The sequence below is a fragment of the Methylomonas rapida genome (assembly GCF_024360925.2).
GTDB lineage: Bacteria > Pseudomonadota > Gammaproteobacteria > Methylococcales > Methylomonadaceae > Methylomonas > Methylomonas rapida.
Genome location: NZ_CP113517.1, coordinates 1,666,749 through 1,779,796 on the forward strand (window position 1 = coordinate 1,666,749; position 113,048 = coordinate 1,779,796).

Genomic DNA, 113,048 nt, shown 5'->3' on the forward strand with positions numbered 1-113,048 from the left:
CTGCCTTGCCCTATGACCGCCGCAACTTGCGCGTTTTCGACGATGAAGGCGAGTCTGGATGGCGGGTTTTTCAAGTCCAGCGGCACATAGCACGCGCCCGCCAGCAGTACGCCAAATATCGCCATGGCGGCGTCCATGCCGCGGTCAAGGTGCAGCGCGACGGTTTGACCCGGATGAATGCCGTGCGCCTGTAAGCTTGCGGCAATGGCTTGTGCCTGGCGCAATACTTGCGCGTAACTTTGCCCGCGGCCTGCTTCCTGAAAACACAAGGCGTCGGGTTGGCGTTGGCATTGTGTCAGAAAGTCTTCCAGCAACATGTGCATCCAATGTTCGGCGTAAGTATCCAGCGAGCGAAGCTAGAGGGTCTCTAGCAACTCTGCTTCCATGCGATCTATCACGGCGTCAAGCCAGGCTTCATCCACGGCCGGAGACAAATAGCTGTAAGACAAGGTCAGCCGTCCGTCCAGTTGCCCAACCAATAAGGCCAGGCCGGGCGGCAGCGTCATCCAGCACATCATCGACAAGTCGGTGACCGGAATGCCGAGAAAACCGCTTTTGCTCCAGGACATGTCGCCTAGATCGGAAAACCATAATGAACTCAGTTCGTTGCCGCTGTGTTGTTTGCGCAGGAATCTGGCATAGCGGGCCGGCGTCAGCCATTGGCCCAGCCACATCAGGGGCAGATAGGCGAGATCCAGTTCGTCGCGCACGACCCTGGTATGTTGCGCCAGCAGATGCGCGAATAGCCCCGCGCGGTCGCGCACCTGTTCGCGGGTGGCGCGGGCGAACAGGCAGCCGACGTGATTGCCGAACACCGGAGTCGGCGCATTTTGCCGGCGCAGATTGAAGGCATAGGGGATGCAATAGCCGGCTTTGGCATGAGGCGGGCCAACCTGTTCCATCGCGCGCATGAAGCAGCCGAGATAATACAGGGTACGGCCGGCCAGGCCGGTGTATTGCCCCGCGAGTTCGGCGATGTGGCGTGATTGCTCGGCATCGAAGCGGCGTACTTTCAAGTTCAGTGTTTGCGGGCCTTGCTCGACGGCAGTGGGCAGGCAACTGTCCAGGCTATTGGCTTCGTTGTTGTGGCGTTTGGCCTTGAATAGCAATTGCAGTTTTTTCCAAAAACGCCATTGCGCCAATTTGGCTTCTATCAACGAGGGCGATTCCTTGAAGTTTTCTGGTTGCCCGGAGGCCAGAAAATCCAGCACGATTTTGGCGCCGCGCGCATCCAGTAAAGGGTGCAGCCAGTTGATCAGCAAGGTGCCGCCGTTGTTGGCAGCGATCCAGTGCACGGTTAGCGGCAGCGATTCCGGACGGTTGAAAATCGCCAACAGCAAGCGTTGGCATTCTTCATCCTGGGCCTTGTGCATGTCGCAGCGATGACATTCCAGAAGAATGCGCTGTCCAGTGGGTATCCAGGCGTGCCGCTTGCCGTGCCGCTCGATGCGGGCCGAAGCCTTCGGAAACATATCCACCAGCAAATCCAGGCGATTTTGCAACCGTTCAAGGTCCGGTTCGCCGGCCAGTTGCAGCGCCAGGCCGCAATAGCCGCCCGGCATGCCGGCCGCGCGGATTTCCTGATCCAGTACGTAGGTAAAGTAATCAGCCGGATTGAAAAGAATGGCTGCGCCTTGCTTCATCGGGCTTGATCGATCCATCTTGCCAATGCGTTCAAGCTTTGCACGTTATCGGGCTCGATTTCGGTGTCGGGCAGCGTTACGCCGAATTCTTTCTCGGCAAACATGATCAAACGCATGATGCCCATGCTGTCGAGTCCCGCGGCCAATAAATCGTCATCGTCGCCAAAAGACGCGGGGTCTTCGTGGTAAATCAGTTCGGAAAAGATGAACGCTTTGAGTTTTTCCTTCATGGGTCGGGTCGGTTGGCAGGGGTGAATAGAGTGAAAGTTTGCGCAATTTTGGCATTGGCGGCGGCGTAAACCAAGCGTTTTTGAATGCGTTAGGGATATTGTGTAAAATTTGCCTTTTACTCAACCAATGTATCTAGCCATGTCAGACGACTTGATCGGCCAATTGAAAACCATGCTCATCGAGGGTTTGCGCCTTGAAGACATCGTACCCGACGACTTAGCGCCGGATGCGGCTTTGTTCGGCGAAGGCCTTGGCCTAGATTCCATCGATGCGCTGGAAATAGGCGTGATGCTGGATAGGCAATTCGGTGTCAAGATCACCTCCGGTGACGAGCGCAACCACCAGATTTTTTCCTCCTTGCATTCATTGGCGGAATTCGTCGCCAATAATCGCACCCGCTAAACATGGCCAAGGCCATCAGGGCTGCTCTCGTCGCCTGTCTGATCATCGTCTATCCCTTCCTGAGCGCTTATCTTGCCAGACATGGCTTTGCCGGCTGGATTCTGGTGTTGTTCGCTGTCATGACGCTATGGCGGGGCATGCGCTTCGGTAAGCGACGTTGGCGACTGATTGCCCTGGTTTTGGCCATCTCGCTAATGATTTCGGCTTATTTTGCCAATCGATACGTGGTTTGGCTGCTGCCAAGTTTGGTCTATTCATGGCTTGCGGCCGTGTTTGGTTATACCTTGTTGTCGCCGCCGTCGCTCTGCGAACGTCTGGTGCGTTTGCAATTTCCGGAGTTCAAGCCGGGCATTGCGGAATACCTACGTGAAGTAACCTGGGTATGGACCTGGTTTTTCGCCATCAATGTACCCGTATGCGCCCTGCTGCCGTTTTTGGCTGGAGAAGGGATTTGGACCTTGTATACCGGGGTGCTGGTTTATCTGCTGATGAGCCTGCTGGCGGTCGGCGAATGGTTTTACCGGCGTCGGCGTTTTCCGGATCTGGAGGCTCCTCCGGTCATGGAGACCTTCAAAGTGTTTGCCCGGCACGGTCATAAAGCCTTCAAGGATATAGGTTCATGAAAAAGCTATTGTTTATGTTGGTGTTATGCCTGCCCGTCGCGGGTTTTGCCGACGACGGCGCGCTGGCCAGCGTCTTGGCGCGCGCGCGTCACGATGGCGCCGGCAAGTTTCAATATCGGGAAACCCGATTGCTGGAGTTGGCCGCGGCGCCATGGGAAGCAGAAGGCTATATGCTGACCGGTGCCGACGGCAGCCTGGTCAAACTGCAATTACAGCCTAGTCGCGTCATCATGGCCATCAGCGATGAAGAGATGTATTACTGGGACCCGCTTCAGAATCAACGGCACCGCATGCCGCTGGATTACGGCGGCGAGGCCGCGGAGCAGATCGTGCTTTTTCGCGCGATTTTGCAGGGGCATAGCGAGGATTTTCAGAACAGTTATGATTTTGCCGCCCAAATCGATGACAAGCGTTGGTCGCTACGCATGACGCCGAAAGCCGGACAAGGCGATGCGGCCGCGACTATCGAAATTTCCGGCGATGACGCTGCCGGTAGCCGCATTATCTCGATGCGTCGACGCGATGGCGAAGCGACCGAATATCACATTTCCAGGCTGCCGGAGCGGCAGGCGGACAACTTGTCCATCCCGGCGCTGTTGCGGGAAGCGACTGGAGACTGATGAGTGTCAGCGCAGTCGATAAAACGCTGGTTTTTGGTGTTGTTGCCGATATTGCTGGCCATTATGCTGTGGCAGATTCGCGTCGAAAACGATCTCAATGCGTTTTTTACCGCCACCAATGACGAAGACTCCCAATTATTGTCGGATTTATTGAAATCCGGTGAATTGTCGCGCCGCTATCTGCTGGTGGTGGAGAGGGATTCGGCTTCGTCCGCGGAAGGTGGGCAACGGGATGAACCATCCTTGTCCGCCTTCGGTCAGCGCTTGGCGAAGCAATTGGCGCCGCTGGAAGGGGTCGATCAAGTATGGCCGGCCAATCAGCCGCCGCGCGAATGGCTGAATGCCGTACAAGCCTATGCACCTTATCATGCGCGCATATTCAGCCTGAACCCCGAGGAAGACGCCGCCCATTTGTTCGACCAGACGGCATTGCATGACCGTGCGGCCGGCTTGAAACAGGCCTTGCTTTCTCCTCAAGGTGGTTTCGTCAAGACCATCGCCAAGCAAGATCCTTTGCTGTTGTCGCTGAATGGCTTCAAGGATCTGCAAAATCAGTTCAAAAGCCAATCCAGGCTGGGCGTAGAGGGTGGCGCGCTGGTGCTGCAAAGCCGGCCGCCGGCACTGGATTCGGAAGCTCACCAGCAATTACAGGTGGCCATTCGCGGTAGTTTCAACGCCCTCAACGAAGCGGCGGGCGGTCAATTTCGCCTGAGCATGGCCGGCGTGCCGGTATTCGGCGTCGCGGCGCACGGCGAAATCAGCCGCGACGTCGCGCTGGTGTCGACCTTATCCAGCATTGCCGTGGTATTGGTGTTTTTGGCCTTGTTCCGTTCATTCGCGGCCTTGCATTGGGTGATGCTGGTACAGGCGGCGGCTTTTGTCATCGGTACGCTGGCGACGGCCTTGATTTTCGAGCGTGTCCACAGTCTGACCTTGGCGCTGGGGGCCAGTCTGATTGGCATTTGCGTCGATTACCCGATGCATGTCATGGTGCATTGCGCCAAACACCAGGATTCTCCGCAAGCCACCGTGCGTCTTTTGTGGCCCAGCCTGTTCCTGGGAGGCTTGACCACCGTGATCGGCTACGTGGCGATGGGTATGACAGGTTTTCCCGGCTTCGAGCAAATCGCCGTATTCGCGTTGTTCAGCATCGCCGCGTCCTTGAGCCTGACGCGCTGGGTGTTGCCGGCCTTGCTGGCCGATACCCGGTTGCATGTCGCGCATTTGCCGGGCATTGCCGCCTGGGTGGATTTTTGCGGCCGCCACCGCAAAGTGCTGTGGCTGCTGTTCGCCTTGGCCACGCTGCTGGCCGTGCCCGCCTTGACAAAACTGCGCTGGATGGATGACATGCAAAAGCTGGCGCTGGACATGGACGTACTTAAACAACAGGACAAGGCCGTGCGTGCCCATTTTTCCAGCATAGAGCCGGGGCGTTTCGTGTTGGTCGAGGCTGAAGATTTCGAAACCGCATTGCAGCGTTCCGAAGCCGCCGAACGCCGGCTGAGGCAGCTGCAACAGGCGGGATTGCTCGATGAATACCGCGGCCTGTTTCCCTGGCTGAGTTCGGAGGCCTTGCAGGCACGAAACGCCCGTGTCCATGACGCGGCGTTGACGGCGGAATTTACCCAGGCTTGGCAAACCGCGTTGCGTCAAGCCGAACTATCGACGGAAAAACTCGGCGCGTTGCAATCAGCCTCGACAGAACCCATGCTTTCGACCGCGGTTCTGGATACGCCGGTTCGGCAGGTTTTGTCCGGTCAACTGATCGAAGGCCGGCAACGCGTGATGTTGGCGCTATGGCTGGGCCGCCACGAGCCCGCCAGATTGAGCGAGGGTTTGCAAGGCTTGGATGGCGTGCGTTATTTCAGTCAGAAGGATCAGCTGGATAAGCTGGCGGTGCAATACCGCGACCGATCGCTGTATATGCTGGTGATCGGCATTGCGATCATGGGCGTGTTCATCTGGCTGCAGCAGCCGGATATACGTAAGGTAGCGCTGACCTTGCTGCCAGCCCTGGCCGCGGTATTGTTCATTTTTGCGATTTGGGCGTTGATGGGCGAAGAGTTGAGCTTTCTGCACGTGATAGGCCTATTGCTGTCGGTTTCGCTGTGCGTCGATTATGGCATTTTTTTCATGGAGAATAGCGCTCAGGATACCGATGTGACCTATCACGCCATCGCCTCGTCGACGCTGACCACGCTGGCGTCCTTTGGCGCGCTGGGCATGGGCAAAACGCCGACACTGCCCATTCTGGCCTTGTCCGTCAGTTTAGGGGTTACCGTTGGCTTCATGTTGTGCCCCATGTTGATCGCAAAGCAGCGTAAATCATGACCCTGCGCAAACTCATGCCGGTTGCGGTATCGGCCTATCAATGCGCGACCGCTGCTGGTGACGACGTCGAGAGCTTGTATCGGAGCCTGTTGTCTAACCAGACCTGCTTGAAACCCCTGCGCTTGTTTGGGATTCCGTTCCCGACCGTGGTTGGCGAGATCAGTTCGCCGTTAGCGCCAGTTCGAGCTCGCTGGCAAGCCTATGATTGCCGAAATGCCCGCCTGGCGCTCAAGGTGCTGGAGCAGGGCGGTTTCAGGTATCAAGTGGAGGACGCACTTGTCCGGCATGGCGCCGCGCGGGTCGGCGTGATTCTGGGTACCAGCACCTCGGGCATTTACGAAACCGAGAATGCCTATGTTGCGTGGCTGCGCGACGGCGCGATGCCGGCCGATTTTGCATTATTGAAAACCCATACCGCGCAGGCGACCGCCGAATTCCTGCAACTGGAGCTAGGCTTGAAAGGCCCTTGTTACGCAATCTCCACGGCTTGTTCCTCCAGCGCCAAAGCCTTGGGCGTCGGACAGCGCCTGATTGCCGCCGGTGTCTGCGACGCGGTGCTGGTTGCCGGCGTGGACAGTCTATGCCGCCTGACCCTGCGCGGTTTCAACAGTCTGCAATTGATCTCGCCCGAACCTTGCCGGCCCATGGATGTCCAGCGCAGCGGCATCAACATCGGCGAAGGCGCGGCCATGCTGTTACTGGAGCGGCCGGATTCGCACAATGCCGGCTGCGCCAAACTGTTGGCCGTTGGCGAATCGTCGGACGCCTACCATATGAGCGCGCCGCATCCCGAAGGCATCGGTGCGGCCGCGGCCATGGCCCAGGCCTTGTTTTTGGGCGACAGAGGGCGGGACGAGGTCGATTACATCAATCTGCATGCGACCGCCAGCCAGCTCAACGATGCGGCAGAAGCCAAAGCCGTCTTCAGCCTGTTTGGCGGCAGGCCGCCGATTTGCAGCGGCGTCAAAGGCTTGCTGGGCCATACCCTGGGTGCTGCGGGAGCCGTGGAAGTGGTCGTGAGTTTGCTGGCCTTGGAGCGTGGTTTTTTGCCGGGCACCTGCGGTTTACGCGAGGTCGACCCGCAATTCGGCTTTGCGGTGACCGACAAGACCATGCTCGACCAAAAGCCGCGGCTCGTGCTCAGCAATGCTTTCGGTTTCGGCGGCAATAATGCCAGCGTATTGCTGGAGGCGGCTTGATGGATTGCATTACCTTGCTGGGCTTTGCCGCTTGCACGCTCGATACCGAGTTCAAACAAAACCTGCCGTTTTCTTGCGTCGACAATACGCCTGAAGCCATCCCGCCGCTGCTACGACGCCGTAGTAGCCAAGCCATGCAATTGGCCTTCAGCGCCGCGAATGCCGCGTGCGGCCAAACGGGCCGAACGCCGGCGGCGCTGCCGGCGATATTTGCCAGCGTGGCCGGCGAGATTCGCACCACCGACCAATTATGTGGCGAATTGGCGCGCGCCGACGGCAGTGTTTCCCCCAGTGCTTTTCATAACTCGGTGCAAAATACCGTAGCCGGTTATTGGAGCATCGTGCATCGATGCAGGCAGCCGGCCACCGCGTTGGCGGCCGGGGCTAATACGATTGCGATGGCCTTGCTGGAGGCATGGTGTCAACTGGCATGCCAGGGCGGTGAGCTGTTGCTGGTTTGCTATGACGAGGATTGGCCGGCTCATTTGGCGCCGGATGGTGGCAAACCGGGATTTGCCTGCGCAATGGTGTTGGCGGCGGGTGACGCTGAGAACGGCATTCTGCGCATCGGTCGGCCCTATCCCGGTGCCAACCAGCCGGCCGCGGAATGGGAGCGCATGCCCGTGCTGGCGGCAATACCCTTGTTGACGCTGGCGGGCAGCGGTCAGATTCCGCGCGAAACGCAAGTTCCGCTCGGTCGTGAATGGTGGGTTATCGCCCATGATTGCGGAAAAATAGCTTAGAATTCCTGGTTTTTTATCAACCCTAACCAACCTAAGGTGGTGACTCGTGAAACAGACTTATGCATTGGCCTTGTTCGCAGCTTTGATTTTGGCTGGCTGCGCCTCTTCTTCCAAATCCTCAAGCCCAGCCCCGGCGCAAGCCGCGGCCTCTGGCAAAGCCTCCGACTCTCGGATCGAAGGCAACATTCCGGCGGATAGTCCGTTCGCGAAGATCCAATTGGGCATGACCCAAGGCCAAGTGCATGAAATTCTCGGACAACCGACCGATACCAAGTCCTATCAAACCGGCAAGGCCTGGATTCCGTTCTATTTTGGTCCAGACGTCATGCGCACGGATGAGTTCTATAAAGGGCAGGGCACCGTCACTTACACGGGTGCCGGCGTCGGCGGGGTGCATTGGAAAGTCTATCGCGCCGTATACAATCCGGCCGCGGACAGTTTTTCCAAATAATCTCGCATAACGGGTTTCAAGACGATGTCCAACACGCAAGGCGGTTTTGATTACGATGTCGTGGTTGTTGGCGGCGGGCCGGCGGGTTCAACCGCGGCCACGTTGCTGGCACAGCATGGGCATGCGGTTTTGCTGTTGGAGCGAGACCAGCACCCGCGTTTTCATATCGGCGAATCAATGTTGCCGTTCAGCGAACCGGTGATACAGCGTTTGGGCATCGACTGGAGCGAGGGTAATCAGTTCAAGAGCGGGGCGGTGTTCATGGACGAGAGCACCGGTCAGCGCATGTTTTTCCCGCTTAGCGGTCAGCGCAAGACTTACCAGTTAGAGCGTGCGCCGTTCGACCAAAAGTTGTTCGAAAACGCCGCTAAACACGGCGTGAAAACGCATCAGCGGGAACAGGTGATGGAAGTATCTTGCCAAGTGACCGGCGTTCAGGTTGCCTCGGACAAGGGCAATTATCGCGGCCGTTATCTGATCGATGCGACCGGGCGCAATGCCCTGATGGGTAAAAAACGCCAAGGTATCGAGCGCATCGAAAATCTTGGCAAGTTTGCCGTTTTTACCCACTTCGACAATATTCCGGCCGGTGATGAGGCGGATGAATTGTTTCGGAGCGGCTGCATTTATGTGCCGGTGGTCGACATCGGCTGGATTTGGATCATTCCGCTGGCTGGCCGACGTTTGAGTGTCGGCCTGGTCGTGCAGAAGGAACGTCCCAGGGATTGCGGAGTGGAGGAGCTGTTGCTGCGTTATCTGGCGGACTCGCCAATCTTGCAGCGTTTGCTGGATGGGGCGCAGCAATGCGCGCCGATTCGCATCGAAGCGGATTTCAGCTATACCAATGAAAACCGCTACGGCATGCGCTATGCCTGCTGCGGCGATGCCGCAGGCTTTCTCGATCCGGTGTTTTCGTCGGGCGTGTTTCTGGCTTTAACGGGGGCCGCCCGCATCGCCGATCGTGTTCACCAGGGTTTTGTCGCTGGGCGTGAAGCCGACCCGGAACTGCACGCCGAGGATGACGAGGCTTATTGGCTGGGCTTCAATACCATGCGTTTATTCGTCGAACGTTTCTATCAATCCAACATCGTGCATAATCTGTTTTTCGAGGCCGATAGAAACCCCGAGTTGAAAAATCAAATCGCCAATTTGCTGGCCGGCGATTTGTGGGGGGAAAATAACGACTTGCAAAAGCGTTTGCTGGCTGGTCGCAAAATGGCGGTATAGCCCGAAGAGAGCAGCGCGGCGGTTTGAGCTTTCTGTTCAGTGGGCCAATGTAGTTTCTCGCTACAAATAGCTGCCCTCTTTGCAGGCTGTCGTAAAAGTCAAAACAGTCCCTTCTCCCGCCGGGAGAAGGTTGGGATGAGGGGATATAAATCAGTATTTATTGCCCTCACTCCCCGCCCTTTCTTCAACAATCCTAAAAGCTGCAGTTAGTCCACGAAAAGCTAGAAAGACGCGAAACAAAACAGATGGTTACGTCACGTGATTTAGTTAATCACAAGGTGTCGGTTTTTTGAGCAATAACTTTTTGAAACTGTTCGTGATTTTCGTGTATTTCGTGGACGAAATGATTTTTTCAGGATAATTCGGGTAGCCCGCGGTGACTGGGATGCTACTCGACCTGTCTCGTCGATTTGAAGCGGGCGGATGCTCCCAGCAGGCCGATCACGAAGAAAGCCGTGCCAACCAGGGTGAAGCGCAGATTCAACTTTTCAATGGTCAAATCGTCGGTGGCATACAGCATGATGACGACGGCAACGCCACCCCAGGCCAGAAATCGCAAGGCGGCGGCCAGGACGATGCTGGCCAGTGTTTCGGATTCGCTCACCGGCGTATCCATGCGGTAGGCGACGAAACCGCATACCAATGCCGGCATGATGCCCCAGCGCATATGGTCCAGAAAGCTTTCCAGGAAGTTGAAATTGTCCCTGTGGTAGAACGTAATCTCCCAGACCAGCGTCGAGACGGTCGTGCTGACCATGAATCCTAATATCATCATGGCCATATAAAACCCGTAGTAGCGGTCGGCTTGTTCCTGTTTGTGCCGGAAAGCGACGGCCCTGGATATGAAGACCAGCGCAAGCGGAAACACGTACATCGCAATCGCGTAGGCGATCCAGCGCATCGTCGTATAACTGAAGTGCGGCAGCGGCTTTTCCGGGAACAAAAAGCTATTGTGCAATGCGACCGAAATCTCGCGCCCCAAGATCACGCCGACAGCGGTGGCGGCGGTGAACAGCAGCATGTATTTATAGGTGTGTTTCAAACGCGCCTTGTGCACGTTGCCGCCCAGCTTTTTCACGGTTGCCCAGATATCGTTTTCGTTGGGGCTTCCGAATACGACCAGCGCAGCCAGCAAGCGGCACAGCAGTCCGGTCAGACGGTCCAAATCCTTGATCAAATTCAGCGTCTTGGTGTAATGCGGCTCGGCCTGTTTCCAGGTAGCCACTTTTTCCGACATCGCGTTATAGGAAATGCAGATTTCGCCCCATTTCAGCGACGGTTCGCTAAACAGTCGGCGGAACGAAGAATCGTTGGCATAGTTTTGGATGCGGTCGAAAAGCAGGCAATTGTGCGCCCATTTATATTCGACCGTGCCGCTGGATTTGTCGAAATCGCCCGGGTCTATGCTCTCGACCAGGAGGCGATCCGCGATTTGCGATTTGATTTGATCGTCTACCGCGGACAAGCGCGATGCGATCAGTGCGTTATAGACTTCCACCGCCTTGGTCGGAATCGCGAAGGCGTCGTGTATGCTATCCCGCAAAATCAACAAGGGGTTGAATTTGTTTTCCCAGTCGACCAGAAAAAGAAACAAGCCCGCGGCAATCAATGGCATGAGCGTGCTGCCGTCCAAGCCATGCAACAGGCTCACCAATTCACCTGCGCGCAGATTTTTAACGACCAGCGTGACTAACGGTTCCAAGGGCAACCATTCCCAAGTCAGCAGTCCAAAAAGAATCGCCATCAACGCACAGTACAGTGCAATGCCTGTCCAGTAAGTGCTGCGTCGAATAAAGTACTGGGGCAGGGTCGGTTCGGCGCCCAACTGAATGCGGCGTTTCTGAAAAGACCGATAGGCAAGTAATACGGTGGCCACGATTCCAAGCAGCTGAATCGTAAGGTTGATCAAGAATTCGACAGTCATCGTGCGGTGGTTCCTAGGTGTGTTTCGCCAGGTTTTGCGAGAAGGAAAATCAATAGCAGCAAATTATAAACGGGCTGTTCAAAGAATTACGGGTATTTTTCCATATCGAAGCAAGCGCTGATTTGCCCTGTCGCCGGTCTCGTACAAAACGTAATGAGGTTGACGTCGGCGAGATCAGGCAGGCCAGGCGGATTCGAGGGCTGGACTGGACAGCTATTTTTGCAGGCGGTTGCGTCTTGCCGCCATTGGGTCTTGGCTCAAAGAGCGATAGATTTCGACGCGGTCGCCATCTTGCAGCATTTTGTCGAGTTTGCATACCAGGCCGAAGATGCCGGCTTTTTGTTGCTTCAGATCGATTTCCGTAAATGCTTGCAATATCCCGGACTGATCAATCGCTTGGCCAACCGTGCTGTTGGCCGGCAATGCAATCGGGATGATGGCCTGGCGTTCCGGTCTGGCATAGGCCACCTCGACCTGAATAATCTCAGCCGCCATAGATTTCCTTGGCACGCTGGGTGAACGAGGTCACCATGGTGTTGCAGATTTGATTGAAGACCGGGCCGAAGGCCAGGCTGGCGAAGGCATTGGAAATTTCGAATTCCAGATCCAGCGAGATCTTGCTGGCGTCTTCGCGCAAGGGCATGAAATTCCAGACCCCTTCCAGTGATTTGAACGGGCCTTCCAGCAGGCTCATGTAAATCTTGCCGCCGCGATCCAGCCGGTTGCGGGTGGCGAAAGACTTGTGAAAGCCGGCCTTTGAAATGTCTATGCGGCCTTCGACGATGTCGCCTTCGCGGCGCAACACCTGGCTGCCGCTGCACCAGGGCAAAAACTTTGGATACGATTCGATGTCGTCCACCAGGTCAAACATCTGCTGCGCGGAAAATTTGACCAACGCGCTTTTTTGTACGATGGAAATCATTACAGCACTCCCACGACGTGCAGGGATACCAGGAATACCGCGGCGGGAGACACGTATTTGATCAGGAACTGCCAAGCCTGGAAACCTTTGGCGGGTATTTCCAGTTCCTGTTCTGCATGCGATTGCTTCATCATCCAGCCGGCGAAAATCGCAATCGCCATGCCGCCCAGCGGCAGCATCAGGTTGGCGGTCAAATAATCCAGCAGTTCGAACAGGTTTTTGTCGAAAAATTTTAGGTCAGACCAGATATTGAACGAAAACACCACGCCTATGCCGAGTGCCCAGCAAGCCGAGCCGGCCCAGACGCAGGCCTGATGGCGCTCGATGTTTTTGTTCTCGACCAGCCAGGCCACGGCGGGCTCGATCAACGAAATCGAAGAAGACAGTGCGGCGAAGAACAGCAGAATGAAGAACAGCAAGCCGAACAGCCAGCCGCCGGTCATGTGACCGAATGCCAAGGGAAGGGTTTGAAAAATCAGGCCGGGGCCAGCCGCGGCTTCAAGATTGTTGGCGAATACCAAAGGAAAAATGGCGATGCCGGCCAGCAAGGCTACGATGGTGTCGGCGCCGGCGATGAAAAAAGTGGTTTTGGCAATTGAGACATGGCTGGGCAGATAAGAGCCGTACACCATGATTGCGCCCATGCCCAAACTCAAGGTAAAAAAGGCATGGCCCATCGCGGTCAGCACCGCGTCGGCGTCGATCTTGCTGAAATCGGGGTTGAATAAGAACGTCATGCCTTGGTCATAAGCGCCCGACGACATCGCATAGGCCACCAACAAAATCAGGATGACGAACAAGGCCGGCATCAAAAAGCGCACGGCTTTTTCCAGGCCGTTTTGCACGCCGCGCATCACCAATTGCATCGTGATGATCATGAATACGGTATGCCAGAAAATCTGTTGCAGCGGGCTGGCCATCAGGTTTTCGAATAGGCGTTGAATTTCGTCGGCATTGCTGTTAATGAAGCCGCCGAAAAAATCCTTGACGATATAGGCCATGGACCAGCCGGCGATGACGCTGTAATAGGCCAGAATCAAAAAGCCGGCGATCATGCCGCACCAGCCCAGATAATGCCAGCGCGGATCGGCACCGGCTTCCTTGGACAGGCTTTGCATGGTGTTGATCGGACTTTGCCGGCCGCGCCGACCCAGCATGATTTCGGCGATCATGATCGGAATGCCGAGTGCCGCCACGCACAGCAGATACACCATCACGAAAGCGCCGCCGCCGTTTTCGCCGGTGATGTAAGGGAATTTCCAAATGTTGCCGAGGCCGACCGCCGAGCCGGTGGCGGCTAATATGAACGCGAAACGCGACGACCATTGGCCGTGAATGGATTGGGTTTTGTCCGTCATGATGCAGAACTCTGTGATTAAGTCGTTATTTTGTCAGCGGGTCGGTTAAAATAGCAAAATTCTTGTTTACAGTCAGTCTAAAAATCGACTCAAGGCCATGGCAGCAAAAAAATCCAAAAAGGACAGCAAGCAAACCGACAATACCATTGCAGTCAATCGGCAGGCGACCCACGAATACACCATCGAGGAAACTTTCGAGGCCGGTCTGGTGCTGGAAGGCTGGGAAGTCAAGAGCTTGCGCGCCGGACGGGTGCAGTTGAAGGAAAGTTACGTGGAAATCAGGCGCGGCGAAGCCTGGTTGTGCGGCGCGCACGTGTCGCCGCTATTGTCGGCGTCCACCCATGTCAACCCGGACGCGGTACGCAAGAAAAAGCTGTTGCTGCATGCGCGCGAATTGTCCAGGTTGATCGGTTCGGTCGAACGCAAGGGCTATACCCTGATTCCGTTATCTATGTATTGGGTGAGGGGGCGCGCCAAATTGAAAATCGGTCTGGCCAAGGGCAAGAAGTTGCACGACAAGCGCGCGGCGGCCAAGGACAAGGATTGGCAGCGGGAAAAGGCGCGGGTGATGAAGCATGGTTGAGGCAAGCGGAACGTCTTCTGTGTTGAATGGCGTCGATAGCGTGCTGGTGGTCGTCGATCTGCAAAGCCGGCTCGGCGAAGCGATGCAGCCGGCATCCTGGCAGACGGTGCTCGAGAACACCCATAAATTATTGGCCGCCGCCGGCTTGTTGAGCCTGCCGGTTTTAGTGACCGAGCAATATCCAAAGGGCTTGGGCGCGACCGCGAAAGCCATCGAGGATGGATTACCGATTGACGCACAACGCTTCGAGAAAACCGCGTTTTCCTGTTGCGGCTGCGATGGCTTCAACCGGGCCTTGGCGGATACCGGTCGGCGGCAGGTAATTGTCGTCGGCCAGGAAACCCATGTTTGCGTGCTGCAAACGGCCATTGATTTGCATAACCAGGGTTTTGCCGTGCAGGTGGTCGAGGACGCCGTTTGCTCGCGTCGGGATAGTCATAAACACAATGCCTTGGCGCGGCTGCGCCAGCTCGGCATTACTGTGACCAATCATGAATCGGTCCTGTTCGAGTGGTTGCGCGACGCGCGGCACCCACATTTCAAAGCCATTTCCGCGCTGCTGCGCTGAATTCTTCATTTTAAGCATGAAACCTACATCACTCTTATGGGCCGGCTGCATGTCGATGGTGCTATCGGCCTGCGAACGCGCGCCCGAATTGGTCAAGTTCGAGGGCTTTGCCCAAGGCACAACCTATCACATCACCTATTGGGCGGAAGCGCCGGTCGATGCCAAGGCCCTGGAAACGGCGGTTACCAAGGAATTTGCCGATATCGACAAGAATTTATCGAATTACCGGCCGGATTCTGTCATAGAGGTTTTCAACAACAATCCGACCGGTGACAGCCAGGCCGTTGGCGCTGAAATCGTCCAGCTGCTCAAGGTGGCGACGCGGGTCAGTCAGGCCAGTCGAGGCTGTTACGATTTGACGATCAAGCCCTTGTTCGATTTATGGGGGTTCCAGGGCGATCGCTTGACGATTCCCGACGAGGAGACCTTGCAAAAAGTCCGGGCCACGGTAGGTTTGGATAAAGTGAGGATCGTCGATGACAGTCATTTGCAAAAACCGGCCAACGTCAGGGTCGATGTGTCATCGGTGGCCCAGGGCTACAGTGTCGAGCAAATCAGTCGGGTTCTCGAGCAGCAAGGTGTGCATAATTATCTCGTCGAGATAGGTGGCGAGTTGAAAACGAACGGCCACAAGCCCGATGGCTCGGCCTGGCGTATCGCGGTGGAAAAGCCGCTGCCGGGCGAGCAACGCATGATGAAAATCCTGACGACGCCGAAGGATCAGCCGTTCGCGGTGATGACGTCGGGAACTTATAGGCACTACTTCGATGTCAATGGTCAACGTTACAGTCATATTCTGGACGCGCGCACGGGCAAGCCGGTGACGCATGATTTGGTGGCGGTGACGGTGTTGCATGACGATCCGACCGTGGCCGATGCCTGGTCGACGGCTTTGCTGTGCGTGGGTCAGCAACAAGGGATGCAACTCGCGGACGCCGAGGGCATCAAGGCTTTGTTTGTGCGGCAAGAGGGGGAACGTTTATTGGAAACGAAATCGCAAGCACTGGAAAAAAGCGGGTTGTCTATCGAATAACCATGCCCCATGTTGCGCGGGATCGTGGGGATTTTTTTAGGGGGAGAGATGATTGATTTAAGCAATACCGTGGGGTTTGCAGTCCATGGCGGTGGCGATTCGGGAGGAGGGGTCGCCGGAGCCGTGGAGGGTTTTTTGGGGTTTATCGAGAGTTTGTTGAGCTTGTCGCCCGATGCCGTGTTTGAGCGCTTGATGCCAGGAATCGCGGTGATGGAGAATCTGCATCCCTTGCTGGTGCATTTTCCGATTGCGCTGTTGTCGTTGTTTTTCCTGCTGGATTTGGTCGGGTCTTTGGCGGGTAAAGAGCCTTGGCGGCGAGCGGCGGATTGGTTTTTGTATAGTGGTGTATTGTTCGCCGGCCTGACCGTTATTGCGGGATTCGTTGCGGCGGCATCGGTTGCTCACGGCGGTGATGTGCATGAGGTCATGGAAAATCATGAGCATCTGGGTGTTTCGGTTTTTGTGCTGTCACTGATATTGGCAGGATGGCGTTACCTGGCCAAAGGGGTGATCGCTGGCGCGGCAAACACCCTCCACTTGATCCTGAGTGCCATCTTGACGGGATTGCTGGTATTTACCGCCGATCTGGGGGCTTCCATGGTGTATGGTTATGGCGTGGCCGTCAGACCGGTGGCCGAGATCAATAAAAATGCCGCTGCCCTTCATCAACATGGCGAGGATTCGGTCTCCGACGATCATGATCATGATGACGACGATGAGCGGCAAGAATTCCCTGGAAACCAACCGGGACATCAGCACCACCATAATCATCAACACACCCATTGAGCATGAAGCCAGGATGCGGGATTCTATCGCGGCGGCAGGCGGTTTTTTTACTAAGGCTAATCACGAAATCGCTTGTGGGTGTGGTATTCTAGCCCGCCTTTTTCATGAGGGAATTTATGCGCACCCGCGTTAAAATATGCGGCTTTACTCGGGTCGAAGATGCGTTGCAGGCGGCGCATTTGGGGGTCGATGCGATCGGCTTGGTGTTTTACCCGGCCAGTCCCCGGAATGTTTCAGTGCCCCAGGCCGTCGCGATTGCTCGCGCGCTGCCGGCTTTCGTGACGGTAGTAGGCTTGTTCGTCGATGCCGAACCTTTTTTTGTGCATGAAGTGCTGCGGCAGGTCAATATCGATTGTCTACAGTTTCATGGCAACGAGACGCCGGAAGCTTGCCGCGGTTACGCTAAGCCTTATATCAAGGCGATTCGGATGCAGGCAGATACTGACTTGGCGGTACTGGAGCGGCACTATGCCGATGCGGCAGGCTTGCTGCTGGACGCATATCATCCGGGCATGCAAGGCGGGACCGGTAGCGGATTCGACTGGGAGACGATTCCTGTTGAGCGCAAACTCCCGATTATTTTGGCGGGTGGATTGTCGCCGGAAAATGCGGCCTTGGCCGTGCAGCGAGTCAGGCCGTATGCGCTGGATGTCAGTAGCGGGGTCGAATCCGCCAAAGGCATCAAGGATGCGGCAAAAATGGCTGCATTTATAAGAATAACCAATCAAGCAACTTAAACAACTATGACTGACAAAAACCCTCAAGGGCACAAGTACGATATGCCGGATGCGCGAGGACATTTTGGTCCGTACGGCGGTATTTTCGTGGCGGAAACGCTGATGCCGGCTATTACCGAATTGAATGAGGCCTATCAACGTTATCTGACGGATGCGGAATTCATCGCCGAACTCGATGCCGATTTGCGTGATTATGTCGGCCGGCCATCGCCGCTGTATCATGCCCAGCGCTGGAGCGAGCATCTGGGCGGGGCGCAAATCTATTTGAAGCGCGAGGACCTCAATCACACGGGGGCCCACAAGGTCAACAATACTGTCGGTCAGGCCTTGCTGGCCAAACGCATGGGCAAGACCCGGATCATCGCCGAAACCGGCGCCGGCCAGCACGGCGTGGCGACCGCGACCGTCGCGGCCCGTTTGGGTTTGGAGTGCGTGGTGTACATGGGTGCGGTCGATGTCGCTCGCCAGGCCCTGAATGTCTATAGAATGAAACTGCTGGGCGCTACCGTGGTTGCGGTCGAATCCGGTTCGAAAACCCTGAAGGATGCCCTCAACGAAGCCTTGCGCGACTGGGTGACCAATATCGACAACACTTTTTACATCATTGGCACCGTGGCCGGGCCGCATCCTTATCCGGCCATGGTGCGCGACTTCCAGGCCGTGATCGGCCGCGAAGCCAAACAACAGTGTATCGCGCAAGCCGGCCGTCTGCCGGATGCGCTGGTGGCCTGCGTCGGCGGCGGTTCCAATGCGATTGGCCTGTTTTATCCTTTCATCGACGACGAAGAGGTCGCGATGTACGGCGTCGAAGCCGCCGGCGATGGTGTCGCAACCGGGCGCCACTCCGCGCCGTTGTGCGCCGGTCGCCCCGGCGTATTGCACGGCAATCGTACTTATCTGATGGCGGATGACGACGGCGAAATCATCGAAACCCATTCGATTTCCGCGGGTCTGGATTACCCTGGCGTCGGTCCCGAACATGCCTGGCTGAAAGACACGGGCCGCGCCAATTACGTCAATATCACCGATGACGAAGCCTTGGAAGGCTTCCATGCCTTGACCCGGATGGAAGGCATCATTCCGGCGCTGGAGTCCAGTCATGCCCTGGCTTACACCATGAAGCTGGCGCCGACCATGCGCAAAGACCAAATCATTATCGTCAACCTGTCAGGACGCGGTGACAAAGACATGCATACCATCATGCAACGCGAGGGGATCAGTCTATGAGCCGCCTTGCTGATAAATTTGCCGAATTGAAAGCCTCGGGCCGTAAGGCCTTGATTCCGTTCATCACGGCCGGCGACCCTTATCCCGAATTCACCGTACCGATGCTGCACGAGATGGTGGCGGCCGGGGCCGACATCATCGAATTGGGGGTGCCGTTTTCCGATCCGATGGCCGACGGCCCGGTCATTCAGCGCGCCAGTGAGCGAGCCTTGGCCCACCATGTCGGTTTGCGCAAGGTATTGTTGATGGCGATGGAATTTAGAAAAACCGATCAGACCACGCCGCTGGTGCTGATGGGTTATCTGAACCCGATCGAAATCATGGGTTACGAAGATTTTGCCAATGCGGTGCAGCGGGCCGATGTCGATGGCGTATTGACGGTGGATTTGCCGCCCGAAGAATCCGAGGCTTGCGTGACGCTGCTACGCGAGCGCGGCATCGATCAAATCTTCCTGCTGGCGCCGAATACCACCGCCGAACGTATTCAGAAAATGCATGCGGTCGGTAGCGGTTATTTGTATTACGTATCCTTGAAAGGGGTGACCGGTGCCGGGCATCTCGATGTGGCGGATGTCGCGGACAAATTGCAATTGATACGCGCCAACACCAGTTTGCCGGTCGGTGTTGGTTTTGGTGTCAAGGATGCCGAGACCGCCAAGACCATCGCCAATATTGCCGATGGCGTGGTGGTGGGCAGCGCCTTGATCAGTAAAATCGAGGCCCATCTGGACGATCCGATGCAGGCGAAACGGGAAATCATAGCTTTATTGAAATCCATGCGCATAGCGATGGATGGTTAAGAATTCAAGCGGAGTAGACAGCGAATGAGTTGGTTTGAAAAATTGGTGCCGTCCGTCATTAGAACCGATAGTGCGGAAAAAAAGACCAATGTGCCGGAAGGCCTGTGGAATAAATGTCCCAGTTGCGACGCAATTTTGTTTAATGCGGAATTGGTGAAAAATTTTAGCGTCTGTCCTAAATGTGACCATCATTTACGCATTTCCGCGCGCACGCGCCTGGATTTGTTCCTGGATGAAGGCGAACGCATCGAGATCGGCGCGGGCTTGAAACCCAGCGATCCCTTGAAATTCAAGGACAGCAAGCGCTACAAGGACCGAATCAGCCAGGCGCAGAAGCAAAGTAACGAAAACGATGCCTTGGTGGTCATGAAAGGAAGTCTGAAAGGGCGGGGCATCGTGGCGGCCGCGTTTGATTTCAACTTCATGGGCGGTTCGATGGGCTCCGTGGTTGGTGAGCGTTTTGTGCGCGGCGTCAATCAAAGTTTGCAAGACCGGATTCCGTTCATCGTGTTTACCGCCAGCGGCGGCGCCAGAATGCAAGAGTCCCTGTATTCGCTGTTCCAGATGAGCAAGACCAGTGCCGCGTTGACGCGTTTGGCCGATGCCGGCATTCCTTATATCTCGTTCATGACCGATCCCACCATGGGAGGCGTGTCCGCCAGTTTGGCCATGCTGGGTGACATCAACGTCGCCGAGCCGGACGCCTTGATCGGTTTTGCCGGTCCCCGGGTGATCGAGCAAACCGTGCGGGAAAAGCTGCCCGAAGGCTTTCAGCGTAGCGAATTTTTGCAAGAGCACGGCGCGATCGATATGATCATCGACAGACGCGAAATGCGCGAGAAAATAGCCAGTGTCCTTTCCATTCTTTACCCACATGTCGATAGCGCCAGTCAAGAACCGGAATCACAAAGTCTGATCAACGAAAGCGAAGTATTCGTTAATTAGCCCGCGATGGCGCGCTTTCAAGCGTTGGGTGACTGGCTGGCCTGGCAGGAACAGTTTCATCCACGACCGATAGATTTAGGCCTGGATAGAGTCGCTGGAGTTTATGCCAGCCTCGATCCCAAGCCTGACACGATACCGACGATCACCGTTGCCGGCACCAACGGCAAGGGTTCCTGCGTCGCCTTCCTGGAGGCGATCTACAAGGCGCAAGGTTATCGTGTCGGCGCCTATACCTCGCCGCACATTCTCAAGTATAACGAGCGCATCAGGATCGATGGCCTGCCGGTAGCCGATGATGATATTTGCGCGGCGTTCGAGCGTATCGACGCGGTGCGGGGCGATACCAGCCTGAGTTATTTCGAGTTTGGCACGCTTGCGGCGCTGGATATATTCAGCAGAAACGACGTTGAAGTAAGGATTTTGGAAGTCGGTCTGGGCGGGCGGCTGGACGCCGTGAATATCGTCGACCCCGCCGCGGCCATCGTGACGACCATTGCGATCGATCACGTCGATTGGCTGGGGCATACCGAGGAAGCCATTGGCCGGGAAAAAGCGGGCATATTTCGTCAAGCGACCCCGGCTATCGTGGGCGACCGGAACCCGCCAAATTCTTTGTTGCAAAGCGCAAGGGACAAACAAGCGGAACTGATGCAAATCGGCCAGGCGTTCGATTATCGTAAACAGGCGGATGGCTGGGATTGGTTTTGCGATCGGCTAAAATTGACCGACTTGCCCGAGCCGAATTTGCAGGGTGAACACCAATTTCACAACGCCTCGGCGGTCATTATGGCTGTAATGTGTCTACAGGGACGATTGCCGGTTGACGAGCAGGCGATTCGGCAAGGTCTGACCACGGCGAGATTGCAGGGACGCTTTCAACTGATCGCGGGAACGACACCGATTTTGCTGGATGTAGGGCACAATCCGCAAGCGGTGCAAACGTTGCTGGATTATTTGCGGGAACACTTTCCCTCGGTTAAGGTGCATGCGGTGTTCGCGATGATGAAGGACAAGGACATACCGGGGGTGTTGGCAATCATGCGCGAGCGCGTGGCGCAATGGTACTTGGCGCCGCTGAAAAATCCGCGCGCCGCCAGCGAAGAATTATTGACAAGTTATTTTCGACAACAAGATGTCACCAGTGTGAACCATGGCTATGCCGATTTTTCGGCGGCGTTCGAAGATGCCCGCCGGCATGCGTTGCCGGGCGAGTTGATTTTGATCTTCGGTTCTTTTTTTCTGGTGTCTGAATATTTATCCCATTTTTCGTAGAGGTGATGAAGATGGATCAAGAGTTGAAGCAACGATTGATTGGCGCCGCTGTCATTACGGCCCTGGCGGCTATTTTTGTGCCGATGTTATTCGATGATCCTATCGATGAATCCGGTAAAAGTGTCAATGAATTAAAGATTCCGGAATTGCCGGCCAAGGCGCAGGACGTTGAGATCATGCCGTTGCCGGAAAAGGCGGAAGACGTGACGACCGTTGCGCCGATGGAAAAGCCGGAGCCGCCCGCGCCGGCCGTGGTGTATGAGGGCGATGAGGAGGCCGATATGGACATGGCGCCCGCCCGTCCCCGTGCAATGATCACGGAAAAGGAAACCGCGCCGGTGCCGAAAGCAGTCGCGCCCGCGTCCGCGCCGCGGACTGTCGCGCCTCAATTGAACGTGGCCGATGAAGAGGACGTCAGCGTACCGCCTCAGCCGGCCGCGACCAAGCCCGTTAAAGCACCGGCACCCGTGGCCGAAGCACCGGTCAAGCCAAGCAAGCCGGCGCTCGTCGAGCCTGCGCCCAAGCCTTCGATCGCGGCGGAATCCGCGACCACGCGCTGGTATTTGAACGCGGGTTCCTTCAGTCAAAAGGCCAACGCGCAGACGATGCTGGAAAACTTGAAGAAACAAGGTTTCGCGGCTTCAATCAAGGAAGTGGCCGGGGAAAAAGGCTCTATTTATAAAGTCAGGGTTGGACCGATGCTGGATAAGGCCAAGGCGCAAGAAATCAAGGCCAAGCTGGCCCAGATCAACGTCAACAGCTTTGTTTCCGGAGACGAGTAATCGAGTTCTCGCTGGTTAGAAAAGGCTTGATGATGTCGGACGTATTGAATTTCGACAAGATGATCTGGATAGACTATGCCATCCTCGGTTTGGTGTCGATTTCCGCGATCATCGGTTTGATTCGGGGGTTCATCAAGGAAGCCTTCGCGCTGCTGACCTGGATGGTCGCGATAGGCGTGGGCTGGCATTACAGCCGGGATTTCGCGGTATTGTTGCGGAATCAGATCGACTATCCTTCCGCACGTATTGCGACAGCCTTTATTCTGTTGTTTGTCATGACGCTGGTCTTGGGCGGTCTGATTAGTTTCATACTGAATCATTTGATCGAAAAAACCGGCTTGAGCGGCACCGACCGCCTGGTGGGAATGGTGTTCGGCATCGCCCGCGGCGCGGTACTGGTTGCCTTGCTCGTGATGCTGGCCGGCGTCACTCCATTGCCCGAAGATCCCTGGTGGAAACAGTCAAGGCTGATTCCGCCCTTCCAATCTTTCGCCGTCTGGCTGAAAGACCATATCCCGTCCGATTTGGCGGGCTACATTCATTATCGTTAGTTCATTAGGTTTGCTATGTGTGGTATTGCCGCGATTGTTTCCAATCAAAATGTCAATCAGGAATTGTATGATGCCTTAACCGTGTTGCAGCACCGTGGCCAGGATGCCGCCGGCATTGCAACCTGCGAAGGTTCGAGGCTGCATTTGCGTAAGGAAAATGGCTTGACCCGTGATGTGTTTTCCGCCGAGGAAATGCTGAGGCTGAAAGGCAACATGGGAATTGCCCATGTCAGATACCCGACCGCGGGTTGCACCAGCGCCGAGGAAGCGCAGCCGTTTTATGTGAACTCACCGTTCGGATTGACCTTGGCGCATAACGGTAATTTGACCAACACCGAAGAATTGAAGGTGCAGGTGTTCGTCGACGACCAGCGCCATATCAACACCGAATCGGATTCCGAAGTATTGTTGAACGTATTCGCCCACGAACTGGCCGAAGCCGGCAAGCTGACCCTGACCGTCGATGACGTGTTCAAGGCGGTCAGCGCCGTGCATAGACGTTGCCGTGGCGCTTATGCGGTAGTGGTAATGATCGCCGGTTTCGGCATCCTGGGTTTTCGCGATCCGCACGGCATTCGTCCGATCGTGTTTGGTGAGCGCAAAGGCGACGATGGTTTTACCGACTACATGATCGCTTCGGAAAGCGTAGCCCTGGACGTGCTGGATTTTCGCTTGATCCGCGATATTGCGCCGGGCGAGGCGGTATTCATCGAGACTTCGGGCAAATTGCATATCAAGCAGTGCGCCGAAAAGACCAATCATTGCCCCTGCATCTTTGAATACGTCTATTTCGCCCGTCCCGATTCCATCATCGATAACATTTCGGTCTATAAGGCCCGCATGCGCATGGGCAAGAAACTGGCAAAAAAAATCCAGAAGGAATGGCCGAATCACGACATCGATGTGGTCATTCCGATTCCCGATACCAGCCGCACGGCCGCGCTGCAAATCGCGCATGAATTGGGCGTCAAATTCCGCGAAGGTTTCATGAAAAACCGTTACATCGGGCGTACCTTCATCATGCCTGGACAGAAAATGCGCAAGAAATCGGTCAAGCAAAAACTCAACGCGATTTCGCTGGAATTTGCCGGCAAGAATGTGTTGTTGGTCGACGATTCCGTCGTGCGCGGCACCACATCCGAGCAGATCATTCAAATGGCCCGCGATGCCGGCGCGAAAAAAGTTTATTTTGCCTCCGCGGCGCCGCCAGTGCGCTATCCCAATGTTTACGGCATCGACATGCCGGCGGCGCGTGAGTTGATCGCCCATGGCCGCACCGAACAAGAGGTTTGCGATGCGATAAAAGCCGACAAGCTAATCTATCAGGATCTGGAAGATCTGATCGATGCGGTGGGCAAGGGCAATCCGAACATCAAACAGTTCGATACCTCGTGTTTCAGCCATGAATATGTCACCGGCGACATCGATGATGAATATTTGGCTCGAATCGAGGCTCTGCGCAACGATGGTGCGCAAGAGCGCAGAAATGCACCGATCAGCGCCATCGCACAAAAATGACGGATCAAGACATGACAGATTTCGATTGGCAACAATACGCCCAGGAAACCCAGGCCATCAGGGTTGGGCATAAACGCACGCACGAAGATGAACATAGCATCGCGATTTTCGCGACCTCGAGTTACGTGTTCGAATCGGCGGAACAGGCTTCTTTACGCTTTACCGGCAAACAGCCGGGCAATATCTATTCCCGCTTCACCAATCCGACGGTCAGCGCCTTTCAGGATAGGCTGGCCTTGATGGAAAAGGGCGAACGCTGTCTGGCGTTTTCCTCCGGCATGGCCGCGATCATGGCGGTCGGCATGGGGTTGCTGAAAGCTGGCGATCATGTGGTTTGCTCGCGCGGCGTGTTCGGTAATACCGTGCTGACGTTTCAAAATTATTTCGCCAAATTCGGCGTGACGACGGATTTCGTCAATCTGACGGATTTGTCGGCCTGGGAAGCGGCGATCAAACCGAATACGCGGTTTTTGTTTCTGGAAACCCCGTCCAATCCGTTGATCGAGATCGCCGATATTCAGGCCTTGGCCGACATTGCCCATAGTCATGATTGTCTGTTGGTCGTGGATAATTGTTTCTGTACCCCGGTTTTGCAACAACCTTTGGCCTTGGGCGCGGATCTGGTGATTCAATCGGCCACCAAATTCATCGACGGACAAGGGCGTTGCGTCGGTGGGGCGGTGATCGGTAGCGAGGCCTTGATCGAAAAAGATATTTACCCGTATTTGCGTACCGGCGGTGCCACGATGAGCCCGTTCAACGCCTGGGTGTTTTTATCGGGACTGGAAACCCTGGCGCTGCGTATGAAAGCGCATTGCGACAACGCGTTTGAGCTGGCGAAGTGGCTGGAGCAGCAACCCGCGGTGGCGAAAGTGCATTATCCGGGCCTGGCATCGCATGCTCAACATGAACTGGCGAAACGTCAGCAGAGCCATTTCGGCGCGGTGGTTAGTTTCGAACTGACCGGCGGTCAAGAGCAGGCCTGGCGTTTGATCGATTCAACCCGAATGTTGTCGATTACCGCGAATCTGGGCGACGTCAAAACCACGATCACGCATCCTGCCACCACCACGCACGGCAGACTTAGCCCTGAAGCCAGAGCCGAGGCGGGCATCAAGGATAGCCTGGTCAGAATATCGGTGGGTCTGGAAAATCTGGAAGATATTAAAAACGACTTGCGAAGAGGCTTATAGAAACTCTGAAAGTCAGGGCGGGAGCGTGGCCCTGGCTGCACATGAGGTTGGGTTGTTTTTGGATATAAGGCTTTAGCTGCCGCACAGGCGCTTGAGTTCGCCGAACGGAGTCGAGGCGAACGATGAAACTGGGCTTGCCTGATTACCGAAATTCGAAAATAAGCTATCTTTGATGCATCTTGATGGATTAATACGGAATTGCGTGCATGTTTCGAGAAAGAAGAGAGTACAGAAAAAAATTCAATGCCTTCGGACAATTGCACATCGGGGGGGAGGTGCTGCAATTCAATTGCTACGACGTTTCTGTAAAGGGAGCGATGATAGAAGTGTCGCCAGGCGAATTATTGGCGAGCGTGGCCGATTTCGAAGCGTTTTTGCGGGAAGACAGGCGCGCGGAAATTTTCATAGGCGAGTTGATGCTGGCCGGTGAAGTCAGAATCGTTTGGGTGCGCGAGGAACGTGGCCGTCTCTATATGGGGCTGGAATTCGAAACAGTGGTCCATAACGCGGAAAAACTCTGGATCAAGCGGCGAGGTTACCGCCAGACCAAGCCTTTTACCGCCGAACTCTTTATCGACAACGAGCGTTTGCTGGTGGAGGGTATCAACCGTTCCAACGATGGCTTATGCGTCCAATCAAACAAGCCGCATCGCCCAATCAAGACCAATACGCCGGTCAAACTACAAATCAAGGAATTTGGTTTGGCCGCGCTGGGCAAGGTGGTTTGGGTGGGCGATGAGGACGATTCGACCAAATTGGGATTGCAAATCGTCTCCATCCTGTAAGGAATGTGTGAGAAATAAGCTTGGCAATTGGTAGGTGTCAATTCATTCGCACTGCGCGGATAAATCCGCACCTACACCGAATACTTGCATAGGTTATTTCATGTTCATTCCTAACAGCATATTCGCGCCGTTTAGCCACTGACTTATTGGCTTACGGCTGCTCCCGGAGCAATGGATCGAGCGCGTTCCTCATGTCCAGTGCTTGCAAATCGTCAAAACCGCCAATGTGGCGCTCGCCGATGAAAATTTGTGGAATGGTGCGGCGCTGGGTTTTTTCCATCAATTCTTGACGCAGGCCGGGCCTGGAGTCGACATCGATTTCTGTATAGCTTGCGCCCTTGCGCTCCAACAAGCGTTTGGCCATGGTGCAGTAAGGGCATAAGCGGCCGGTGTAAACGACGATTTCTGGCATCTGATTTAAATTAAAGCTTTCTAATAAAGCTGGTATTCTAACCAGCCTGAGAGGCTTGCTCAATAGCCAGCGCATTGGCAAATTGCGTCAACAAGGTCAGTGCCGCGGTCGACAGCGAGTCGCCGAAAGCGACGATGCCGTCTTCGTGGCCCAGCATGCTGAAAATCGGCAAGCTAGCCAGTTTGCCCGAGGCGAAAAGTTCTTCGACGGCCTCGGCCATTTCCAGGCTGCCATAAGGAACGTCCGCCGCGGTATGAGGTATTTGCAGCGCTTGGGTCTGGCGCCAGATTTGGGGGCAATGCACATGAATCACGGCCTGTGCCTTGGGTGCATGCAGATAGATGCTGGCATGGGTCAATGCTTCCGAAGAAGGCCGGGAAGGTCCGCGCGAAAACAGCGCATTCTGTTTTGGCAAGGCCTTTTCGACAATGGCAAAATGCCTCGTGGTCAATAGCGGTAAATGGCCGGTTTGGGTGCCGGAAATCAAAAATGCCTGTCGGTCCTGTTGTAAGCGCTGACTGATATTGCCGTAGCCGAGGCCATGATATTTTTCCGGTGATTGTCCAATGAGTTCCAATCTAAACAGCACATTGCGCCAGGCATTGATTTGACTGATGTCGGTCGTGATTGCAGCGTCGTCGGCCTGGTGTTTCAGCCGGTATTTGATTACACCTTCCCGCTCATTCATGTTATTTTTGCATGGATTCTGATTTGTCTTTTATTTTCAAACACATGATGTTCAAGTTTTTTAAATCCGCTTTTGCTCCGTGGCTCATCCTGTCATTGCTTGCCATCAATCTGGCTTTCGCGGCCAACGAAAGCGCGACGGCCAAAAAAAGCGTGACGGCGGCGGAAATAGAGCAACGCATGCAGTCTCTCAAGGACAAGCAAAACATCTCCGAGGAATTGCGCAATCGTATTCTCGCGGCTTATCAGGAAAGTCTGGACAATTTGCGAGAACTGGAAAATCAGCAGACTGAAGCCGCCGAGCTCAAGCGTACGTCCAGCAGTATACCGCTGGAAGCCAAACAGCTACAGGCGCAAATCGCCGATGCGGAAAATCAGTTGAAAAACCGCAGTCCGGAAAAACTGGCGATATTTCCCACCGATGAGATCGAGCAGCGTCAAGTCATTGAGAAAACGCGGCTCAGCGATTTGGATGCCGAAATTGCCCGGGTCGAAAACCTGGTCACTGAGCTGAGCAATAGCCCGCAAATGATCAGGGAGAAGATTTCGGAACTCAAGGCCAAGCAAGCATCGACGCAACAGGAACAGCAGGCGCTGACCGGCAAGACCATGGAAAATCTGCCGGAAAAGGAGGCCAGGCAAATTCAGCTGGATACGCGAATGCGCCTGCTGAACAGCACGCAAAAGACGCTGGAGCTCGAATACATCAGCAATCCGATGCTTCTGCAATTACAGAAAGACCACTTGCAATTATTGAACTTGCAACGGGAGCGCTTGAGCCTGGTCATTGCCGAATTGGAAAGCTACCTGCTGGAAAGGCGGCAACAGGAAATCGACAAAGAGCGGGCCGAATTGCTGCAGGCGGAAAAGGATGCCGAAGGCAAGCATCCTTTGATTCGTGCCGCGACCAAGGACAACATGCGTTACAACCGTAATTTGCGGGATGTGAACCAGCATATCGAGCAGTATTTGGCGCAAAAAAACGACATCGATGCACGCAACAAGCAACTGGAAAAAGATTTTCAGAGCGCCGAGCAAAAAATCAATCTGGCGGGCTTGAGTCCGGCACTGGGCAATTTACTGCGCGAACAGCGGCGGAATCTGCCGCAACGCAAGCAATACGGCAATTTCAACGACACGATTCAGCAGGAAATCGCCTCCACCAGCTTGGAGATGTTCAAGCTCGACGAGGTTAAAAAGGAACTGGCCGACGTAAACCAGACCCTGTTGATGCGATTGGAACAACAGCTGCCGGCGAACACCGAGCCCGCCGAAGCCTTGCGCATTCGTACCGAATTGCGCATGCTGCTGAACGATCAAAAAGACCTGGTCGGGCGCTTGTCGATCGCTTATGCGGAATACGCCAGGATATTGGGGGATGTCGATTTTACCCTGCAGCAAATGCTGAACAGCGCGGATAAATTCGGTGCCTATTTGGATCAGCGCCTGTTATGGGTGCCGAACGCGCCGGTGATTACCAAGGCTTATTTGCAAAATATCGTGCATTCGGTGACCTGGTTTTGCGCGCCCGCGAATTGGGCGCAGGTCATCGGCAATTTGAAGAAGGGTCTGGAATCCTACCCATTGATGTTGATGCTGGGTATTGCAATCGTTGTGCTACATCTAAAATTTAAAAATACCTTGCGAGTCAACCTGGCGGCTCTGTTGGCGAAAAGCCGCTCCAATCAATATGTCACCGGTTTCGGCCAAACCTTGAGCGGTTTGGGTTACATCCTGGCCATGTCCCTGCCTGTCCCGTTGTTGATGGGGTGGGCGGGCTGGATGCTGAGCCTGAATTACAACGGCGATGGCTTTAGTCGGGCTCTTGTCGGCGGTTTGCTATCGGCCGCCGTTTCCTTGGCATTGTTGCAGTTTTTTTATCGCATCTTCAGGCCCGACGGCGTGGCCGTGTCGTTGTTTTTCTGGCATCAGCGTACCGCACAGCTGTTGTACCAACAATTGAAATGGTCTCGCTTCGTCATCATTCCCTGCATTTTCATCGTCGGCATGACCAGCGCCAATTTGTTTTCCGAACACAATCAAACCCTGGGCAGAACCGCGCAAATCCTGATGATGCTGGTCGTGTCCTATGTGATGCATCGTTTGGCTCATCCAGGCATCGGTCTGGGTAAGACGTTTTATGTGTATTCGAGCAGTTGGATCAGCCGCTTGCGTTATGTTTGGTATGGCTTGGCCATTCTGGCGCCTTGGGTCGTGATTGGGTTTTCCGTGGCGGGTTATTATCAAAGCGCACTGGAATTGCAGGGCAAGTTGGTGGTTACGTTGCGGCTGATATTCATCACGGCCTTGTTCCATGCCTTGGCCTTGCGTTGGTTGACGGTCACCAAGCGCCAACTGGCGGTGCAAAATGCCCGCAAAAAACGCAAGCAAACGGTGGATCAGGTATCCGCCAGCCTCAGCACCGAAGGAGGGGGCTATGTATCGGATGAAGCCCTGGTGGATATTTCCACGATTAACCAGCAAAGCGACAAGCTGTTGATCACGGTGATCGCGGTGATCTTGTTGGCGGGTTTCTGGATGATCTGGAGCGATATTTTGCCGGCCTTCGCGGTGTTCGACCGCGTCGAGCTCTGGCAGCGCAGCGAGTTGCTGGACGGCAAGGAGGTCAGCATGCCGGTTACCCTGATCAACCTGTTCTTTGCGGTGTTTTATGCGGCGTTGACATTCGTATTCGTCAGCAACTTTCCGGCACTGGTCGATCTGCTGTCGGTAGGCAAGTTCGCGATGACCTCTGGCAGCCGTTATGCCTTGATTCAGTTGGCGCGCTATTTATTGATCACGATCGCGTTTTTGGCCGTTGCCAATGAATTGGGGGGGCGCTGGTCGCAAGTGCAGTGGCTGGTCGCCGCGCTTTCCGTGGGTTTGGGTTTCGGCTTGCAGGAAATATTCGCCAACATGGTTTCCGGCATCATCCTGTTGTTCGAGCGCCCGATTCGGGTCGGCGACACCGTGACTGTGGGGGATGTTACCGGGCGCGTGTGCCGGATTCAGATGCGCGCCACCCACATTCTGGACTGGGACAGCAAGGAACTGGTGGTGCCGAACAAATCCATCATCACCGATCGCCTGGTGAACTGGACCTTGACCGACACGGTCACGCGCGTGATTTTGATGATGAACGTCTCTTACGGCAGCGATATCGAATTGGTGGAAAAAATTCTGAAAGACACGGTGAGTACGGTCGATAAGATATTGCCGGATCCCGAGCCCATGGTGTCCTTCTTGAGTTTTGGAGAAAGCGCGATAAATTTCAGAATATCGGTATTTGTCAAAGAGTTGGGCGACAGAATGGCCGTCACCCATGAATTGCATAAAAAACTCTACGTCGCCCTGCAGCAAAACGGCATAGAAATACCGTTTCCGCAACGCGACATTCATATCCGTTCGGTTGCCGACGGGGTATTCACGAGCGGCGGAGCAAGTAGTCGATTTCAATAAAAAATCAAACTGTAATAAAATGGCGAGTTTTACAAAAGCCTGGTATTGAAACGGATTTACAGATGCGCTGTCCATTTTGCTCCGCACAAGATACGCGAGTGATCGATACTCGCCTGGCCGACGAGGGCGACCAGGTCAAGCGTCGGCGTGAGTGCGTGGCCTGCAAGGAACGTTTTACGACCTTCGAGGTGGTTGAATTGAGTTTGCCGCGCATCATCAAGCGCAATAGCGCGCGTGAAGCCTTTGACGAAGGCAAGTTGCGCGCGGGCATGCAGCGGGCATTGGAAAAACGCCCGGTCAAGGTGGATGAAATCGAGGCGGCGATCAGTCGGATCAAGAAAGCCCTGGTGGGCAAGGGGGAGCGGGAAGTGAGCGCGCACGAACTAGGCGAACTGGTCATGAAAGAACTCAGTGCCCTGGATCATGTGGCTTTCGTGCGCTTTGCCTCCGTGTACCGCAGCTTCGAAGATGTTAGCGAATTCACCCGAATGATAGAGAACCTGCAACAGCATGAGCGCTGAACTGGACGCCGCTTTCATGGCTCGTGCCGTCAAGCTGGCGGAAAACGGGATTTACACGACCGATCCCAATCCGCATGTCGGCTGCGTGCTGGTCAAAAATGGTGAGATCATCGCCGAAGGCTGGACGCAACGCGCCGGCTTCGCCCATGCCGAAATCGATGCGCTGGCTAAAATAAATGATGCAAGAGGCGCGACGGCGTATGTAACATTGGAGCCTTGCAGCCATCACGGTAAAACCGGGCCTTGTTGCGAGGCCTTGATCGCCGCCGGCATCAACCGCGTGGTGGTGGCGATGCAGGACCCCAATCCTCAGGTTTGCGGGCGAGGTTTGCGGAAGATCCGCGAAGCAGGCATAGAAGTCGTGGTCGGCGTGTTGGCGGAAGAAGCCGCAAAACTCAACCGCGGCTTTTTCAAGCGCATGACAACAGGGTTGCCGTGGATACGCAGCAAACTGGCGATGAGCCTGGATGGGCGCACCGCGATGGCCTCCGGCGAGAGTCAGTGGATCACGTCGAAAGAAGCCAGACAGGACGTGCAGGGCTGGCGCGCGCAAAGCAGCGCGATCGTCACCGGCATCGATACGGTGTGGTACGACGATCCACAACTGAATGCCCGCGTCGATTTCGATCTGGTGCAGCCAGTCAAAGTGGTGCTGGATTCCAACTTGCGCATGCCACTCACGGCAAAAATGCTGCAAAATTCAGTGGAAGTGTGGATCGTCACCTGCAGCGATGACGCCGGGAAGTTGGAAAAATTGCGGCAAGTCGGCTGCAAGGTGTTTCAAGTCGGGGCCAAAAACGGTCGCGTCGATTTGGTGGAAACGTTTGAATTGCTGGCCGAGTTGCAAATCAACACGGTGTGGGTCGAAGCCGGTGCCACCCTGAACGGTGCCTTGCTCGACAGCGGGCTGGTCGACGAATGGCTGATCTATATGGCGCCCTGTGTGTTGGGTGACCAGGCGCGAGGATTGTTTCATCTGCCGGGCTTGCAGATCATGCAAGATAAAAAATTGTTACATTTGAGCGAAACTCGCCAAATTGGATCAGACTTGCGATTACGTTATCAAACTCAACGGGCATGACCCAAACGGACAAATGAAAGCAGGCATAACGGCGTTTTTCCTGATGGCTTTACCTCTTTGGGGATACGCGGAAGAAGACGATAACAAAGAGGTTCGCACTTTCATCATCAAGGAAGGCAAAGTCATTCGCGAAGAGCATGAAGTGGAGGTCTATGACTACCATACCGGTACTTTTCAGACTTTTAAGGTATATCGCGAACCCGAAGCGGATCATAAAGCTAAAGGCGATACGCCCAAGCCAGAGCCGGATGGCAAGTCGCGCTAGTCTGGTGTCTTAACGCTCATGAAGGCTTGGCGATTGCCCCGGCAAATGAAAGTTCTAGCTGTAGGCGTCGCGAATTGAAGCCATTTAGAGCGACTGTGCGTCGCTCCCACCATGACTTTCAGAGTGACATTTTAGCGCCGCCTGTATTATTGGCTGATGCGTGTGTTTAGTATTTTAGAGTCGAAGGTATTATGTTTACAGGCATCATTCTCGCGGTGGGACACATCGCCGCGATTCAACCGAAAGGCGGCGACTGCCGCTTGACAATCCATACGGGCAAATTGCCGCTGGGGGAGGTGGCGTTGGGTGACAGCATCGCCGTCAACGGCGTCTGCTTGACCGCCGTGGAATTGGGCGGCGACTATTTTTGCGCCGACGTCTCCAACGAAACCTTGTCGCGGACCACCTTGAAATCCGCGGCAGCCGGTACGCCGGTGAATCTGGAGCTGGCGTTGACGCCTTCGTCCCGTCTGGGCGGGCATATCGTCAGCGGGCATGTCGATGGCATAGGTAAGGTCGTCGAAAAACAGAGCGATGGCCGTTCGATGCGTTTCAAATTCAAGGTGCCGGACAATCTGGCCAAATACATCGCTGAAAAAGGTTCTATCTGCATCGATGGCATCAGTTTGACCGTCAACAGCGTCAATGGTGTGTATTTTTCCGTCAACATCGTGCCGCATACCTTGCAGGAAACTACGCTGGGCGATACCCATGTCGGCAGCGAGGTCAACTTGGAAGTGGATTTACTGGCTCGTTACATGGAGCGCCTGATGCTCGGCGAGGCGGCCGCGCAATGCCAGGGCGGCGTCACCGAGGCCCTATTACATGAAGCAGGCTTTATCAAATGAATAGCATAGAAGAAATCATAGCAGACCTGCGCCAGGGCAAAATGGTCATCATCATGGATGACGAAGACCGCGAAAACGAAGGCGATTTATTGATGGCGGCGGCATTCGTGCGCCCCGAAGACATCAATTTCATGACCAAATACGGCCGCGGCCTGATTTGCCTGACACTGACGCGCGAACGCTGCCAGCAATTGCGGTTGCCGCTGATGGTCAGCGACAACAAAACGCCGTACACCACCAATTTCACGGTGTCGATCGAAGCCGCCGAAGGCGTGACCACCGGTATTTCCGCAGCCGACCGCGCATTAACCGTCCAGACGGCGGTGGCAAAAGATGCCCAGCCCACCGATCTGGTGCAGCCAGGACATATTTTTCCTATCATGGCCCAGGCCGGCGGCGTGTTGAACCGGGCCGGCCATACCGAGGCCGGTTGCGATTTGGCCAGGTTGGCCGGCGTGGAGCCCGCCGCGGTGATCGTGGAAATCTTGAATGACGACGGCACCATGGCCAGACGGCCGGACCTGGAAAAATTAGCCGCTCAACACGGGCTTAAAATCGGCACCATCGCCGATTTGATCCATTACCGCATTCAGCATGAAAACACGTTGGAGCGTATCAGCGAGTGCGCCTATCCCACCGAGTTCGGCGATTTCAGGCTATATGCCTACCAGGACAGAAACGATGACAATGTCCATTTGGCCTTGGTGATGGGAGACGTGGCTGGCGACGAGCCGGTGCTGGTAAGGGTGCATGCGCGCAATCTGATGGATGATTTGTTTTTCTCCAAACGCAGTGATTGCAGCCTGCCGGTACGCGAAGCGCTGAAAAAAATCGCCGAAGCCGGTCGTGGTGTGTTGGTGATTATCCGGCAGAAAGAGGATAACAAATCGTTGGTCGAGCTGGTTCATGCCTATCAAATGCAGGATCATGGCCTCAAAAACACTCAGGACTTGACGGCCGATGCCGATTGGCGCACCACCGGAACCGGCTCTCGGATCTTGTCCGATTTGGGCGTGCGACGGCTGAAAGTCATGGGTACGCAGAAAAAATACATTGGTCTGTCCGGTTTCGACCTGGAAGTGGTAGAGCATATCGACACCGCACATTGAATAAACCTTTAATCAAGATTTCAATCCATACAGCAAGGTAAACCTATGACAACAGTCACAACCCTGGAAGGCAATCTGTCCGCGCAAGGCGGCAAATTTTGCATCGTCTCCTCGCGTTTCAACAGCTTCATCGTCGAGCAACTGGAAGGTGGCGCGATTGATGCCATCGTCCGACACGGAGGCGATAAAGCCAACATCACGCTGGTTAAAGTGCCGGGCGCCTTCGAATTACCCGTGGCTGTGCAACGAGTCGCTGCGGCCAAAAAATTCGATGCGATCATCGTGTTGGGCGCGGTGATCCGCGGTGGTACGCCCCACTTTGAATATGTCGCCGGCGAATGCGTGAAAGGTATCGCCCAGGTTTCGTTGCAACACGACGTGCCGGTCAGCTTCGGCGTGTTGACCGTCGATACGATCGAGCAAGCCATAGAGCGAGCGGGTACCAAAGCCGGCAACAAAGGCGCGGAAGCGGCCTTGTCGGCAATCGAAATGGTCAGTCTGTTCAATAATATGAGTGTTTAATGAGTCAAGCGAAAACCAATGCCAGAAAGTGCGCGGTGCAAGCACTGTATCAGTGGCAAATGTCCGGCGAAAGCCTGAGCCGTATCGAAACTTACTTCCTGGAGCAAGAGTATCTGAAAGGGGCACAGAAAACCTATTTCAGTGAGCTGTTTCATGGCGTACCCAAACAGTTGACGGAGATTGATGCGGCGCTGGCCGAATTCGTCGATCGGCCAGTAGAAAAAATCGATCCCGTGGAACGGGCGATTTTACGCATCGGGGTTTATGAGTTGATCAATCGACTGGAAACACCGTACAAAGTCATCATTAACGAGGGCGTCAATCTGGCTAAGGATTTTGGCGCCGAAGGCAGTCACAAATATGTCAACGGCATCTTGGATAAGGTTTCGCAGAAGCAGCGCGCGGTCGAAATCGCCGCCAAGCGGGCCAAGCCGCAAAACTGATGGCGCGGGTCAACGAGTGACGGACACATTGCTCTGAAAATCATGGTGGACGAAGTGCCGAAATATCTGGAAAAAGCTAAAGCTTTTTCACTCCGAGCCACGCAGGGGAGTGCGATTGCTTTAGCTATCGCACTGATGGCAAATCTTCCCGGCTTGCGCGTTTTTTGACCCGGTGGATAACGTTCATTTACCGGGGTAATGCAACACTTTCATGGCCGTTAGGTAGAACAATGTCGGGAACAATTGCCGAATTCGATTTGATCCGGCGCTATTTCGCCGTGCATGCGCCGCAACACCCTTACAACCCATTGGGCATAGGCGATGACTGCGCATTATTGAATGTGCCTGCGGGCTATCAGTTGGCGGTGACCACCGACACCATGGTCGAAAATGTGCATTTTTTCGCCGATGTCGATCCCGAGTCACTCGGCCACAAGTTGCTGGCGGTCAATCTGAGCGATCTGGCGGCCATGGGTGCCGAACCCTTTGCGGTGACGTTGGCCCTGACTTTGCCCGCGACCGATGAATCTTGGCTGCAGGCTTTTTCGCGCGGATTCATGGCACTGGCCAGGCAATATGGCGTCGATCTGGTTGGAGGGGACACGACGTCCGGGCCTTTGACATTGAGTGTGCAGGCCATGGGCGTGGTGCCGGAGGGCAGGGCGTTGCTGCGCTCTGGCGCCCAAGCCGGCGACGCGGTTTACGTCACGGGTCAGCTCGGCAATGCCGGTCTTGGGCTAAAGATCAAGCAAGGTTATGACTGCAACAGGCCCGATCTGGCATTGCAGTGTTTCAATAAACCGCAGCCCCGTATCGAGCAGGGTCTGGCATTACGCGGTATTGCCAACGCTTGCATCGATATTTCCGATGGTCTGGCCGCCGATTTGGGTCATATTCTGGAACAAAGCGGTGTGGGCGCCCGCTTGCAATGGGAGCGTTTGCCGCTGTCTGCGCAAGTACAGGAGTATGTCGAACGTAGCAACGACTGGCGCATGCCGTTGACGGCTGGCGACGATTACGAATTGTGTTTTACCGTGCCAGCCGATTTTGCCGGGCAATTGCCCGGCGGCAGCATCCAGGTCGGAACGATAGAGGCCGAACCGGGGTTGCGCGTCGAACGAGCCGGTGTTACGGAAATCTTCGAGGCGAAAGGCTATGAGCATTTTTCTTAGAGAACATTATGGCAACAGCCGCCTGACGGCATCAGAGATTCTCAAAGACCCGGTGCTGCTGTTGGCGTTCGGCTTCGGCTCCGGTTTGGCGAAGAAAATGCCGGGTACGCTGGGCACCCTGGCCGCCATTCCGTTGTATGTGCTGTTGATGCAAACCCCTGTTGCCGTTTATGGGATTTTCACCCTGCTGAGTGTAGTGTTTGGCATTCTTATCTGCGAGCAAGCCTCGAAAAAACTGGACGTGCACGATTTCGGCGGCATCGTTTGGGACGAGATTGCCGGTTTCCTGATTACGATGATAGGCTTGCCGTTTTCCTGGCATAGCCTGCTCGCCGGTTTTGTCTTGTTCAGACTATTCGACATTGTCAAACCCTGGCCGATCAAATGGCTGGACAAGCATGTTGAAGGCGGCTTGGGCATCATGATGGACGACGTGTTGGCGGGCGTTTTCGCGGCTTTAATCTTGCGTTTTTGGTTTTAATGGATTTTTGTCTACGGTGCCAGCTTTGAAACTAAGGAATGTGTGGGAAATAAGCTCGACAATGGTAGGTGCGAATTCATTCGCACTGTGCGGATAAAGCCGCACCTACACCGAATACTTGCATGGATTATTTCGTATTCATTCCTAACGCGGCTTAATCCTATAAAAATCATTTGGTCCACGAAACACACAAAAATCACGAACAGTTTCAAAAAGTTATTGCTCAAAAAGCCGGCACCTTGCGGGTAACTAAATCAAGTTACGTAACCATCTGTTTTATTTCGTGTCTTTCGTGTCTTTCGTGGACTACTGATGTTTTTAGGTTAATCCATAGGGCGCAATAGTCTTAGTCCTTTGCGCCGTATCTAAAGGGCGATGACAATCGCCCTTTTTTGCATATCAAAAACAGCCGTTACTCATCGCAAATATGTTTCGGCGTGTCGCCGTTCTCATCTTGCGGCTGGGCCGTTTTGGGCAGGTTCGGCATCATGTTTTTCATGCCTTCGCCGCATTTTTTCATGTCCTGCATGACCTTGCTGTGAGCGGCATCCTTGCCGAATTCCATCGCGCGTGCCATCGCCGCATCGCGTTTACCGGCCGCGCATAAGGCTTTGACTTCGGCATCCATGGCGTCGGCTTTTTGTTGGAAGGCCTCCAGTTCGGCTTCATCGATATTCGCCATGCAATTTTGCATCTGTTCAGCTTGTTGCATCAGTTGCTGCATTTGCGCCTCGTTCATTTGCATGCCGCCAAAGTTCTGAGCCGAAACGGCGATAGGTAGTGCCAACAGGCTGCAGGTCAAGAGTTTTTTCATGAAATTCTCCAAAAACACATTGTAGGGATCGTCAATTGCGTAAATATTCGTTGATTTGCAGTAGATCTTGCTCGGTCAGGCTGCCGGAGGCCTGTTTGAGTTTAATGCCGTTGATCAGGTAATCATAACGGCTTCTGGCGTAATCACTCAGGGCCTTGTAAAGATTGCGCTGAATGGCCAGTACGTCGACCATGGTGCGGGTGCCGACTTCCAGGCCGGCTTCCGCGGCCTCGACGGCCAATTCGCCCGATTCGGTGGTGGTTTTGAGGGCCTTGACTTGATTGATGCTGGCCAAGACGCCGCGATAGGCGTCTTTGACTTCGCGATTGACGCTGCGCTTGACCTTGATCAGTTCTTCCTTCGCGATCTCGTATTCCTGTTGTGCCTGGCGGGTGCGCGATACCGTGCCGCCGCCTTCAAATATCGGTAGGTTGACTTGGACGCCAAAACTCTCGTTGTCGCCGCGGAAACCAAATTGGTTGCCGTTGTCCTGTTGATAGTATTGCGCCACGATATCCAGGGTCGGCAAATGCTTGGATTCCTGCAGCTCGATGTTTTTGCGGATGAATTCCGCTTGATTGAACTGGGCTACGATCGAAAAGTTATTACTTTCCGCCGAGTTGGCCCACGCGGAAATGTCTTGAGGACTGGGCTGGCTCAGCGGTATTTGCTCTGCCAGCTTTTTAAGCGTCGCCGGATTGTCGCCAATGATTTCGCGTAACCTTTCCTTGCTGTTATCCAGTTGATTTTCGGCCTCGATGACGGCGGCTTGCGCGCGATCGAAAGCGGCCTGGGCTTCGTAGACGTCGGTGATCGCAATGATGCCGACATCGAAGCGCTGCTTGGCTTGTTCCAATTGTTTTTCGATGGAATTCTTTTCGGCAACGATGAAATCAAGATTATCTTGAGCCGCGAGCACATTGAAATAAGCCTCGACGGTTCGCGTCATCAGGCCTTGTTGCTTGGCTTGAAATTCGGCTTCGGCCTGGGCGATTTTGTTTTCGGATTGATCCAGCTGTACCCAGTGGCCCCAGTTGAAAACGGGTTGCTTCAGGCTGATTCCCAAGGCATGATCCCAATAATGCTGCAAGCCCGCGCCCATGATGCTGAACTCGGTTTTGTAGTTGGCCAGTCGGTTACGCTCGCTGCTGGCGGTAAAACTTAAATTAGGCAGCATTTGCGCAATGCTTTGCGATTTGAACTCACCAGCGACCGCTTGATTGATGTCGCTGATCTTGAATTCAGGATCGTTTTGTACAGCCAATCGATAAATTTCCATCAAGTCTTCGGCCAAGGCCGCTTCGAACGGTATAGAGGCTAACCATAGCGCCGCCAACAGTCTTATCATTGCAATGTTCCGTACAGAGGTGTGAGAATTAATCGATATTATCGCCTAGAATACAGCTACTTCTGCAGCTTTATTTAAGTTTCGCATAAGGTTAGGCCGACAATATTGATTCGTCAAAAATTTAACCCAATCCCAAGAGCTATTATGACTATGAAAGTTACCAAAGCCGTTTTTCCCGTTGCCGGACTGGGCACCCGGTCATTGCCCGCAACCAAGGCCGTTGCCAAGGAAATGTTGCCGGTGGTGGACAAGCCGCTGATTCAGTATGCGGTGGAAGAGGCCGTGGCCGCCGGCATCGACACGATGATTTTCGTGATCGGTAGAAACAAGGAATCCATTGCCAACCATTTCGATAAATCCTACGAACTGGAAAAGGAACTGGAAAAAAGCGGCAAGACCGATTTGCTGAAAATGCTGCGGGAGATTTTGCCCGCGCATGTGTCCTGCGTATTCGTGCGTCAAGCGGAGGCTCTGGGTTTGGGTCATGCGGTGCATTGCGCCAAGCCGGTGGTCGGTAACGAGCCGTTTGCGGTGATCTTGCCGGATGACTTGATCGAGGACGGCGAGCGCGGTTGCATGAAGCAGATGGTGGATTTGTTCGACAAAGAGCAAAGCAGCGTGTTGGGGGTAGAGCGGGTCGATCCCAAGGAAACCCATAAGTACGGCATCGTCGAACATGCCGAAGCCTCGCCCAGAGTCGGTTGGTTGAGTTCCATCGTCGAGAAACCTAAACCCGAAGTGGCGCCCTCCAATATCGCGGTGGTCGGGCGCTACATCTTGACGCCGGCCATTTTTCAAAAAATCGAGAACACGGGGCGCGGTGCCGGCGGCGAAATTCAATTGACCGATGCGATTGCCGCGTTGATGAAAGACGAACGCGTTTTGTCCTATGAATTCGAAGGCAATCGCTACGACTGCGGTTCCAAGTTTGGTTTTTTGTTGGCCAATGTCGAATATGGCTTGCTGCACAAGGAAATCAAAGCCGAATTCGCCAACTATCTGAAACAACGCGTCAGCAAAATCTAGCGGGATATAGCGGGGATGCCGACAGTATCTCGGCATCCTTGAATTTGCCTGCAGGCCTGGAAAAAAAGAATTTTTCCTATGGTTGTTCGATCGAGCCTCATCGATAATGGCGGGTTTAGTCAGCGACCTTGTCTTTATGAGTCTGCGATATCAGATCATTTTCCGAATTCTCCTGTCATCGTTTTGCATACTGGTTCTGGGGGGGGCATTGGCCATCTGGCAAGCGCGCCAGGCCGTGGAAAAAGAGGTCGATGCGTCGATACGCCTGGTGTTGCAGTTAATCACGCTGGGTATTGCCGATGCGCCGTCATTGCAGCATGTCGATGATCTATCCCGCCTCACGGCCTTGCGGCAAACCCGCCATCTGAACATACAAATCAAGAAGGCCAACGGCCAGTTGGTGCATTTTGCCGGCGAACAGCAACCCATTCATCCGGAAGACATGCCGCCGGCCTGGTTCATTCGCTGGGTCAAGAGCGACTATCCCGAAGTCGAGCACAGTTTGACCACCCAGGACGGCGAAGCGCTGACCTTGGTCATCAAGGCGCAACCCCTGGATGAAATCACCGAAGTCTGGCAGGAAAGCGTCAGTTTTTTTACCTCGATTTCGTTGCTGACCTTGCTGACCTTCATTGCGGTCAATTTGGTGTTGAATAAATCGCTCAAGGCGATTGCGGCGATCGTCGATGCCCTGCGCATGATCGAGACGGGCCAATATCGCTACCAGTTGCCCAAATTCGCTACCGCGGAGTTCGATACCATTGCCAGCGCCATCAATCATATGACGGTGGAACTGGAAAAAGCCCGCCAGGAGAATCGAGCCTTGACCCAGCATTCCCTGGCCATACAGGAAGAGGAGCGGCAGCGCCTGTCGCAAGAATTGCATGACGAATTCGGACAATCCCTGACCGCCATCAAGGTCATGGCGGTAACCGCCGCTCAGCAAAATCCCGGCGCCAGTAAAATTACCGCGACCATTACCGAGATTTGCGATCATTTGATACAGGTGCTGCGCTCCATGATGCAGCAATTGCATCCCCTGGTGTTGACCGAGTTGGGGCTAAAGGCTACGCTGGAAGACATGGTGGATCATTGGTCGGAACGAAACCCCAATCTGGATTTGCGTATCCATTGCTGCGATGAAGTGGATGAACTGGACAAGAACGTGACCCGGCAGGTTTTTAGAGTGATACAAGAATCTTTGACCAACGTGATACGGCACGCCAACGCCGAGCGGGTGGCTATCGATTTGAAATTGTTGGAACCGGAAAACGCATTGCAGTTGACCGTGGAAGACGATGGCCAAGGCTGCGATTTACAAAATCTCAACAGGGGGTTTGGCCTGCGCGGCATGAAAGAGCGCGTCAGATCGCTGGAAGGCGAGTTCAATCTCCAATCAGAGCCCGGTAAGGGTACGGTCATAACAGCCTGGATTCCGTTGTCATGAGTTTGAATAAAATTACCATCATTTTGGTCGATGACCATGCCGTCGTGAGGGCGGGTTTCAAGATGTTGCTGGCCAGTAGCGACAAGATCGCGGTCATCGGCGAGGCCGAGCGAGGCGAGCAGGCCATTCAGCTTTATCAGGAGCTGAAGCCGGATATCGTCGTGATGGACTTGTCCATGCCGGGGATAGGCGGTCTGGAAACCATACGCCGCATCGTGCAGCGCGATAACGAAGCGTCTATTTTGGTGTTCAGCGTGCATCACGAGCAGGTGTATATCAACCGGGCCTTGAATGCCGGCGCCAAAGGCTACATCACCAAAAACAGCGCGCCGGAGATTTTGGCCGAGGCCATTATCACTATCCTGCAAGGGGAAACCTATGTGGAGAAAGGGCTGTTGAAGGAGGGCGGCGATTCGCATAAGCCCGGCGATTATCAAAGCCTGATCGCGTCATTTTCGCCGCGCGAATTCGATATCTTCAACTTGTTGGCGCAAGGCTTGACGGTGCATAAAATCGCGGACCAGCTGTGTCTCGGCAACAAAACCGTCGCCAACTACGCCACCCAAATCAAGAAAAAATTACAGGTAGACACCACCGCCGAACTGGCCCATATCGCCGTGAATTTGGGCGTGACGATCAGGTAAGGCATGAGCATGAAATAGCCCATGCAAGTGTTCGGGGTAGGTGCGGATTTATCCGCGCATTGCGAATGAATTTGCACCTACCAATGCCGAGCTTTGCTAACCTCGACCACGTTTTTTAGGTCATGCGTAACCATAGGCGTCGATGAAAGGCTGAAGCCAGGGCATGACAGCAGCGTATTCGCTTTGGTAATGCTTCCAGCGCCCGACCGATGACGAATAAAGCGGCTGGGCGACCTGACTGAAACTGGGGCTGGCGATAACCTTGCCGACGGCATGCTTGTGAAAATCGGCGACATCGGGGTTCCAGTCCAGACCTAGAAAGTCAAACACCCGACGAAACGCGCCTTCGAAGTCGAATACCGCGTCCTCGTAACGAAATTCGACATAGTCCATTGTCAGTTTCGGTTTTACCCCTGTCCACCAATCCATGACCTGCGCATAAAATCGCGCGGTCCCTTCCCAGGTAAACAAATGTACGGTCGATGGCGTCGGGATCATGGTTTGCATGAAGCAGCTCAAACAGACATCGCGCGGGTCGCGCAGCAGAAAAACCAGCTTGGCGTCCGGGAAGAGGCAATTGATCAGGCCAATATCGATGCTGTTCATCGTGGTTTTGTCCAGGAATAGACGATCGCCGATTTTGTCGCCGAACAGGGCCCTGGCGCGTTGCCAATAGAAAGTGCGCAGATGTAAAACACCCTCCCAATCGAGCTGTTCCAGCAGCTGCGGAATAGTGCCCTGCTGATTGATCATCCGTTTCAATTCGTTGGCCGTGGCCATGATCAGATCGGTTTCGTCGGCGACGAATATGTCAGGATGCGCGCCGAGCACCTCCTGCGTCAGGGTGGTGCCGGTGCGCATGAAACCCAATAAAAAAACCGGTGCCGCATGTTCGGCGGGAAAATCGGCGTTTTTCCATTTGCCGAGCAACTCGGGGGTGAAGTCGGTCTTGTACGTGTCCAGCATGTTGGGGACCAGGTTCGCATCCTGGCGCTGAACCTCGGGCAGGCGGGGCGATACGCTGGCCGCCGCATGCAAGTGAGTGAATACTTGCTCCGATACTTGCAATTTATCCAGGACTCTTGCCAATTCCTTGTGCGCACGGAATTTTTCCTCGGGTTTTAGCAGCGGATTTTGCAGCACTTTTTCCAAGCGTTGCCGGGCTAGTTCCGTCTGCCCATCGGCAATTTCCAGCGTGGCCAGCAATATCGCCAGCATGGCGTTGTCCGGTGCCAGCTTCAATGCCTGGCGACCGGCCACCAATGCCAGTTTTTTTTGATTCAGGCGGGAATGGGATAAGGCCAGCAATTGAAAGCCGCGCACGACGGATGGGTTGATTTGCACGGCCTGTTTGCAAAGCTCGGCCGCGCCAGAATAATCATTCCAGTGTTGTAGCTGATCGGCCAAATCCAATACCAATTTAATGTCGCGGCTTTTGCGGGCCTTTTTGGCCAGCAGTTGGCCGGATTGCCGCAAATGCGGTAAACCTTCATCGCGCTTGCCCTGCCAGCACAGTGCTTGCCCTAGGCAAGCCAGGGCTTGCGGGTCCTTGGGGCTTTCTTTGACTGCCTGGCTGAACCAGTGCACGGCTTCGGGAAGGTTTTTATTCTGAATTGCGGCTTGGCCGCGTTGGATGAAAAGAGTCATTGGGCCTTATGGGTAAGGTTTTGTGCGTGTTGCGAAGTTTGCGTCAGTCAGCATGTACAGCTTTTTAAAAGATCTTATCGGTTCGACGTCTCGCCGCGATTTGGCAAGGCATTGATCGCAACGAGGTGTCGTTGAAAGATGGCCGGTTTTAATAGCTATGCTGCTATTGCTTAATAGCCTACACGAAATTGTTTTTCAAAGAAAAGCGAGAAAGCTTTTTGGAGTGCAGTTGAGCTAATTCACCGGAAAAGTGGAGGTGGTAATGTTATTTAACACAGATTAATTGCGTGATGTGCTAGTGGGGGAAACCATTTCTGCCGCATCAGGATATCGCGAAAATAACTTGCCGATTTTAGAAGGCAGCCATTCCGGCCTCCAAATCATATTATGCGGATGAGCTTTGATCGTTCATGACAGCCTGGGCTCCGGCGTTTCCTGTTTTCTGTTCTGTGTTGACAAATTAATGCAGAGGGTTTGGCCAGTCTGTTTGTAAAAACAGGTGCGTATTTTGCTTAAGAAATTGTGTTGTTAGGTTTGTCCTGCCGTCTGGCTACAAAGAGAGTTTTTACCGCTACTCCATGCCACAGGCGAAATGAATTTACGCAGATGTGCGTAAAAGTTTGGTGGGACATGAATGCTGTGAATTTAAATACAATTCCATGAGGGAAAAATGAAAAAAAATAAACTGCATAGAGCTGTCTTGGCAGCGTTGGGGGTATCGGCCATGGCAGCCTATTCTTCTCAAGCCAGTGCGTTTGGCAGTATCGATATAGGTACTTTTACCGGCTCGACCATTTCCGTGGATAGTACTACGCCTTTCAAGGCGTTCAGCGATTACAAGGCTCAAAATCAGGGCTGGATGCATACCGCCAGATTTTTTACCTTGACCATAGGGGATGCCTCCGAAATGGCTAGTGGTAAAACCTACGACGTGCAGTTGAAAATGACTGGACGGGGTACGCTCAATCTCGGCGACGCGACCGCCGCGGCGATCAATAACCCATCCTTTGCCGTATGGACCGCCGGAACAGGTGCCATCAATACCGGTCAGGCAACCAGTATAGGTCATGGCTGGAATCCAACCCGTGGCGTGCAGGAAATTGCCACGGATGTCAATGGTGACTCAACGACTGTATGGACTAACGAAACTTTGGGCGTGGCCGGCATTTTGGAAGGTCATCAAGGATGGATAGGATATGTCAATTCCGGGCCTGCTTATACGCTGATCAACCAGCTAGATCCGCAAAACGGAAATCTGCAGACAGATACCGGTGCAGCGGTGCTGGATTCGGTGTCGAACGGTGGTTTGAACACCAGCAGTTTATCTTGGTTGACTAATCCAGGCGCTTCTAGCACCAGTTTCAGCAACAATTATTATCGAAATGGCGACAATGGGCCGACGATTGGCAGCGCGCCGGATTTTGCGATGATGATCCTATCGGGATTAAAAGCCGGTAATTATCTGATCGGACTGGGCGGCAGTTGCCCAGGTTATCCAAGCGATAGTGCAGCCGCCGCGGCTTGCGGAAAGGGTAATCAATTTACCTTTGAAGTATCCGCCGCGCCCGCCGCAGTCCCTGTTCCTGGTGCGGTTTGGTTGTTCGGTTCGGCCATGATAGGCTTGCTTGGCATCGGCAGACGGAAACAGAACCAACAAGCCTAAGGGTAAGGGGCTCGCAAGGCTTAATATCCCTGCTTTGAAGAATGTCGTAAAAGTCAAAACCCTCCCTTCTCCCGCCGGGAGAAGGGAGGGTTTTACTTTTTTCGACATCAGCCTCTTTTAGCGAGGTAGCTTGTTTTCAATCATCTAGCAAGCTTCCACCCTGACGGCCTTTCGCGTCGACCCATAAATGCGGTAGGCCCAATGTTTGCAGCCACTCGGGGCCTTGTTCTGCTTTCAGCATCGCTATCGTCGCGGCGCTTCCGGCCAGTACGCAGAAATCGCTGATCACACTGACGGATGCCAAGTGTTTTACCGGCCAACCGCTCAATGGATCGATGATATGCGTATAGCGCATGCCGTCTATCATGATATAGCGTTGATAGTCGCCGCTGCTGGCTACCGCGCCACGGTGTATCGACAGGGTTTGCAGCATGGCTTGCGATTGCCGCGGATGCTGGATTCCAATCCGCCATGGCCTGTCGTCGGGGCGCGGGCCTATGATCCGCACATCGCCGCCCAGGTTGACGACGCCATGCCGGGCACCGGCGTTTTGGCATAATTCGGCGGCCCTATCGGCGGCATATTCCTTGACGATTCCGCCAAAGTCGAGTTGCATACCTTCATGCCTGAAAGTCAATGTCGGCGGGGACCAATCCAATCGCTGCCAGCCTACCCGTTGCAGTAATGCACGGATTTGGACGTCGCTAGGTAATTGATCCTGTTGCGTTTGCCAGGCCTTGCTCAAAATGCCGGCGGAGATGTCGAATAGACCGTCGCTTTGCTGATGACAGGTTTGCGCGTAGTTCAATAATCCTGCTGTTTCTTCGTCGACCTCGATACTGCCGCCGCTGGACGCTATTTGATTGATGTTTGCCAGCAGGCTATCCGGGCGGTAACGGGAATATTTGGCTTCCAGGCGTTGAATATCCGCGATGGCAATCTTGGCGATTTGTTTGGCCAGCAACGAATGTTCGGCAAATAATTGAATTTCGCAGGGCGATCCCATGGCCCTGAATGGAAATCGGAAAATTTTGAGTTTGTTGGCTGCCAAGATTGTTCGTGATGTTGGTGGGGCACTGTGTAGGTGGCAATTTATTCGCACGCTCAAAGGATTGCATGGGAATAGATTCGCATCTACATCGGCTGGGTCTCTGTTAAGCCACCTGAATATTCCGTCAAAATAGCTTTCGCATGCACCCATCCCTACTGAGAGTGTCGTAAAAGTCAAAACAGTTCCTTATCCTGCCAGGAGAAGGTTGGGACGAGGGATATAAATCAGTTGCTTACATTGTTTGTTCCCCTCACCCCGCACTCTCCCTCAAGGATAGGGGGCTTATGCGACGGCCTTTTCTACGGGGTAGCGTAAAAACCTTCGCGATTGGAAAAAGCTAAAGCTTTTTCACTCCAGGCTCAATCTGGGAGTGCAATAGCTTTAGCTATTGCCGAATAGCGCAAGCGTTTCAAAACGAAAAACTCCAGGTGGCGGTCAATGCGCCGTCCCGATCCAACTGATAACCGTTGAAATCCGTAGCGACAGGTTGCAGCCATTCCACGCTAAAGTTATTGCCGGCAAAGCGTCCCTCCGGAATGGAGGCATTCAGGCCAAAACCCACATCCCAGAAGCGACCGCCATAATTGGCCGGAAAATCGACTGGTGATGTCGTCTCATGGGTTTGATTGGTTTCTCCCCGAATACGATCCTGCCAGGTATAAACTCCCCGTATCGTGGCCGACAACCAATTGAAAATATTATAACTACCCCAGCCGGTTGCTTGAAAAATATCGCCATAGGCGTAACCGTACTCGTTCTTCTGCAAGCGTTTGGTACCATTGAGCTGTCCGCCCCAGCCCCAGTCGTCGATGTGGCCCGTATAAGTCAAGCTGGGCTTGAAATCCCAAGTGCCGCTGCCTAGCTGCATGCCGTAATCTTGCAAAACAGCCGTGCCGGTTTCGCGCTCCGTGCTGGCGCCATTATCCTTTAAACGGCCTTGCGAAATTTCCGCATCGATGGCGCCCGTGGGTGCGCTCATGCCTATGCCGGCATGCACATGATGGGTGCCATCATCCATGAGTTTGACCATTGCCACGGCCAGCGTATCGCCGATGTCGTTGCTGGTGTGCTTGCTGCCGCCATGCTCGCCCTCATTGCCGGGTTGCAATGAGTCGCTCATGGTCATGTCCATGCTCATCAATTGCGGCATGATCATCAGCGTCAACCAATCGGTTGGCGAGTACATCAAATCCAGCATGTGCATTTGCATGTGCATTTTGGTGGGTTTGTACAGGCATCCGTCGCTGACGGCGCAGGCATTGCTCACCAGCAAGGCGTCGCTGATCTGATCGCTGCCGTGCAGCATGGAACCGCTTTGTACGCCGTATTGGTAGCGGTAGCCCACCATGATTTCATCGGCCTGACTCATCATGTGCCCAAACATCACGCCGGCCGGTATCGGTGCGCCATGATGGTGGTGGTGATGCATGTGATGATCGCCCGCGCCGCCGCCCATCGAAAAGGGTCTGGCCGCGAAATCGATGTTCAAATTGGCATGGGCCATAAAATATTCAAAATCAGCATAATCGCCGACACCGCCGCCGCCCAATTTCAAGCCGCCGGAATGAAAGGTGTATTCAAAGCCGGTTTCCAGGGTGATGCCGCGGGCAAATTCCTTCGTTATGGTGATTCCTGGCGTCAGATTGCCAAATGCCGATAGCCTGAAATCGCTGGAATAATAACCATCCGCGCGCGGAGCCAGAAAATAAGGGGCAAAAAACTCCGCTTCCGATTGGGAGTAATACCGCAGCGATGGCGTAACGGTAAAACCACCGGGCAGGGACTGGAACCATTTCAGTTCGAAAGTGTGGGAGTTTATATTCCAGTCGTCGGTATAAAACCGATAATCGAAATGAACGGAGGCATCCAGTTCGGGGATGTGTTGATTCAAACGGTTTGAGGTCGAAAAAATATTGCGTTGGCTGGGGCGGTTTTCTCTGAATAATTCTATGCCCACCATTTCCAATGACGTTAATTGCCCCCAGTTGAAATCCTCGTCGGCGGATTCCAGTAAGGCATATTCTTCTGGCGTTATTTCGCCGCGTATGTAAACGTATTTATAAGGATTGCTGAGGTAACCTTGTTGATGGCTGTAATTGGCCGAAGTTTGAAACAAGGTGTTCTTGCCTAAAACCTGCGATAAGCCCAAGTTGAAATTATGGAAAGTGCTGGTTTCTTTCAAGTCAGGATAATTAGGCGCCGCTTCATCATGAGAGTGACCGGATGCTGCGTGACCGGTGCTGCGGTTAATGTCGTTGCTCGTGACGCCGTAGCCACCGAATACGGTGGTTGATTTGTCGTTGAATTCGTGACTGACGTTCACCGAGCCGAAATTGGACAGAAAATCAGGCTCATCGGATAGACCGCCGGAGAGGCTCAAAGTGGTGTCGTCAAAAAAATATCGCGTTGTAAATTGCGGCATGGAGCGAGTTTCCATGGGTTGCAAGGCAAAGCGTTGCACGATGGGCGTATTTGTTGGCACCATGCTGTCCAGCAAAGAGCGATAGGCGTCGACTTTGGCTTGAAATTTGAGGTTTTCGACCAATTGCTCGACATCGCGGAAGGCGTCTTCCTTTTCCTTGTTCAGGTTGGCGATATCCGCTTGATATTGTTTGGTAAGTGATTCTATCGTTTCGTTTTTTTTGCTGGCGGCGGCATCGATGGCTGCATTTTGTTCCGGGCTTAGGTTTTGTGCGGCCAAGTCGGACTCAAATTGCGCTTTCCGGTTATTGATTAATGTTTGATATTGGCTATCCAGATTGGCTTTGAACTGGGTTAAGTCGGTGTTCCAGCTTAACCAGGCCGAGACGGGTGAGACAGCGATGTCGTCGATTTCAAGCGCAAAATTAAATGTAGCTTTGCCTGTATTATTGATGTTTGCGTAATGTAGCCAAGCGGCCTTGATGTTGCGAAAACCACTGTTTAGCGGCAAAGTACCCACGAAGCCATTGTAAATCGTTTGGTAGGCTACACAGCTTGCATAATCGGTGCATTTGCCGCTAAGTGTAGGCTCTGCTAAGTTTGTGTTGGTCGCTTGATTGAATCCCAATATCTCGAAATAATCTACGCTAGGATCGTGATCGGGATTGGGTGTCACGCCATCCGCTAAAAATTTTGCATACGGGTTTTCACCTTTATATGGAGAATTTATTTTGATCGAATCCAGACTGAAAGCCGAGGAGTCGAGCGCCCTGATATAAATCCCGCCGGAGTCGTTGTGGTAGGTAAGGGCGCGGTTGCTTGTGGTGCCGCCTTGATGCAAATGCGCGTTTGGGCCTGTGATGTCATTAATTGTACCGACGATGATACCGTTTTGGCTGATACAGTCGCCGCCTGGGCATAGCCCGCCTGAAATGGGGGAGTCGCTAGCCTTGCCATAATAAGCGCCCGCGGTAAGAACGCCCTCGAAATTGACAGTGGTCGATGTTTTGATGCTGCTGGGTTCTGGATGGCTTGCCTGGTAAGTCGCTAAATCGTTGGTTTTTTGTTGGTTGTACAAGGCAATATCATTATCCCTTTGTTGTCTCATTGATGCGATAAAGGGACCGACGATCGAATCGAAAGTGTTCGTGTACTCGGTTTCTACATAAATTTGCGCTTGATACAGATTGAAATCAAGCGATTTCAAGTCATTTTGATGATTATCATTGATCTGAGATTGGAGGGTAATACGATTGTTCGATATTTGATCTTGCGAGTTGCTGATTACGTTCGCTATTGTAGAGCCGCTTTCCGTATAGAAAGTATCCAGGCCAAAGGTCAAAATATTACTTTTAGTGACAATGGGAGAGGCGGAGGATACTAAGTCTTCATAGATTATTTTGGATTTCTCTTGTCTCGGCAGGTTGGTCAGGGTAACTGGTAGGCTGTACATCGGCGTGGCACCCGAGTAAGTATCCCTATCCAAACTAAACGACAGTTCGATACGATCGGTCAACGGAATCACGGCGTCAGCGTGATACACATCGACCTTCATCCTGTTGTTGTTTTCTTCGTAATGACCGTAGCTGACGTTGGCGTTGATATTGGCCGCGGGTACGGCCGCAACTGCCTGCAAACCGGGCAAGCTCAACGCGGCCGATGTCAGCGCGGCGAGCGCCGCGTTTTTTTCCACTTTAGTTGCAGCCACAGCCGCCACCCGCGCCGCTATGTCCGCCTTGCGAGGCCTCCTTGCTGGTGAAGATATGATCCCGGAACCGGTTCAGGTTGGGATTGGGGTTGATGCTCATGTCCTCGCGGGCCAAATTGCCTCTTTCCCAGGGCGACACCTTGCTGCAGCCCTGGGCAAGCAAGCAGAGGCAGCAAGCCATAACTTTCAGATACGACAAAAATAAGCGCATGGTATTGCAGGTGGATGTTGCGGAGTTATTCAGCTAATAGCTTTTCGACATGCTGTTGAATGGTGGCTTCGTCGCCGTCCCGGAAGCCTAGATGCACTAAACGGACCGTGCCGGTTTTGTCGACCAGATAAGAGGATGGCATGGCCTTGACGTCGAAAACACCGGGACAGTTACCGTTCGGATCGAACGTCATCAGATAGTCAACCGGATTGGCTGCCAGAAATTGCTTGGCTTCATCGCTGTTTTCGTCGACATTGATGGCGACGATTTCAAAGCCGTCTTTTTGTTTTTCGTTACGCAGACTATTCAGGAAAGGCATGGATTTCTTGCAAGGCGGGCACCAGGTCGCCCAAAAATCCACCAATACCACTTTGCCTTTATAAGCATTGAAGTCCAGTTGCGCGCCAGTATCGGCAAGTGTGGCTTGGCAGCTCGGCACGGTTTGGCCTTGATCCGTCGCATAAGCGTGGGACGATAGGGTCAGGATGACGGCGAGGAGTAATGATTTTTTCATGTTATTCAGCAGGGTAGAGATAACGGTTTGACTGTAATTTGAAGCAATAATTATGCCTAATAGGTGGGCGGATTTGAATTCCTGTTCAGGATTCGCGAATGGCGCCACTCGGCAATGGCTAAAGCTATTGCACTCCCGAAATGCCGCTGGAGTGAAAAAGCTTTAGCTTTTTTCAAATAACGCTCATGAAGGCTATCGCCCCGTCCAATGAAAGTTCTAGCTGTAGGAGCGACGCATAGTCGCGAATTGAAGCCATTTATCGCGACTGTGCGTCGCTCCCACCATGACTTTCAGAGTCGGATTTGTGGCCCGAGAGGGGGCAAATTTTCAAAGGTGTTTTTGTCATTCCGGTAGGGATCACAGGAAATCAGGCCTCAAGGATGGAGCGTAGCTTGCCATTGCCGGCAGGCATATTAAATCCGACAAAGAATTAGGCGCGGTTCTTCAGTCGGGAGGCTAATTCTGACGAAATCCAGGTTGTATTTTGCTTGCCAGATGAGCGGCAGACGGCAGGAAAAAGCGTCGTGCTGGTTTTTCTTGTGATAAAAGGGCAAAAAACCCATTGAATGCCGATAAATAACATAGTTCAATTTAAAAAGAGGTGTGCTCTCCTGTCGCGTCATGAAAATCGTTAGATATTTTCTTTGGGTTGCTGTTGGTTTCTTTGAATATTATTTCAGGATAATACATTGACAAAAATGGCCTGTGTTTTGCTTTATGACTTGTTGAAAAATGCCAAACCCGTCGCGAGGCGGGGACGGAAAGTCGCGAATCTCTTCATTCAGGAGATGGTCGGGCTGCCATTCATGGGATGTTTTCGTTTTGTGCCCTGCGTGGACAAAAGGATCATCTAGGCGCGATTTTTGTTTTTAATATGGATTAAATCGCTGTTAAACGATATTAAGGAGTATTGAATGAATAAGACAAAGTTGGTTTATGGGGCGGTGTTTGGTTTGCTGGCATCCGTGGCGGGAAGCGCGAATGCGGCAATTACCAGTCCAACCGTTGTGGATTTTGGATACAAGCCTAATAGAACTACCCCTGATACAGTGCTGACCGCGGGCGCGTACTACGGAAAGGCAAATGTGGCGCCTGTCGGTGCGGAAATATGCCCTGAAGGGGATTGTGTGCTGCAAAACAGCATGGTGATTGGTACCATCGGTGATCCTACCGGACCTAATGCCCATCTTCACCAGGGCGGTTCGACGGCTGATCGCATGCTGGCTTATCACAACGACTCTGGTGGTGTTTATTTCAGAGCCGATGATATGTCGGCTTTTAGCTTTGATTCGATCAAGATTAGCTCGCCATACAGCGGCGAAAACCCTTTGGCAAAATATTTGGCCGATGGCGTGACTTTGAATCCGGATCATGATTCGACTCTTGATTACTACGAAATATTAGGGTTTGACACCGCGTTCAACCCGGATTTGTGGAATGGCGATGGCACAAATTACAGCACGGCTGTTGCCTATCAGACGATTTACAATGGCTTCAATGATACGCTTTCCCTGAATGAAGACTTTCGGAATGTAAAGGCGGTCTGGATTCACTATGCGGGGGCGCAGAATGTTGGTTTGGCCCAATTTCCATTCAAGGTTCAAATCGACAATATTGCGGTGAGTGCTCCACAAGTCACCTCTGTTCCCGTGCCGGCAGCAGTCTGGATGTTCGGTAGCGGTTTGCTGGGCTTGTTGTCTTTAGGCAGAAGAAAGCCAGCCTTATCGGCCTGATCTGCTCTTAGCCGTTCAATCAAAAGCCGTGCATCGCATGCAGCGATACACGGCTTTTTTATGTTGTATCCGGGGCATTTGTCCATGCCGGTATGTGATTTCGCCCATTTTGTAGTTCGCATGGCAGATTGAGCATTCGATTCTTATTGACTAACTGTATGATTGAAAAACTATATTTAACTTATGGTTTTGATTTTGCTTTTCGATGTCTGCTAAGGATATGGTCGTGCATAACTTTCCTGTAGTTCAACCCACGCCCCAACCCTCTGGAGAGGGTAAAGGTGGATGTTATTCAAGGCCAAATCCTCAATCGGGCGACAAATTCCGGGCTTGCCGGGATTTGGGGAGCAATGCTGGTTCCCTGGTTGCTATAGGAACGTCGGTCTGTGCGTTGAGTGCCGCTAATTTATTACTGAGGTGAAGATGAGGATAAACAAGATATTGGGGTTGAGTTGTTTGCTGCTGGCGCAGACGGCCTTTGCTCATGGTCCCGAGCCCTTGCCATTGCAGAATGTGCCGATTCCGCATGTGGATGGGAAACTGGGCGGTGCGGATGTGAATTTTTTACCGGAAGACGGGCCCGATTCGATTGTCGTCGACAAGGAAAAAGCCATTGCGCTGGGTAAGGCCCTGTTTTGGGACATGAATGTCGGTAGCGATGGCATGGCTTGCGGTTCTTGCCATGTTCATGCCGGGGCCGACATCAGGATCAAAAACCAATTGAATCCTGGCGCCAAAAGTGCCACCGGCAATGGGGATACCTTTGAGCCGTTGCCATCTGGCGCGGCGGGCGGCGCCAACTATACCTTGACCCAGGATGATTTTCCCTTGTATCAATTTGCCAACCCTTTTGACAGAAGCAGCGGCAAAACCTTTTCTACCGATGACGTCGTTTCCTCGGCTGGCACCTTTAGCGGTGACTTCGTCGGTGCATCCAAGTTTACTGGTACCAGTGACGAATGTAGTCGAAGCGTCGATCCGGTATTTCATGTCAACGGTGTTGGCACGCGTAGGGTAGAGCCGCGTAATGTGCCGACCATGATCAATGCGATCTTCAATTATCGTAACTTCTGGGATGGCCGGGCCAATAACGTTTATAACGGTGCGAGTCCTTGGGGAGATCGTGACGAAAACGCCGGCATTTGGGTCAAAACCGGTGCCCGTAGCGTGGCAAAAAGGAAATTGCAATTGACCAACTCATCGCTTGCCTCATTGGCCATGGGGCCGCCTCTGAATGATGCGGAAATGTCCTGCCGGAAGCGGACTTGGCCGGATATAGGCAGAAAGCTGTTGTTGCGCCAACCCCTGCAGTATCAAAAGGTTCATCATCAAGACAGCGTGCTTGGGCCTTACAGTCTGAGCGTCGACGGTGATTTGAAGCCAGGATTGAACACGACTTACAAGAGTTTGATTACGCAGGCGTTTAATCCAAAGTTTTGGTCGTATACCCGTGTCGGCGAGTTCGGTGCGCCTCCTGGGCAAACGGCTTACAACCAGATGGAAGCGAACTTCTCGATGTTTTTTGGCATAGCGCTGCAGCTTTATCAGGCAACGCTGGTATCTGATCAGGCGCCGATCGATTTGACCGAGCGTGATCCCAATACTTTCATGCCGACGTGGAGGTTTCCTGCTTCGACGGGTATCGTAAAAACGCCGGAAGAGATCGCAACGTTGCTGCGAGGTCAGCAATTGTTCACCGATAACCATTGCAATCTTTGCCATGGCGGCCCTGCGATTACCACGGCCGCGGTTGAACTGAACAGCGAGTTGGTTACGCCAGCACCGGGTAAAAGCTACGGTCCCAGCCATTTTCAAATCCCTTATGGCGCGGATGCATTAGGGCCCTTTAGCGCGGCATCGGCCGCCGGTATCACCCCGTATAAAAACGTCGTGCAGCGTGACGTGGTGGTCGGGTTGAATCGTCGCTTGATGGATATGGGGTTTTTCAATACCGGTGTGAACGATCCTGACGCCGATCCCGGCATCGATGGCGTGGACGATTTTGGTAATCCTCTGTCGTTCACTGATCAGTATTTGCAATACCTGTTGGGTAATCAGTCGGCGGTCAAGGACCAGGACGTATTGAAACACGTGCGTAGTTGCGACTTTATCCAACCGTTGGCGAGTACCGCGAGCAGATTGACGCCGGATGTGTTCAAGTCAACCGATGGCATAGAAGCGGACGGCAAGAGGGAAGGCGAAGCGGAAGTAACACGGCGCGCCCAAAATTGCTTGAGTACCACCAAGGCCTATATACCGACTGTCGCGGCGGCCAATGCGACATTGGGAACGGCAAAAATGGCCGTGGCCAATAAGGCGACTTTCAAGGTGCCCAGCTTGCGTAACGTAGAACTGACAGGACCTTACATGCATAACGGCAGCATGGCTACTCTGGAGCAGGTCATCGAGTTTTATTCTCGTCTGGGTAACGTGGCCTTGCCGGAGAATGCCAATCAGCAAAATTTGGTGAACGCGGTGACTCTGGCGGGGGATGCTCCCGAGGATAGACAGGCGATCATCGAATATATGAAAACCTTTACCGACGACCGGGTACGGTATGAAAAGGCACCTTTCGATCATCCCGAAGTGATCGTGCCCGATGGCCATGTGGGTGATCATGTAGCGGTTACGCCGGGGCATGAACTGAGCGCCGCCTGGGGCAAAGAGCATGCAATGGTGGTTCCCGCCGTCGGCGCCAATGGGGCATTCGAAGCGGATGGCGTTACACCCAAACCTTTGTTGCCATTCGATCACTATCTGGCGCCCGCGTCGGCTCAATAGTTTGTTTGTCGAATAATTTGATTGCCAAGATGCGGGCTGATTTCAAACCAGCTCGCATCGTGAATTGGCGAGTTCCGTGACGATTAGCTTTTTCCATCGACAATATAAGCAACTTGACGAACCCAGGTCATATCTCGAATGACGAGTTAGCGATTTTGGGCTCTTTTGAAGGGATAGTTTCTCGTAATCTGGATTTCAACGAAAAATTGCTTGGCTAAGCCTTGCTGGAGCGACGCCCTCGTCGCGACGAGTTCAATGCAAGTCGGTCAGTACCGGCTTGCGTTTCAGCAGAATGATTTTTAGGAGTTTTATGAATAACCAAGTTAAAAAGTACGCAGTGGCAATTGCTGTAATCGGGATGTTTGTGTCAAATGCGGACGATGCTGTCGCAAGCACTTCTTTCAATAGCTATGCAACATTAGACTTTGCCATAGGCAGTATTACAGGGGCATCCACTGATTATTCCGGCTTGGAAATGACTGCTTCCTTTTCCCGTTTCTATGAGAGTTACACCTCTGTAACCGGGGATGGCGGCATCCACGATGATAACCCCGATATACCGTTTATCTCGGGACCCATGCTGGTGGGCAGTTCATTTACGCATACATTCGCGTTTGACGGCGGGGTGTCGGATGGCGCCATCGATTACAACCATCTTGGTTTGTACGATATTGGCTTTGTCAATAATGGTTCTGAAGCGTTTGATATTACGTTAAACATGTCTTATCGGTTGTTTGCCGAAGTGGCTGGCGACAGTACGGCCTTCTCTAGCGTTATGATTGGGTATTCCGATGATTTAGGGGAATTTTATGGTGTTGATTCAATCGATGCGGCCGGTTATTTGCCGATAACCTCGGCTTTTAGCGAATATGCCGCGCCTTATACTTTTACGTTGGCTGCGGGTGATTCGAAGATGTTTTATATCGACATCAATCATTATGGTTATTTAGAAGCCAATGCCGCTCCGGTTCCTCTGCCAGCCGCGGCGTGGTCGTTCCTGGCGGGATTGTTGGGGATTGTGGGCATGAAAAAACGCAAACTGGCCTTCAACGAAAAAATTGCTTAGCCAGTTCTTGTAGGAGCGACGCCCTCGTCGCGACGAGTCCTTGAAGGGCATCGCTCCCATCATGATTTTCAGGGTAACGATCATGAAAAAGCCGCATCACCCCGGCAAGTGAATGTTAGCTCTACCGGGTCAATGCGCGCAAGCCGGGAAGATTTGCCATCAGTACGATAGCTAAAGCAATCGCACTCCCCTGCGTGGTTTGGAGTGAAAAAGCTTTAGCTTTTTCTAGGCATTCGGTGTTTCGTTCACCGGGACTTTCAGCGTTATCACGCCACCCTATCCGGCAATTCCTCGCCGGCAAAATAGGCTTGCAGATTTGCCAGAACCTTTTCTCCCATCGCGGTGCGTGTCGCAATCGTGGCGCTGCCGAGATGCGGCAGTAACGATACGTTGTCCAGCGTCAAAAAGCCCGGATCAATGTTGGGTTCGTTTTCGTAAACGTCCAAACCCGCGCCGGCGATGCGTCTTTCTTGCAAGGCCTCGATCAAGGCCTGGCTGTCCACTACATCACCGCGTGCGGTGTTGATCAGATGGGCGGAGGGTTTCATCAGGCTCAAACGTTCCGCGTTGATCAAATGCCGGGTATCGCTGCCGCCGGGGCAGTGCAGGGAGACGTAGTCGCATTGCGGCAGCAGCTCCTCGAGGCTGTCGCAGCGGATGGCTTGCAAATCCTCGACCACGGCCTGGTCTGCGGGTGTCGGTTTGAAATACAGGATTTTCATGTCAAACCCATGATGCGCCTTGCGGGCCATGGCCTGGGCGATACGACCGAAACCGATCAAGCCCAACGTAGCGCCGGTCACGTCGCTACTCATCAACTGCGTCGGACACCAGCCTGTCCATTGGCCGGATCGCACCAGTCTGTCGCCTTCCGCGCCGCGCCGTGCACTCATCAGTAACAAGGTCATCGCGATGTCGGCGGTGCTTTCGGTCAATACGCCGGGTGTGTTGGTGACGATCAAGCCTTGCTGTTTGGCGGCGGCGATGTCGATGTGGTTGTAGCCAACGCCGAAATTGCCCAGAATCTTGCAGCGCTTGTTCGGCACGTTCAGGACCTCGGCCGGCAAACTGTCGCAAACCGTCGGGCAGACCGCGTCATAATGTTGCAAGGCGTATTTGAATTCGTCGGCGCTGAAGGGGTGATCATCCAGGTTCAGCGTGACGTCGTAGAGCTGTTGCAATTTGGCTTCGACCGAGGCCGGCCAGCGCCTGCTGACGAGAACTTTGGGTTTGGTCATGGCAATTCCTGTTTTGATTGAAACAATGCGCGCAGTATAAAACAGCATGGAAGCTTGGTGCCGTGACCTTTAGGCGCTGGCTTGTTATAGTGGCGCGCTTTTGCGCCCATCGGCAATGCTATTCACGGAGCTATTCCTATGACGGACTTCTTTTCCAAATCGCGCATCACGGCTCGCGCCGGCTACAGCCGCTGGCTGGTGCCGCCATCGGCTTTGTCCGTGCATTTGTGTATCGGCCAGGCCTATGCGTTCAGCGTGTTCAATGAGCCGTTGACGCGGGTGATCGGCATTGCAGCGCCCGCGGTCGATGACTGGAAATTGACCACGCTGGGCTGGATTTTTAGTTTGGCCATCGTGTTTCTGGGGTTGTCGGCCGCGGTGGGCGGCAAATGGCTGGAAAAAGTCGGCCCGCGCTTGACCATGTTCGTGGCGGCTTGCTGTTTCGGCGGCGGTTTCTGGCTGGCCGCGCTCGGCGTCTATCTGCATCAAATCTGGCTGCTTTATCTGGGCTATGGCGTGATCGGCGGCATTGGCCTGGGTTTGGGTTACGTGTCGCCGGTATCGACCCTGATCAAATGGTTTCCGGATCGGCGCGGTATGGCGACCGGCATGGCCATCATGGGCTTCGGCGGTGGCGCGATGATAGGGGCGCCGCTGGCGGTTTGGCTGATGGATCATTTCAAGTCTGCTGTTTCGGTTGGTGTGATGGAGGCCTTCATCGTAATGGGCGGATTGTATTTCGTCTCGATGATGATAGGCGCGTTGACAATCCGGATTCCGCCGCACGGTTGGCAACCCGAAGGTTGGGTGCCGCCCAAGGTCGAGAACAAAATGATCACGCAAAATCACGTGCATATCGACCAGGCCTTGAAAACCCCCCAGTTTTATTTGTTGTGGCTGGTATTGTGTCTGAACGTGACGGCCGGCATCGGCGTATTGGGACAGGCCTCGGTGATGATACAGGAGATGTTCAAGGGCAGCGTGACCCCGGCCGCCGCGGCGGGCTTCGTCGGGCTGTTGAGTCTGTTCAACATGGGCGGGCGGTTTTTCTGGTCGTCGGCTTCGGATTATCTGGGGCGTAAAAACACCTATTTCGTGTTTTTCGTGGTCGGTGCCTGTTTGTACGCGCTGATTCCCGGCATGGGACAGGTCGGTAACGTTGCCTTGTTCGTGATCCTGTATGCGTTGATCATGAGCATGTACGGCGGCGGTTTCTCGACGATACCGGCCTATCTGGCGGATATTTTCGGCACCCGTTATGTCGGCGGCATACACGGGCGGTTGTTGACGGCCTGGTCGACGGCAGGCGTGTTGGGTCCGGTGCTGGTCAACTATATTCGTGAATACCAAATCGGCCAGGGTGTCGCCAAGGCTGACGCGTATAACGTGACGATGTACATCATGGCCGGCGTGCTGGTGTTGGGATTCGTCTGCAATCTATTGATCAGGCCGGTGCATGAAAAACATCACATGAAGTACGACGAATTCGACGAACTGGACGGCGCTTTTCCGAGAGAAACTGAAACCGAAGGAGAACAAAAATGACGCAAGCCCCGCATAAATCAACTCCGGTTTGGCAGGTGGTGCTGTTTTGGCTGTATGTGGCGGTGCCGCTGGTCTGGGGTGTTTCCCAGACCTTGAAAAAGGCCATGGCTTTGTTTGCTTGAGCGGTTGGGTTTACAAACTGTTTGATTTGTCATCGGAGTTCCAATAAAAGACATATTAACCGGACTCCAGTCTTAATCATCAGATAAGGGGAGAATGTTGTCATGGAATGCCTTTCAAAACGTCTTTTTCACGGTCGAGATGAACGAAAACACACTTACTGAAGCCCCATCTTCCGACATATTTTCCTCAACGTTCTTGCTCGGCAATGTTGGGGCTCCCTTTATTTTGGGGATGGCTGTCGGATATTTTGCCAAGAAAATGTTAAAGCTAGCCTTGTTTGTAGGTGGTGGGCTTGTCGTGATGCTGTTTGCTGCCGAATATTACGGTGTCATAACCGTAAATGGACTGGCATTGGAACAGGCGGCGGATTACGCGACCGGAGCCGCAAAGGCATCGGGTAATTATTTGATTGATAGGCTTTCGCTTTTTGCAAGCCGCGGTTTGGGCGGAATCGCGGGGTTCTATGTCGGATTTAAACTAGGCTAAGCCACGTAGGTACGCACCGCGTTCGTCTCGTTCCCACGCTTCCGCGTGGGAATGCAGATCCTGAAGGTACGCAATGCGTACAACTTATATCTTCATGCTTGTTGTTAGAACCACGCAAACACCAAGTTGCACAGCTGACCAGAAAAAGTCCCATGGAGCTAAATTAAAATTTGTGTTGCCGTTAAATTCCACGCTACAAATATTGTATCCAGCTGAACTATCAGTGCCTGCAGGAGAGCGAGAAATTTTACAGCTCCACTATGCCGGAAAGTCATGCAAATAGCTTTTTTTAATCCCTGACCCACTCCTCGACCAAGCGGCTTGGCATGTGTGGGGATTCGCTGGACTCGGGATAGTCTTTACCGGCCACCACGCAGTAAATCACTCGCAAGGTATCGGCCAGCAATAGCCAGGTGATCAGCATGAACAGACTGGTCAGTCCGGCATTCAGATAATCGTTGAAAATAAGATGCGGCGCCTTGCCGGCCATGTCTGGCGACAACAGGCCGTTCGTCAGTTTGTCGGATAAATCCTTGGCATGCGCCAAAAAGCCGACCCGCAAATCCGCCGAAAACAATTTTTCCCAGGCAGCCGCGCTGGTGACGATGATCAGCCAGGACAGGGGCAGGGCAGTCACCCAGCTATAGTTCAATTTATCCGATTTGACCAATATCGTCGTGCCGACGCACAAGGCGATGGCCGCCAGCATTTGATTCGCGATGCCGAACAAGGGCCACAGGCTGTTGATGCCGCCCAGTGGGTCTATCGTGCCCATGTACAAAAAGTAGCCCCAGCCGCCGACTACCGCCGCGCTGGTCAGCAGGATGCTGGCATAGTGATGGGTCTTGCCGACGCCAATGCCGAAATTGCCCAAGATGTCCTGCAGCATGAAGCGGGCGACGCGGGTGCCGGCGTCCAGCGTGGTCAGGATGAACAAGGCCTCGAACATGATCGCGAAGTGGTACCAGGCCGCCAGCAGGTTTTCGCCGAATACGCGGGAAAACAGGGTTGCCATGCCGACTGCCAGCGACGGCGCGCCGCCGGTGCGGGCGAACAGCGTCGATTCGCCCATGGTTTGCGCCAGATGCTGCATTTGCTCGACGCTGACCGGAAAGCCCCATGCGCTGATTTTGGCCACGGCATCGGCCGCTTCCTTACCGACTATGCCGGCCGGGCTGTTGATCGCGAAATACACGCCGGGCTCCAGCACCGAGGCGGCGATCATCGCCATGATCGCGACGAAGGATTCCATCATCATCGCGCCGTAGCCAATGAAGCGGGCGTCCTGTTCATTCGCCAGCAGTTTCGGCGTGGTGCCGGACGAAATCAAGGCATGGAAACCGGAAATAGCGCCGCAGGCGATGGTGATGAACACGAACGGAAACAGCTTGCCGCCGAAGATCGGCCCGCTGCCGTCGATGAACTGGGTCAGCGCAGGCATTTTCAGCTCAGGGCGCAACACGACAATGGCGACGGCCAGCGCGGCGATGGTGCCGAGTTTCATGAAGGTGGATAAATAATCGCGCGGGGCCAGCAGCAGCCAGACCGGCAATACCGCCGCGGCGAAACCATACAGGATTACCATGAGCGCCAGTTGCGGCGCGTCGTAATCGAACCAGCCGCGCAGCGTCTGGTTTTCGTCTATCCAGCCACCACCGACTACCGCGAAAATCAATAGCGATACGCCGATCAAGGTGGCCTCGGCCACGCGGCCTGGACGCAGATTGTTCAGATAAATGCCCATCAGCATCGCAATCGGAATCGTCGCCGCGACGGTCGAAGTCGCCCACGGGCTATGCTTCATCGCGTTGACGACGACCAAACCCAGCACCGCGATCAGGATGATCATGATCATCATCACCCCCAGCATCGCGGCACTGCCGCCAATCGCGCCCAGCTCGTCCTTGGCCATTTGTCCGAGCGAGCGGCCGTCGCGGCGCACCGAGAAAAACAGGGTCACGAAATCCTGCACGCAGCCGCCCAACACCGCGCCGATCAATATCCATAACGTGCCGGGCAAGTAGCCGAATTGCGCCGCTAATGTCGGACCGATCAAGGGGCCGGGGCCGGCAATCGCGGCGAAATGATGGCCGAAGACGACCCATTTATGCGTCGGCATGAAATCGCGGCCGTCGTCGAAGCGCTCGGCGGGCGTTGCGCGGCTGGCGTCCAGCACCAAAACCTTGGCGGCGATGAAGGCGCTATAAAAGCGATAGCCCAGTGCGTAGACGCAGACGGCGGCGACGATGATCCAGAGACTGTTGATGATTTCGCCGCGTTGCAGCGCTATACCGCCGACGGCAAACGCGCCGATTAGGGCGACGCCGATCCAGAGTAGCGTGGAGGATAAACGATGATTCATGACTGACATGTCGGTTTCTGTCCGGTGATGGGTTAGTGCGAAAAAACCGCCGAATCTTAGCACGGCGGGGGATTGGGAGGGTATCGATAGCCTTGTCCAACAGGGCAATCGCGCTTTGTAGCACTTGCACGGGCAAGGGGTTTAGTATAGCGATTTTGCCTAATATCCCAGATGCTCCCAGATCCAACCCCCTATTTTGCTGACCTCACAGACCCGCGGCGAGAGGGCAAAAACAAACTCCACAAACTCACGGATATCGTGATGATCGTCTTATGCGCAGTATTGAGCGGCATCGAGGATTGGGTCGGCATGGAAGAGTTTGCCGAAGAAAAAGAAGATTGGCTGCGGACCTTTTTGGAATTACCGAATGGAATTCCCTCGCACGATACCCTGAGTAATGTCTTGGGCCGCCTGAATCCCCAAGCGTTTGCCGAGACCTTTCAACGTTGGGTGCAGGCGGCATTGCCAAGCCTTTCAGGACAGCAAGTCTGTTTGGACGGCAAGACCTTGCGCGGCAGCCGCGAAGGGGATAAGGCCGTGCATTTGATGAGCGCCTTTGCGGCTGAAGCGCGTTGGGTGTTGGCGCAACAGGCGGTGGATGAGAAGACTAACGAAATCAAGGCGATCCCCGATTTATTGTCGATGTTGGACATCAAAGGAGCTCTGATCTCGATCGATGCCATGGGTTGTCAAAAAGCCATTGCGAAAACCATCGTTACGGCGCAAGCGGATTACGTGTTGGCACTGAAGGATAATCATCCGAACCTTTGCGAGGATGTCAGGTTGTGGCTGGATACTGAAAATGCCAACGACCGCTTACCGGTCTACGAAACCATCGACAAAGATCACGGTCGCCTGGAAATACGCCGTTACAGCTTGAGTAGCGAGATTGCTTGGTTGACGCAAAAACCTGACTGGGCCGGGCTACAAGCCATTGGTCGGGTTGAATCGATTCGCACCCTCGGTGACAAGACCTCGGTTGAGTGTCGCTACTATTTGTGTTCGTTTACGGATTTGCAGCGCTTTGCCGAAGGGGTACGGCAGCATTGGGCGATAGAAAATTCCCAGCACTGGGTGCTGGATGTGCAGTTTGGCGAAGATGCGAATCGCGCCAGAACAGATCATTCCGCCGAAAACTTGGCGTTGATGCGACGGATGGCACTCAATTTACTACGAAATAACGGACCTACTAAAGACAGCTTGAAGCGCCGCAAGTTGCGAGCATGTTTGAACGATAACTATCGCTTTAAATTACTCTTCGGAACATCTGCAACATAGCGCGATTGCCCTGCCTTGTCCAATGACACATGAGCCTGAAGCGGAGGTTGTAATTCCAAGCAAAGGATCATGAAGGCATGGCAAGCACACTGGACAATGAAAGCCTGGAGTGCAGTAGCAACGCTCTCGACGCGACATGGGCCAACTCAAGCTTTGCATCTCTTTCGAAAAATTGGATGTCATCGCTGGCCAATGCAGCGATAATGACGCCGCTTGGGAATACAATCTCGCTCGAGACCAACCGTTTAACCTAGAAAAATCATTGGGTCCACGACATGCACGAAAATCACGAAATTTGTAAACAGTTATCATCCTAAAGGGCTGCACCGAACAGGTGAATCGATAAGCGTTCATAACGCAATGATTTCTTTCGTGCTTTTCGTGGACTATCGATGTTTTTAGGTTTTATCTTCATCAATCATGACTTCCCGTTGTAGGGTACGCGGCGCGTACCTTTTGGGCTTAAATCAGACAATTCGCATATTTCAGTAATCAGCATGTTCAATTGCCACGCCCGCCCGCAAATCATGGGCATACTCAACGTCACGCCGGATAGTTTTTCTGATGGCGGAAAATTTACCGGTGTCGCCGCAGCACTAAGACAGGCGGAGCTAATGATCGCGGAGGGGGCGGACATGATCGATGTCGGTGGCGAATCCACCCGGCCCGGTTCCGATCCCGTGCCGGCCGACGAGCAAATTCGGCGCGTGCTGCCGGTCATCCAGGCCTTGAAACAAAATCACCCGGCGCTGACCATCAGTATCGATACCGCTTCGAGCGCAGTTGCTGCCGCGGCCTTGGACGCCGGGGCGGATCTGATCAACGATATTTCGGCTGGACTCGGGGATGCCGAGATGCTGCCGCTGGCGGCTAGCCGCCAGGCGCCCATCATCTTGATGCACATGCAAGGCACGCCCAAGACCATGCAGGACGATCCGTCTTATGACAACGTGGTGGCGGAGGTCACGGCCGCCTTGCGGCTACGCATTGCGGCGGCACTCGCGGCCGGCGTAAAACCCGAGCACATCGCCATCGATCCGGGCATCGGTTTTGGCAAGCGCAAACAGGACAACATCGATTTACTGGCGCATTTGGATGAATTCGTGGCGTTGGGTTACCCGGTGTTGTTGGGCACCAGCCGCAAGCGCTTCATGGGCAGTATTTGCCACGTCGAGGCGCCGCATGAGCTGGTAACGGCCACCGCCGTGACGACGGCCCTGGGCGTCATGGCCGGCGTGCAAATGTTTCGGGTGCATGATGTCAAAGCCAATCGGCAGGCGGCAGACGTGGCCTGGGCTATCAAGCGGGCGCAGTGACGGCGCTGTTGCATCCGCGTCTGCGGGCTTTGCAACGCCGGTTTGACGCATCTCCGTTGACGCCTATCGTCGATGGGGAACTGAGCCAGCACGGCGTGGAGCTGTGGATCAAACGCGACGATTTATTGCATCCCGTCATTTCCGGCAACAAATGGCGCAAGCTCAAATACATCCTGAATCATGCGTTGACGACCGGCGCCGATACCTTGGTGAGCATGGGTGGTGCCCATTCCAACCATCTGCATGCCTTGGCCTATGCCGGCAACAGGCTGGGCCTGAAAACCATGGCTTTCGTACGTGGCGAACGACCAGAACCTCTGAGTCCGACCTTGACGGATTTGCTGGACTGGGGCATGGAATTGCGTTTCGTATCGCGTAGTGAGTATCGGCAACTACGAGTGCATAAAGCCCACGACAGTTTGCCGGGCTTGAAAGCCGGCCAATACTGGCTGCCGGAGGGCGGAGCCAGCGGGTTGGCATTGCAGGGCGTCGGCGAAATACTGGCCGAGATTTCGCAGCCGTTCGATGTGTTGCTGACGGCCTGCGGCACGGGCGCGACGCTGGCCGGCTTGATTGCCGCCGCGCCCGAGCGCGCAACGTTGCTGGGTGTGGCCGCGCTGAAAGGGGCTGGTTTTCTGGCCGATGATGTCAGACAGCTGTTAGCCGGCAAATCGACGAAAAGTAACTGGGAAATCTTGCTGGCCCATCACTTTGGCGGCTTCGGCAAAACCACGCCCGAGCTGCTGGATTTTATCGATCGGTTTCAAATTCGGCATGGTGTGCCATTGGAGCCGGTCTATACCGGCAAAATGCTGTTCGCCGTCTATGATTTGTTACGGCAGGGCTATTTTAAACCGGGGCAACGTATCCTGGCCTTGCATACCGGCGGCTTACAAGGCGCGCGCAGCCGGTTATGACGTCGAGATTCGAGGCGCAAAAACCAACGCGATGATTCGATCGTCTCTATCATTGTCGTTATCAAGACCTTAGTTGTTGGCATCAGGCTATTCAATTACAGGAATTTTTCCTATTGCGTGCTTTGTCTTCAGACTATACCGTTGCCGATTGAACCGAGCCTGCCGCCTGCCTCATTGCCATCATGCCGATTTGTCTTAAAAGCCGAGCAGCGCTCGCCGCCATTTTTTGGGTTTGTTTTCAGGCCCTTGCCTTGGCTGCCAAGCCGCAAACCGATAACGCCAGTATAGAGCCCAAGCCATCCGTCATGGCCAGCGATTCGGTCAGCCCAACGGATAAACCATACAAGCAGTTGATCGACGCTGCCTTATCGGCATTACAACAACGGCTCGAGCAAGACCCGCCCTTTTTGTGGAACGAGCGCCAGTCGCGTTTGCAGCGAGTCAGTCAATTGCCGGTCGATACCGCGCAGGCCTTGACCGAGAAATACCGGCGCCTGCTGGAGGCTTACCGCATCGAGCTGGATTATGCCAACAGCATAGAAGCCTATCGTGAGTTGCTGAGCAGTGACGCGGACAGTCGCCTGGTGGAATTCTTGCGCATCGGTCGGCTGGCATTGTATTACCAAACCTTGAACGGTCGCGAATCCGCCATATGGGATAGTCACCGTCGGCAGTGGTTGCGCCTGTCGAATGAAGACAACGAAAAGATCACGCAAGGCTTGCGTATCGCCAAAAAATTGGAGCCGCCGCAATTGATGGTGTTGCCGTTGTTTGGCGCGGAACAGGTCAAGGATGCCACGGCGCAACCCCCGGCCGTGCATTGGGCGGCTGGAATGGATGCAACGGCAAATACTGCACAACAGAGCGACAGCGTCGACAAGGAAAGCCTGTTGGCCGAAACCAGAGCGTATGCGGCCGCACTCGATAGCTATGGTCCCTTGTCGCTGACCGGCGCGGGCGATGAAGGGGCCGAAAAATTGCTGGCGCTGTTTGCCGGTGAACGCCACATACCCAGCCTCGATGAATTGGCCAGATTGTTTGCGTTGACGAATGATCTATTACGCGCGCAAGCCGGCATTACGCGTTTCCCTGCGCAAGTCTATGCCCCCGATGGCCATGCGACCGAGCGTGAGGTGCTGCGAATCGGCAATTTTACCCTGCTTGCCGCAGGTCGCTACCTGAGCTATGACCTGGAATTAGGGCGCCTGCTGGAATTGCCTCGACAGCCGGCAGCAGGCATGTTGGACATGGCCGATTCATTCGCGCGCCAGGATACGACAACCTTGGCGAATGTGGCTATCGACCCGTCGGCAGGCCAGGCCTTGCAATTGTTGGTGCAAATTCCGAATTTATCGGAACGCATAGCCCAAGGCGGTCCTGTTGGATATTTGATTCTGCTGTTGGCGGGGTTTGCCTATCTCTTGGGGGGATATCGATTTTTTCATCTCAGCCTGATAGGCAAACGCATGCGCAAGCAATTGCAAAGCCGGGAACATCGGCTGGATAACCCGTTGGGGCGGATATTGGCCAAGGTCGAGCACGCGCCCATGACCAATCACGACGCCTTGTCGTTGCTGGTTGAAGAAGCCTTGATCGAGGAACAAGCCCGGCTGGATTATGCGCTGACCTTTTTAAAACTCATCGCCGCCATTGCGCCGATGCTGGGCTTGCTCGGCACGGTGACCGGCATGATAGAAACCTTTCAGGCCATTGCCATGCATGGCACCGGTGACCCGAAACTGATGTCTGGGGGTATCTCCGAAGCGCTGGTCACCACGGTCGAAGGCCTGGTGACGGCGATCCCGATCTTGCTGTTGCACAGCGTGTTGAGCAGTCAGAGCCAGGCTTTCGGCATTTTACTGGAAGCGCATGCCGCGGCGGCGCTGGCGCAACGTCTGGAGCAGCAAACCCTGGACGCAGGCCATCCCGCGGCGGTAGTGCGATGAACTGGCTGGAAGCGCTGCAAAGCGGTGAGCAATATATCGAGGACTTGATGGCCCTGGGTGGACCGGTGATGTGGCCGCTGGTATTGGTGTCCATTCTGCTTTGGACCCTGGTCTTGGAGCGTTACTGGTTTTTGCTGGTTACCTATCCAAGATTGCTGACTTATTGGATGCGTATCGCGGATACCGAAGCCCGGCGCACTTTGGCGCGCGCCGAAACCCTATTGGCGATTCGGCGTAACTTACGCTTGATCAGAACGCTGTCCGGGATATTGCCCATGCTGGGCTTGCTGGGGACGGTGACGGGCATCGTGGAAACCTTTGATTTGATCCATGTGTTTGGCAGTTCCGAGACGCGCATCGTCGCGCGGGGTGTTTCGCAAGCCCTGATCACCACGCTCGCCGGCTTGGTGATGGGTTTATTCGGCGTCGGGGTGGGCTATGATTTGCATAGACGCGCCAACGCGGACGAAATAAGGCTGGGGCAAGGCTTAAAGCCATGAGAAAACGCGGTTTTTTTAATTCACGCCTGCGCCCGGAAGAAGATAACGCCGATGCCATCAATCTGACGCCATTGATAGACATGGTGTTCATCCTGCTGATCTTTTTTTTGGTGACGGCCTCTTTCATTCGAGAGTCATCGGTCACGGTGCGCAGACCCCAGGCCGCCACGGCGCTTCCTCAGTCCGGCGCCGAACTGATCGTGACCATTACCGCCGACGAACAAATCTGGCTAAACGACGCGGTGGTCGATATTCGTCGTCTGCGGGCGCGCATTGAAGAGTTGAAACTGACGAGTTCCAAACGTTCCGCAATTATCCTGGCCGATCAGCAAACCAGCACCGGCTTGCTGGTGAAAACCATGGATCAATTGCGTTTGGCCGGCTTTGCCGATATTTCCGTAGCCGCGAGTTCGGCGGGCGAAGCGCTATGACACTCGCCTTCGCGGCCGACAAACCGAATCGAAAAATGTTGGTGATGAGCGGGGCGATCATTGCTGCCATGACCATCAACGTCGGTTTATTGCTGTTGATCGGTGGCCTGATCAGCGAACGGCAGCGGGAATTGGCGCAAACGCCCAATCTGCAGCCGGTGGATTTCGTGCGATTTCGCCCCACCCGTAAAGAGCCGCCAACGCCGGCAGTCGAGGCCAAGGAGATGGTGACCGACAAGCCGGCTGCGACAAAACCCAAGCCTGCGGCCGAAAATACTACTACCGTCGGCAAAAAGCCGGCAGCCAGAACCGGGAAACCGGCCAAATCCCCAATAAAGCAGCCTGGCGTGGCTGCGCCGCGGCTGGATATTCCGGCGCATGGCGATGGTGTGGTCTTTCCAGGCGTGCCGGGCACGGACGAGCGTCTGACCGCGCCGCCCGGCCAATGGAACGTGGCCAAAAAGCCCGAGCCGCGCGAGAGCGCTGGCGGAGACGAACATGGGGAGGGGGCAGGTTATGCGAAAAGCCGCTTGGTGGTTTTATCCCGCGTATTGCCCGATTACCCGCCCAGGGCGCGTTCCCTGGGCATACAAGGCTGGGTGCAGCTGGAAATCATCGTGAACCCGTCGGGCAAAGTCAGCGCGGCCAAAGTCGTCGATGCCAAGCCCAAAGAGGTATTCGAGGAAGCTGCCTTAGCGGCCATCAAACAATGGCGTTTCCAGCCGGCCTATAAAAACGGGCAAGCGATTGAACAGCGGGCTTTGCAACGCGTCGATTTTCGGCTTGAAACACGTTGACGGCTTTTGAAAGAAGTTATACTAGTCCGCGTTGTAATGGGCATGGAATAAATCAGGGAATTGCGCGAATTCATTCGCCTACGTGAGGAAGTTATTTTATGCGCGCTCCGTTGCGCAAAGACCATCAGTGGACTGGCGCGCGGATTCATGCATGAAAAAATATCCCGTTGCCGAGAAAGGTTGACAACGGGATGATTAAAGCCCAATAGTCGCCAGCGTCGTGCCATGCGCGCATTGACGGTGGTGCTTAGGAATGAACATGAAATAATCTATGCAAGTATTCGGTGTAGGTGCGGATTTATCCGCACAGTGCGATTGAATTCTCACCTACCATTGTCGAGCTTATTTCCCACACATTCCTTAGGACCGTGCCCGAATGGTCCGAAATAGTGGCGCCCGGCTTTGAGACGGGTACCGTTCGTTTATTTTGTTATGAGGTATCAATCATGAAAACCCGTAAAAAGTCACAATATTTGTTCGCTACGGCCTTGTTGAGCGGCTGCGTCGGCGTTGCTCACGCGCAATTCCCGAAAACCGAATTCGGTCTGGAGCATTGCCTGCATGCCGCGCTGGCCGAGAAAAACGGCGGGGTCGTCAAGGTCGAATTGAAAATGGAGAACAATGTTCCCACCTACGAGTTCGATATCGAAACGCCGGACGGCAAGGCCTGGGATATCGAATGCAACACCAAAACCGGCAAGATCAGCGAAATTGAAGAAGAAGTCAAAGATGCCGACGAGGCGCAATTCAAGGGCAAACTGAAAATCAGCGAGGAAGAAGCGCGGAAAATTGCTTTGGCGGCTTATCCGGGTGACATCGTCGAAGTCGAATATGAAATCGAGCCCGACGGCGCGGCGTCCTACGAATTCGATATCAAGGGCAAGGACGGCAAGGAGATGAAAGTCGAAGTCGATGCCACCAGTGGCAAAATCGTCGAAGCCAATAGTGAAATCTATCAAATCGGCAAAGAATAAGCGCAATCTCCACTCAGTCTGTCAACTCCTAGCAGGCCCTGGAAGTCAGCGGGAATGAGTTGACAGGCTCGGGTTCTTCAAACCTGGAAAAAGGCTTTGGTCCACGAAAGACACAGAATTTGTCTTGAGCGCGGGCGAAGGGAGCACGAAAATTTCAAACAGGTATCACCTAGAACAATGCCAGCCAACAGGTGAATGCATAAAGTTGATAACACATGGATTGCTTGCGTGTATTTCGTGCTTTTCGTGGGCTACTGATGTTTTTAGGTTCAAACAAACTCCATCCTCTCTCGTATCGGAGCGATTTTCACGACAGTCACCAGGGACTGCGGGGGATGACATTAAGCATATGACCATTCGTCGCCTATCATCAAGCCCTGTAGAGAGACCAATGGCGTGGTCTCGAAAATCCGTGGATCCGGCATGACATCGTCACTTCAAAACCTTCACTGTCTTACTCGTTATCTTCAGACCAGCCTGCGACGGATGAGGCTGTTGACGTCGGTGATGATGCGCGAATTGCATGACGATGGGTTGGCGTTACGAGCCAAGAGTTTGGTTTACACCAGCTTGTTGTCCTTGGCGCCGCTTTTGGCCGTGAGTTTTTCCATCCTCAAGGGCTTTGGGGTACACAACCAGATAGAGCCTCTGCTGCGGGAATTCCTGGCGCCATTGGGTGAAAAAGGCGTGGAGATTTCCGGCAATATCATTTTCTTCGTGGAAAACATCCAGGTCGGGGTGTTGGGTTTCGTCGGTTTCCTGATGTTGTTCTACACCGTGGTATCGCTGCTGGAACAGATCGAGGATTGTTTCAATCACATTTGGCGAGTCGACAAGCCGCGCTCCTTATACCGGCGCTTCAGTGATTATTTGAGCGTCGTTTTGATAGGCCCGGTCTTGTTGTTTTCCGCGATCGGCATCACCGCATCGATGCGGAATCTGGCTGTCGTGCAGCATTTGATAGCGCTGGAGCCTTTCGGTACTGCCTATTATCTGGCTGGTTTGATCTTGCCTTATGTATTGGTCGCCGCGGCTTTTAGTTTTGCCTATTCGTTTATTCCCAACACCACGGTCAAATTGGGGCCAGCTGTCTTGGGGGGATTTTTTGCCGGCGTGGCATGGAAGATCATCGGAATGCTGTTTGGGCTATTCATCGCCAATTCCGCGCAATATAGCGCCATCTATTCCGGTTTTGCGTTGATCTTGCTGTCGATGGTTTGGTTGTATATCAGCTGGCTGATTCTGTTGCTGGGCGGCGTGTTTGTATTTTACCGGCAATTTCCGCGTTATTTGGGCTATGCCAAACGCCGGCCTCATTTGAGTATCGAATCCCAGGAGCAGTTGGCCATCTTGCTGATGAGCCTGATAGGACGCCAGCACCTGACAGGCGGTAAGCTTTGCACGTTGCAAGATTTGGCCGACCGGGTCGATTTGCCGTGGGAGCCCGTCGTGGAAATATTGAGCTGTTTGATGAAAAACGGCTTTTTGGTCCAGTCGGAAGACGATGGGGGCGGCTACGTGCTGGCTCACGATACCGATGCGATCCTGCTGCGGGACATCGTGCGGGTCATTCGAGCCACGGGCGATCAGTTGACTCGGCATGGCGAAGCTGAAACGGTCGTGCAGGTGCTGTTGGATGATTTGGCTCAGTATCCCCGGCAGCTTTTACGGGAGCGCAGTTTGCGGGATATCGTCAAAGATATTGCCGGTACCCGGCCGTCAGGATGCGAATGACCTGACTTACGGGCTACCGGCATGCGTCCGCTTCGGCGCCGGTGGGCGCCGTAGCGAGGGGCTTGATCAGTCTTTGTTTTTGCCGCGTTTCGAAGTCGAGCCGACGCGCTTTTTGTTCTTGGCTTTTTTGATCAAAGCAGGGTCGAGTTTGGAAATGTTCAGCGGTTTGCCCGCCACGCGCACTTTTTTCAAGGCCTGGAATAAATCCTTGGGCATGCCGGCGGGCAATTCCACCGTGCTGTAGGTTTCCTCGATTTTGATGCGGGCGATATGATCGCCGTCGATGCCGGTTTCGTTGGCGATGGCGCCTACGATGTTGCCCGGCTTGACGCCGTCGTTGTGGCCAACCTCGATACGGAACAATTCCATCTCGACGGCACCGGCGCGGCTTCTTTCGCGTTTCGGGCCGCGTTCCTTGTCCTGGCGTTTGTCTTCCGAGGTTTCCTTGCGCGGTTTTTTGCCGGCATCTTTCAATAGCAACGGGGTGTCGCCTTGCAGCAATTTGGCCAGCGCGGCGGCAATGTCGATGGCCGGTACGTCATGTTCGACCTGATATTGATTGATCAATTGCGTGTAAAAGCTCAATTCCTCGGTCGCCAGCGTGTCGGTAATCTTTTGTTTGAACTTGTTGATTCTGGCGTTGTTGATGAATTCGGTCGAAGGCAGTTGCATTTCTTCAACTTTTTGCTTGGTGGCCTGTTCGATATTGGCCAGCAGGCGCTTTTCCCGTGGGGAGACGAACAAAATAGCGTCGCCGGTGCGGCCGGCGCGACCGGTACGGCCGATGCGGTGCACGTAGGATTCGGTGTCGTAGGGAATGTCGTAATTGACGACGTGGGTGATGCGGTCGACGTCCAGGCCACGGGCCGCGACGTCGGTGGCGATCAAAATGTCCAGCTTGCCGCTTTTCAGATTTTCAATCGCACGTTCCCTGAGGGCCTGCGACATGTCACCGTTGATCGCCGACGCGGAAAAACCGCGCGCTTCCAGTTTTTCCGCCACTTCAATCGTGGCGGTTTTGGTTCTAACGAAAATGATCATGCCATCGAAGTTTTCCGCTTCCAGAATGCGGGTCAGGGCGTCCATTTTGTGCAGGCCGCTGACGAACCAGTAACGCTGGCGGATGTTGGCGGCCGTGGTGGTTTTGACCTTGATCGTGACTTGTTCAGGATTGTTCAGATACTGCTGAGCGATCTTGCGGATTTCGGTCGGCATGGTCGCCGAGAACAGCGCGGTCTGGCGGCTGGACGGCGTTTGTTCCAGAATCCATTCGACATCGTCGATGAAGCCCATGCGCAGCATTTCGTCGGCTTCGTCCAACACCAGGGTTTTCAATTGATCCAGCTTCAAGGTGCCGCGGCGCATATGATCCATGACCCGGCCGGGCGTGCCGACCACGACGTGGGCACCGCGATTCAGGTGGCGCAATTGCACGCTGTAATCCTGGCCGCCGTAAATCGGCAGCACATGAAAGCCTTTGATATGGGCGGCGTAGCTTTGGAAGGCTTCGGCCACCTGAATCGCCAATTCACGGGTAGGCGCCAAGACCAAGGCTTGCGGTTCTTTTTGTTTAATGTCGATGCGTGTCAGTATCGGCAGGGCAAAGGCGGCGGTTTTACCGGTACCGGTTTGAGCCTGGCCGAGTACGTCGCGGCCCGCCATCACGAAGGGGATGATTTGCGCCTGGATCGGTGAAGGAGTTTCGTATCCGATGGTTTGCAGGGCTTTTAAAACCGGCTCGGATAATGCTAAATCTTTGAAGGAAGGTGTGAGGGTGGGGCTATCGGACATTAAATTACCTGTAGAGAATAAAGAGAACTGCCTGCAGACGGCAGGCAATAGTGGCATTGTACCGCAGATTGGCGGCACAATGCTCGATTGATGGAACCACGGGCTAAATTGTAGGTATCACGCGCGGGTTTCGCGCCACGAATAATGCAGGCAGATGAAGAGAAAAAATTGCGCGCCGAAGATCAAATTCGCCATCAATAAATGAATCGGTTGGGCCAAGGCCGGAAAACCCAGTCTGTCCAGGCTGACGCCGGCCAGAATCGCCGTGACGATCAGGCCCATCAAGGCATAAGCCACTTTCAATAACAAGCTGTGTGCTTCGACGTTTTTGTACACGGTCCAGGCCAGCCAGGCATTGGTGAACAAAATGAGCGACGAAAACGAGCGATGCACATAAAAGATGATGGGAAAGCTGTCGCGCCAATATTGTCTGTCGATATAACTATGTTCGTGGGCGATGTAATCGACCGCCTCCCGCACCTGAGTGCCCATCGCTACCTGAATCAAGGTCATGCCCATCGCGATTTTCAATATCAAAGCAAAGCGCGGGCTGACCCAGTCGGTATTCAAGCCAGCCAGCAGCGTTTTTTGCGAGCGGCTGATCGCGTAGATCAACAAGGCGACGATGAACAAGGCCAGCAGCATGTGCAGCGTGATCATCAGCGGTTTCAAGTTGCTGGCGACGACGGCCGAGCCCAGCCATCCCTGGAAACCGACCAGGAAAAAGGCCGACAAGGCCAGATAAAACGTAGGTTTATCGGTTTTCAGATAGATGCGCGACGACCAGGCGGTCAAGAAAATCAAAAAGCCTATCGTTACCCCAACCAGGCGGTTGGTGTATTCGGTCCAGGTCTTGACCGGGTTGAAGTCGGTGTTTTCGTAGCCGCGCGCCGCGTAAATTTCATGGTAATTGGGCGGCAATTGCGATTCGTCGGTCGGCGGCACCCATTGGCCGAAGCAGGTCGGCCAGTCTGGGCAGCCCATGCCGGCACCCGAGGCGCGGACGATGCCGCCCACGAGGATGACGAAATATACGGCAAATATGGTCAGCGTGCCTAAGCGGCGAAAACGGGCTGCGGCTTTTGAGTCTATCATCGTCGGATTGAACGTCATATGAGCATGGCTTGGGCGAGTTCGATTTCTTCGGAAACGCCTTCGATTTCCAGGATTTCCACGTCGGTTTGCAGGCCGACCTTGGCGAATGCCGGCACGGTGGACCAATCGACGCGGCAGGCGGGGTGGTCGGTGCCTGCTATGCTTTGCAAGAAAGCCACTTGGACCAGATCGACATAATCGGCCGAGCCTGGATGGTCGCGTTGGAAGTCGACGTAGTCCGAAGCTACGGATTTCAGTTCCTGTGGAAAATTCCAGGTATCCATGATGATCTTGCCGACGTGTGGGTGGGCTTTTTCCAGTAACTTTTCCATGCGGGATGGGCTGTCCCTGAATTCGGGGATTTTTTCGGCCAACGTCAAAATCGGCAACTTGCCGATCTGGTGAATCAGTCCGGCCAGCATGGCTTCGTCGGAATTCAGGTGGGGGACCAATGCCGCCAGGGCGCGGCTGATGGCGGAAACGTTGACACCCTGTTCCCAGATCGTGCGGAAATAATGTTCCAGCAAGGCCGAGGTCGGTTTGAACATCTGTTGCATGACCAAACTGGTGATCAGCGTGCGAATGGTACTATTGCCGAGGCGGGTGACCGCCATCTGGATGTTTTTGATTTCGTTGGTGCCGCGGTACAACGGGCTGTTGACGACCTGGATCAGGCGCGCCGAGATTGCGGGATCGGTTGCAATCATCTCTGCCAGTTCCTGCGCGGACGCATCTCCCTTGGAAACGGCATCGCGAACTTTCAAGGCAATGTCCGGCAAAGTCGGCAGCACCAGGCGGTTGGCTTCCAGTTCGGCTTTGACATGAACAAGAAAGTCTTGAACAGATTTGAATTGCATGATCGGAATTTTGGCTATTGAAAGGAAATCAGCGCGACAGGCGTTTGTTCGCAGTCGTCAAGTATAAGGTTTTTTGCTTCACCATCAACTGTTTGTAGGACTATCAGCAAACGCGTGGTCTCGCCAAGCGCTTGCAAATCGAGGACTTCGCCGATTTTTTCTTGTGTTTGCGCGTCTTTTACCGAAAGGTTGCTTATCATTGTCAGGCCACGGTTGCATTCCGCCAGCACCAGTTGCCGTTTGGCTTTGCCCAGGTAATGCGTGCGGGCGACGATTTCCTGGCCGGTATAACAGCCTTTGTTGAAACTGATGCCGCCTAGTTGATCGATATTCAGCATTTGTGGAATGTGCCGTTCGGATTGTTCCAGGTCGAACCATGGAAAACCCGCCGATATGTCCCGATAACGCCAGGTTTCGCCATTACCGCGGATGAAGTCTTTGAATATTCCGCTTGCGTCCGTTGCCTGGTCCATGATGCAAAGAAATCGCCGGGTGGTTGAGGGCAGTTTAATACTCAGGCAGCCGGTGGCAAGGAGGCGGCACTGAAAATCGTCCGTTGGCAATGGCAGTTCCGTATTCGGCCAATCGAGTCCCGCCAAGCTCAGCGCATCGCTTTTGTCGCCAAGTTGCACCTTGGAGCGCAAGACGTACATTTTCAGCTTGTTCAGGACTTTATCCAGCAAGCTGCGAGGCAAGATCAACAGAAAACGGGCTTCGGTTTTGATGATCAATAGCGTGCTGATAACGCGTCCCTTGGGGTTGCAGAACGCGGCGATACTGGCTTTGTCATCGCTCAATTCCTTGATGTTGCATGTCAGTTGTCCCTGCAAAAACTGAATCACGTCGTCGCCAGCCGCTTCAATGATGGCAAGATGATTCAGGGGGTATAAGGTGTTGATGGAGGGCGTTTCCAGATTATGAACAGTCATTGCTTTAAGATGAACGGCAGGGAATATTGAAACCTATTTTACACGTTACGCTCTGATTTAACGGTTCGAGGATGTCAAAAAATTGCCAAGAAAGCTTTCGTTTTCAGGTTCTTCCATCACGGCGCCTGCAACAGTTGACCGAGGTTTTGCATGGCTGCGCGATTTTGGCGTGCTGGCTCAATGGCCTGCAAATCCTGTATCAGCTATTGCTAATGGCCATCGTTGTTTTGCTTTGGTGGCATTACGCAATGCGGCGCGAAGCAAGGCCAGCCTATCTGCGTTATACTGAAAACAAGCGATGGGAGGTATCGATGGATCAATTTACTTACCAGCCCGCAGTGATTTTAGATACGACTGTCATAACCAGCGCGGTGATATTTTTGCACTACAAGACTGACGATCAATCGAGTGGAACGCTAGTGATTGTTGGCGATTCATTATCCGCGAACGATTTCAGGCGCTTGAGAGTCAGGTTGGCAATTTATGGGCGTGACGAGGCGCGATGAACGACCCGATTAAGCACTCAGTCCAGTTGAAGATAAACAGGCTTAAAAGCCTGCCCGCATTGCCGGAAGCCAGCGTTAAAATTCTGGAAGCGATTCACGATCCGGATGTTTCGATTGAAAAACTGGCGGAAGTATTGGCGTTGTCGCCGGGATTGGTGGCGCGCTTGCTGGGTTTGGCCAATTCGGCCTATTTTGGGCAGGCGCGGCAAATCAATGATTTGCGCACGGCCATCGTTCAGGTTCTGGGTCTGCAGCTGGTGAGAAGCCTGACGGTTGGCATAGTCTTGAACGTACAGATCGATAGCAGCCAGTGCAGGGGCTTCGATACCCATTCTTTCTGGATGCATTCGTTATTGACCGCCGTAGCCGCGCAAAAATTGGTGGCATGCGACCCGGGTACAAGCGTCAACAGTTCCACCGTTTACACCGCGGGGCTGCTGTTGCACCTTGGCGTGTTGGTGATCGCCTACCTTTTTCCGCAAGAATTGGGGCCGCTGCTGGCAAACGAGCAGAGAGATTATCTGACCTTAAGCGATGAAATCAACCGGCAACTGGGCCTGAGTCATTATCAGGTCGCCTATATGTTGCTGAACAAATGGCAGCTGCCCGACGTTTACCAGATGATTTTGCGGCGTTTTGAAGACCTCGACTTGACCGGGGATGACGCGGAGCCTATCCATATCCTGCGGGCAAGCCAGCGGATGTGCTGCCTGTTAATCGAAGAAGGCTGCGCGGAGCCCGAGCGGCTCGAGCAGATCGCCTGGGAGTCTTTTATTGCCAAGGACGCCATTGTCAGCGTCTATGCCGAGCTTGTGGACAAAAAAGAAGCTATTCAAAAACTTGCGGATGCGATGGGAGCACGATGATGCAATCAGTCAAAAAGGGCGACATCAGGAAATGGGCCGGCGCCGGGGTGCAGGATTTAATCGTTGATCTGGTAAACGCCTTGTCCGCCGTCAAATCGCTGGCGGAAATCAGTTGTGAAATAGCCGATGAAAAAACGCTGATTCGACAAGCATTGGCAGGTTTGCTGCGTAATCAGGACATGGAGAGATGCTCTTTTTTTGTCGCCGATCACGAAGGTACGTTGACCAATGTCACCGGCTTGAGCATCGTCGATTTGCCGGATGCCGAGCATGCCTGGGCTACAAGGCCCATGCAATTTCGGTTGGGCGAGGGCATCATAGGCCACGCGGCCAGCACGCGGACAATGCAGTACTGCGAAAATTGTTTCGAGGACCGGCGCTTCGCCAAGGTGGCCGATCAGGCCCATATGCCGGGATCGATCGTCTGTGCGCCGGTTTGTACATTGCACAATGTATTGATTGGCGTGTTGAACGTCTCCCATCCGCAAGCGCACTTTTTTACCGATTGGCACATGCGTTTGCTGGATGTCTATGCCAATGTGCTGGGCCAGTTGATCACCAATCGGCGCCTGTTTCAACAAATGGAAATGGAGATTGCATCGAGAACGGCGGAGCTGGAACGTTTGGTCAATGAAACCCGGCGCTTGAAAGATCATTACGCCAATCTGTCGATGCATGACCAACTGACCGGTTTGCACAACAGGCGTTACTTTTACGATCAGGTTGAACTGGCCTTGGCGCAACATAAGCGCTATGGACAGCCTTTTTGCCTGTTGGTGATGGATATCGATCATTTCAAATCCATCAACGATTTGTACGGGCATGGTTTTGGCGATCAGGTATTGATCACCGTTGCCGACACCCTGAAGACTCAGGTCCGGAGTGCCGACATTCTGGTGCGGTTCGGCGGCGAGGAGTTCATCATCTTATTTACCAACACCAGTTGCGAAAATGGCCGCGTCCTTGCCGAGAGGATTCGCGGCCAAGTCAAGGCCCTTGGATGGCCGGTAGAGGCCGAAAATGTGCGGGTTTCGCTGAGCATAGGCTTGTACTGCGCCCTGCCCAATTCCGCCGATGCCGATCAACAACTGGACATCGATGCGATCATTCATCGGGCCGATAGCGCCCTTTACGCCGCCAAGGCCAAAGGCCGTGACCGGGTTGAGGTATTCGACACTTCTCCGCCCCATAATGGCGACTGCTCGGCTAAGCGAGAGCCAAGTTGACGAGCTCCTGTAACCCAAAAAATTAAGTAACCATAGGGCTTTTATTTTATAATGTCCGGCCATTGCGGTTGGCAACGTAACGTAAGCGATCAGACGCGTTGGCCTCGTAAACAGATTACTTAATTGAACCCGAGAAAAATAAACCATGAAAAACTTAAATGTTGTTTTGGTACGCTTGCTGCAATTTGTGGTATTCGCGCTGTTTACTTTCTTTGTCCTGGTATATTTCGGCGCCATGGTGCTGTTGCCGCTGGATATCGTTGTGCTGATTTCCAAACTGTTGGGCGTGTTGGGTATCAATACTCTGTTTGGTGCCATTTTGGCGGTGCCGGTCGTCGCTTACTTGGGCAAAATCGTCTACAACACGCCTGGCCTGATTCAAATGATCATCGACAATGGCATCGATTTGGCCAATACCGGCAAACAGCGCGTCGAAGCATTTAACAAATTGGCCGAAGCCGCCAAATAACAGCGCTTCGGATCGCTAAAAAAGGGCTATTTCATATAGCCCTTTTTTTTGCCTGCTAAACAGTGTTCTCTATCTTGCTTGACTAAACCTAGAAAAATCATTTGGTCCACGAAACACACGAAAATCACGAAAAGTTGCAAGCATTTATCATCCTAACGCTCATGAAGGCTGTGCCTCGCCCCGGCAAATGAAAATAGTCTTCAGGGTAAGGTTGCTTGCCGGACAGGCCGCCGTGAATACATCCATGTTGGCTCGACGGCGGCATCCTTGCCGCCGACGCCTGTCCAACAAGCAACCGCACCCTCACATTTTGCTGCTTTCAGAGTAAAGAGTTGCACCGAACAGCTGAATCGATATGCGTTCATAACGTAATGATTTATTTGGTGTGTTTTGTGCTTTTCGTGGGCTGCTGATGTTTTTAGGTTAAACCATGGGACTGGCCTGGTATCGGCAATAGAAGGCTTGGCCATTAAATGGAGTCTATGAACTCCCTATCCGACAGTCCGGTCAGTTCCATCAAGGATTGCGACGCCTTGACCTGCAGATGGGCAAAGGCCTTGTGCAAGGTTTCCCAGCCTTCGAACGCAATGAGTTCCCAATGATGAGTGCGACGATCCCAGTCGGTGTCAAACAATGCTCCTGCTTCGACCAGCTGCCTGAAGATTTCATCGGAAGGCGAACCGATATAAGCCTTCGCCAGTTCCACATCGTTGCCCGAAATCAGTCGGGCCGCGGGCTTGTCGTTACTGGCATGGTGATTGGTGTACATCACGTAACCCGCGTCGATACCGACTCTCTTCAAGGTCTGACAATAACCCTCAAAGTTTTGAAACTGAAACGATAAGTGATTGTTCATGTTTGCTCCTTACGCGATGGTGGCTAAACAGAGGGATGCTGTCCTTGTGTGAAACAAAAACGACGCCATCCATCCATGTCATCCACATCCCACTGAGTGGGTAACTCAAAGACTTCAAGGCCCGCTTTGGCGGCTGAGTCGCGCGTTTGTGCCATTACGCGCTCGCTACCCCAGCTTATGTTTTCAAATAGCATGGCTTCAGGCTCGTTTAGACCCAGCAGCACATAGCCGCCGTCTTCGGCCGGACCGAACACGGCGTCGCAGCTATCTCGTAATGCGGTGAAGGCCAGCGACAACTCGGAGACGGTCAGGCTGGGGCAATCACAGCCTATGAGGATGGCATGACGATGGACGGCCAGCGCCTTGGTAAAGGCGTTCGACATTCTTTGTCCCAGGTCGTGTCCGCGTTGCGTCATGAGCGTTAGTGGGTAATCCTTCGCGCATTGGCGAAAAAAAGGATGCTCGTTGTCGGGGGTGCAGTAGAGCTGTACCGGACATAGGGGCTCTGCAAAGGCTCTGGCCAACGTCAGTCTGGTCAACTGCCTGTGCGCGGCTACGGCTTGTTCCGCGCTCAATGCCGGTTGCAATCGGGTCTTGACTTGGCCTGGGACGGGCGCCTTGCAGAAGATCAGCAACACGCTGTCCGGGAACAGATAGTTCATTCAGCGCTGGCGTAAAGCTTGGAATGGCAAGGCCAGCATGCGGACAACGCCCAATTCGCTGGCATTGCGAAAACCGTTCAAGCCTATCGGCATGTCGGTTTGCGGCTGGCGAGGATAGGCGCAATAGGTCTTGAACAGTCTGTCCCAGCACGGCAACGAAAAGCCGTAATTGCTGTCGGTTTCTGGCTGATAGGTCGAATGGTGGATGCGGTGCATGTCGGGCGTCACCAGCAAATAGCGCAAGCGGTGCTCGAAGCCTTCGGGCAGGTAGACATTGCCGTGATTGAACAGCGCGCAGCCGTTAAGAATCATCTCGAAGGTGATTACCGCGGCGGGTGCCGCGCCCAGCAAGATCACCAGCACCACTTTGTACAGCATCGAAAGCATGATTTCCAACGGGTGAAAGCGTATCGCCGTGGTAGTGTCGAAATCCAGATCGGTGTGATGGACTTGATGCAGGCGCCAGAACCAGCGCCAACGGTGCGCGGCGATATGCTGGGCGTAGATCGCAAGATCCAACAGCAGCAGGCTCAAGACGATGCCTAGCCAGTCCGGCAGCGAAACCAGATTGAATAAGCCGATATGGTTCTCGGCGGCCCATTGCGCCGCCAGCCAGGCCGCCGCCCCGATGCTGACCCGCATCACGGCGACATTCAACGTCGCCAGTCCCAGGTTGACGGGCCAGCGCCGTCGGCGCGGCAAGGATAAACGGCGCTTGGGGCTCAACGCTTCCCAAGCGGTCATGACCGACAAAATCAACAAAAAAACGCCGAAACGTAACAAGGCTTCCATCAAGATCTCCGATAATCCTGGAAAAAGATTTTAGTCCACGAAAGATACAAAAATCACTAAAAATTTCAGACGGTTATCGTTATAAATAGTGATGCCAGATAGGTGCAGGCACAAATTTAATCACCCCTTGATGGCTTTCGTGGACTACTGATGTTTTTTCGGGTAATAACGGGCGGCCAGAACCGCGGCATCGGCGCCGAAAAAATAGGTCAGGCGCAAGCGCCACATCAGCACAATGGTTTTGAGTATGCCGTGCCGTTGCCAGCGTCGGGCCGAGGTCGTGACTTTAGCGCGTAAACAACAAGGCTTGCCGAGTTTTTTCAGCCGGCTGCTTAAGGTGATGTCTTCCATCAGCGCGATGTCCGGAAAGCCGCCCACTGCCTCGAACGCTTTACGCGTCAGGAAAATCGCCTGATCGCCGGTAGCGATGCCGCTCAGTCGCGAGCGCAGGTTCATCATCCATGCGATCAGCTTGAAGATGGGTTGCGGAGCGTCGAATTGCACGTCGAAACGGCCCCAGTTCCAGCCGTCTTCGATGACTTTTGTTATAAGGTCAACGGAGCCATCGGGTAAGGCTGTGTCGGCATGCAGAAATAAAAATATATCGGCTTTGGCTGCGTCCGCGCCGGCGTTCATCTGCTTGGCGCGGCCGCGCGGCGAGGATACGACTTTGTCGGCCAGCGGCGGAGCCATGGCAAGGCTGAGGTCGGTGCTGCCGCCGTCAACGACGATCAACTCGCAATCCAGCCTCAAGACTTGCAGCGCTTGCAAGGCGACGCCAAGGCACTCGCCTTCGTTCAGAACCGGCAGGATGATGCTGAGTCTGGGTTTCATGCTTTGTGACTGTCCAACGCGCCGCCGCAACTGCTGCCTTGGCCGGCCGTGCAGCCGTAGCAATGGGCGGCCGTGGCGATGGGGGCGCCGTTCAACTTGGTCAACGCCAATTGGCTGATATGCGTCCCGGCTTTATCCAGCCCTGCCAGCGGCATTTGCAGCATCTGGTTGAAGTCGCAATCGTAAACATAACCTTGCCAATCCACGCTGAGGGTGTTGCGGCACATCAAATTATCCAGGTTTTCGGCACGGAAACTGGCGCGCAGCAAAGCCAAATAGGCGTCGAAACGGCCTTGGCTGACCAGCATGCTGCCGAAACGTTGAATCGGCATGTTGGCGATGGCATAGAGCTTATTGAAAACGATGCCGAAATCCTGCTGCAAATGCTGTTTATAGGCTTGCTCGAGTGGTTGCTGGTTGGGCGGCAACACCGCATCTTGCGGGTTGAACACCAGATTGAGCTGCAGGCCGCTATCGGCCTGGCCGTAACCCAGGCGATTCAAACGCCGCAAGGCCGCCAGGCTGGCTTGAAACACGCCTTTGCCGCGTTGTTTGTCGACGTTTTCTTCCAGATAGCAGGGCAGGGAGGCCACGATTTCGACGCGGTGATCGGCCAGAAATTCGGCCAGGCCGGCGAAGCCGGGGTCTTCCAATATCGTCAGATTGCAGCGGTCTATGACCTTGACGCCAAGGTTGCGAGCGCCTGTCACCAGCTCGCGGAATTTGGGATGCATCTCGGGCGCGCCGCCGGTCAAGTCGAAGGCTCGAATACCGACGGCTTCGATGAATTTTAATACCTGTTCCAAAGTTGTATCGCTCATCAGTTCCGTGCGTTTGGGGCCGGCATTGACGTGGCAATGCACGCAGCTCAGGTTGCACAGATAGCCCAGGTTGATCTGCAGGATTTCCAGCGGTTTGCGGAACAGGGCCGGAAAGTCGCTATCGGCCAGCAAAGGTCGGGTGTCGTGCACGTTTAGTCCTTGGAAAACCAGATGTCGCCATAATAAGCCAAAACCTGTCCGCCGCTGTTATCGGTGTCGCTCATCAACGCAACGGCGTCGATATAGCGGATGTCCTCGCCGAGCAGTTTTTTCAGGTCGGCCTGGACGTTGCGTTTTTCCTGCAGCCAGGCATTTAACGGCGCTTCCGGACCGCGCAAAGCCAGCATCATCGCATGCTCGCCGGCGAAGGCATTGGGCCAGACCGTGTCCTTGGAGGTGCTTCCGGCCCAGACGTAATTGACGGCGCGGGTGCGCCAAAAAGCCAAACCGCCGCTGACGATGACGTAGACGCGCGCGGCATAATCGTCGCCGGGCTTGCTTTGTTCGTTCAAGCCTTGCAAGCGCTTGCTGATGCGCCAGGACCAATTCAAATAGGGCGTTTGCTCCAGATCGATGCGTTGTTCTTTGTACAGGCCCGATGCCGCATCGTCGCTGACCGCGCGCAATACCGTCGTGCCGTCCAAATCTTGCAGGCTATAGTCGGTCTGGTGTTTGAAGCTCTTGCTTTCCCAGCCGGCCAGGCTGTTGCGGCTGAATTCGCCGATCGGCAAACGGTTTTCGGCGTTTGCCGCGCTTGTCAGTAATAGTGCCAGTGACAGGATGGCCAAGGTTTTCATCGGACACGTCGGGTAGTTGAATCAATCGGCGAATAGTAGCAGGCCGGCAAAAAAGCGACAGCTCGAATCAGATGAATCTGGGGGCTGACGAAAACAGCGACCAGCGCCGGAACGACATGGCTTTTTTGAGACGCGCGGCAGCCAGATCGATGGCGGCTTTCCGGGGAAGCACGTTTTCCCGGCGGGAGATTTCCAGCACTTGCTGGGTGTTCTGGCGGATTTTTTCTTCGATGGACTGCAAGGCGGACGTGACGGTAGCGCCGTGGTATTCACGCGCTGCGCAAATCACACCCCCGGCGTTGGCGATGAAGTCTGGAATGATCAATACGCCGCGTTCATGTAGAATTTTTTCGGCGCCCAAGGTGATGGGGATATTGGCGCCTTGCACGATCAATCGGGTCTTGAGCTGGTTCACGTTAGCTTCTGAAATCACGTCGGGGCGGGCGGCCGGAATCCAGATGTCGCAGGCTATGCCTATGATGTCGTCCCGATGCGATGCCTGGCCGCCGGGGTAGTCGGCCACGCTTTTGCCTTCATCCTTCAGTTTGAACAAGGCTGCGACATCCAGGCCGTCGGGATTGTATATCGTGCCGTGCGAGTCGTTCGCGGCGATGATTTTGGCGCCTTGTTCGGCCAGGAAACGGGCCGCATGTTTTCCGACCGAACCGAAGCCCTGGATCGCCACGGTGGCGTTGTGCAGTTCCAGATTCATGAAACGCAAGGCCTCTTCGGTGGCGTGGCGCACGCCCCAGCCGGTCACGCCGATTTCGTCCAGCGGGATGCCGCCGATTTCGCGTGGCAAGCCCACCGCACGGCCATTTTCGTCCCTGACCCAGGCCATGCATTCCTCATTGGTGCCCATGTCCGGGCCGAAGATGTAATCGACTTCATGACGCAACGAGGCGGCCGCGGCCCGCATCAGCTTTTCCTTGCGTTCTCTGGGCATCTTGGGGTCGCCAAAGATCACCATCTTGCCGCCGCCATGTGCAAGCCCCGCCGCGGCGTTTTTGAACGTCATCGCCCGCGCCAGGCGGAAACACTCCTCTACGCTGACATCCGGCGCAATGCGGACGCCGCCAATCGAAGGCCCCATCGCCACATTGTCGACAACCAAGATTCCCTTCAAGTCCGCGGAGGGTTCGTAGATATGAATGATTTTCGCTGGGCCGAATTCATCGGCAAAATGAAAAAGATCCATGCTGTTCTCCTTGGGTAAAGGTTAAAGTGCTTGGCACTAAATATAGAATGCTTTTGGGGTAACGGGGAGTTTGCGCAAATGATCGCTGGAGGGCTGTAATGTTTTTTCGACTGAGTGCCGATGCCGTGATTTTGCTGCATCTGGCTTTTATACTCTTCGTCGTTTTCGGCGCGGCATTGGCTTTCCGCTGGCGCTGGATACCGTTTATCCATCTGCCGGCGGCAGCCTGGGGCATTTTCATCGAATTGACCAGCGGCATTTGCCCGCTGACCTATCTGGAAAATCATCTGCGTCGACAAGCGGGGCAGGCGGGTTATTCCGGCGGATTCATCGAACACTATGTGCTGAACATCATTTATCCGGCGGGTCTTACGCCTCAAATACAGTATGTGTTGGCCGGCATCGTCTTGGTGACTAACATCGGATTTTATCTCTGGTTGATTCTAGATCGGCGTGGACGACGTTCAGCCTAGAGCCGGCGACCGGACTGGGGACAGGGCCTTGGACGCTACGCGATTTTTACCGATTCGAGGCTTTCAAGCGTCCGCAATTCCTCGGGCGTGTTGATGTTGGCGAATACGGCCGGCTCAGCGCTGAAATCGACCTTGGCCAAGCGTTGATGATTGAACCAGTTTTGCAACTTGCGTTCGCCGCTTTGCAGGTAGCGTTTCAAGTCGGTTTGCAAATGAGTTTTCAGCGCGGCGAAAACCGGATGCATGCGCGCGCCGTCGTCGGCAACGGCAATGTCGACGTTCGCATCCAGGCTGGAAAGCAGGCGTTGCAAATGCTCGGTCTGAATCAGCGGCGAATCGCACGGCATCACCAATAACAGCGGATGATGCGCCGCTTGCATCGCCGCCAGGATGCCGGCCAGAGGGCCGTCGAAATGGCAATTCTCATCGCTGATGGTCGGATAGCCGAATGTTGCATAGTGTGCTTGATTGCGGTTGGCGCTGATCAACAGTTCATCGACCAGCGGGGCCATGGCGGCGATGGCGTAACTGACCAGCGGGCGACTGTGAAACAGGAGTAAGCCCTTGTCCAGCCGGCCCATGCGTCGCGCCATGCCGCCGGCCAGCACGACGCCGCTGACTTTGTTTTGCCCGCTCATGATGTTAAGCTTTTGTGATGTTGATGAAAGCCGCCATTGTCGCAAGTCTGTTGCTGATTGCAAGCTGCGCCACGCCGCCGCGTTCGCCCAACGTTCAGCGCGAGTGGGTGGATTATTATCAGGTGGAAACCACGAAGCCTTATGATGAGGTATTGGCCGAGCTGGAAATCGCCATCGGCGAGCATAATTTTCGTATCACTGGGCACAGCCGGGTCGGCAAGGTGATACGAGGCCGCGGCGCGGAGGGCTTTCCGGAATACGATACCGTGCAGTTCTGCAATCTGACGCTGGCCAGGAGCATCCTGGAAATCACGCCGCATGCGATCAGATACATGCCTTGCAATGTGGTGACGTATCAATTCGAGGGCAAAACCATCGTCAGGACACATTTGCTGCCGGAACAGGGCGATAATGCCGAATTGAACCGATTTGCCGCGGATATGAATCGGCAATTGAAACAAATCGTCGATTTTGCCGCCGAGAATTAAACTTTCTTGTAACCAACCTTAACGAGCCTCATGAAAAAATCACTGCTAGCCGCTTTTTTGCTTTCCTTTCTGGCGGGTTGCGCCTTTACCCAGGAGGGTGCCAGCCTGGAACCCGGCGTTGGGCGCATCAACGATTTTCCTACCCGCGAGCGGGTGGATTATGTGTTGGAATGCGTGGCCAAACACGGCGGTCTGAACTACATCAATCAATACGCCTGCGGCTGCAAAATCGACAAAATCGCCGAGCAGCTGACGTTCGAGGAATATGAAGCCGCGCGCACCTTCACGCAGATGATCAAAACGCCCGGCGAAGCCGGCTCCGCATTCCGTGATCCCCAACAATCCAAGGATCTGCGCACCAAATTGAAGGAAGCCGATGCGGCAGCCGAGAAGGCTTGCTTCGTAAAATGACGGTTGCCGGGCTGCGTCTGTCATTGCCCGCGTTGCAGTATCCAAAAACCAAACTGCTGATCTTGACGTTACTGACGGTCAACATGATCGTCTATGCCGTGGTCGACACGTTGACCACGGCCATCGATGCCGCCACCTGGCTGGTATTGCTGCTGATATACGAGTGGGAAGCCCATGGCAACGGCTTACCCGTTGCCGAAAGCACAATGAAAAAGGTGCGGACGGGCCTGATTGCCGTGATCGTCTCGGTGTTTTTCAGTTACCTGGACGATAGCGAGTGGCTGGATGTCGGCAATTCTTTGTTGTGGTTTGCCTTGATTGCCGTGATGGAACTGGAAGTCCGGCGGCCGGGCATCGTGATGAAGCATGCCAATCTGTTTTGGTTGCTGACCCTGACGATTTTTGCCGGCCTGATCGGGACGGCGGGGATTTGGCTGTGGCAGCAGGCCTGGCTCGATGCCTACGATGCGCTGTTATGGATCGTGGCGTTCGGTTTTATCGAGGTGGACCTCTTTGATTTCTTGAAACGCAGGCAGCCGCATGACCTGTCTAATCAATGATGTTGCGAAAGGTCAAATTGATGCGGGGCTGTTTCGGCCGGCGGGTTTTGGGCAATTCGTGCCGCCAATGCTGCTGCAGTTCGCCGGCCATGATCAATAAATCGCCATGCATCAATTCTATGTCGAGTCGTCGACTGCTTTGCGGGTGGCGAAAACGCAGCAAGCGGGTTTCGCCGAAGCTCAATGATGCAATGACGGGGTTGGGGCCCAGTTCCTTTTCATCGTCCGCGTGACAGCCCATGGAGTCGCGCCCGTCTCGGTACAGGTTGGCCAGCACGCTATTGAAGCTTTGGCCGCAAACGCTTTGCATATCCAGGCGCAGCGTCTGCAGTTCGGGCGTCCATGGCAATGGCGGGTGATCGACGCCGGAATAACGATAATGCGCAGCGGGCTCGCCATACCATGCCATCAAACGCGGCACGGGCAGCCACCGGCCATAAATGAACAAGTTTTCCTGTTGCCAGGTGAGGTTTTGATAGAGCCGCTGGAAATAGCTATCGGCCTGTTCCTGCGGGTAAAACCGGGGCCAATGATATAACTGGCCGTCATAGGGAATGAGATTGCCCCGCGCTTGCAATAACGGCATGGGGTGAACTCAATTGACCAGGAGGATGATCAATTGGGCGGAAATGATCCTGAGCAGCATCACTAACGGGTAAACCGTCGCATAGGCAATCGAGACCGCAGCCGAGGGATGCATATTGTTTGCGAAGGCGAGCGCCGGCGGATCGGTCATGCTGCCGGCCAGCAAACCGCACAAGGTCAGATAGTTCAGCTTGTTGGTCAGACGCGCAACCAAGCCGATGATCAGCAGAGGCAAGACGGTAATCAGTGCCGCGCAGCCCATCCAGTATAAGCCGTTGCCATTGAACAAGGTTTCAAAAAACTGGTCGCCGGAATTCAAGCCCACGCATGCCAGAAACAACACGATGCCGATGTCTTTCAGGATCATGTTGGAGCTTTTGGGCAAATGCCAGGTCATCGTGCCCCAATTGCCGATTTGGCTGAGCATGATGGCCACCAACAATGGGCCGCCGGCCATGCCCAGTTTCAATGCCGAAGGGATGCCGGGCAAATAGAAGGGCCAACTGCCGAGCAATACGCCCAACGTAATGCCGATGAAGATAGGGATGATTTGCGGATGGTCCAGTTCTTCCAGCGAATTACCCAAGGCCTTTTCGATGTTGGCCAGCGCATCGCGGCTGCCGACCACCAGCACTTCGTCGCCAAATTGCACATGCAGCGCGCTGCTTGGGGTGAATTCGACGTCAGGCCTATGCACGCGAGAAATCGTGACGTCATGGCGCATGCATAAATCGCCGATGGTTTGATTGATCGCGGCCTTATTGGTGACGACCAAACGTTTGGTATGTAAGTTTTTGGCGATCTCCTGCAGGTTGATTTCGGCATCGGGGCCGATGACGATTTTTAGTCGTTGCAGCAGTTTGGGCTCGCCGACCAGGCGAATAATGTCGCCGACCCGCAAAACCGTGTCGCGCCGGGCGATGCAAACATCCGTTTCACCCTGATGCAAGATACGGGTGACCACTACATTCATGCTTTCGAAAAAAGGGATTTGTCCGACTGTCAATCCGTTCAAGTTGGGGTTTTGTACCACCAGATCCTCTGAAACCGGGATGTTCGCCAGTTGCCGCTGCTTATCGGCAAAATCATTGGCTTCGGTGGCGATATTGACCCTGAATGCCCATTTGATCAGCAGCATCGACAGAATGATGCCGATGATGCCGAAGGGATAGGCGATTGCGTACCCGAGGCCGGGCATTTTTAAAACGTTGCCGTCTATTCCGGGTAAACCGACCAAAACCTGTTGTGCTGCCGCCAGTGAAGGCGTATTGGTGGTGGCGCCGGAGAACAATCCTACCGCGACCGGCATCGGGATCTTGCCGATCATGCTGATGCCCACCGTGATCAGCGCGCCCATGAGTACCACGCTGGCCGCCATCGCATTCAGCTTGAGACCGTGTTTGAAAAACGAACTGACGAAACTTGGCCCAACCTGTAAACCGATGGCATAGACAAACAAAATCAAACCGAACTCGCGCAGGAAATGCATCACTTCGGCATTGAGGGTCAGATCGAAATGACCAAAAATGAGCCCCGAGAACAGTACGCCGGCAATGCCCAAGCGTATGCCCGCCAGGGAGACGTTGCCCAAGACCAAGCCTATGGAAATAACCAGGCTGATGATCAGCATCGCATGAGGTACTGAATCTTGATTGAATAGTTGTATCAGCCAGGGCATGAATGTCCTTTGTCATGGCGGAGGGAAGGGGGATTTCCAGTTGCACAATAGGTATTTGGCTGCGTATGATGCGAGCTAGTCACGTGCTATTGGTTTCAAAATTGTACAACAAGCCAACGAGGATATTGCAATGAACAAACATGACTTCAAAATGGGTTTCATCCTTTTATTGACATTGTGCATAATGCCGGCCCGGGCTGCGGATATCAACGCTGGCAAAAGCAAGGCCGCCGTTTGCGCGGGCTGCCACGGCAGCGCCGGAGTCAGTAACAACCCGATGTGGCCAACGCTGGCCGGCCAGAGTAGTGCCTATCTTGAAAAACAGTTGAAGAATTTCAAAGCCGGCTTGCGCGAAAACTCCACGATGAGCGCAATTGCCAAGGATTTAAGCGATGCCGACATGCAAAACCTGGCCGCTTATTTTGCCAGTCTGCCTGGCAAGTCGGCGGGTGGTGATGCGGCGTTCGCGGCGAAAGGAAAGGAAAAAGCCGCCATGTGCATGGGCTGCCATGGCCAGGAATTGAAAGGGAATGGCCAATTTCCAAAACTGGCGGGCCAGCATCCCGACTATCTGGCCAAGCAGTTGCATGATTTCAAAAGCGGCGAACGTAAGTCGGGCCAGATGAATGCGATATCCAAAACCTTGTCCGATGATGACATAAAAGCCTTGGCTGAGTACTTGGGAGCGCTGTAAATCTTCACATTCAAACGGCTCCCCCTGGCGTGAACTCCAGGGGGAACTGTTCTTTGCAATGAGCCGCAGACTGGTTTAAGCCAGTTTTCTTATGCCGACGAACTTGTTCTGCGCGGTCAATTCCATTTCAAAATAGCCCTGTATGCCGTCCTTGGTCAGGTAACGCTGGATTTTGCCGGCTGGGAACAGGATGCGGCGGCCATCGTCGGCCAGGACGGTGACGTTTTTGGCAACCCCTTGGTAAACCGCTAAATACTGGTCGTAACCGAGATTGAGTCTGAAGCGGATCAATTGATTGGTGGGCATGACACGAGAGTGCCGGCTGGCGCCGGCACTGATAGGGCGTCAATCAACGTTGGCTTTGCAAGGCTTCGATGCGTTCTTCCAGTGGCGGATGGCTCATGAACAAGCGTTGCATGCCACCGCCATTGATGCCGAAAGCCGCCAGTTCGCCGGGCATTTGTGCCGGCTCATGCGAACGCTGCAAGGCTCTCAAGGCGCTGATCATTTTTTGCCGCCCAGCCAATTGCGCACCACCGGCATCGGCCCGGAATTCGCGGTAGCGGGAGAACCACATCACCAGCATCGACGCCAAGATGGACAACGCGATTTGCGCGATCATCTGAGTAATGTAATAAGCCGGACCATAGCCACGTTCAGTCTTGAACACGGTGCGATCGACGATATGACCGATCACGCTGGCGAAAAAGTACACGAAGGTGTTGACCACGCCTTGCATCAAGGCCATTGTCACCATGTCGCCATTGGCGACGTGGCTGATTTCATGGCCCAGCACCGCTTCGACTTCATCCGCATTCATGTTCTGCAACAAGCCGGTACTGACGGCCACTAGCGCGCTGTTTCGATTGGCGCCGGTAGCGAAGGCATTGGCTTCGGGCGCGTCGAAGATACCAACTTCCGGCATGCCGATGCCGGCTTGGCGGGCCAGTCTCTCGACGGTGCCAACCAGCCATTGTTCGGTTTGATTTTGCGGTCTGTCGATCACGTGTACGCCCATCGCGCTTTTGGCGGACCATTTGGACATGAACAGCGAGATCACGGAACCCGTCATGCCGATGATCGCCGACATCACCAAAAGAGCGTCCAGATTCAGACCGATGCCTTGGGCATCCAATGTGCTTTTCAAGCCTAAAACATTGAAAATGATGCTGATCGCAATCATGATGGCCACGTTGGTGGCCAAAAACAGCAATATTCTCATCATGATAAAAATCCTGTGTTGTGTTGAGGTGAAAACGAGGTGGAGGCGGAATAGTTAAATTCAAGCCTTAGAGTGATAAGATGAAGCAAAGTTTATTTTAGAGGACTGAAAAATGAAAGGGTTAAAGTCGCTATTGTTGTTGATAGCTACGACATCTTTATGCTCGGCCGCCAAACCAGAGCAGGAAGCAGTCTTGAAGCAGCTGCATTTGCCGTATGGCTTTAAAATTTCTATTTTTGCCGAGAACGTACCCAGCGCACGCCAAATGGCGTTAGGCGAACGCGGCGTGGTGTTTGTCGGCACGCGCGATGGCTTTGTTTATGCCGTGCAGGATGCCGATGGCGATGGTGTGGCCGAACGCCAATACGCGCTGGCCAAGGGCCTGTATTTGCCCAACGGCGTGGCCTTCAGGAGTGGTGCCTTGTACGTGGCCGAGATCAACCGGATCATTCGTTACGACGAAATCGAGGCTAATTTGGACAATCCGCCAAGCCCCGTGGTGGTGTTCGATAAACTGCCTTCCGACAGGCATCACGGCTGGAAATATCTGCGCTTCGGTCCGGATGGCAAACTTTACAGCGCCGTCGGTGCGCCATGCAATGTCTGCGATCCGCAAGAAGAGAACTATGCCTCGCTGTTTCGCCTCAACCCCGACGGCAGCGGTTTCGAGATAATCGCCAAAGGCATACGCAATAGCGTTGGCTTCGACTGGGAGCCACATACCCATCATTTATTTTTCAACGACAATGGACGGGACAATTTGGGCGATGACGTGCCGCCCGATGAACTGAATCAGTGGACGGGCAGCAAGGAGCATTATGGTTTTCCTTATTGCCACGCGGGAAATATTCCCGATCCCGAGTTTGGCGGCAACAAGAAATGCGGCCAGTACAAGGGGCCGGTCTGGAATTACAAGGCGCATATCGCGCCTTTGGGCATGCGCTTTTATACCGGCTCGCAATTTCCGGAAAACTATTACAAGCAGCTGTTCGTCGCTCAGCATGGTTCCTGGAATCGGAGCGTGCCTCAAGGCTATCAAGTGGCGCAGATAAGGTTCAGCAGTTCCGAGCCCATAAGCGAACAGAGTTTCGTGTCCGGTTGGCTGACGCCGGACGGCAAGGTCTTGGGGCGGCCCGTGGATATTCTGCAATATACCGACGGCAGTTTGTTGATCAGCGATGATCAGCTGGGCGTCATCTACAGAGTCGAGTACAAGCCTTGAGTAGCAAACAGTTCGAAGTCCTGGAAAAAGAAATCGTCTATCAAGGCTTTTTCAGACTGGAACAATACACCCTGAAACATACCTTGTTCAAAGGTGGCTGGAGCCAACCCATTACCCGGGAATTGTTTCGGCGCGGCAATTGCGTGGGGGTGTTGTTGTACGACCCCGACCGCGATGAGGTGGTATTGATCGAACAATTCCGGGTTGGCGCGGTTTTCCAGCCTCAGCGGGCGTGGTTGGTCGAAATCGTTGCCGGCGCCATCGAAGAGGGCGAGAGCGCGGAAGAAGTCGCTTATCGCGAAGCCCTGGAAGAAGCGGGTTGTGAAATTCAGGAGTTGTTGAAAATTCAGGAGTTTTATACCACGCCGGGCGGTTGCTCCGAGCGCATTACCTTGTTCTGCGGCCGCGTCGATAGCCGTTCGGTCGGCGGCATTCATGGCTTGGCCGAAGAAGATGAGGACATACACGTCACCGCGGTCAAATTCGCGGAGGTCTTCAAGATGCTGGAAGACGGCCAAATCGAATCGGGTATTCCCATCATCGCCATTCAATGGCTCTATATTCACCGTGATCAGTTGAGGGCGCGTTGGCGCAAAGCCGATTTATAAAACCGTAAGGTTTCATGCGAGAATAGTCGCCTTTTGATCGTATCACTAATGTGATTTAGGATAGGGCCGCAATAAACCGGGTGTCACAAACATCTCGCAACGCTATTTGGGGCCCTTTATCGGTATCGAACCAGTTGCCAGTAAACCAACAACCATTACAACGTGGCGAATATTCTGATTTATTCAAATAATCCGCAACTGACCGCCGAGTGGACGCATGCATTGATCAGCGACCATCACGTCAGCCGTTTGTTGAATGCACATAACGATTACCAGGCGGACGCGGTGATATTCGATGCCAGGAAACTCGATGACGATCCCACGTTGATCTCCATTTTTGCCAATAAGCAAACGCGCTTTTTGGTATTGGGCTCGGATTGGCCGGAACATAAACAAATCGAGGTTTTGGTACATGGCGCGGCGGGGTATTGCGAGCAAGCCGAGGCGGCCAATCTACTGAAACGCGCCGTCGACTGCATCCTGAAAGGGGATATTTGGATGCGACGCGCGTTGGTGCCCAAGGTGATCGGAATCTTGACCGGTAGCCTGAACAACTCGAACAACCATTATCTGTCGCAGGATGAACTGAATAAGTTGACCAAGATGATAGATTCCTTGTCCGCGCGCGAGCTTGAAGTGGCCGACATGATACGGCAGGGCCAAAACAATAAGAATATCGCGCTGGCGATGAACATCTCGGAGCGCACCGTAAAAGCCCATCTCTCCTCGATTTTCAGGAAATTCGGCGTCGATGATCGTTTGCACCTGGCCATACGCCTGAAAGAAATCGACCGCTATCGCTGACCCGGCCAGGCGAGCTATTCCGGTTGAGCTTGACCGTTACGACAAAGTTTTGCCACCAGGTCGAAACGGTACACTTCCGTCCAGATTCTGATTGCCTTGGCGATCTCCGGATGCTCAGGCTGCAAATGCGCCAAGATGGCCTTAATCTTCTCGGCGTCAAGCAGCTCCGCGGCTTCCGCCAATTCGGCGCGTAATTCGGGGCTTAACGTTGACAGGTCCAGGGCCCCGTTCGAACGGGGCAATTCGCTGGCGTTGCCACTGACTTCGTCCGCATAACGGTAACGCAATCCGAGTTGGTCCCCCATGACTTTCAATAGTTTTTGTTCATCCACGGGTTTGGCCAGCATGTCGTCGCAACCGGCGGCTAGAATGCCGTCTTTGTCTTCACGGAAGGCGCTGGCCGTCAGCGCGGCAATTTTGACTTTGTTGCCGCCGGGCAGGGCGCGGATGGCTTTGGTGGCCTCGTAACCGTTCATGACCGGCATGCGCATATCCATCCAGATGAACCAGGGGCGCCAGGTCTGGAAACAATCCACCGCTTGTTGTCCGTTTTCGACGGTTTTGACCTCAAACCCGATATTGCTCAACAACAGCCTGATCAATTCGCGATTGTCATTATTGTCTTCGGCCACCAGTACCCTGACCGTCGGCTGGTCGGGCGCCAAGCCGATGACCTGACTGGGTGGGGCGGAAAGCGCGGGCGCCTCGGCCTCCGGCAACGGTACCGTGAATACAAAGGTACTGCCTTTGCCCGGCTCACTGCTGACGTCGATCGTGCCGCCCATCAAGCGCACGAATTCGCGGCTGATGGTCAGGCCGAGTCCTGTGCCTTCGCCTTGGGCGGCGCCCTTTTCGGTTTGGTAAAACGCCTGGAAGATGCGCGGCAAGTCTGCTTCGGCAATGCCCGCGCCGGTATCGGACACTTCGAATCGAATATTGTCGCCTTCTGCCTGCACATGCAGCCTGACCGATCCTTGCGCAGTATATTTGACCGCATTGCTCAGCAGATTCAACAGGATTTGACGTAAATGGTGGGCATCGCCGACGACATAGCGTGGCAGTTCGCCATCGCGCAGGCTGGCGAAGTGCAAACCTTTCGACTCGGCGCGCAGCCGAATCATGTCTTCGGCCGACGTCAGCATTTCGGTCAGCGAAAACACTTCGTTTTGGACTTCGGTGCGTCCTGCTTCGATGCGGGAAATTTCCAGTACATCGTTGATCAACGCCAGCAGATGACTACCGCTGCGGTTTATGGTTTCCAGCTTGCTGTGCTGCTCGTCGGTCAGTGAGGGGTCGCGCCGGAGAATCTGGGCAAAGCCTAAAATGGCGTTCAACGGCGTGCGTAATTCGTGCGACATGTTCGCCAGGAACACGCTCTTGGCGCGGTTGGCCGCTTCGGCAGCGTCCCTGGCCTCGATGAGAGCCGCCTCCGCCTGTTTGCGCGCCAGGATCTCGTTGTCGCGCTCACGCACCTTGATCTCCAGGCCGGTATAGAGTTCCGCCAGCCGGGCGCTCATCTGATTGAAAGCGGCGGCGAGTTCACGTAATTCCCGCGGTCCCGTGGGCGTGGCTTTGATGTTGAAGTTTTTGCGCGTCATCTGCTGGGTGGCCGCGATCAGATTTATCAACGGTTTTGTCATGATTCGGCTGAAATAAATTGCCAATAGACTGATCGCGCAGGTCAAGACAAACAAGACCGCAACCGTGAGCTGTTGCATGCGCCGCAAGGGGGCAAGGGCCTCGTCCGTGTCGATTTTGACCACCATGCCCCAGCGTAACGCGGGCAGATAACGCCAGGCGGATACGGTCGATTGGCGGGCGTAGTCGGCAATCATCACGCTGTATCCCGACTGTCCGCTCAAGGCGTGTTTCATCGGAACGGCTACTTCGGCGAACGGAATCCGGTAGCGGAAGGCGGCGTTTTCGATGTGTTGAAGCGGCGAGGTGTACAGCACAAAATCGCCGTCCTTCTGTGCCAGCACCGTTTCTCCGCTAGTCCCGAGACCGGTGCGATCGGTGGCTACCGACGCCAGTCTGTCCCAGTTGAATTGCAAGGCTACGACCCCGATGGGTTTGCCATCGTGCAATACCGGGCTGATCAGAAAACTGGCTTCCTTGTCTTGCGAAGGCGCGTAAGGCGCGAATATCGTTTGGCCGGTTTGCAGCAAATTCAGCGCCGTTTCGACGTCTTCGGCAAAGTGAGTGTCTCTGTAAGGTCCGCTAAACAAATTGGTGGCGAAATCGGCTTCACGCGCCACCGAATACAGGACATTGCCGCCCTTATCGATCAACAGTAAATCGTAATAATCTCCCGATTCCAGAAAAGACAGCATGGATTTGTCCAGACTTTCGCTGAGCCGTTGATAGGAAGGGCTGTGCGGACCTTGGGCTTGCCAAAGCTGGCTCAATTCCAGGATCGCATTTTGAACGGAGGTTCGATTGGCGAGCAGTGTTATGTCGTTATAACGTTCCTGGAAAAAACGGTCGATTTGGTCGTATTTCTTGTTGGTGATTTGCACCAGGTTATTGGCGACGGTTTCCCGCAGCGCATTTTCATAGATATGCAAAAAATACCAGCCGCCTCCCAGTAGTGGCGCCAGCGCCAGCAACAAGAAGGCTGCCAACAACCAGGCGTGGATGCGGCCGCCGTTCATGGCGATTTCCTGAGCTGCTTGGCCAGCTCACGCCATTCGCGCCGGCTGCGATAAAGCGGGTAGGGGACAGGCCTCAAGGCGTTCTTGGAGTCGTAGATAATGTCGAAATTGCCATGCGCGTTGGCCTTGCCGATTTTCACGTTCTTCCATAAATGCCGGGTGCCGGGATCGACCGCAAGTATGCCAGAAGGGGCTTCGATACTCTGGCGCACGATCGCAAAATTGACCTGCTCGACGTCGTCGCAGCCTACTTCTTTCACGGCCTGGGCCCATAATTTGACGCCGGTGTAAGCCGCTTCGACGGGGTCGGAAGTGGGTCTGTCGCTACCATAGCGTTGCTGGTAAGCCTGGACGAAACGACGATTGCTGTCGCTATCGACGCTTTGAAAATAACTCCAGACCGCGTAATGCGCATTGAGATGAACTTCGGGCTGTGCGTTCAGCTCGCCTTCAGCCACGCTGAAGGATACGATGGCCTGGTCGCTCAGGCCGGCGTCGCGCATGGCGCTGAACAGATGCAAGTTGCTGTCGCCGTTGACCGTGTTGATGACGACATCCGGCCGCAGTCTTTGAATTTCCTGAATTTCCTGGCTGAAGTCCGTGTTGCCGAGCGGTTGGTAGCGCTCGGCCAGAATCTCGGCCCCGGACGCCTTGGCCAAATCGGTGATGATCAGGTTGGCAACGCGCGGAAACACGTAATCGGAACCGATCAGGTAGAGGCGCTTGCCGAGATGTTGCAGCGCCCAATAGATGCCCGGCACGATTTGCTGATTGGGCGCGGAGCCCGTGTAAATGATATTGGTCGATTCTTCCAGCCCTTCGTATTGCACCGGATAAAACAGCAGGTGACGATGTTTTTCCACCACCGGTTTCAGCGCGATGCGGCAAGCCGAGGTCCAGCAGGCGAACAGGGCTGAGACGTGTTGTTCCTGTATCAAGCGTTCGGCCTCTTCGGCCGCGATTTCAGGGCTGGAGCGACTGTCGGCGACCACCATTTCCACGGGGCGTCCCAGCAAGCCGCCGGCGGCATTGATTTCTTCCACCGCCAGCCGGACCGCATCCACCAATGGTGTTTCGCTGATCGCCATGTTGCCGGTCAGTGAATGGATGACACCGATACGGATGCTTGGCGGCTGTGCCGGTTGGCAGGAAATCAGACCTGCGGCGAGAAGCCAGAAACCGAACATGAGATAACGGCGACTGATTTTGTGCTCATTCTGCATTGCCATGGCGCTTCTCCTTGGCGTTGATGCCGGCATCGGCGGCGCGTTGAATTTGCTCGAAACGGAATTCGTTGACCCAGCGCTGTAAAATCGGGGCAACCGTAGGCTGGCTGTCGCGCAGTTGTTCGATGATGTCGCCGAATCCCGCCAAATCCAGGGTTTCGGCGGCGTATTTGATGGCGAGGCAGAGTTCCAGGCTGGTCGTCGTCAAATCCAATTCCGTGGTTTCGATGTGGTTGACGGTTTCATCATAACGGTATTTGACATTCAGAAGCTCGGCCATGATCTGGAACAGGCGCTCTTCTTCGAAGGGTTTTCCCAGTACATCGTCGCAGCCGGCCTGTAAAATATCGCCCAGGCGTTCCTGAAACACACTAGCCGTCAGCGCGACTATTTTGACGCTATCGCCACCCGGCAAGGCACGAATTTGCCGGGTGGCGGCATAGCCATCCATGACCGGCATGCGGATATCCATCCAGATGAAGTGGGGGTGCCAGGTTTTAAACGTCTCGATGGCTTGCAGGCCATTTTCTACCGCGCGCACTTCGAAACCCACGCTGGTCAGCAAGCGCACGATGAATTCCCGGCTATCGGCCGCATCCTCGGCGATGAGAATGCGTACGGGGGCCTGTCCTGCTTGCAAGCCTAAAACCCTGGCATGCGGTAAAGTCGTGGGCGGGCTGTCAGCGGCGGGCAGCGGCACGCTGAAGCTGAAGATGCTGCCTTGACCGGGTTGACTTTGCACGCTGATTTCACCGCCCATCATGTGCACGAACTCGCGGCTGAGAGTGAGCCCCAAACCGGTGCCTTCGCCCAGCGAAAGGCCAACGTCGGTCTGGTAAAAGGCCTGGAAGATGCGTGTCTGTTCGTCCGGGGCGATGCCGACACCGGTGTCACTGACCTCGAAGCGGATATGCTCGTTGCAGGGCGTCATGCGCAGGTTGATTTCGCCGTGTTCGGTGTATTTGACGGCATTGCCCAGTAAATTGAGCAAGACTTGTTTTAACCGCTGGCCGTCGCCAACCACCGAAGATGGCAGCTCACCGTGTTGCTCGAGTTTGAATGTCAAGCCTTTTGCCGCCGCGCGCAAGCGGATCATTTCTTCGACGCTATGCAGCATGTCGACGAAATCGAAGGGTTTGTTCTGTATCAGGGTATGGCCCGCCTCGATGCGGGAGATTTCCAGTACATCGTTGATCAAGGCCAGCAAATGGCGGCCGCTGCGGTTGATGGTTTGCAACTCGCGGCGGTGGTCGCTGTCCAGGGCAGGGTCGCGTTCCATCAATTGAGCGAAACCCAGAATGGCGTTCAGCGGTGTGCGCAGTTCATGGCTCATGTTGGCCAGAAACGCGGTTTTGGCGCGGTTGGCGGATTCGGCGGCTTCCTTCGCCAGCGCCAGTTCGGCGGTGCGGTGGGTGACCAATTCCTCCAAATGAAAGCGGTATTCCGCCAGTTCGCGTTCCAGTTTGGTGCGATGCAGGGTATAAAAAATGGTTCTGGCCAGACCGTCATAGCCAAAGTCGCCTTTCACCAGATATTCGGTGGCGCCGGCTTTTAGCGTGTTCAGGCCGAATTCGGTATCGGTCTGGCCGGTCAGCACGATGATGGGTGTCAGGCTGGCCACCGCCAATATCCGTTCGACGGTGTTGATGCCCGCGGAATCCGGCAAGGTCAGATCGAGCAAGATGACATCATACGTTTGCTGGCCCATGCTTTCCAGCGCTTTTGCCAGGGTTTGTACCCAGGCCACGCTGAAATGCGCATTACGGAAGTCGCGCAAGGCCAGTTGAGCCAAACCCGCATCGCCGGCTTCGTCTTCAATCAGCAATACCCGAATCGGTGCGGCGCTGTCGTCGGTCATATTTTGTTTTCGCGTGGCAGTCGGGTCAGCACGAACCAGTAATCGCTCAATTGCGAGATGGCGGCGGTAAATTGCTGCATGTCGACCGGCTTGGTGATATAGCCGGCCGCGCCATGCTTGAAACTGGCTTCGACGTCGCGTTCGACTTCCGAGGTGGTCAGCACCACGACCGGGATGTCGCGAAAATTTTCATCGGCCTTGACCGCGGCGAGAAACTCGTGGCCGTTCATGCGCGGCATGTTCAAATCCAGCAAGATCAAATCCGGCCGCGGAGCCGATTCGAAGGGCTGCTTGCGCTGTAAAAAGTCCAGGCCTTCGCGGCCGTCGAGCAGGTGGTGCAACTGGCAATGCACCCGCGCTTCTTTCAACGAAACGCGGACCAGATGGGCGTCGGCCGGCTCATCTTCCAAAAGCAGGATTTCGAAGGGGTTAATCTCGAACGTCATTATTAAGAACTCCGGTTGGCAGGTCGAATATTACGGCGATACCGCCCATGTCTGAGGATTCTATCCATATTTTGCCGTTCCGGCTGTTTACGATGCGCTCGACGATGGCCAGGCCGATGCCGGTTCCGGCCAATGGGTTGGGCTTGAGTTGTTCGAATACGCCGAATACGCGCCGGCGATATTCTGGCTCGATGCCGGGGCCATTGTCCTCGATCACGATGCGCACGGCGGATTTTTCGGCTTGCGCCGCAATCCGGACGCGGGGTGGGACGTCCAGGCGCGCGTGAATGATGGCGTTGTTCAGCAGGATTTCGAACAAATCGGCCAGACGCGGTAAGTCCAGGTAAACGGGCGGCAAAGCGGTCACGTCGAGCTCTACCTTGTTGTCGGCGATCAGCTTGGCCAAACGGCGGCGGGCTTCGGTCAAGGCCGCGCCGGGATCGTTCAATTGCATGGGGCCGCGCGCGGTGCTGGCGGCCAGATAGCGCTCGATGTCCCGCAGCAAGTCACGCATGCGGGCCGCGCCTTTTTCGATGTATTCCAGCGACAAAAGCGCGTCTTCATCCTCCTGTATCCGGCTGCCGAGTCGCGTGCGCAAGCGCTGGGCGTACGACAGCAATCTACGCGCGGGTTCCATCAGGTGGTGAGCGGAAATATTGGCGAAGTGCGTCAGCTCGGCATTGGCGCGTTCGATGGCTGCATGTTGCTGGCCGATTTGCGCGGTGATGCGGTCTTTTTCCAGCAGACGCCGTTTGCTCAGCAAACTCCAGCTGATGATAGCGGCCAAGCCTATTAGCCAGATGGCACCATACATCGCTATCTTTTTATGAATCTGTTCGTCAAGTTCTTGCCAATAAGGCCGCATCGGTATCGAAACGCCGACGCCGCCGCGTACTTCGCCGAGTTTGTAACCTTGAGAGCCATGGCATTTCAAGCAACCTTGCTGCACCAGCATCGCGGCCATCAAGCGCAAATACGGTTCTCCATCGATGTTGGCGAATTCGAAAACTTCTTTTGCTCCACGCTCAAACTGATGCATGGCTTCCGCTTCCCAGGCATCGGGGGCATTGATGGGATTCATTAACTTGAAACTGGTGATTTTGCCCCGGATGCCATACAACTCGCCGAAATCTTCCATTAGTTGGCGCAGCATATAGGCGGGATTCATCAGCGTCAGTTTCCTGCCCGATGGGGTTTGAATATCGCGCTCGGGAATCTGGGCCAGTGCCGGATTGGGTGGGGTTCTGCTGTCGATTGGCACATAGACGCCGCCGTGGCTGGTCGCCCATAAACGAAAAGCTAGATCCTTGTCGAAGTTGGCCCTGGCTTCCTTGCGGGCAAGTGCCTCGGTGTGCTGTCTGGCTAAGCTGATGTCGTAATGGCAAAAACCAGCCAGCAAGGCGCTCCAGGCAAAAACAGCGGCAAACGTGCTCAATTTGAGATGGCGCAGCTCTTTCATGGTGCTGGTTGGTCACTTGCCGTCAACGGCAGTTCAAACCAAAAACTGCTGCCTTGCCCTTCGCCAGCGGATTCCACGCCAATTCGGCCGCCATGATGTTCGACGATTTTGCGGCATAAAGCCAAACCCACGCCGACGCCTTCGAAACGGGATTGCGCCTGCAGGCGGGAAAATACCTGAAATAACCGGCCAATTTGGCTGGGATCGATGCCGACGCCTTGATCGGCTATTTCGCAGTGCCAGGCATTGGCTTGCAGTGTGCCGGTAATGTTGACGACCGGTGCCTTGCCGGTTTCGTGATACTTCAAGGCGTTGCCCACCAAGTTTTGGAACAGGCGCACCATTTCGTCGCGACTGGCGACCACGCGCGGCCAGTCGCCGTCGATTTTGATTTCTGTCGCATTGGCGTTGATTTCCGGCCCCAGAAAGGCCAGGGCTTCATCCAATGTTTCGCGAACGTCCAACTCGGCCATGGGCAGGGTTTTGCGGCCGACTCGGGAAAAATCCAGTAACGCCAGGATCATGCCGTCCATGCGGCGAGCGCCATCGGTGGCGAAATGCAAAAATTGCCGGGTATCGTCGTCCAGTTGTTCCTTCAGGGTTTTTTCGATCAATTGCAGATAACTGTTGACCATGCGCAGCGGCTGGCGCATGTCGTGCGATACGGCGTAGGCAAATTGTTCCAGCTCGCCATTCGAGCGTTTCAATTCCGCTTCGACCCGCTTGATTTGGGTGAGGTCGTAATTGACGCCCACCATGCGCGCGGGGTGGCCGTTTTCGTCGCGTATCAATTGTGCCGCCGATTTCAGATAGTGTATGGAACCATCCGGCCAAATGACGCGAAATTCGGAATCGTAGTCATGCTTGCCGCTTAAGGTTTTCAGAACATCGCGCCGCGCCGCACGGCGATCTTGCGGATGCAGCAAGTTCAGCCAGGCTTGCGGCGTGCCGGCGAATGCCTGAACCTGAATGCCGTAGAGTCGACACATGACTTCGTCCCAGATCAACTCATCGGTGACCGCATCCCACTCCCAAATGCCGATGATGCCGGCTCGGGTCGCGGCTTGCAAGCGTTCGTTGGCCAGGCGCAGGGCTAGATCGCGCGCCGCCAGCGTGTCCAGCATCGCGTCGAAGGCGCTACCGAGCGCCGCGGCTTCGTCGATGCCGCTCAGGTGAACGCGACGCTTGCGCTCTCCGGCCTGAATCGCATCGCTGGCCTCGCGGATGATTTCCAGGCGGCGGGTCAAGCGCCAGCCCATAATGCCCACCCACAACGAACTGATCACGATTGATGCCAAGGCGAACAGAACGCCATCGCGATAAATACTTTGCAAACGCGCATTCATGGTTTGTCTGGTCAAGCCGACCCTGACCCAGCCGATCCGATACGACGACAGCATGATGGGGCTGACGACATCCACCAAGGCCAGACTGCGCTGCTGAATGTAGACGTCGGCCGGTTCCGCGGTCTCCGCTGGCAGATCGAGTATGTATTGATTCAGATGCGCAGGGTCGTTATGGGCGACGATGCGTCCGCGCTTATCCAGAATCATGGCGTATTGCAGTTCTGGATAACGTTTTTGCGCGCGTATGATTTCCTGCAAGCCTTGAAAGTCTCGGGTCGATAGCCAGCTCGCGGACGAAGAGGCCACGCTTTGCGTCAACGCAATCGCATACTCGGTTTGCCGATCCAATAGCATCTGCTTCTGGCGTTCGCTGGCGTCCCAGACGAACATGGCCATGATCAGCGCATTGGTGACGGCGACTCCGATGATCAACTGGCGCCGTAACGAGCCAAAAAAAAGCTTCTGCAGCCAATTCATGGATGATTATTCCCGCAAAAAAATGGCATGCTGGTCGCCGTCATGGTTGCTCGACCGGCCTGACGGTGCTTTCGAACTCGGTGATGTAATCGCGCACCCGTTGATAGCTGGTATCGTCGGCATCGTGAAAACGGGCGGTTTCCATGCTGGCTAGAATCGCCTGGCCTTCATAGGAATCGAACAACGCCAGGAGCCTGGCTTTGATGGCATCGCGCGTGCTGGCCGGCACATTGTCGCGTACCATCACCGAATTATTCATCAGCGGGGGTGTTTGCCAGGCGACCGTCAATTCGGCCGCTTGTTGGGGATGGTTTTTTTGAAACAGGCGCCAAGGAGGAGGCCAGGTCGCTCCGGCCGAGGCCTCGCCCAAATAGACGTTCATGATCGAGGATTCCTGCGAGCCGACATAGCGGTTTTCGATGTCGTGAATGACATCGAGGCCCTGGTTGTGCAGGAAATACTGCGGCATGATGCAAGCGGCCAGCGCGGTGGGCGATGGATAGCTGACGACCTTGCCTTTCAAATCCAGCGGCGATTGGATGCCGCTGTCCTTGCGTATGATGAATATGCCTTTGAAGTCTTCGGCATCGCCGGCCATTGCGATGACGTGATAGCCCACCTTCATGGCTTCCAGGGTTTGCCACGGATTCGGCAATAACAACTCGGGTTGGCGGTCGCGGAATTTGGCTTCGTAATTTTGGTAATCGCGCGAGGCTTCCAGTTCAAACTGGACTTCGCTGATATGAAGGTTCAGGTAATCGACCAGCGGTTGGTAAGCCTCGGCCAGTTTGGCCGGATTATGCAAGGGATGGACCGCAAAACGGTAGAGGGGTTTCTCGGTATCGAGCGGTGCGTTAGCGTATTTGGGCCCTTGTGGCGCATCGTTTTCGGAGCCGCAGCCAACTATCACGGCAAACAGCGCGAAAACGAGAGGGCGGTACAGGGGGGGCATTGCTAGGTTCTCTTGATCAACTCGGGAAGCATGTAGCCCTTTTCCTCGAACAGACGTAAACAGGCGGCCGCGACATCGGCGTCATAAATACGACCGGCTCCCGCGCGAATCTCCTTCAATGCGTGTTCCAAACCCAGTGCCGGCCGATAAGGACGATGAGAGGCGATGGCTTCGACGATGTCCGACACGCTGATGATTTGCGATTCCAGCAGTATCTCGCCGCGCTTCAAGCCGCGCGGATAGCCGCTGCCATCGAGGCGTTCGTGGTGTTGCAGAATCATGTCCGCCACCGGCCAAGGGAATTGCACATGCTTGACGATGTCGTAACCGACTTCCGGGTGGGTTTTGATGAAGGAAAATTCGATATCGGACAAGGCGCCAGGGCGTGTCAGAATTTCGACCGGGACATAGATCTTGCCGATGTCATGCACCATTCCGCCCAAGCGGATGCCTTCGATTCGATCCGCGCTCATCCCAAGTTCGTGGGCGATCTCGGCGGCTATCAAGGAAACCCGCCACTGGTGGCCGGCTGTGTACGGGTCGCGTTTCTCGATGGTCATCGAAATCGCCAGGATCATTTCTTCCAGGATCTTGGAATACTTTTTTTGACTTTCGCTCAAGGATTCCAGCGTCATGCGCAAGTCTTGCGTGCGGGTCTCGATGACGTTTTGCAGGTTGCATTGCAAGCGATAAAGCTTGATGTGAGCCTGAACCCTCGCCAGGACTTCTTCCATCTGAAAGGGTTTGGCCACGTAATCGACGCCGCCGACACGGAAGGCGTTCAGCTTGTCTTCCATGTCTTGTAGCGCACTGATGAAAATGACCGGGATTTCCCGGGTTTGTTCATCGGCCTTCAGGTGGCGGCAAACCTCGTAGCCATCCATTTCGGGCATGCGGATGTCCAATAAAATCAGATCGGGCGGGCTGGATTTGATCGACTGCAGCGCGAATTTTCCGTCCAGGGCGGGGCGTACCTTGTAGCCTGCTTGCTGCAGGATGCCGCTCAAGACTCGCAGATTGTTGGGCTGATCGTCCACGATAACAATGTTGCCCTGGTTGTCGCCTGAATTATTCATGCCTTGAATCCTGCAGTGATCTTTTGTTTGAATTTCCATAATGGCGCAAGCTGCCGTCGTAAAAGCGCCCTCTCCTCGTGGGAGGGGGGTAAGGAATGAACATGAAATAATCTATGCAAGTATCCGGTGCAGGTGCGGATTTATCCGCACCTGCCATTGCCGAGCTTGTTTCCCGCACATTCCTAAATGATTTAAATACCTGAGGTAAAATTAATTAGCCACTAACTAGTGGTATTTTGCAAGTTCCTCGCCTGATTTAATCCCTTCATCCCAACCTTCTTCCGGCGGGAGAAGACGCTGTTTTGACTTTTACGACGGCCTTCTAAGTGCGACAGTTTAACTTGATAGTCCAGGTAATTCACGGTGAATTTCAACGGTTATTCACAAAAATGGCCCTTGTTGCGCGGGGCAAAGCGGGGGCGCTTGCGGGGTAGCGATCACGGCACAAAATCAGTCAAGTTCAGACTGACAAAGCCCTGTTGTTTGGCGCGTGATTTATCGCTGTCGGTGTTATAGCCCCATGTCGCAAACAGCAATTTCACGGCAGCCAGCTCCGGATGTTTTTGCACGTTGAGCAAGGTCGGCAGGCGATCCTCGATAAACTGCAATTCTTGACCCGGATGGGTTTTTAATAAGCCTTGCAAGACTTCGACCTTGCTCAAATTGCGGTCGAGGCCAAAAATCCTTTCGTCGGCCAGTTCGATGGCGTTGGCTTGCAGGATGTGTTTGACGAAGCGTTCTTGTTTGGTGGTGACGACATACCAGGTTTCCGTCCGCCCAAGCTGTTGCAATTTTTCCGCAATCCCCGGAAATAACGGATTCATCGCAATCCAGGATGCCAGGTCGTTTGCTATCCAGTGATCGCGGGTTTCGCCAAACCGTTTTTTCAATTGCTCGACGCTGACTTGCGCTTGCCGTAGCAATTGCTGGGTTTTTTCCTGGTAGTCGCGGAAAATGGCGTCGCAGCTGTCGCCCAGATATAACAAGCGCATCGCCAGGATCGCCTCATAACCGGTTTCGATGATGGGGCGAATCTGGCGGAATTTTTCGATCATGTCGGGCGGCGTCTCGGTGGGCATGTCGCCCCAGAGTTGGCCGGCGGCTTTCCAGCCGGTGATGGCGGTTTCCACGGCGCTGTCACAGATGACGCCGTCAAAATCATAGGCGTGAATTATCGGATTGCTCATCAGGGTATCAGGATAGAGTAAATGGTCGGATTAACCGAGCTTAGGAATGAACATGAAATAATCTATGCAAGTATTCGGTGTAGGCGCGGATTTATCCGCGCAGTGCGAATGAATTCGCGCCTACCTCATTTCTCACACATTATTGTAGCCGATGGCGCCTAGCTCGAGCCCACAAATAGGTGCCGGGATTATTTGCGCAAGCACAAATTGACTATCAGTGTCAGTAACAGGCTGATGACAAGCATGGACGTAATCGGTATGAAGACACGGCCATGGGTGCTTTGGATGTCGATATCGCCTGGCAGTTTGCCAAACCAGTTGATCAACCATGGCGCATACTTCATTATCAGGCCCAAGGTCAGGATCAAGAGGCCGGCGCTGATCAGCAGTTTGTCGGTGGCCATTGGCATTCCTGCAAAGTAACAATCAGGGCGCATTTTAATTTCAATCATCCTTGCCGGAAAGCCTTGTCGGCTAGGGGCGGCCGTAACTTTCGATAGTGGATGGTTCTGGGTGCGCAACCGTGTTTAGCCTCGGTGCCGTCAAGCCGCCAGGTAAGGGTTATCGACGACGGTCTTCGCTCGCTATGTCACAAGGTTGCCAGGGATAGAATGCGGCGTTATTTTTTGTCCGATTTCTTGGAATAGCCTGTCGCAAATATTTTATGGGGGTGTCCGAATGACAAATGATTTAGTCCATGTGGTGCAAGCGGATTTGACTACTCTGAACGTCGACGCCATCGTGAATGCCGCGAATCCCTCGCTATTGGGCGGTGGTGGCGTCGATGGCGCCATTCATCGTCGAGCTGGTCCCGAATTGCTCGCGGAGTGCCGAACATTGGGCGGCTGTATTACGGGGGAGGCCAAAATCACCGCGGGTTACCGGCTGCAGGCAAAATACGTGATTCACACCGTCGGTCCAGTCTGGCGCGACGGTCAGCATGACGAAACGGATTTGTTGGCAAGCTGCTATCGAAATTGCCTGAATTTGGCGAGGGAACGCCACATACAATCAATTGCCTTTCCGTGCATCAGCACCGGTATTTACGGGTTTCCAAAATCGCTGGCGGCTCGGATTGCCCTATCAAGCGTCAAGGCTTTTTTACGCGGGCATGATGAAGGCATGCAGGTGTATTTTTGCTGTTTCTCTGAAACCGACGCGGATATTTATCGGCATTTGCTACAACACTCAAGTGAAGACATGCGCTACCCGTGAGACTTTCGGGATGGTCTCAATCCGCCCACAGCGCGCCCAAATGGAAACTGGTTGCGTCAAACGGCGCGATCGAAACGGTATCGTCGTTTTCGAACGCGTCTAGCAATAACCAGCCGTTAGGCGTGTTTGCAAAAACTTCCAGTGTGCGCACTAGGGGATCGATCAGCCAAATATGGCTCACGCCATGTCTTGCATAGAGCGGCATTTTTTCGACCCGGTCGATTCGTGCCGTGCCGGGTGATAACACTTCGCAAACCCAATCGGGCGAAATATCGAAATAAGCGCCTTCCGGTAATTTGGGCAGGCGCTCCCGCCGCCAGCCGGCCAAATCCGGCACCACGATATCAAAACCTAAATGGCATTCCGGTTCGTCCAATATCCACCAGCCACCGGGGCCACCACGCCCCTTGTCATAAGGTCCAACGATTTCATCGCCAAGCGATGACGAAGCCCTTGCATGGCGCGGCGAGGGGCGAGGATGCGTATAAAGCGTGCCGTTTATGATTTCCGCCACCAAATGAGCCGGTACAGCGCAGAGGTCGGCATAGGTTGCTGGTTTGAATTCTGGTAAGCCCATGTGTTTGCGTCAATGAATTTGGTTGAACAGGTTTATCCGATAGGATGCATCGATGTTAGCGTAATGCGTCGAATGATCAAAATCCATCGTGCGGCGCAATAGGGCTATCGCCTATTGACGCCCTACGGATTGCACCTCTAACTAAATCCGGTTGCATGCATTGCATATCCGTGGCTATTTTACCTGGTTCCCACGGTTCTCCGTGGGAACCCTGCGGCGTGCTTGTTTGGCAGGTGGCGTATGCATTCCCACGCGGGAGCGTGGGAATGAGGGGAATCAATGCATGGAATTATCGGATTCGAATACCGCTTCTAGCGTAGGCGCATCGATGATATTGTCCAGCCATTGCTCTAATTCGGCTTGACCGGCTTGTTCGATGCGTTGCTCCGCCCAGGCGGGCAAGGTTTTGAACCGGCGGATAATCTGACGCCGCAGCGTGTTTTGTTCGGCTTTTTCCATCCCTTTTTCCATTCCCTTTTCCATGCCCTTTTCCATTCCCTTTTCCATCCCTCTTTCCATGCCAATTCGTTCCACACTTGATATATATCGCATTTTGCCATCCTCCTCGAGTTCATGAATGTTTTGCCATAATTGCCGTTCTAGCTCTTTCGGCAACCGCATCATCCAGTCGATCACCTGAAACAGGTCAATGATACGCTGCTTGTCCCAACCTCGCTCATACAGCAAACGGATCAGGCGCCACTTGGCCTGAAAACGAACATCGTCATCGCCGCGGGTTTGCTGGGTCAGAATATGCGCCGCCGTCACCATGGCAAACGGATTGGGTTGAGTCAGCAAGTTTTCCAGCTGATCATGGTAATCGGTAATCTTGGCGACAGGAAACCGAATCGAAGTCTCGCTGCCCAGCAGGCTATAGCCGAAACGATCAGGCTTCCAGTCGGGATGTTCGTCAGCCAGCACCGCCAAACTGGCCACGGGACGATCATAACGATCGAAAATCCGGTAGTTGTAGGTAAACATGCGCTTGGCAAAGCCTGCCTGTCTGGCGCCTTGCACTTCGATATGGACATAGACCCATTGCTCGGCCCCATCCAGCAATGTCACCTGAACCAATTTGTCGACGAAGCGCTTGCCCAATGTCGCATCCCGCACCACCGCGCGCAGTTCCTGATCCAAAAACGTATAGGCTTGGCGCCAGTCGATCAGGTTCGCGGCAGCCGGAAAATAAAACGCCATGAATTCCGGAAAGTAGCGCTCGACGGCTTCTTTCCAAGGGCTATCGTATTCGTCCGGGGCGGAATCGTTCATAACAGTAACAGCGTTCATGTCTGGAGCGGTCATTCTACGCTATTCGGGCAAAAGACAATGAGGACGGCGTCCATGTTGGTCGCGTCGGATGAGTGTTGTAACCCGACGCGAATTGGTCTACCTGGTTCCCACGGTCTTCCGCTCATCGTTATACACAAGTCCCTCAAAGACTAAACTACAAGGAGACACAGAAACAGGAGAAAGGCGATGAGCAACTGGGCCGAAGAAGAAGTGCAAACTGCCAATTTGGAAGATCAACGTCTAAACAAGAGATTGGCCTTGCTATTGGAGCAATTGGGCGAGCATCCACAACTCAGTATTCCGGCGGCCTGCGGAGGCTGGAAGGAGACGATGGGAGCCTATCGCTTCTTCAATAACGCTAAGACGACATTCGAGAAGATACTGGCGCCGCATCGAGATGCCACGATCGAGCGCATGAAGAGCAGCCCAATCGTGCTGCTGGCACAGGACACCACCGAGGACGATAAGAATATTTGCTTGGGGCCGAAGGGACTTGGCACAGTGAAAGACGTGGAGAAACACTTGCGCCGCCTGCATCCGACAGTTGCCTTTACGCCATCGCGTATTTGTTTGGGTGTCGTGAAAGCATCGTATTGGCCTCGAGAGATCCCAAGCCAAAGGAGTGAACGACTTCACAAAGGCGTAGACGAAAAAGAGAGTCGCCATTGGCTGGAAAGTTACCAGGACAGTTGCGCTTTACAGGCGCAAATGCCGGACACCCTGCTGATCAATCTTGCCGACAGGGAGGGCGATATTTACGAGTGGTTTGCCGAATACCATGACTACGCACCTGCGGTACGGGCTCAATGGATCGTACGTGCGGCGCAAAACCGAGTGTTGGCTTCGCCGGAGAACGGTACGAAATGCCTGTGGGCCGCCGTGGAGCAAGCTCCTGTATTGGGTTACTCTGAGGTGAACGTCAAACCGCGACCGAACCGCACGGCGCGACTGGCGCATATCACGTTACGCGCCATTACAGTGACCCTCAAACCGCCTAAGCGGATAGGGTATCGGCTACCGGAACTCAC

Annotated in this window: 112 protein-coding genes and 1 riboswitch (2 of these 113 cut by a window edge); of the genes, 66 read left to right on the forward strand and 46 right to left on the reverse strand. The window is 54.3% G+C overall.

What is annotated here, in order from left to right; all coding sequences use genetic code 11:
* The 3 genes in view from NM686_RS07895 to NM686_RS07905 are tightly spaced (at most 39 nt apart) and all read right to left on the reverse strand, a layout consistent with a single transcriptional unit that may run on beyond the window.
* Nucleotides 1-317: the 5' end (the start) of an amino acid adenylation domain-containing protein gene (locus NM686_RS07895; RefSeq protein WP_255187332.1), read on the reverse strand. It extends 1,165 nt beyond the left edge of the window; only the first 317 of its 1,482 coding nucleotides appear in the window; it begins with the start codon at nt 315-317; its stop codon lies beyond the left edge, outside the window.
* A gap of 39 nt (nt 318-356) precedes the next feature.
* On the reverse strand, nt 357-1,661 hold the full coding sequence (locus NM686_RS07900) for a hypothetical protein (RefSeq protein WP_269022703.1): 1,305 nt from the start codon (nt 1,659-1,661) through the stop codon (nt 357-359).
* Nucleotides 1,640-1,873: an acyl carrier protein gene (locus tag NM686_RS07905; RefSeq protein ID WP_255187334.1), complete on the reverse strand. Its 234-nt coding sequence runs from the start codon at nt 1,871-1,873 to the stop codon at nt 1,640-1,642. The genes NM686_RS07900 and NM686_RS07905 overlap by 22 nt, the downstream gene beginning before the upstream one ends.
* A gap of 139 nt (nt 1,874-2,012) precedes the next feature.
* Here NM686_RS07905 and NM686_RS07910 point away from each other — a divergent pair, with 139 nt between their 5' ends.
* Genes NM686_RS07910 through NM686_RS07945 form a run of 8 tightly spaced genes read left to right on the forward strand, consistent with a single transcriptional unit; the run spans nt 2,013 to nt 9,470 of the window.
* Nucleotides 2,013-2,276, forward strand: coding sequence for a phosphopantetheine-binding protein (locus NM686_RS07910; protein ID WP_255187335.1), 264 nt, complete (start codon nt 2,013-2,015; stop codon nt 2,274-2,276).
* Between the two features lie 2 nt (nt 2,277-2,278).
* Nucleotides 2,279-2,899, forward strand: coding sequence for a COG4648 family protein (locus NM686_RS07915; RefSeq protein WP_255187336.1), 621 nt, complete (start codon nt 2,279-2,281; stop codon nt 2,897-2,899).
* Nucleotides 2,896-3,519, forward strand: coding sequence for a LolA family protein (locus NM686_RS07920; RefSeq protein WP_255187337.1), 624 nt, complete (start codon nt 2,896-2,898; stop codon nt 3,517-3,519). Before NM686_RS07915 ends, NM686_RS07920 begins: the two co-directional genes overlap by 4 nt.
* A gap of 3 nt (nt 3,520-3,522) precedes the next feature.
* The gene (locus NM686_RS07925) at nt 3,523-5,850 is read left to right on the forward strand and encodes an MMPL family transporter (RefSeq protein WP_255187338.1); all 2,328 of its coding nucleotides are present in this window, start codon (nt 3,523-3,525) and stop codon (nt 5,848-5,850) included.
* Entirely contained in the window at nt 5,847-7,049 is a 1,203-nt protein-coding gene (locus NM686_RS07930) for a beta-ketoacyl-ACP synthase (RefSeq protein ID WP_255187339.1), read from the forward strand. Before NM686_RS07925 ends, NM686_RS07930 begins: the two co-directional genes overlap by 4 nt.
* Nucleotides 7,049-7,792 carry a beta-ketoacyl synthase chain length factor gene (locus tag NM686_RS07935; RefSeq protein ID WP_255187340.1) on the forward strand — a complete coding sequence of 248 codons (744 nt, stop codon included), beginning with the start codon at nt 7,049-7,051 and terminating at the stop codon, nt 7,790-7,792. Before NM686_RS07930 ends, NM686_RS07935 begins: the two co-directional genes overlap by 1 nt.
* 46 nt (nt 7,793-7,838) lie before the next feature.
* A complete protein-coding gene (gene bamE, locus NM686_RS07940) occupies nt 7,839-8,243 on the forward strand; it encodes an outer membrane protein assembly factor BamE domain-containing protein (protein ID WP_255187341.1) in 405 nt (134 codons plus the stop codon).
* A 24-nt stretch (nt 8,244-8,267) separates the two neighbouring features.
* Nucleotides 8,268-9,470 (forward strand): NAD(P)/FAD-dependent oxidoreductase, encoded by a 1,203-nt coding sequence (locus tag NM686_RS07945; RefSeq protein ID WP_255187342.1) that lies wholly within the window; start codon nt 8,268-8,270, stop codon nt 9,468-9,470.
* A 388-nt stretch (nt 9,471-9,858) separates the two neighbouring features.
* Here NM686_RS07945 and NM686_RS07950 read toward each other — a convergent pair whose 3' ends face one another.
* From NM686_RS07950 to NM686_RS07965, 4 genes are all read right to left on the reverse strand, one after another.
* Nucleotides 9,859-11,394 (reverse strand): hypothetical protein, encoded by a 1,536-nt coding sequence (locus NM686_RS07950; protein WP_255187343.1) that lies wholly within the window; start codon nt 11,392-11,394, stop codon nt 9,859-9,861.
* 213 nt (nt 11,395-11,607) lie between these two features.
* Nucleotides 11,608-11,889 (reverse strand): RnfH family protein, encoded by a 282-nt coding sequence (locus NM686_RS07955; RefSeq protein WP_255187344.1) that lies wholly within the window; start codon nt 11,887-11,889, stop codon nt 11,608-11,610.
* Nucleotides 11,879-12,313 (reverse strand): type II toxin-antitoxin system RatA family toxin, encoded by a 435-nt coding sequence (locus tag NM686_RS07960; RefSeq protein ID WP_269022935.1) that lies wholly within the window; start codon nt 12,311-12,313, stop codon nt 11,879-11,881. The genes NM686_RS07955 and NM686_RS07960 overlap by 11 nt, the downstream gene beginning before the upstream one ends.
* 2 nt (nt 12,314-12,315) lie before the next feature.
* Nucleotides 12,316-13,674, reverse strand: a complete 1,359-nt coding sequence (locus NM686_RS07965) for a sodium-dependent transporter (RefSeq protein WP_255187346.1) — start codon at nt 13,672-13,674, stop codon at nt 12,316-12,318.
* Nucleotides 13,675-13,771: 97 nt separating this feature from the next.
* Between NM686_RS07965 and smpB the strand changes: the two genes are divergently transcribed.
* The 14 genes from smpB to NM686_RS08035 all read left to right on the forward strand — a co-directional run bounded on the left by smpB (nt 13,772) and on the right by NM686_RS08035 (nt 26,454).
* Nucleotides 13,772-14,257 carry an SsrA-binding protein SmpB gene (smpB, locus tag NM686_RS07970; protein ID WP_255187347.1) on the forward strand — a complete coding sequence of 162 codons (486 nt, stop codon included), beginning with the start codon at nt 13,772-13,774 and terminating at the stop codon, nt 14,255-14,257.
* On the forward strand, nt 14,250-14,825 hold the full coding sequence (locus tag NM686_RS07975; protein ID WP_255187348.1) for an isochorismatase family protein: 576 nt from the start codon (nt 14,250-14,252) through the stop codon (nt 14,823-14,825). The genes smpB and NM686_RS07975 overlap by 8 nt, the downstream gene beginning before the upstream one ends.
* Before the next feature lie 16 nt (nt 14,826-14,841).
* A complete protein-coding gene (locus NM686_RS07980) occupies nt 14,842-15,858 on the forward strand; it encodes an FAD:protein FMN transferase (protein WP_255187349.1) in 1,017 nt (338 codons plus the stop codon).
* A 48-nt stretch (nt 15,859-15,906) separates the two neighbouring features.
* On the forward strand, nt 15,907-16,644 hold the full coding sequence (locus tag NM686_RS07985; RefSeq protein WP_255187350.1) for a DUF2231 domain-containing protein: 738 nt from the start codon (nt 15,907-15,909) through the stop codon (nt 16,642-16,644).
* A 116-nt stretch (nt 16,645-16,760) separates the two neighbouring features.
* Nucleotides 16,761-17,381 carry a phosphoribosylanthranilate isomerase gene (locus NM686_RS07990; RefSeq protein ID WP_269022709.1) on the forward strand — a complete coding sequence of 207 codons (621 nt, stop codon included), beginning with the start codon at nt 16,761-16,763 and terminating at the stop codon, nt 17,379-17,381.
* 6 nt (nt 17,382-17,387) lie between these two features.
* On the forward strand, nt 17,388-18,608 hold the full coding sequence (gene trpB, locus NM686_RS07995; RefSeq protein ID WP_255187352.1) for a tryptophan synthase subunit beta: 1,221 nt from the start codon (nt 17,388-17,390) through the stop codon (nt 18,606-18,608).
* A complete protein-coding gene (trpA, locus tag NM686_RS08000) occupies nt 18,605-19,408 on the forward strand; it encodes a tryptophan synthase subunit alpha (RefSeq protein WP_255187353.1) in 804 nt (267 codons plus the stop codon). Before trpB ends, trpA begins: the two co-directional genes overlap by 4 nt.
* Before the next feature lie 24 nt (nt 19,409-19,432).
* Nucleotides 19,433-20,353: an acetyl-CoA carboxylase, carboxyltransferase subunit beta gene (accD, locus tag NM686_RS08005; protein WP_255187354.1), complete on the forward strand. Its 921-nt coding sequence runs from the start codon at nt 19,433-19,435 to the stop codon at nt 20,351-20,353.
* A gap of 6 nt (nt 20,354-20,359) precedes the next feature.
* A complete protein-coding gene (folC, locus tag NM686_RS08010) occupies nt 20,360-21,625 on the forward strand; it encodes a bifunctional tetrahydrofolate synthase/dihydrofolate synthase (RefSeq protein WP_255187355.1) in 1,266 nt (421 codons plus the stop codon).
* Between the two features lie 11 nt (nt 21,626-21,636).
* On the forward strand, nt 21,637-22,407 hold the full coding sequence (locus NM686_RS08015; RefSeq protein WP_269022711.1) for an SPOR domain-containing protein: 771 nt from the start codon (nt 21,637-21,639) through the stop codon (nt 22,405-22,407).
* 29 nt (nt 22,408-22,436) lie between these two features.
* Nucleotides 22,437-22,958, forward strand: coding sequence for a CvpA family protein (locus NM686_RS08020; RefSeq protein ID WP_255187357.1), 522 nt, complete (start codon nt 22,437-22,439; stop codon nt 22,956-22,958).
* A gap of 15 nt (nt 22,959-22,973) precedes the next feature.
* Nucleotides 22,974-24,476 (forward strand): amidophosphoribosyltransferase, encoded by a 1,503-nt coding sequence (gene purF, locus NM686_RS08025; protein WP_255187358.1) that lies wholly within the window; start codon nt 22,974-22,976, stop codon nt 24,474-24,476.
* 11 nt (nt 24,477-24,487) lie between these two features.
* Complete coding sequence (locus tag NM686_RS08030) at nt 24,488-25,669, forward strand: O-succinylhomoserine sulfhydrylase (RefSeq protein ID WP_255187359.1); 1,182 nt, start codon at nt 24,488-24,490, stop codon at nt 25,667-25,669.
* 206 nt (nt 25,670-25,875) lie between these two features.
* A complete protein-coding gene (locus NM686_RS08035; protein WP_255187360.1) occupies nt 25,876-26,454 on the forward strand; it encodes a PilZ domain-containing protein in 579 nt (192 codons plus the stop codon).
* Nucleotides 26,455-26,605: 151 nt separating this feature from the next.
* On the opposite strand, the gene grxC is transcribed toward NM686_RS08035, so the two are convergent.
* Together grxC and NM686_RS08045 are read right to left on the reverse strand one after the other, a co-directional pair.
* On the reverse strand, nt 26,606-26,866 hold the full coding sequence (grxC, locus tag NM686_RS08040; protein WP_255187361.1) for a glutaredoxin 3: 261 nt from the start codon (nt 26,864-26,866) through the stop codon (nt 26,606-26,608).
* A gap of 37 nt (nt 26,867-26,903) precedes the next feature.
* Nucleotides 26,904-27,554, reverse strand: coding sequence for a class II aldolase/adducin family protein (locus NM686_RS08045; protein WP_255187362.1), 651 nt, complete (start codon nt 27,552-27,554; stop codon nt 26,904-26,906).
* A 23-nt stretch (nt 27,555-27,577) separates the two neighbouring features.
* Between NM686_RS08045 and NM686_RS08050 the strand changes: the two genes are divergently transcribed.
* The 11 genes from NM686_RS08050 to NM686_RS08100 all read left to right on the forward strand — a co-directional run bounded on the left by NM686_RS08050 (nt 27,578) and on the right by NM686_RS08100 (nt 37,454).
* The gene (locus NM686_RS08050) at nt 27,578-31,012 is read left to right on the forward strand and encodes a mechanosensitive ion channel domain-containing protein (RefSeq protein WP_269022714.1); all 3,435 of its coding nucleotides are present in this window, start codon (nt 27,578-27,580) and stop codon (nt 31,010-31,012) included.
* A gap of 62 nt (nt 31,013-31,074) precedes the next feature.
* On the forward strand, nt 31,075-31,533 hold the full coding sequence (gene nrdR, locus NM686_RS08055; protein ID WP_255187364.1) for a transcriptional regulator NrdR: 459 nt from the start codon (nt 31,075-31,077) through the stop codon (nt 31,531-31,533).
* Nucleotides 31,523-32,614: a bifunctional diaminohydroxyphosphoribosylaminopyrimidine deaminase/5-amino-6-(5-phosphoribosylamino)uracil reductase RibD gene (gene ribD, locus NM686_RS08060; RefSeq protein WP_255187365.1), complete on the forward strand. Its 1,092-nt coding sequence runs from the start codon at nt 31,523-31,525 to the stop codon at nt 32,612-32,614. Before nrdR ends, ribD begins: the two co-directional genes overlap by 11 nt.
* A gap of 43 nt (nt 32,615-32,657) precedes the next feature.
* Nucleotides 32,658-32,879 (forward strand): hypothetical protein, encoded by a 222-nt coding sequence (locus NM686_RS08065; protein ID WP_255187366.1) that lies wholly within the window; start codon nt 32,658-32,660, stop codon nt 32,877-32,879.
* A gap of 191 nt (nt 32,880-33,070) precedes the next feature.
* Entirely contained in the window at nt 33,071-33,727 is a 657-nt protein-coding gene (locus tag NM686_RS08070) for a riboflavin synthase (protein WP_255187367.1), read from the forward strand.
* Complete coding sequence (gene ribBA, locus NM686_RS08075) at nt 33,724-34,836, forward strand: bifunctional 3,4-dihydroxy-2-butanone-4-phosphate synthase/GTP cyclohydrolase II (protein WP_255187368.1); 1,113 nt, start codon at nt 33,724-33,726, stop codon at nt 34,834-34,836. Before NM686_RS08070 ends, ribBA begins: the two co-directional genes overlap by 4 nt.
* 45 nt (nt 34,837-34,881) lie before the next feature.
* Complete coding sequence (gene ribH, locus NM686_RS08080; RefSeq protein ID WP_255187369.1) at nt 34,882-35,358, forward strand: 6,7-dimethyl-8-ribityllumazine synthase; 477 nt, start codon at nt 34,882-34,884, stop codon at nt 35,356-35,358.
* Complete coding sequence (gene nusB / locus NM686_RS08085) at nt 35,358-35,801, forward strand: transcription antitermination factor NusB (protein ID WP_255187370.1); 444 nt, start codon at nt 35,358-35,360, stop codon at nt 35,799-35,801. The genes ribH and nusB overlap by 1 nt, the downstream gene beginning before the upstream one ends.
* Before the next feature lie 42 nt (nt 35,802-35,843).
* Entirely contained in the window at nt 35,844-35,969 is a 126-nt protein-coding gene (locus NM686_RS08090) for a hypothetical protein (protein WP_255187371.1), read from the forward strand.
* A gap of 62 nt (nt 35,970-36,031) precedes the next feature.
* A complete protein-coding gene (gene thiL, locus NM686_RS08095) occupies nt 36,032-36,973 on the forward strand; it encodes a thiamine-phosphate kinase (RefSeq protein ID WP_255187372.1) in 942 nt (313 codons plus the stop codon).
* Nucleotides 36,957-37,454 carry a phosphatidylglycerophosphatase A family protein gene (locus NM686_RS08100; RefSeq protein WP_255187373.1) on the forward strand — a complete coding sequence of 166 codons (498 nt, stop codon included), beginning with the start codon at nt 36,957-36,959 and terminating at the stop codon, nt 37,452-37,454. Before thiL ends, NM686_RS08100 begins: the two co-directional genes overlap by 17 nt.
* 412 nt (nt 37,455-37,866) lie before the next feature.
* Here the strand turns inward: NM686_RS08100 and NM686_RS08105 are convergent, their stop codons facing one another.
* Both NM686_RS08105 and NM686_RS08110 read right to left on the reverse strand, forming a co-directional pair.
* Nucleotides 37,867-38,268 carry a hypothetical protein gene (locus NM686_RS08105; protein WP_255187374.1) on the reverse strand — a complete coding sequence of 134 codons (402 nt, stop codon included), beginning with the start codon at nt 38,266-38,268 and terminating at the stop codon, nt 37,867-37,869.
* Between the two features lie 31 nt (nt 38,269-38,299).
* The gene (locus NM686_RS08110; RefSeq protein WP_255187375.1) at nt 38,300-39,616 is read right to left on the reverse strand and encodes a TolC family outer membrane protein; all 1,317 of its coding nucleotides are present in this window, start codon (nt 39,614-39,616) and stop codon (nt 38,300-38,302) included.
* Between the two features lie 144 nt (nt 39,617-39,760).
* Between NM686_RS08110 and galU the strand changes: the two genes are divergently transcribed.
* From galU to NM686_RS08125, 3 genes are all read left to right on the forward strand, one after another.
* Nucleotides 39,761-40,642 carry a UTP--glucose-1-phosphate uridylyltransferase GalU gene (galU, locus tag NM686_RS08115; RefSeq protein ID WP_255187376.1) on the forward strand — a complete coding sequence of 294 codons (882 nt, stop codon included), beginning with the start codon at nt 39,761-39,763 and terminating at the stop codon, nt 40,640-40,642.
* 208 nt (nt 40,643-40,850) lie between these two features.
* On the forward strand, nt 40,851-42,089 hold the full coding sequence (locus tag NM686_RS08120; RefSeq protein WP_329959175.1) for an ATP-binding protein: 1,239 nt from the start codon (nt 40,851-40,853) through the stop codon (nt 42,087-42,089).
* Nucleotides 42,086-42,733, forward strand: coding sequence for a response regulator transcription factor (locus tag NM686_RS08125; RefSeq protein ID WP_255187378.1), 648 nt, complete (start codon nt 42,086-42,088; stop codon nt 42,731-42,733). Before NM686_RS08120 ends, NM686_RS08125 begins: the two co-directional genes overlap by 4 nt.
* Nucleotides 42,734-42,853: 120 nt before the next feature.
* Here NM686_RS08125 and NM686_RS08130 read toward each other — a convergent pair whose 3' ends face one another.
* The gene (locus NM686_RS08130) at nt 42,854-44,380 is read right to left on the reverse strand and encodes a tetratricopeptide repeat-containing sulfotransferase family protein (RefSeq protein WP_255187379.1); all 1,527 of its coding nucleotides are present in this window, start codon (nt 44,378-44,380) and stop codon (nt 42,854-42,856) included.
* 670 nt (nt 44,381-45,050) lie between these two features.
* Here NM686_RS08130 and NM686_RS08135 point away from each other — a divergent pair.
* Nucleotides 45,051-46,043 (forward strand): hypothetical protein, encoded by a 993-nt coding sequence (locus NM686_RS08135; protein WP_255187380.1) that lies wholly within the window; start codon nt 45,051-45,053, stop codon nt 46,041-46,043.
* Between the two features lie 136 nt (nt 46,044-46,179).
* Here NM686_RS08135 and NM686_RS08140 read toward each other — a convergent pair whose 3' ends face one another.
* The 4 genes from NM686_RS08140 to NM686_RS08155 form a co-directional block, all read right to left on the reverse strand.
* Entirely contained in the window at nt 46,180-47,049 is an 870-nt protein-coding gene (locus NM686_RS08140) for an FAD:protein FMN transferase (protein ID WP_255187381.1), read from the reverse strand.
* Between the two features lie 454 nt (nt 47,050-47,503).
* Nucleotides 47,504-51,223, reverse strand: coding sequence for a DUF3570 domain-containing protein (locus NM686_RS08145; protein ID WP_255187382.1), 3,720 nt, complete (start codon nt 51,221-51,223; stop codon nt 47,504-47,506).
* Nucleotides 51,210-51,404 (reverse strand): DUF4266 domain-containing protein, encoded by a 195-nt coding sequence (locus tag NM686_RS08150; protein ID WP_255187383.1) that lies wholly within the window; start codon nt 51,402-51,404, stop codon nt 51,210-51,212. The genes NM686_RS08145 and NM686_RS08150 overlap by 14 nt, the downstream gene beginning before the upstream one ends.
* 55 nt (nt 51,405-51,459) lie before the next feature.
* Nucleotides 51,460-51,948 carry a TlpA family protein disulfide reductase gene (locus NM686_RS08155; RefSeq protein WP_255187384.1) on the reverse strand — a complete coding sequence of 163 codons (489 nt, stop codon included), beginning with the start codon at nt 51,946-51,948 and terminating at the stop codon, nt 51,460-51,462.
* 724 nt (nt 51,949-52,672) lie between these two features.
* A riboswitch (cyclic di-GMP riboswitch) is annotated at nt 52,673-52,753 on the forward strand.
* A 109-nt stretch (nt 52,754-52,862) separates the two neighbouring features.
* On the opposite strand from NM686_RS08155, the gene NM686_RS08160 reads away from it, so the two are divergent.
* The 3 genes from NM686_RS08160 (at nt 52,863) to NM686_RS08170 (ending at nt 57,528) form a co-directional block, all read left to right on the forward strand.
* Nucleotides 52,863-53,681, forward strand: coding sequence for a hypothetical protein (locus tag NM686_RS08160; protein WP_255187385.1), 819 nt, complete (start codon nt 52,863-52,865; stop codon nt 53,679-53,681).
* Between the two features lie 423 nt (nt 53,682-54,104).
* Nucleotides 54,105-56,462: a cytochrome c peroxidase gene (locus tag NM686_RS21730; protein ID WP_329959176.1), complete on the forward strand. Its 2,358-nt coding sequence runs from the start codon at nt 54,105-54,107 to the stop codon at nt 56,460-56,462.
* Between the two features lie 310 nt (nt 56,463-56,772).
* The gene (locus NM686_RS08170; RefSeq protein ID WP_255187386.1) at nt 56,773-57,528 is read left to right on the forward strand and encodes a hypothetical protein; all 756 of its coding nucleotides are present in this window, start codon (nt 56,773-56,775) and stop codon (nt 57,526-57,528) included.
* A gap of 266 nt (nt 57,529-57,794) precedes the next feature.
* Here the strand turns inward: NM686_RS08170 and NM686_RS08175 are convergent, their stop codons facing one another.
* Nucleotides 57,795-58,766, reverse strand: coding sequence for a 2-hydroxyacid dehydrogenase (locus tag NM686_RS08175; protein WP_255187387.1), 972 nt, complete (start codon nt 58,764-58,766; stop codon nt 57,795-57,797).
* 138 nt (nt 58,767-58,904) lie between these two features.
* Between NM686_RS08175 and NM686_RS08180 the strand changes: the two genes are divergently transcribed.
* From NM686_RS08180 to NM686_RS08190, 3 genes are all read left to right on the forward strand, one after another.
* The gene (locus tag NM686_RS08180) at nt 58,905-60,311 is read left to right on the forward strand and encodes an L-lactate MFS transporter (protein WP_255187388.1); all 1,407 of its coding nucleotides are present in this window, start codon (nt 58,905-58,907) and stop codon (nt 60,309-60,311) included.
* Nucleotides 60,308-60,433 (forward strand): MFS transporter small subunit, encoded by a 126-nt coding sequence (locus NM686_RS08185; protein WP_255187389.1) that lies wholly within the window; start codon nt 60,308-60,310, stop codon nt 60,431-60,433. The genes NM686_RS08180 and NM686_RS08185 overlap by 4 nt, the downstream gene beginning before the upstream one ends.
* Nucleotides 60,434-60,527: 94 nt before the next feature.
* Nucleotides 60,528-60,920: an FUN14 domain-containing protein gene (locus tag NM686_RS08190; RefSeq protein WP_329959177.1), complete on the forward strand. Its 393-nt coding sequence runs from the start codon at nt 60,528-60,530 to the stop codon at nt 60,918-60,920.
* 289 nt (nt 60,921-61,209) lie between these two features.
* On the opposite strand, the gene NM686_RS08195 is transcribed toward NM686_RS08190, so the two are convergent.
* Nucleotides 61,210-63,282, reverse strand: coding sequence for a carbon starvation CstA family protein (locus NM686_RS08195; RefSeq protein WP_407942387.1), 2,073 nt, complete (start codon nt 63,280-63,282; stop codon nt 61,210-61,212).
* A gap of 171 nt (nt 63,283-63,453) precedes the next feature.
* On the opposite strand from NM686_RS08195, the gene NM686_RS08200 reads away from it, so the two are divergent.
* The 9 genes from NM686_RS08200 (at nt 63,454) to NM686_RS08240 (ending at nt 73,175) form a co-directional block, all read left to right on the forward strand.
* Nucleotides 63,454-64,560, forward strand: a complete 1,107-nt coding sequence (locus NM686_RS08200) for an ISAs1 family transposase (protein WP_255187025.1) — start codon at nt 63,454-63,456, stop codon at nt 64,558-64,560.
* 497 nt (nt 64,561-65,057) lie between these two features.
* Nucleotides 65,058-65,876, forward strand: a complete 819-nt coding sequence (gene folP / locus NM686_RS08205; RefSeq protein ID WP_255187392.1) for a dihydropteroate synthase — start codon at nt 65,058-65,060, stop codon at nt 65,874-65,876.
* Nucleotides 65,873-66,793: a 1-aminocyclopropane-1-carboxylate deaminase/D-cysteine desulfhydrase gene (locus NM686_RS08210; protein WP_255187393.1), complete on the forward strand. Its 921-nt coding sequence runs from the start codon at nt 65,873-65,875 to the stop codon at nt 66,791-66,793. Before folP ends, NM686_RS08210 begins: the two co-directional genes overlap by 4 nt.
* A gap of 182 nt (nt 66,794-66,975) precedes the next feature.
* Nucleotides 66,976-68,739: a DUF3450 family protein gene (locus NM686_RS08215; protein ID WP_255187394.1), complete on the forward strand. Its 1,764-nt coding sequence runs from the start codon at nt 66,976-66,978 to the stop codon at nt 68,737-68,739.
* On the forward strand, nt 68,736-69,239 hold the full coding sequence (locus NM686_RS08220; RefSeq protein ID WP_255187395.1) for a MotA/TolQ/ExbB proton channel family protein: 504 nt from the start codon (nt 68,736-68,738) through the stop codon (nt 69,237-69,239). The genes NM686_RS08215 and NM686_RS08220 overlap by 4 nt, the downstream gene beginning before the upstream one ends.
* On the forward strand, nt 69,236-69,670 hold the full coding sequence (locus tag NM686_RS08225) for an ExbD/TolR family protein (protein WP_255187396.1): 435 nt from the start codon (nt 69,236-69,238) through the stop codon (nt 69,668-69,670). The genes NM686_RS08220 and NM686_RS08225 overlap by 4 nt, the downstream gene beginning before the upstream one ends.
* Complete coding sequence (locus NM686_RS08230) at nt 69,667-70,467, forward strand: energy transducer TonB (protein ID WP_255187397.1); 801 nt, start codon at nt 69,667-69,669, stop codon at nt 70,465-70,467. Before NM686_RS08225 ends, NM686_RS08230 begins: the two co-directional genes overlap by 4 nt.
* Before the next feature lie 446 nt (nt 70,468-70,913).
* Nucleotides 70,914-71,441: a PepSY domain-containing protein gene (locus NM686_RS08235; RefSeq protein ID WP_255187398.1), complete on the forward strand. Its 528-nt coding sequence runs from the start codon at nt 70,914-70,916 to the stop codon at nt 71,439-71,441.
* Between the two features lie 423 nt (nt 71,442-71,864).
* Entirely contained in the window at nt 71,865-73,175 is a 1,311-nt protein-coding gene (locus tag NM686_RS08240; protein WP_269022720.1) for a YhjD/YihY/BrkB family envelope integrity protein, read from the forward strand.
* A gap of 66 nt (nt 73,176-73,241) precedes the next feature.
* Here NM686_RS08240 and NM686_RS08245 read toward each other — a convergent pair whose 3' ends face one another.
* The 4 genes from NM686_RS08245 to ygfZ all read right to left on the reverse strand — a co-directional run bounded on the left by NM686_RS08245 (nt 73,242) and on the right by ygfZ (nt 77,847).
* A complete protein-coding gene (locus NM686_RS08245) occupies nt 73,242-74,966 on the reverse strand; it encodes a DEAD/DEAH box helicase (RefSeq protein ID WP_255187400.1) in 1,725 nt (574 codons plus the stop codon).
* 117 nt (nt 74,967-75,083) lie between these two features.
* Entirely contained in the window at nt 75,084-76,061 is a 978-nt protein-coding gene (locus NM686_RS08250) for a COX15/CtaA family protein (protein ID WP_269022721.1), read from the reverse strand.
* Nucleotides 76,062-76,075: 14 nt separating this feature from the next.
* Nucleotides 76,076-76,918 carry an HDOD domain-containing protein gene (locus NM686_RS08255; RefSeq protein WP_255187402.1) on the reverse strand — a complete coding sequence of 281 codons (843 nt, stop codon included), beginning with the start codon at nt 76,916-76,918 and terminating at the stop codon, nt 76,076-76,078.
* A 14-nt stretch (nt 76,919-76,932) separates the two neighbouring features.
* On the reverse strand, nt 76,933-77,847 hold the full coding sequence (gene ygfZ, locus NM686_RS08260) for a CAF17-like 4Fe-4S cluster assembly/insertion protein YgfZ (protein ID WP_255187403.1): 915 nt from the start codon (nt 77,845-77,847) through the stop codon (nt 76,933-76,935).
* 71 nt (nt 77,848-77,918) lie between these two features.
* Here ygfZ and NM686_RS08265 point away from each other — a divergent pair, with 71 nt between their 5' ends.
* From NM686_RS08265 to NM686_RS08280, 4 genes are all read left to right on the forward strand, one after another.
* Nucleotides 77,919-78,353 carry a protein YgfX gene (locus tag NM686_RS08265; RefSeq protein WP_329959178.1) on the forward strand — a complete coding sequence of 145 codons (435 nt, stop codon included), beginning with the start codon at nt 77,919-77,921 and terminating at the stop codon, nt 78,351-78,353.
* Entirely contained in the window at nt 78,350-79,219 is an 870-nt protein-coding gene (locus tag NM686_RS08270) for an HDOD domain-containing protein (RefSeq protein WP_255187405.1), read from the forward strand. Before NM686_RS08265 ends, NM686_RS08270 begins: the two co-directional genes overlap by 4 nt.
* Entirely contained in the window at nt 79,216-80,445 is a 1,230-nt protein-coding gene (locus tag NM686_RS08275; RefSeq protein WP_269022723.1) for a sensor domain-containing diguanylate cyclase, read from the forward strand. Before NM686_RS08270 ends, NM686_RS08275 begins: the two co-directional genes overlap by 4 nt.
* 145 nt (nt 80,446-80,590) lie before the next feature.
* Nucleotides 80,591-80,914, forward strand: a complete 324-nt coding sequence (locus NM686_RS08280; protein ID WP_255187407.1) for a hypothetical protein — start codon at nt 80,591-80,593, stop codon at nt 80,912-80,914.
* A 469-nt stretch (nt 80,915-81,383) separates the two neighbouring features.
* Here NM686_RS08280 and NM686_RS08285 read toward each other — a convergent pair whose 3' ends face one another.
* The 7 genes from NM686_RS08285 to NM686_RS08315 all read right to left on the reverse strand — a co-directional run bounded on the left by NM686_RS08285 (nt 81,384) and on the right by NM686_RS08315 (nt 86,874).
* Entirely contained in the window at nt 81,384-81,770 is a 387-nt protein-coding gene (locus NM686_RS08285; RefSeq protein WP_255187408.1) for a hypothetical protein, read from the reverse strand.
* 23 nt (nt 81,771-81,793) lie between these two features.
* Nucleotides 81,794-82,432: a TIGR04282 family arsenosugar biosynthesis glycosyltransferase gene (locus NM686_RS08290; protein ID WP_255187409.1), complete on the reverse strand. Its 639-nt coding sequence runs from the start codon at nt 82,430-82,432 to the stop codon at nt 81,794-81,796.
* Nucleotides 82,433-83,224 carry a sterol desaturase family protein gene (locus tag NM686_RS08295; protein WP_255187410.1) on the reverse strand — a complete coding sequence of 264 codons (792 nt, stop codon included), beginning with the start codon at nt 83,222-83,224 and terminating at the stop codon, nt 82,433-82,435.
* Nucleotides 83,225-83,368: 144 nt separating this feature from the next.
* A complete protein-coding gene (locus NM686_RS08300) occupies nt 83,369-84,058 on the reverse strand; it encodes a TIGR04283 family arsenosugar biosynthesis glycosyltransferase (RefSeq protein WP_255187411.1) in 690 nt (229 codons plus the stop codon).
* Nucleotides 84,055-85,029, reverse strand: coding sequence for an arsenosugar biosynthesis radical SAM (seleno)protein ArsS (gene arsS / locus NM686_RS08305; RefSeq protein WP_255187412.1), 975 nt, complete (start codon nt 85,027-85,029; stop codon nt 84,055-84,057). Before arsS ends, NM686_RS08300 begins: the two co-directional genes overlap by 4 nt.
* A gap of 2 nt (nt 85,030-85,031) precedes the next feature.
* The gene (locus NM686_RS08310) at nt 85,032-85,676 is read right to left on the reverse strand and encodes a DUF3047 domain-containing protein (protein ID WP_255187413.1); all 645 of its coding nucleotides are present in this window, start codon (nt 85,674-85,676) and stop codon (nt 85,032-85,034) included.
* A 67-nt stretch (nt 85,677-85,743) separates the two neighbouring features.
* Complete coding sequence (locus NM686_RS08315) at nt 85,744-86,874, reverse strand: Glu/Leu/Phe/Val family dehydrogenase (protein ID WP_255187414.1); 1,131 nt, start codon at nt 86,872-86,874, stop codon at nt 85,744-85,746.
* Between the two features lie 98 nt (nt 86,875-86,972).
* On the opposite strand from NM686_RS08315, the gene NM686_RS08320 reads away from it, so the two are divergent.
* Nucleotides 86,973-87,347 (forward strand): DUF2784 domain-containing protein, encoded by a 375-nt coding sequence (locus NM686_RS08320; protein WP_255187415.1) that lies wholly within the window; start codon nt 86,973-86,975, stop codon nt 87,345-87,347.
* 35 nt (nt 87,348-87,382) lie between these two features.
* Here the strand turns inward: NM686_RS08320 and mobA are convergent, their stop codons facing one another.
* Nucleotides 87,383-87,985, reverse strand: a complete 603-nt coding sequence (mobA, locus tag NM686_RS08325) for a molybdenum cofactor guanylyltransferase MobA (protein ID WP_255187416.1) — start codon at nt 87,983-87,985, stop codon at nt 87,383-87,385.
* Nucleotides 87,986-88,002: 17 nt separating this feature from the next.
* Between mobA and NM686_RS08330 the strand changes: the two genes are divergently transcribed.
* From NM686_RS08330 to NM686_RS08340, 3 genes are read left to right on the forward strand one after another with little or no spacing between them, the layout of a single operon-like run.
* Nucleotides 88,003-88,473, forward strand: coding sequence for a DUF302 domain-containing protein (locus NM686_RS08330; protein ID WP_269022724.1), 471 nt, complete (start codon nt 88,003-88,005; stop codon nt 88,471-88,473).
* A gap of 30 nt (nt 88,474-88,503) precedes the next feature.
* Nucleotides 88,504-88,884 (forward strand): hypothetical protein, encoded by a 381-nt coding sequence (locus NM686_RS08335; protein WP_255187418.1) that lies wholly within the window; start codon nt 88,504-88,506, stop codon nt 88,882-88,884.
* The gene (locus NM686_RS08340; RefSeq protein WP_255187419.1) at nt 88,881-89,444 is read left to right on the forward strand and encodes a hypothetical protein; all 564 of its coding nucleotides are present in this window, start codon (nt 88,881-88,883) and stop codon (nt 89,442-89,444) included. Before NM686_RS08335 ends, NM686_RS08340 begins: the two co-directional genes overlap by 4 nt.
* On the opposite strand, the gene NM686_RS08345 is transcribed toward NM686_RS08340, so the two are convergent.
* Entirely contained in the window at nt 89,434-90,030 is a 597-nt protein-coding gene (locus NM686_RS08345) for an alpha-ketoglutarate-dependent dioxygenase AlkB family protein (protein WP_255187420.1), read from the reverse strand. The two genes, NM686_RS08340 and NM686_RS08345, sit on opposite strands and share 11 nt — an antisense overlap.
* Before the next feature lie 9 nt (nt 90,031-90,039).
* Nucleotides 90,040-91,707 (reverse strand): putative transporter, encoded by a 1,668-nt coding sequence (locus NM686_RS08350; protein ID WP_255187421.1) that lies wholly within the window; start codon nt 91,705-91,707, stop codon nt 90,040-90,042.
* Nucleotides 91,708-91,837: 130 nt separating this feature from the next.
* On the opposite strand from NM686_RS08350, the gene NM686_RS08355 reads away from it, so the two are divergent.
* Nucleotides 91,838-92,401, forward strand: coding sequence for a c-type cytochrome (locus NM686_RS08355; protein ID WP_255187422.1), 564 nt, complete (start codon nt 91,838-91,840; stop codon nt 92,399-92,401).
* 75 nt (nt 92,402-92,476) lie between these two features.
* On the opposite strand, the gene NM686_RS08360 is transcribed toward NM686_RS08355, so the two are convergent.
* Both NM686_RS08360 and htpX read right to left on the reverse strand, forming a co-directional pair.
* Complete coding sequence (locus NM686_RS08360; protein ID WP_255187423.1) at nt 92,477-92,707, reverse strand: DUF2835 domain-containing protein; 231 nt, start codon at nt 92,705-92,707, stop codon at nt 92,477-92,479.
* Nucleotides 92,708-92,750: 43 nt separating this feature from the next.
* Nucleotides 92,751-93,626 (reverse strand): protease HtpX, encoded by an 876-nt coding sequence (gene htpX / locus NM686_RS08365; RefSeq protein ID WP_255187424.1) that lies wholly within the window; start codon nt 93,624-93,626, stop codon nt 92,751-92,753.
* A 109-nt stretch (nt 93,627-93,735) separates the two neighbouring features.
* On the opposite strand from htpX, the gene NM686_RS08370 reads away from it, so the two are divergent.
* The 3 genes from NM686_RS08370 to NM686_RS08380 all read left to right on the forward strand — a co-directional run bounded on the left by NM686_RS08370 (nt 93,736) and on the right by NM686_RS08380 (nt 96,257).
* Nucleotides 93,736-94,845 carry a PQQ-dependent sugar dehydrogenase gene (locus NM686_RS08370; protein ID WP_255187425.1) on the forward strand — a complete coding sequence of 370 codons (1,110 nt, stop codon included), beginning with the start codon at nt 93,736-93,738 and terminating at the stop codon, nt 94,843-94,845.
* Entirely contained in the window at nt 94,842-95,453 is a 612-nt protein-coding gene (locus NM686_RS08375; RefSeq protein WP_255187426.1) for an NUDIX domain-containing protein, read from the forward strand. Before NM686_RS08370 ends, NM686_RS08375 begins: the two co-directional genes overlap by 4 nt.
* Nucleotides 95,454-95,615: 162 nt before the next feature.
* A complete protein-coding gene (locus NM686_RS08380; protein ID WP_255187427.1) occupies nt 95,616-96,257 on the forward strand; it encodes a response regulator transcription factor in 642 nt (213 codons plus the stop codon).
* 14 nt (nt 96,258-96,271) lie between these two features.
* On the opposite strand, the gene NM686_RS08385 is transcribed toward NM686_RS08380, so the two are convergent.
* The 10 genes from NM686_RS08385 to NM686_RS08430 all read right to left on the reverse strand — a co-directional run bounded on the left by NM686_RS08385 (nt 96,272) and on the right by NM686_RS08430 (nt 109,342).
* Nucleotides 96,272-98,911 (reverse strand): hybrid sensor histidine kinase/response regulator, encoded by a 2,640-nt coding sequence (locus tag NM686_RS08385; protein ID WP_255187428.1) that lies wholly within the window; start codon nt 98,909-98,911, stop codon nt 96,272-96,274.
* Entirely contained in the window at nt 98,908-100,140 is a 1,233-nt protein-coding gene (locus tag NM686_RS08390) for an urea ABC transporter substrate-binding protein (protein ID WP_255187429.1), read from the reverse strand. Before NM686_RS08390 ends, NM686_RS08385 begins: the two co-directional genes overlap by 4 nt.
* Nucleotides 100,124-101,995: a response regulator gene (locus tag NM686_RS08395; protein ID WP_255187430.1), complete on the reverse strand. Its 1,872-nt coding sequence runs from the start codon at nt 101,993-101,995 to the stop codon at nt 100,124-100,126. Before NM686_RS08395 ends, NM686_RS08390 begins: the two co-directional genes overlap by 17 nt.
* Entirely contained in the window at nt 101,992-102,441 is a 450-nt protein-coding gene (locus NM686_RS08400) for a response regulator (RefSeq protein ID WP_255187431.1), read from the reverse strand. The genes NM686_RS08395 and NM686_RS08400 overlap by 4 nt, the downstream gene beginning before the upstream one ends.
* A complete protein-coding gene (locus NM686_RS08405; RefSeq protein ID WP_255187432.1) occupies nt 102,425-103,900 on the reverse strand; it encodes a sensor histidine kinase in 1,476 nt (491 codons plus the stop codon). Before NM686_RS08405 ends, NM686_RS08400 begins: the two co-directional genes overlap by 17 nt.
* The gene (locus tag NM686_RS08410) at nt 103,897-105,723 is read right to left on the reverse strand and encodes an ATP-binding protein (RefSeq protein WP_255187433.1); all 1,827 of its coding nucleotides are present in this window, start codon (nt 105,721-105,723) and stop codon (nt 103,897-103,899) included. Before NM686_RS08410 ends, NM686_RS08405 begins: the two co-directional genes overlap by 4 nt.
* Before the next feature lie 40 nt (nt 105,724-105,763).
* Entirely contained in the window at nt 105,764-106,675 is a 912-nt protein-coding gene (locus NM686_RS08415) for a PhnD/SsuA/transferrin family substrate-binding protein (RefSeq protein WP_255187434.1), read from the reverse strand.
* 2 nt (nt 106,676-106,677) lie between these two features.
* Nucleotides 106,678-107,751: an HD domain-containing phosphohydrolase gene (locus tag NM686_RS08420; protein WP_255187435.1), complete on the reverse strand. Its 1,074-nt coding sequence runs from the start codon at nt 107,749-107,751 to the stop codon at nt 106,678-106,680.
* Between the two features lie 437 nt (nt 107,752-108,188).
* Nucleotides 108,189-108,938 (reverse strand): HAD family hydrolase, encoded by a 750-nt coding sequence (locus NM686_RS08425; RefSeq protein ID WP_255187436.1) that lies wholly within the window; start codon nt 108,936-108,938, stop codon nt 108,189-108,191.
* A gap of 188 nt (nt 108,939-109,126) precedes the next feature.
* Nucleotides 109,127-109,342: a DUF2905 domain-containing protein gene (locus NM686_RS08430; protein ID WP_255187437.1), complete on the reverse strand. Its 216-nt coding sequence runs from the start codon at nt 109,340-109,342 to the stop codon at nt 109,127-109,129.
* A gap of 274 nt (nt 109,343-109,616) precedes the next feature.
* Here NM686_RS08430 and NM686_RS08435 point away from each other — a divergent pair, with 274 nt between their 5' ends.
* Nucleotides 109,617-110,153, forward strand: coding sequence for an O-acetyl-ADP-ribose deacetylase (locus NM686_RS08435; protein WP_255187438.1), 537 nt, complete (start codon nt 109,617-109,619; stop codon nt 110,151-110,153).
* A 16-nt stretch (nt 110,154-110,169) separates the two neighbouring features.
* Here the strand turns inward: NM686_RS08435 and NM686_RS08440 are convergent, their stop codons facing one another.
* Together NM686_RS08440 and NM686_RS08445 are read right to left on the reverse strand one after the other, a co-directional pair.
* Nucleotides 110,170-110,730, reverse strand: a complete 561-nt coding sequence (locus tag NM686_RS08440; protein ID WP_255187439.1) for a Uma2 family endonuclease — start codon at nt 110,728-110,730, stop codon at nt 110,170-110,172.
* Nucleotides 110,731-111,006: 276 nt separating this feature from the next.
* Nucleotides 111,007-111,999 (reverse strand): RpnC/YadD family protein, encoded by a 993-nt coding sequence (locus tag NM686_RS08445; RefSeq protein WP_269022725.1) that lies wholly within the window; start codon nt 111,997-111,999, stop codon nt 111,007-111,009.
* A 207-nt stretch (nt 112,000-112,206) separates the two neighbouring features.
* Here NM686_RS08445 and NM686_RS08450 point away from each other — a divergent pair, with 207 nt between their 5' ends.
* On the forward strand, nt 112,207-113,048 hold the 5' portion of the coding sequence (locus NM686_RS08450; RefSeq protein ID WP_255187523.1) for an IS4 family transposase. It continues 544 nt past the right edge of the window; the window shows 842 of its 1,386 coding nt (coding positions 1-842); it begins with the start codon at nt 112,207-112,209; the stop codon falls past the right edge of the window.

What these genes read in the sequence shown, in the direction of transcription:
- NM686_RS08160 (WP_255187385.1), top strand. Translation starts at nt 52,863, where the DNA reads ATGAATAAGACAAAGTTGGTTTATGGGGCGGTGTTTGGTTTGCTGGCA.
- NM686_RS08395 (WP_255187430.1), bottom strand. Translation starts at nt 101,995, where the DNA reads ATGACCGACGACAGCGCCGCACCGATTCGGGTATTGCTGATTGAAGAC.
- NM686_RS08445 (WP_269022725.1), bottom strand. Translation starts at nt 111,999, where the DNA reads ATGAACGATTCCGCCCCGGACGAATACGATAGCCCTTGGAAAGAAGCC.
- NM686_RS07915 (WP_255187336.1), top strand. Translation starts at nt 2,279, where the DNA reads ATGGCCAAGGCCATCAGGGCTGCTCTCGTCGCCTGTCTGATCATCGTC.
- nrdR (WP_255187364.1), top strand. Translation starts at nt 31,075, where the DNA reads ATGCGCTGTCCATTTTGCTCCGCACAAGATACGCGAGTGATCGATACT.
- NM686_RS08275 (WP_269022723.1), top strand. Translation starts at nt 79,216, where the DNA reads ATGATGCAATCAGTCAAAAAGGGCGACATCAGGAAATGGGCCGGCGCC.
- NM686_RS08030 (WP_255187359.1), top strand. Translation starts at nt 24,488, where the DNA reads ATGACAGATTTCGATTGGCAACAATACGCCCAGGAAACCCAGGCCATC.
- accD (WP_255187354.1), top strand. Translation starts at nt 19,433, where the DNA reads ATGAGTTGGTTTGAAAAATTGGTGCCGTCCGTCATTAGAACCGATAGT.
- NM686_RS07935 (WP_255187340.1), top strand. Translation starts at nt 7,049, where the DNA reads ATGGATTGCATTACCTTGCTGGGCTTTGCCGCTTGCACGCTCGATACC.
- NM686_RS08430 (WP_255187437.1), bottom strand. Translation starts at nt 109,342, where the DNA reads ATGGCCACCGACAAACTGCTGATCAGCGCCGGCCTCTTGATCCTGACC.
- NM686_RS08415 (WP_255187434.1), bottom strand. Translation starts at nt 106,675, where the DNA reads ATGCCCCCCCTGTACCGCCCTCTCGTTTTCGCGCTGTTTGCCGTGATA.
- NM686_RS08135 (WP_255187380.1), top strand. Translation starts at nt 45,051, where the DNA reads ATGAAAAAAAATAAACTGCATAGAGCTGTCTTGGCAGCGTTGGGGGTA.
- NM686_RS07950 (WP_255187343.1), bottom strand. Translation starts at nt 11,394, where the DNA reads ATGACTGTCGAATTCTTGATCAACCTTACGATTCAGCTGCTTGGAATC.
- NM686_RS08335 (WP_255187418.1), top strand. Translation starts at nt 88,504, where the DNA reads ATGAAAAAATCACTGCTAGCCGCTTTTTTGCTTTCCTTTCTGGCGGGT.
- NM686_RS08020 (WP_255187357.1), top strand. Translation starts at nt 22,437, where the DNA reads ATGATGTCGGACGTATTGAATTTCGACAAGATGATCTGGATAGACTAT.
- NM686_RS08045 (WP_255187362.1), bottom strand. Translation starts at nt 27,554, where the DNA reads ATGAATGAGCGGGAAGGTGTAATCAAATACCGGCTGAAACACCAGGCC.
- NM686_RS08105 (WP_255187374.1), bottom strand. Translation starts at nt 38,268, where the DNA reads ATGAAAAAACTCTTGACCTGCAGCCTGTTGGCACTACCTATCGCCGTT.
- NM686_RS08170 (WP_255187386.1), top strand. Translation starts at nt 56,773, where the DNA reads ATGAATAACCAAGTTAAAAAGTACGCAGTGGCAATTGCTGTAATCGGG.
- NM686_RS08405 (WP_255187432.1), bottom strand. Translation starts at nt 103,900, where the DNA reads ATGAAAGAGCTGCGCCATCTCAAATTGAGCACGTTTGCCGCTGTTTTT.
- NM686_RS08240 (WP_269022720.1), top strand. Translation starts at nt 71,865, where the DNA reads ATGACATCGTCACTTCAAAACCTTCACTGTCTTACTCGTTATCTTCAG.
- NM686_RS08200 (WP_255187025.1), top strand. Translation starts at nt 63,454, where the DNA reads ATGCTCCCAGATCCAACCCCCTATTTTGCTGACCTCACAGACCCGCGG.
- purF (WP_255187358.1), top strand. Translation starts at nt 22,974, where the DNA reads ATGTGTGGTATTGCCGCGATTGTTTCCAATCAAAATGTCAATCAGGAA.
- NM686_RS08150 (WP_255187383.1), bottom strand. Translation starts at nt 51,404, where the DNA reads ATGGCTTGCTGCCTCTGCTTGCTTGCCCAGGGCTGCAGCAAGGTGTCG.
- NM686_RS08190 (WP_329959177.1), top strand. Translation starts at nt 60,528, where the DNA reads ATGTTGTCATGGAATGCCTTTCAAAACGTCTTTTTCACGGTCGAGATG.
- ribBA (WP_255187368.1), top strand. Translation starts at nt 33,724, where the DNA reads ATGAATAGCATAGAAGAAATCATAGCAGACCTGCGCCAGGGCAAAATG.
- NM686_RS08310 (WP_255187413.1), bottom strand. Translation starts at nt 85,676, where the DNA reads ATGAAAACCTTGGCCATCCTGTCACTGGCACTATTACTGACAAGCGCG.
- NM686_RS08195 (WP_407942387.1), bottom strand. Translation starts at nt 63,282, where the DNA reads ATGAATCATCGTTTATCCTCCACGCTACTCTGGATCGGCGTCGCCCTA.
- NM686_RS08250 (WP_269022721.1), bottom strand. Translation starts at nt 76,061, where the DNA reads ATGATAGACTCAAAAGCCGCAGCCCGTTTTCGCCGCTTAGGCACGCTG.
- NM686_RS08420 (WP_255187435.1), bottom strand. Translation starts at nt 107,751, where the DNA reads ATGAATAATTCAGGCGACAACCAGGGCAACATTGTTATCGTGGACGAT.
- NM686_RS08435 (WP_255187438.1), top strand. Translation starts at nt 109,617, where the DNA reads ATGACAAATGATTTAGTCCATGTGGTGCAAGCGGATTTGACTACTCTG.
- NM686_RS08320 (WP_255187415.1), top strand. Translation starts at nt 86,973, where the DNA reads ATGTTTTTTCGACTGAGTGCCGATGCCGTGATTTTGCTGCATCTGGCT.
- NM686_RS08230 (WP_255187397.1), top strand. Translation starts at nt 69,667, where the DNA reads ATGACACTCGCCTTCGCGGCCGACAAACCGAATCGAAAAATGTTGGTG.
- NM686_RS08125 (WP_255187378.1), top strand. Translation starts at nt 42,086, where the DNA reads ATGAGTTTGAATAAAATTACCATCATTTTGGTCGATGACCATGCCGTC.
- NM686_RS08130 (WP_255187379.1), bottom strand. Translation starts at nt 44,380, where the DNA reads ATGACTCTTTTCATCCAACGCGGCCAAGCCGCAATTCAGAATAAAAAC.
- folP (WP_255187392.1), top strand. Translation starts at nt 65,058, where the DNA reads ATGTTCAATTGCCACGCCCGCCCGCAAATCATGGGCATACTCAACGTC.
- NM686_RS08300 (WP_255187411.1), bottom strand. Translation starts at nt 84,058, where the DNA reads ATGAAACCCAGACTCAGCATCATCCTGCCGGTTCTGAACGAAGGCGAG.
- NM686_RS07900 (WP_269022703.1), bottom strand. Translation starts at nt 1,661, where the DNA reads ATGGATCGATCAAGCCCGATGAAGCAAGGCGCAGCCATTCTTTTCAAT.
- NM686_RS08110 (WP_255187375.1), bottom strand. Translation starts at nt 39,616, where the DNA reads ATGATAAGACTGTTGGCGGCGCTATGGTTAGCCTCTATACCGTTCGAA.
- NM686_RS08270 (WP_255187405.1), top strand. Translation starts at nt 78,350, where the DNA reads ATGAACGACCCGATTAAGCACTCAGTCCAGTTGAAGATAAACAGGCTT.
- NM686_RS08175 (WP_255187387.1), bottom strand. Translation starts at nt 58,766, where the DNA reads ATGACCAAACCCAAAGTTCTCGTCAGCAGGCGCTGGCCGGCCTCGGTC.
- NM686_RS08225 (WP_255187396.1), top strand. Translation starts at nt 69,236, where the DNA reads ATGAGAAAACGCGGTTTTTTTAATTCACGCCTGCGCCCGGAAGAAGAT.
- NM686_RS08355 (WP_255187422.1), top strand. Translation starts at nt 91,838, where the DNA reads ATGAACAAACATGACTTCAAAATGGGTTTCATCCTTTTATTGACATTG.
- thiL (WP_255187372.1), top strand. Translation starts at nt 36,032, where the DNA reads ATGTCGGGAACAATTGCCGAATTCGATTTGATCCGGCGCTATTTCGCC.
- NM686_RS08065 (WP_255187366.1), top strand. Translation starts at nt 32,658, where the DNA reads ATGGCTTTACCTCTTTGGGGATACGCGGAAGAAGACGATAACAAAGAG.
- ribH (WP_255187369.1), top strand. Translation starts at nt 34,882, where the DNA reads ATGACAACAGTCACAACCCTGGAAGGCAATCTGTCCGCGCAAGGCGGC.
- NM686_RS08410 (WP_255187433.1), bottom strand. Translation starts at nt 105,723, where the DNA reads ATGAATTGGCTGCAGAAGCTTTTTTTTGGCTCGTTACGGCGCCAGTTG.
- NM686_RS08280 (WP_255187407.1), top strand. Translation starts at nt 80,591, where the DNA reads ATGAAAAACTTAAATGTTGTTTTGGTACGCTTGCTGCAATTTGTGGTA.
- ygfZ (WP_255187403.1), bottom strand. Translation starts at nt 77,847, where the DNA reads ATGACTGTTCATAATCTGGAAACGCCCTCCATCAACACCTTATACCCC.
- NM686_RS08330 (WP_269022724.1), top strand. Translation starts at nt 88,003, where the DNA reads ATGTTGATGAAAGCCGCCATTGTCGCAAGTCTGTTGCTGATTGCAAGC.
- NM686_RS07965 (WP_255187346.1), bottom strand. Translation starts at nt 13,674, where the DNA reads ATGACGGACAAAACCCAATCCATTCACGGCCAATGGTCGTCGCGTTTC.
- NM686_RS08340 (WP_255187419.1), top strand. Translation starts at nt 88,881, where the DNA reads ATGACGGTTGCCGGGCTGCGTCTGTCATTGCCCGCGTTGCAGTATCCA.
- nusB (WP_255187370.1), top strand. Translation starts at nt 35,358, where the DNA reads ATGAGTCAAGCGAAAACCAATGCCAGAAAGTGCGCGGTGCAAGCACTG.
- NM686_RS21730 (WP_329959176.1), top strand. Translation starts at nt 54,105, where the DNA reads ATGAGGATAAACAAGATATTGGGGTTGAGTTGTTTGCTGCTGGCGCAG.
- NM686_RS08350 (WP_255187421.1), bottom strand. Translation starts at nt 91,707, where the DNA reads ATGCCCTGGCTGATACAACTATTCAATCAAGATTCAGTACCTCATGCG.
- NM686_RS08155 (WP_255187384.1), bottom strand. Translation starts at nt 51,948, where the DNA reads ATGAAAAAATCATTACTCCTCGCCGTCATCCTGACCCTATCGTCCCAC.
- NM686_RS08015 (WP_269022711.1), top strand. Translation starts at nt 21,637, where the DNA reads ATGGATCAAGAGTTGAAGCAACGATTGATTGGCGCCGCTGTCATTACG.
- NM686_RS08100 (WP_255187373.1), top strand. Translation starts at nt 36,957, where the DNA reads ATGAGCATTTTTCTTAGAGAACATTATGGCAACAGCCGCCTGACGGCA.
- NM686_RS08390 (WP_255187429.1), bottom strand. Translation starts at nt 100,140, where the DNA reads ATGGCAATGCAGAATGAGCACAAAATCAGTCGCCGTTATCTCATGTTC.
- NM686_RS07985 (WP_255187350.1), top strand. Translation starts at nt 15,907, where the DNA reads ATGATTGATTTAAGCAATACCGTGGGGTTTGCAGTCCATGGCGGTGGC.
- NM686_RS08070 (WP_255187367.1), top strand. Translation starts at nt 33,071, where the DNA reads ATGTTTACAGGCATCATTCTCGCGGTGGGACACATCGCCGCGATTCAA.
- NM686_RS08295 (WP_255187410.1), bottom strand. Translation starts at nt 83,224, where the DNA reads ATGGAAGCCTTGTTACGTTTCGGCGTTTTTTTGTTGATTTTGTCGGTC.
- NM686_RS08440 (WP_255187439.1), bottom strand. Translation starts at nt 110,730, where the DNA reads ATGGGCTTACCAGAATTCAAACCAGCAACCTATGCCGACCTCTGCGCT.
- NM686_RS08220 (WP_255187395.1), top strand. Translation starts at nt 68,736, where the DNA reads ATGAACTGGCTGGAAGCGCTGCAAAGCGGTGAGCAATATATCGAGGAC.
- NM686_RS08425 (WP_255187436.1), bottom strand. Translation starts at nt 108,938, where the DNA reads ATGAGCAATCCGATAATTCACGCCTATGATTTTGACGGCGTCATCTGT.
- NM686_RS08180 (WP_255187388.1), top strand. Translation starts at nt 58,905, where the DNA reads ATGACGGACTTCTTTTCCAAATCGCGCATCACGGCTCGCGCCGGCTAC.
- NM686_RS08290 (WP_255187409.1), bottom strand. Translation starts at nt 82,432, where the DNA reads ATGAACTATCTGTTCCCGGACAGCGTGTTGCTGATCTTCTGCAAGGCG.
- htpX (WP_255187424.1), bottom strand. Translation starts at nt 93,626, where the DNA reads ATGATGAGAATATTGCTGTTTTTGGCCACCAACGTGGCCATCATGATT.
- NM686_RS08255 (WP_255187402.1), bottom strand. Translation starts at nt 76,918, where the DNA reads ATGCAATTCAAATCTGTTCAAGACTTTCTTGTTCATGTCAAAGCCGAA.
- NM686_RS08360 (WP_255187423.1), bottom strand. Translation starts at nt 92,707, where the DNA reads ATGCCCACCAATCAATTGATCCGCTTCAGACTCAATCTCGGTTACGAC.
- NM686_RS08215 (WP_255187394.1), top strand. Translation starts at nt 66,976, where the DNA reads ATGCCGATTTGTCTTAAAAGCCGAGCAGCGCTCGCCGCCATTTTTTGG.
- NM686_RS08345 (WP_255187420.1), bottom strand. Translation starts at nt 90,030, where the DNA reads ATGCCGTTATTGCAAGCGCGGGGCAATCTCATTCCCTATGACGGCCAG.
- trpA (WP_255187353.1), top strand. Translation starts at nt 18,605, where the DNA reads ATGAGCCGCCTTGCTGATAAATTTGCCGAATTGAAAGCCTCGGGCCGT.
- NM686_RS08265 (WP_329959178.1), top strand. Translation starts at nt 77,919, where the DNA reads ATGTCAAAAAATTGCCAAGAAAGCTTTCGTTTTCAGGTTCTTCCATCA.
- NM686_RS07905 (WP_255187334.1), bottom strand. Translation starts at nt 1,873, where the DNA reads ATGAAGGAAAAACTCAAAGCGTTCATCTTTTCCGAACTGATTTACCAC.
- NM686_RS08385 (WP_255187428.1), bottom strand. Translation starts at nt 98,911, where the DNA reads ATGAACGGCGGCCGCATCCACGCCTGGTTGTTGGCAGCCTTCTTGTTG.
- grxC (WP_255187361.1), bottom strand. Translation starts at nt 26,866, where the DNA reads ATGCCAGAAATCGTCGTTTACACCGGCCGCTTATGCCCTTACTGCACC.
- trpB (WP_255187352.1), top strand. Translation starts at nt 17,388, where the DNA reads ATGACTGACAAAAACCCTCAAGGGCACAAGTACGATATGCCGGATGCG.
- NM686_RS08185 (WP_255187389.1), top strand. Translation starts at nt 60,308, where the DNA reads ATGACGCAAGCCCCGCATAAATCAACTCCGGTTTGGCAGGTGGTGCTG.
- NM686_RS08090 (WP_255187371.1), top strand. Translation starts at nt 35,844, where the DNA reads ATGGTGGACGAAGTGCCGAAATATCTGGAAAAAGCTAAAGCTTTTTCA.
- NM686_RS07975 (WP_255187348.1), top strand. Translation starts at nt 14,250, where the DNA reads ATGGTTGAGGCAAGCGGAACGTCTTCTGTGTTGAATGGCGTCGATAGC.
- NM686_RS07945 (WP_255187342.1), top strand. Translation starts at nt 8,268, where the DNA reads ATGTCCAACACGCAAGGCGGTTTTGATTACGATGTCGTGGTTGTTGGC.
- NM686_RS08315 (WP_255187414.1), bottom strand. Translation starts at nt 86,874, where the DNA reads ATGGATCTTTTTCATTTTGCCGATGAATTCGGCCCAGCGAAAATCATT.
- NM686_RS07980 (WP_255187349.1), top strand. Translation starts at nt 14,842, where the DNA reads ATGAAACCTACATCACTCTTATGGGCCGGCTGCATGTCGATGGTGCTA.
- ribD (WP_255187365.1), top strand. Translation starts at nt 31,523, where the DNA reads ATGAGCGCTGAACTGGACGCCGCTTTCATGGCTCGTGCCGTCAAGCTG.
- folC (WP_255187355.1), top strand. Translation starts at nt 20,360, where the DNA reads ATGGCGCGCTTTCAAGCGTTGGGTGACTGGCTGGCCTGGCAGGAACAG.
- NM686_RS08370 (WP_255187425.1), top strand. Translation starts at nt 93,736, where the DNA reads ATGAAAGGGTTAAAGTCGCTATTGTTGTTGATAGCTACGACATCTTTA.
- NM686_RS08035 (WP_255187360.1), top strand. Translation starts at nt 25,876, where the DNA reads ATGTTTCGAGAAAGAAGAGAGTACAGAAAAAAATTCAATGCCTTCGGA.
- mobA (WP_255187416.1), bottom strand. Translation starts at nt 87,985, where the DNA reads ATGAGCGGGCAAAACAAAGTCAGCGGCGTCGTGCTGGCCGGCGGCATG.
- NM686_RS07955 (WP_255187344.1), bottom strand. Translation starts at nt 11,889, where the DNA reads ATGGCGGCTGAGATTATTCAGGTCGAGGTGGCCTATGCCAGACCGGAA.
- NM686_RS08285 (WP_255187408.1), bottom strand. Translation starts at nt 81,770, where the DNA reads ATGAACAATCACTTATCGTTTCAGTTTCAAAACTTTGAGGGTTATTGT.
- NM686_RS08140 (WP_255187381.1), bottom strand. Translation starts at nt 47,049, where the DNA reads ATGGGATCGCCCTGCGAAATTCAATTATTTGCCGAACATTCGTTGCTG.
- smpB (WP_255187347.1), top strand. Translation starts at nt 13,772, where the DNA reads ATGGCAGCAAAAAAATCCAAAAAGGACAGCAAGCAAACCGACAATACC.
- NM686_RS07910 (WP_255187335.1), top strand. Translation starts at nt 2,013, where the DNA reads ATGTCAGACGACTTGATCGGCCAATTGAAAACCATGCTCATCGAGGGT.
- NM686_RS08400 (WP_255187431.1), bottom strand. Translation starts at nt 102,441, where the DNA reads ATGACGTTCGAGATTAACCCCTTCGAAATCCTGCTTTTGGAAGATGAG.
- NM686_RS08245 (WP_255187400.1), bottom strand. Translation starts at nt 74,966, where the DNA reads ATGTCCGATAGCCCCACCCTCACACCTTCCTTCAAAGATTTAGCATTA.
- NM686_RS08235 (WP_255187398.1), top strand. Translation starts at nt 70,914, where the DNA reads ATGAAAACCCGTAAAAAGTCACAATATTTGTTCGCTACGGCCTTGTTG.
- NM686_RS07930 (WP_255187339.1), top strand. Translation starts at nt 5,847, where the DNA reads ATGACCCTGCGCAAACTCATGCCGGTTGCGGTATCGGCCTATCAATGC.
- galU (WP_255187376.1), top strand. Translation starts at nt 39,761, where the DNA reads ATGACTATGAAAGTTACCAAAGCCGTTTTTCCCGTTGCCGGACTGGGC.
- NM686_RS07990 (WP_269022709.1), top strand. Translation starts at nt 16,761, where the DNA reads ATGCGCACCCGCGTTAAAATATGCGGCTTTACTCGGGTCGAAGATGCG.
- NM686_RS07920 (WP_255187337.1), top strand. Translation starts at nt 2,896, where the DNA reads ATGAAAAAGCTATTGTTTATGTTGGTGTTATGCCTGCCCGTCGCGGGT.